This window comes from Photobacterium sp. DNB23_23_1 (assembly GCF_052873815.1).
Map to the genome: position 1 here is coordinate 1 of NZ_JBNNXT010000005.1, position 115343 is coordinate 115343.

90 protein-coding genes, 2 pseudogenes and 1 riboswitch (1 of these 93 running past the window's edge) are annotated in these 115343 nt (G+C 45.1%); of the genes and pseudogenes, 44 read left to right on the forward strand and 48 right to left on the reverse strand.

Annotated elements, in window-relative coordinates:
* Positions 1 to 276: 276 nt before the first annotated feature.
* The 4 genes from ACVA53_RS04770 to ACVA53_RS04785 all read left to right on the forward strand — a co-directional run bounded on the left by ACVA53_RS04770 (position 277) and on the right by ACVA53_RS04785 (position 7044).
* The gene (locus ACVA53_RS04770) at positions 277 to 837 is read left to right on the forward strand and encodes a hypothetical protein (RefSeq protein ID WP_255042974.1); all 561 of its coding nucleotides are present in this window, start codon (positions 277 to 279) and stop codon (positions 835 to 837) included.
* A gap of 349 nt (positions 838 to 1186) precedes the next feature.
* The gene (locus tag ACVA53_RS04775; RefSeq protein ID WP_446504614.1) at positions 1187 to 2365 is read left to right on the forward strand and encodes an efflux RND transporter periplasmic adaptor subunit; all 1179 of its coding nucleotides are present in this window, start codon (positions 1187 to 1189) and stop codon (positions 2363 to 2365) included.
* Between the two features lie 13 nt (positions 2366 to 2378).
* Positions 2379 to 5510 (forward strand): efflux RND transporter permease subunit, encoded by a 3132-nt coding sequence (locus ACVA53_RS04780; protein WP_446504615.1) that lies wholly within the window; start codon positions 2379 to 2381, stop codon positions 5508 to 5510.
* A complete protein-coding gene (locus ACVA53_RS04785) occupies positions 5503 to 7044 on the forward strand; it encodes an efflux transporter outer membrane subunit (RefSeq protein WP_255042977.1) in 1542 nt (513 codons plus the stop codon). The genes ACVA53_RS04780 and ACVA53_RS04785 overlap by 8 nt, the downstream gene beginning before the upstream one ends.
* Positions 7045 to 7748: 704 nt before the next feature.
* Here the strand turns inward: ACVA53_RS04785 and ACVA53_RS04790 are convergent.
* Positions 7749 to 9323, reverse strand: a complete 1575-nt coding sequence (locus tag ACVA53_RS04790) for a BCCT family transporter (protein ID WP_255042978.1) — start codon at positions 9321 to 9323, stop codon at positions 7749 to 7751.
* A 263-nt stretch (positions 9324 to 9586) separates the two neighbouring features.
* The gene (locus tag ACVA53_RS04795) at positions 9587 to 10552 is read right to left on the reverse strand and encodes a Gfo/Idh/MocA family protein (protein ID WP_255042979.1); all 966 of its coding nucleotides are present in this window, start codon (positions 10550 to 10552) and stop codon (positions 9587 to 9589) included.
* 106 nt (positions 10553 to 10658) lie between these two features.
* Between ACVA53_RS04795 and ACVA53_RS04800 the strand changes: the two genes are divergently transcribed.
* Both ACVA53_RS04800 and ACVA53_RS04805 read left to right on the forward strand, forming a co-directional pair.
* Positions 10659 to 11420 carry a phosphatase PAP2 family protein gene (locus ACVA53_RS04800; protein ID WP_255042980.1) on the forward strand — a complete coding sequence of 254 codons (762 nt, stop codon included), beginning with the start codon at positions 10659 to 10661 and terminating at the stop codon, positions 11418 to 11420.
* Between the two features lie 195 nt (positions 11421 to 11615).
* Positions 11616 to 12494: an AEC family transporter gene (locus ACVA53_RS04805; protein WP_255042981.1), complete on the forward strand. Its 879-nt coding sequence runs from the start codon at positions 11616 to 11618 to the stop codon at positions 12492 to 12494.
* A 176-nt stretch (positions 12495 to 12670) separates the two neighbouring features.
* Here ACVA53_RS04805 and ACVA53_RS04810 read toward each other — a convergent pair whose 3' ends face one another.
* Positions 12671 to 13027, reverse strand: a complete 357-nt coding sequence (locus ACVA53_RS04810; protein WP_255043022.1) for a helix-turn-helix domain-containing protein — start codon at positions 13025 to 13027, stop codon at positions 12671 to 12673.
* A gap of 269 nt (positions 13028 to 13296) precedes the next feature.
* On the opposite strand from ACVA53_RS04810, the gene ACVA53_RS04815 reads away from it, so the two are divergent.
* Complete coding sequence (locus ACVA53_RS04815; protein ID WP_255042982.1) at positions 13297 to 13455, forward strand: DUF411 domain-containing protein; 159 nt, start codon at positions 13297 to 13299, stop codon at positions 13453 to 13455.
* Positions 13456 to 13520: 65 nt separating this feature from the next.
* Here the strand turns inward: ACVA53_RS04815 and ACVA53_RS04820 are convergent, their stop codons facing one another.
* Entirely contained in the window at positions 13521 to 14483 is a 963-nt protein-coding gene (locus tag ACVA53_RS04820) for a hypothetical protein (protein WP_255042983.1), read from the reverse strand.
* Positions 14484 to 14756: 273 nt separating this feature from the next.
* Here ACVA53_RS04820 and ACVA53_RS04825 point away from each other — a divergent pair, with 273 nt between their 5' ends.
* The 3 genes from ACVA53_RS04825 (at position 14757) to ACVA53_RS04835 (ending at position 18491) form a co-directional block, all read left to right on the forward strand.
* Positions 14757 to 15452, forward strand: coding sequence for a DUF2786 domain-containing protein (locus tag ACVA53_RS04825; RefSeq protein WP_255042984.1), 696 nt, complete (start codon positions 14757 to 14759; stop codon positions 15450 to 15452).
* Positions 15453 to 15728: 276 nt separating this feature from the next.
* The gene (locus tag ACVA53_RS04830; RefSeq protein WP_446504616.1) at positions 15729 to 17033 is read left to right on the forward strand and encodes an inosine/guanosine kinase; all 1305 of its coding nucleotides are present in this window, start codon (positions 15729 to 15731) and stop codon (positions 17031 to 17033) included.
* Between the two features lie 255 nt (positions 17034 to 17288).
* On the forward strand, positions 17289 to 18491 hold the full coding sequence (locus ACVA53_RS04835) for a multidrug effflux MFS transporter (protein ID WP_255042986.1): 1203 nt from the start codon (positions 17289 to 17291) through the stop codon (positions 18489 to 18491).
* A gap of 117 nt (positions 18492 to 18608) precedes the next feature.
* Here ACVA53_RS04835 and ACVA53_RS04840 read toward each other — a convergent pair whose 3' ends face one another.
* The 4 genes from ACVA53_RS04840 to hrpA form a co-directional block, all read right to left on the reverse strand.
* On the reverse strand, positions 18609 to 19388 hold the full coding sequence (locus tag ACVA53_RS04840; protein WP_255042987.1) for a dimethyl sulfoxide reductase anchor subunit family protein: 780 nt from the start codon (positions 19386 to 19388) through the stop codon (positions 18609 to 18611).
* Between the two features lie 2 nt (positions 19389 to 19390).
* Positions 19391 to 20008: a DMSO/selenate family reductase complex B subunit gene (locus ACVA53_RS04845; protein ID WP_446504617.1), complete on the reverse strand. Its 618-nt coding sequence runs from the start codon at positions 20006 to 20008 to the stop codon at positions 19391 to 19393.
* A 10-nt stretch (positions 20009 to 20018) separates the two neighbouring features.
* Positions 20019 to 22445 carry a DMSO/selenate family reductase complex A subunit gene (locus ACVA53_RS04850; protein ID WP_446504618.1) on the reverse strand — a complete coding sequence of 809 codons (2427 nt, stop codon included), beginning with the start codon at positions 22443 to 22445 and terminating at the stop codon, positions 20019 to 20021.
* 272 nt (positions 22446 to 22717) lie between these two features.
* The gene (gene hrpA, locus ACVA53_RS04855; protein ID WP_255042990.1) at positions 22718 to 26632 is read right to left on the reverse strand and encodes an ATP-dependent RNA helicase HrpA; all 3915 of its coding nucleotides are present in this window, start codon (positions 26630 to 26632) and stop codon (positions 22718 to 22720) included.
* 181 nt (positions 26633 to 26813) lie between these two features.
* On the opposite strand from hrpA, the gene ACVA53_RS04860 reads away from it, so the two are divergent.
* From ACVA53_RS04860 to ACVA53_RS04870, 3 genes are all read left to right on the forward strand, one after another.
* The gene (locus ACVA53_RS04860) at positions 26814 to 27347 is read left to right on the forward strand and encodes an LA_2272 family surface repeat-containing protein (protein WP_255042991.1); all 534 of its coding nucleotides are present in this window, start codon (positions 26814 to 26816) and stop codon (positions 27345 to 27347) included.
* 193 nt (positions 27348 to 27540) lie between these two features.
* A complete protein-coding gene (locus ACVA53_RS04865; RefSeq protein WP_255042992.1) occupies positions 27541 to 28002 on the forward strand; it encodes a tellurite resistance TerB family protein in 462 nt (153 codons plus the stop codon).
* Between the two features lie 78 nt (positions 28003 to 28080).
* Complete coding sequence (locus tag ACVA53_RS04870) at positions 28081 to 28557, forward strand: GDSL-type esterase/lipase family protein (protein WP_255042993.1); 477 nt, start codon at positions 28081 to 28083, stop codon at positions 28555 to 28557.
* 119 nt (positions 28558 to 28676) lie between these two features.
* Here the strand turns inward: ACVA53_RS04870 and ACVA53_RS04875 are convergent, their stop codons facing one another.
* Together ACVA53_RS04875 and ACVA53_RS04880 are read right to left on the reverse strand one after the other, a co-directional pair.
* A complete protein-coding gene (locus ACVA53_RS04875) occupies positions 28677 to 29048 on the reverse strand; it encodes a hypothetical protein (RefSeq protein WP_255042994.1) in 372 nt (123 codons plus the stop codon).
* A 96-nt stretch (positions 29049 to 29144) separates the two neighbouring features.
* The gene (locus ACVA53_RS04880; protein ID WP_255042995.1) at positions 29145 to 29567 is read right to left on the reverse strand and encodes a MarR family winged helix-turn-helix transcriptional regulator; all 423 of its coding nucleotides are present in this window, start codon (positions 29565 to 29567) and stop codon (positions 29145 to 29147) included.
* 100 nt (positions 29568 to 29667) lie between these two features.
* Between ACVA53_RS04880 and ACVA53_RS04885 the strand changes: the two genes are divergently transcribed.
* Both ACVA53_RS04885 and ACVA53_RS04890 read left to right on the forward strand, forming a co-directional pair.
* Complete coding sequence (locus tag ACVA53_RS04885) at positions 29668 to 30159, forward strand: DUF2798 domain-containing protein (RefSeq protein WP_255042996.1); 492 nt, start codon at positions 29668 to 29670, stop codon at positions 30157 to 30159.
* A gap of 54 nt (positions 30160 to 30213) precedes the next feature.
* Positions 30214 to 30510, forward strand: coding sequence for a DUF3861 domain-containing protein (locus tag ACVA53_RS04890; RefSeq protein WP_255042997.1), 297 nt, complete (start codon positions 30214 to 30216; stop codon positions 30508 to 30510).
* Between the two features lie 134 nt (positions 30511 to 30644).
* On the opposite strand, the gene ACVA53_RS04895 is transcribed toward ACVA53_RS04890, so the two are convergent.
* Entirely contained in the window at positions 30645 to 33023 is a 2379-nt protein-coding gene (locus ACVA53_RS04895) for a helicase-related protein (RefSeq protein WP_446504619.1), read from the reverse strand.
* Positions 33024 to 33120: 97 nt separating this feature from the next.
* A complete protein-coding gene (locus ACVA53_RS04900; RefSeq protein ID WP_255042999.1) occupies positions 33121 to 33540 on the reverse strand; it encodes a MarR family winged helix-turn-helix transcriptional regulator in 420 nt (139 codons plus the stop codon).
* Between the two features lie 226 nt (positions 33541 to 33766).
* Here ACVA53_RS04900 and ACVA53_RS04905 point away from each other — a divergent pair, with 226 nt between their 5' ends.
* The 3 genes from ACVA53_RS04905 to ACVA53_RS04915 all read left to right on the forward strand — a co-directional run bounded on the left by ACVA53_RS04905 (position 33767) and on the right by ACVA53_RS04915 (position 37298).
* Positions 33767 to 34762 (forward strand): NADP-dependent oxidoreductase, encoded by a 996-nt coding sequence (locus ACVA53_RS04905; RefSeq protein ID WP_255043000.1) that lies wholly within the window; start codon positions 33767 to 33769, stop codon positions 34760 to 34762.
* Between the two features lie 219 nt (positions 34763 to 34981).
* A complete protein-coding gene (locus ACVA53_RS04910) occupies positions 34982 to 35884 on the forward strand; it encodes a 1,4-dihydroxy-2-naphthoyl-CoA synthase (protein ID WP_255043001.1) in 903 nt (300 codons plus the stop codon).
* 613 nt (positions 35885 to 36497) lie between these two features.
* Positions 36498 to 37298, forward strand: a complete 801-nt coding sequence (locus ACVA53_RS04915) for a LysR family transcriptional regulator (RefSeq protein ID WP_446504620.1) — start codon at positions 36498 to 36500, stop codon at positions 37296 to 37298.
* Between the two features lie 274 nt (positions 37299 to 37572).
* Here ACVA53_RS04915 and ACVA53_RS04920 read toward each other — a convergent pair whose 3' ends face one another.
* Genes ACVA53_RS04920 through ACVA53_RS04930 form a run of 3 tightly spaced genes read right to left on the reverse strand, consistent with a single transcriptional unit; the run spans position 37573 to position 41162 of the window.
* Complete coding sequence (locus ACVA53_RS04920; protein WP_255043003.1) at positions 37573 to 38739, reverse strand: OmpP1/FadL family transporter; 1167 nt, start codon at positions 38737 to 38739, stop codon at positions 37573 to 37575.
* A gap of 41 nt (positions 38740 to 38780) precedes the next feature.
* Positions 38781 to 39812: a hypothetical protein gene (locus ACVA53_RS04925; RefSeq protein WP_255043004.1), complete on the reverse strand. Its 1032-nt coding sequence runs from the start codon at positions 39810 to 39812 to the stop codon at positions 38781 to 38783.
* A 15-nt stretch (positions 39813 to 39827) separates the two neighbouring features.
* On the reverse strand, positions 39828 to 41162 hold the full coding sequence (locus tag ACVA53_RS04930) for an anaerobic sulfatase maturase (RefSeq protein ID WP_255043005.1): 1335 nt from the start codon (positions 41160 to 41162) through the stop codon (positions 39828 to 39830).
* 253 nt (positions 41163 to 41415) lie between these two features.
* On the opposite strand from ACVA53_RS04930, the pseudogene ACVA53_RS04935 reads away from it, so the two are divergent.
* From ACVA53_RS04935 to ACVA53_RS04955, 5 genes and pseudogenes are all read left to right on the forward strand, one after another.
* Positions 41416 to 42123: pseudogene (locus ACVA53_RS04935) on the forward strand (formylglycine-generating enzyme family protein); the annotation flags it as partial.
* Between the two features lie 106 nt (positions 42124 to 42229).
* Positions 42230 to 43930 (forward strand): alkaline phosphatase family protein, encoded by a 1701-nt coding sequence (locus ACVA53_RS04940; protein WP_309243487.1) that lies wholly within the window; start codon positions 42230 to 42232, stop codon positions 43928 to 43930.
* A 355-nt stretch (positions 43931 to 44285) separates the two neighbouring features.
* Positions 44286 to 45071 (forward strand): hypothetical protein, encoded by a 786-nt coding sequence (locus ACVA53_RS04945; RefSeq protein ID WP_255043007.1) that lies wholly within the window; start codon positions 44286 to 44288, stop codon positions 45069 to 45071.
* 184 nt (positions 45072 to 45255) lie between these two features.
* Positions 45256 to 47643: an arylsulfatase gene (locus ACVA53_RS04950; protein ID WP_255043008.1), complete on the forward strand. Its 2388-nt coding sequence runs from the start codon at positions 45256 to 45258 to the stop codon at positions 47641 to 47643.
* A gap of 155 nt (positions 47644 to 47798) precedes the next feature.
* Positions 47799 to 49115 (forward strand): anaerobic sulfatase maturase, encoded by a 1317-nt coding sequence (locus ACVA53_RS04955; protein ID WP_255043009.1) that lies wholly within the window; start codon positions 47799 to 47801, stop codon positions 49113 to 49115.
* A gap of 258 nt (positions 49116 to 49373) precedes the next feature.
* On the opposite strand, the gene ACVA53_RS04960 is transcribed toward ACVA53_RS04955, so the two are convergent.
* The 10 genes from ACVA53_RS04960 to ACVA53_RS05005 form a co-directional block, all read right to left on the reverse strand.
* The gene (locus tag ACVA53_RS04960) at positions 49374 to 50558 is read right to left on the reverse strand and encodes a patatin-like phospholipase family protein (protein WP_255043010.1); all 1185 of its coding nucleotides are present in this window, start codon (positions 50556 to 50558) and stop codon (positions 49374 to 49376) included.
* A 249-nt stretch (positions 50559 to 50807) separates the two neighbouring features.
* Positions 50808 to 51707: a LysR family transcriptional regulator gene (locus ACVA53_RS04965; RefSeq protein WP_255043011.1), complete on the reverse strand. Its 900-nt coding sequence runs from the start codon at positions 51705 to 51707 to the stop codon at positions 50808 to 50810.
* A gap of 69 nt (positions 51708 to 51776) precedes the next feature.
* Complete coding sequence (locus tag ACVA53_RS04970) at positions 51777 to 53114, reverse strand: hypothetical protein (protein WP_255043012.1); 1338 nt, start codon at positions 53112 to 53114, stop codon at positions 51777 to 51779.
* Positions 53111 to 54829 (reverse strand): VWA domain-containing protein, encoded by a 1719-nt coding sequence (locus tag ACVA53_RS04975; RefSeq protein ID WP_446504621.1) that lies wholly within the window; start codon positions 54827 to 54829, stop codon positions 53111 to 53113. Before ACVA53_RS04975 ends, ACVA53_RS04970 begins: the two co-directional genes overlap by 4 nt.
* Positions 54819 to 55874 (reverse strand): vWA domain-containing protein, encoded by a 1056-nt coding sequence (locus ACVA53_RS04980; protein WP_446504622.1) that lies wholly within the window; start codon positions 55872 to 55874, stop codon positions 54819 to 54821. The genes ACVA53_RS04975 and ACVA53_RS04980 overlap by 11 nt, the downstream gene beginning before the upstream one ends.
* A complete protein-coding gene (locus ACVA53_RS04985; protein WP_255043015.1) occupies positions 55867 to 56433 on the reverse strand; it encodes a DUF4381 domain-containing protein in 567 nt (188 codons plus the stop codon). Before ACVA53_RS04985 ends, ACVA53_RS04980 begins: the two co-directional genes overlap by 8 nt.
* A 2-nt stretch (positions 56434 to 56435) precedes the next feature.
* Positions 56436 to 57398: a DUF58 domain-containing protein gene (locus ACVA53_RS04990; protein ID WP_446504623.1), complete on the reverse strand. Its 963-nt coding sequence runs from the start codon at positions 57396 to 57398 to the stop codon at positions 56436 to 56438.
* A gap of 12 nt (positions 57399 to 57410) precedes the next feature.
* Complete coding sequence (locus tag ACVA53_RS04995; RefSeq protein ID WP_255043017.1) at positions 57411 to 58397, reverse strand: AAA family ATPase; 987 nt, start codon at positions 58395 to 58397, stop codon at positions 57411 to 57413.
* Positions 58398 to 58504: 107 nt separating this feature from the next.
* Positions 58505 to 60820, reverse strand: coding sequence for a multiheme c-type cytochrome (locus ACVA53_RS05000; protein ID WP_373689563.1), 2316 nt, complete (start codon positions 60818 to 60820; stop codon positions 58505 to 58507).
* A gap of 139 nt (positions 60821 to 60959) precedes the next feature.
* Entirely contained in the window at positions 60960 to 62507 is a 1548-nt protein-coding gene (locus ACVA53_RS05005; RefSeq protein WP_446504624.1) for an arylsulfatase, read from the reverse strand.
* A gap of 345 nt (positions 62508 to 62852) precedes the next feature.
* On the opposite strand from ACVA53_RS05005, the gene ACVA53_RS05010 reads away from it, so the two are divergent.
* The 5 genes from ACVA53_RS05010 (at position 62853) to ACVA53_RS05030 (ending at position 72733) form a co-directional block, all read left to right on the forward strand.
* The gene (locus ACVA53_RS05010; RefSeq protein ID WP_446504625.1) at positions 62853 to 64418 is read left to right on the forward strand and encodes an arylsulfatase; all 1566 of its coding nucleotides are present in this window, start codon (positions 62853 to 62855) and stop codon (positions 64416 to 64418) included.
* A 462-nt stretch (positions 64419 to 64880) separates the two neighbouring features.
* Positions 64881 to 65825: a LysR family transcriptional regulator gene (locus tag ACVA53_RS05015; RefSeq protein ID WP_446504626.1), complete on the forward strand. Its 945-nt coding sequence runs from the start codon at positions 64881 to 64883 to the stop codon at positions 65823 to 65825.
* Positions 65826 to 66213: 388 nt separating this feature from the next.
* Positions 66214 to 67902, forward strand: coding sequence for an NAD-dependent malic enzyme (locus ACVA53_RS05020; protein WP_255045221.1), 1689 nt, complete (start codon positions 66214 to 66216; stop codon positions 67900 to 67902).
* A gap of 1072 nt (positions 67903 to 68974) precedes the next feature.
* The gene (locus ACVA53_RS05025; RefSeq protein WP_446504627.1) at positions 68975 to 70462 is read left to right on the forward strand and encodes an alanine/glycine:cation symporter family protein; all 1488 of its coding nucleotides are present in this window, start codon (positions 68975 to 68977) and stop codon (positions 70460 to 70462) included.
* 285 nt (positions 70463 to 70747) lie between these two features.
* Entirely contained in the window at positions 70748 to 72733 is a 1986-nt protein-coding gene (locus tag ACVA53_RS05030; protein ID WP_446504628.1) for a bifunctional metallophosphatase/5'-nucleotidase, read from the forward strand.
* A 140-nt stretch (positions 72734 to 72873) separates the two neighbouring features.
* On the opposite strand, the gene ACVA53_RS05035 is transcribed toward ACVA53_RS05030, so the two are convergent.
* Entirely contained in the window at positions 72874 to 73809 is a 936-nt protein-coding gene (locus ACVA53_RS05035; RefSeq protein WP_446504629.1) for a LysR substrate-binding domain-containing protein, read from the reverse strand.
* Between the two features lie 122 nt (positions 73810 to 73931).
* On the opposite strand from ACVA53_RS05035, the gene ACVA53_RS05040 reads away from it, so the two are divergent.
* Entirely contained in the window at positions 73932 to 74960 is a 1029-nt protein-coding gene (locus ACVA53_RS05040) for a radical SAM protein (RefSeq protein ID WP_255045217.1), read from the forward strand.
* An 89-nt stretch (positions 74961 to 75049) separates the two neighbouring features.
* The gene (locus ACVA53_RS05045; RefSeq protein WP_255045216.1) at positions 75050 to 75325 is read left to right on the forward strand and encodes a hypothetical protein; all 276 of its coding nucleotides are present in this window, start codon (positions 75050 to 75052) and stop codon (positions 75323 to 75325) included.
* Positions 75326 to 75332: 7 nt separating this feature from the next.
* Here the strand turns inward: ACVA53_RS05045 and ACVA53_RS05050 are convergent, their stop codons facing one another.
* Positions 75333 to 76163, reverse strand: a complete 831-nt coding sequence (locus ACVA53_RS05050) for a DMT family transporter (RefSeq protein ID WP_255045215.1) — start codon at positions 76161 to 76163, stop codon at positions 75333 to 75335.
* Positions 76164 to 76456: 293 nt separating this feature from the next.
* Between ACVA53_RS05050 and ACVA53_RS05055 the strand changes: the two genes are divergently transcribed.
* Entirely contained in the window at positions 76457 to 76663 is a 207-nt protein-coding gene (locus ACVA53_RS05055; RefSeq protein WP_255045214.1) for a hypothetical protein, read from the forward strand.
* 113 nt (positions 76664 to 76776) lie between these two features.
* Here the strand turns inward: ACVA53_RS05055 and ACVA53_RS05060 are convergent, their stop codons facing one another.
* From ACVA53_RS05060 to ACVA53_RS05075, 4 genes are all read right to left on the reverse strand, one after another.
* Positions 76777 to 77214, reverse strand: coding sequence for a hypothetical protein (locus ACVA53_RS05060; RefSeq protein WP_255045213.1), 438 nt, complete (start codon positions 77212 to 77214; stop codon positions 76777 to 76779).
* Positions 77211 to 77591 (reverse strand): hypothetical protein, encoded by a 381-nt coding sequence (locus ACVA53_RS05065; protein WP_255045212.1) that lies wholly within the window; start codon positions 77589 to 77591, stop codon positions 77211 to 77213. The genes ACVA53_RS05060 and ACVA53_RS05065 overlap by 4 nt, the downstream gene beginning before the upstream one ends.
* A gap of 65 nt (positions 77592 to 77656) precedes the next feature.
* Complete coding sequence (gene gntH / locus ACVA53_RS05070) at positions 77657 to 79276, reverse strand: guanitoxin biosynthesis MBL fold metallo-hydrolase GntH (protein WP_446504630.1); 1620 nt, start codon at positions 79274 to 79276, stop codon at positions 77657 to 77659.
* A gap of 806 nt (positions 79277 to 80082) precedes the next feature.
* Positions 80083 to 80916 (reverse strand): LysR family transcriptional regulator, encoded by an 834-nt coding sequence (locus ACVA53_RS05075; RefSeq protein ID WP_446504631.1) that lies wholly within the window; start codon positions 80914 to 80916, stop codon positions 80083 to 80085.
* Positions 80917 to 81390: 474 nt separating this feature from the next.
* On the opposite strand from ACVA53_RS05075, the gene ACVA53_RS05080 reads away from it, so the two are divergent.
* Positions 81391 to 81762 carry a hypothetical protein gene (locus ACVA53_RS05080; RefSeq protein WP_255045249.1) on the forward strand — a complete coding sequence of 124 codons (372 nt, stop codon included), beginning with the start codon at positions 81391 to 81393 and terminating at the stop codon, positions 81760 to 81762.
* An 82-nt stretch (positions 81763 to 81844) separates the two neighbouring features.
* Here the strand turns inward: ACVA53_RS05080 and ACVA53_RS05085 are convergent, their stop codons facing one another.
* Positions 81845 to 82735, reverse strand: coding sequence for a homocysteine S-methyltransferase family protein (locus ACVA53_RS05085; protein ID WP_446504632.1), 891 nt, complete (start codon positions 82733 to 82735; stop codon positions 81845 to 81847).
* 278 nt (positions 82736 to 83013) lie between these two features.
* Between ACVA53_RS05085 and ACVA53_RS05090 the strand changes: the two genes are divergently transcribed.
* Positions 83014 to 83508, forward strand: coding sequence for an outer membrane beta-barrel protein (locus ACVA53_RS05090; RefSeq protein ID WP_446504633.1), 495 nt, complete (start codon positions 83014 to 83016; stop codon positions 83506 to 83508).
* A 280-nt stretch (positions 83509 to 83788) separates the two neighbouring features.
* On the opposite strand, the gene ACVA53_RS05095 is transcribed toward ACVA53_RS05090, so the two are convergent.
* Positions 83789 to 84595 (reverse strand): tetrahydrofolate dehydrogenase/cyclohydrolase catalytic domain-containing protein, encoded by an 807-nt coding sequence (locus ACVA53_RS05095; protein ID WP_446504634.1) that lies wholly within the window; start codon positions 84593 to 84595, stop codon positions 83789 to 83791.
* Positions 84596 to 84709: 114 nt separating this feature from the next.
* Positions 84710 to 85996 carry an L-lactate MFS transporter gene (locus ACVA53_RS05100; protein WP_255045245.1) on the reverse strand — a complete coding sequence of 429 codons (1287 nt, stop codon included), beginning with the start codon at positions 85994 to 85996 and terminating at the stop codon, positions 84710 to 84712.
* A 491-nt stretch (positions 85997 to 86487) separates the two neighbouring features.
* Here ACVA53_RS05100 and ACVA53_RS05105 point away from each other — a divergent pair, with 491 nt between their 5' ends.
* Positions 86488 to 86685, forward strand: a complete 198-nt coding sequence (locus ACVA53_RS05105; RefSeq protein WP_446504635.1) for a hypothetical protein — start codon at positions 86488 to 86490, stop codon at positions 86683 to 86685.
* A gap of 252 nt (positions 86686 to 86937) precedes the next feature.
* Here the strand turns inward: ACVA53_RS05105 and ACVA53_RS05110 are convergent, their stop codons facing one another.
* The 3 genes and pseudogenes from ACVA53_RS05110 to ACVA53_RS05120 form a co-directional block, all read right to left on the reverse strand.
* On the reverse strand, positions 86938 to 87498 hold the full coding sequence (locus ACVA53_RS05110; RefSeq protein ID WP_446504636.1) for a putative ATP-dependent zinc protease: 561 nt from the start codon (positions 87496 to 87498) through the stop codon (positions 86938 to 86940).
* Positions 87499 to 87721: 223 nt separating this feature from the next.
* Positions 87722 to 89299: a BCCT family transporter gene (locus ACVA53_RS05115; RefSeq protein ID WP_255045242.1), complete on the reverse strand. Its 1578-nt coding sequence runs from the start codon at positions 89297 to 89299 to the stop codon at positions 87722 to 87724.
* Positions 89300 to 89793: 494 nt separating this feature from the next.
* Positions 89794 to 89889 (reverse strand): annotated as a pseudogene (locus ACVA53_RS05120) (HNH endonuclease domain-containing protein); the annotation flags it as partial.
* 371 nt (positions 89890 to 90260) lie between these two features.
* Here ACVA53_RS05120 and ACVA53_RS05125 point away from each other — a divergent pair.
* Entirely contained in the window at positions 90261 to 91187 is a 927-nt protein-coding gene (locus ACVA53_RS05125; protein WP_255043837.1) for a WYL domain-containing protein, read from the forward strand.
* A gap of 144 nt (positions 91188 to 91331) precedes the next feature.
* Here the strand turns inward: ACVA53_RS05125 and ACVA53_RS05130 are convergent, their stop codons facing one another.
* The 3 genes from ACVA53_RS05130 to ACVA53_RS05140 all read right to left on the reverse strand — a co-directional run bounded on the left by ACVA53_RS05130 (position 91332) and on the right by ACVA53_RS05140 (position 92988).
* Positions 91332 to 91661 (reverse strand): hypothetical protein, encoded by a 330-nt coding sequence (locus tag ACVA53_RS05130; RefSeq protein WP_255043836.1) that lies wholly within the window; start codon positions 91659 to 91661, stop codon positions 91332 to 91334.
* Positions 91662 to 91776: 115 nt separating this feature from the next.
* Positions 91777 to 92289: a hypothetical protein gene (locus ACVA53_RS05135; protein WP_446504637.1), complete on the reverse strand. Its 513-nt coding sequence runs from the start codon at positions 92287 to 92289 to the stop codon at positions 91777 to 91779.
* Positions 92290 to 92388: 99 nt separating this feature from the next.
* The gene (locus tag ACVA53_RS05140; protein ID WP_446504638.1) at positions 92389 to 92988 is read right to left on the reverse strand and encodes an HAD family hydrolase; all 600 of its coding nucleotides are present in this window, start codon (positions 92986 to 92988) and stop codon (positions 92389 to 92391) included.
* 370 nt (positions 92989 to 93358) lie between these two features.
* Here ACVA53_RS05140 and ACVA53_RS05145 point away from each other — a divergent pair, with 370 nt between their 5' ends.
* Positions 93359 to 94873: a Na+/H+ antiporter NhaC family protein gene (locus ACVA53_RS05145; RefSeq protein ID WP_255043833.1), complete on the forward strand. Its 1515-nt coding sequence runs from the start codon at positions 93359 to 93361 to the stop codon at positions 94871 to 94873.
* Between the two features lie 86 nt (positions 94874 to 94959).
* On the opposite strand, the gene ACVA53_RS05150 is transcribed toward ACVA53_RS05145, so the two are convergent.
* Both ACVA53_RS05150 and ACVA53_RS05155 read right to left on the reverse strand, forming a co-directional pair.
* Positions 94960 to 95763 carry a transporter substrate-binding domain-containing protein gene (locus ACVA53_RS05150; RefSeq protein ID WP_446504639.1) on the reverse strand — a complete coding sequence of 268 codons (804 nt, stop codon included), beginning with the start codon at positions 95761 to 95763 and terminating at the stop codon, positions 94960 to 94962.
* 64 nt (positions 95764 to 95827) lie between these two features.
* On the reverse strand, positions 95828 to 96439 hold the full coding sequence (locus ACVA53_RS05155; protein WP_446504640.1) for a TetR/AcrR family transcriptional regulator: 612 nt from the start codon (positions 96437 to 96439) through the stop codon (positions 95828 to 95830).
* A 147-nt stretch (positions 96440 to 96586) separates the two neighbouring features.
* On the opposite strand from ACVA53_RS05155, the gene ACVA53_RS05160 reads away from it, so the two are divergent.
* Both ACVA53_RS05160 and ACVA53_RS05165 read left to right on the forward strand, forming a co-directional pair.
* Positions 96587 to 97711, forward strand: coding sequence for an efflux RND transporter periplasmic adaptor subunit (locus tag ACVA53_RS05160; protein ID WP_446504641.1), 1125 nt, complete (start codon positions 96587 to 96589; stop codon positions 97709 to 97711).
* A gap of 2 nt (positions 97712 to 97713) precedes the next feature.
* Positions 97714 to 100833: an efflux RND transporter permease subunit gene (locus ACVA53_RS05165; RefSeq protein ID WP_446504685.1), complete on the forward strand. Its 3120-nt coding sequence runs from the start codon at positions 97714 to 97716 to the stop codon at positions 100831 to 100833.
* Positions 100834 to 100891: 58 nt separating this feature from the next.
* On the opposite strand, the gene ACVA53_RS05170 is transcribed toward ACVA53_RS05165, so the two are convergent.
* Both ACVA53_RS05170 and ACVA53_RS05175 read right to left on the reverse strand, forming a co-directional pair.
* Positions 100892 to 102031, reverse strand: a complete 1140-nt coding sequence (locus ACVA53_RS05170) for a J domain-containing protein (protein WP_446504642.1) — start codon at positions 102029 to 102031, stop codon at positions 100892 to 100894.
* 285 nt (positions 102032 to 102316) lie between these two features.
* Positions 102317 to 103024 (reverse strand): response regulator transcription factor, encoded by a 708-nt coding sequence (locus ACVA53_RS05175; RefSeq protein ID WP_255043829.1) that lies wholly within the window; start codon positions 103022 to 103024, stop codon positions 102317 to 102319.
* A 923-nt stretch (positions 103025 to 103947) separates the two neighbouring features.
* A riboswitch (glycine riboswitch) is annotated at positions 103948 to 104041 on the forward strand.
* A 100-nt stretch (positions 104042 to 104141) separates the two neighbouring features.
* On the opposite strand from ACVA53_RS05175, the gene ACVA53_RS05180 reads away from it, so the two are divergent.
* The gene (locus ACVA53_RS05180) at positions 104142 to 105515 is read left to right on the forward strand and encodes an alanine/glycine:cation symporter family protein (RefSeq protein ID WP_255043827.1); all 1374 of its coding nucleotides are present in this window, start codon (positions 104142 to 104144) and stop codon (positions 105513 to 105515) included.
* Between the two features lie 99 nt (positions 105516 to 105614).
* Here the strand turns inward: ACVA53_RS05180 and ACVA53_RS05185 are convergent, their stop codons facing one another.
* Together ACVA53_RS05185 and ACVA53_RS05190 are read right to left on the reverse strand one after the other, a co-directional pair.
* Positions 105615 to 106022, reverse strand: coding sequence for a nuclear transport factor 2 family protein (locus ACVA53_RS05185; RefSeq protein ID WP_255043826.1), 408 nt, complete (start codon positions 106020 to 106022; stop codon positions 105615 to 105617).
* A gap of 214 nt (positions 106023 to 106236) precedes the next feature.
* Positions 106237 to 106899, reverse strand: coding sequence for an HAD hydrolase-like protein (locus ACVA53_RS05190; protein ID WP_255043825.1), 663 nt, complete (start codon positions 106897 to 106899; stop codon positions 106237 to 106239).
* A 348-nt stretch (positions 106900 to 107247) separates the two neighbouring features.
* Here ACVA53_RS05190 and ACVA53_RS05195 point away from each other — a divergent pair, with 348 nt between their 5' ends.
* The gene (locus ACVA53_RS05195; protein WP_255043824.1) at positions 107248 to 107553 is read left to right on the forward strand and encodes a high-potential iron-sulfur protein; all 306 of its coding nucleotides are present in this window, start codon (positions 107248 to 107250) and stop codon (positions 107551 to 107553) included.
* 107 nt (positions 107554 to 107660) lie between these two features.
* Here ACVA53_RS05195 and yegD read toward each other — a convergent pair whose 3' ends face one another.
* Positions 107661 to 109013 carry a molecular chaperone gene (yegD, locus tag ACVA53_RS05200; RefSeq protein ID WP_446504643.1) on the reverse strand — a complete coding sequence of 451 codons (1353 nt, stop codon included), beginning with the start codon at positions 109011 to 109013 and terminating at the stop codon, positions 107661 to 107663.
* 345 nt (positions 109014 to 109358) lie between these two features.
* Here yegD and ACVA53_RS05205 point away from each other — a divergent pair, with 345 nt between their 5' ends.
* From ACVA53_RS05205 to ACVA53_RS05215, 3 genes are all read left to right on the forward strand, one after another.
* Positions 109359 to 109982: a thiol:disulfide interchange protein DsbA/DsbL gene (locus tag ACVA53_RS05205; RefSeq protein WP_446504644.1), complete on the forward strand. Its 624-nt coding sequence runs from the start codon at positions 109359 to 109361 to the stop codon at positions 109980 to 109982.
* 486 nt (positions 109983 to 110468) lie between these two features.
* Positions 110469 to 111587: a porin gene (locus ACVA53_RS05210; protein WP_446504645.1), complete on the forward strand. Its 1119-nt coding sequence runs from the start codon at positions 110469 to 110471 to the stop codon at positions 111585 to 111587.
* Positions 111588 to 112078: 491 nt separating this feature from the next.
* The gene (locus ACVA53_RS05215) at positions 112079 to 113128 is read left to right on the forward strand and encodes a porin (protein ID WP_255043820.1); all 1050 of its coding nucleotides are present in this window, start codon (positions 112079 to 112081) and stop codon (positions 113126 to 113128) included.
* 285 nt (positions 113129 to 113413) lie between these two features.
* Here the strand turns inward: ACVA53_RS05215 and ACVA53_RS05220 are convergent, their stop codons facing one another.
* Positions 113414 to 113665, reverse strand: coding sequence for a hypothetical protein (locus tag ACVA53_RS05220; protein WP_446504646.1), 252 nt, complete (start codon positions 113663 to 113665; stop codon positions 113414 to 113416).
* Positions 113666 to 113677: 12 nt separating this feature from the next.
* Here ACVA53_RS05220 and ACVA53_RS05225 point away from each other — a divergent pair, with 12 nt between their 5' ends.
* A protein-coding gene (locus ACVA53_RS05225; RefSeq protein WP_446504647.1) for an adenosylcobalamin-dependent ribonucleoside-diphosphate reductase crosses the window boundary here: on the forward strand, positions 113678 to 115343 show its 5' portion. 1211 nt of this gene lie beyond the right edge of the window; 1666 of the gene's 2877 nt are visible here — the first part of the coding sequence; its start codon is at positions 113678 to 113680; the stop codon falls past the right edge of the window.

Here is a 115343-nt window from a genome sequence, read left to right on the forward strand (position 1 = left end):
TCCCAACTAGAAATCAACTAGTTGGGATTATCGCCTAACTGCAGGATCGTTCAAGTTAGCTTAAACGATCGGCATTAGTCCTTATGACGGCTTTTTGTTTATACCAACCGACATAAATATTTGATCAACGACTTATCCAGATTGGTATTACTCCCCCACTTCTCTACCAGCACGAATTTCCATTCAATACCTGTATAGCCCCTATACTTTATGTTGTCATTACCCAATGACAAATCAATCCATGATGATAATTTCAAACTAGGTGGAGAAATAATCATGGTCAATTTTTTAAAATCAGCTCTTTGTATATCTGCAGTACTTTCAACCAGCCTGATTGCGATTCCTGCAATTGCAGAAGACAGTAAGATGGCAGAAGACTTGATGACCGAAAAAATAGGTCGAGCCAAGTCTGCCGCCCCTGCCTCTATCAGTGGCGATGCAACAATTGTTGTTGATGGCAAGGTTGTGGTTGAAGGCTCAAACGGTTGGACATGTATGCCTGATACGTTCCCTGATGATGGTATGCCTATGTGCAACGATGCGGTTTGGATGGAAATGCTCACGGCGATGGTCAACAAGAAAGATTTCACAGCAACAAAAATTGGGATTTCCTACATGTTGCAAGGTGACCGTGGCGCCGGAGTCAGTAACTCCGATCCTTATCACTCCGATCCTAAGTCCGCTGATGATTACGTAGAGACAGGGCCGCACCTCATGATCATTGTGCCAAAAGCCATGCTTGAAGGGATTACCGATGATCCGACCACCGGCGGGCCTTACGTCATGTGGAAAGACACACCTTACGTGCACATCATGGTACCGGTTGCCGACAAGTAACCCCCATAACTATGAGTGCCGTAACAAACAATCCGCGAACAATCAGCCCAGCTATCAATAGCTGGGCTTTATGCAAAGATAAGACAATGCCCCAGCCTAAACCTGAATAAGCTATTCATTATTCTTAATGATTAGTGCATGGCTTAATCACGCTTTTCGTTTGTAGCTCTAATACCAATCTGGCTAAGTCGTTGATCAAGTATTTGCACTGGAAAAACCGTTGTTATCAAGGCAGAGATTGCAGTAACTAGTGGCTCTAATTACAAAATATCTAACGCAGAGAACAGCGATTTTAACCAGCAAGACTGATCAAATATTTATGTAGGTTGGTATAAGGTAGGTTGGCGTAATGATCAGTGTTAAGCAGCAACTGTTACAACCGTTCTCTTTGTCTTTGGCCCTATTAAGCTTGGTGTTTATACAAGGCTGTGAAGATAAGGAAGCTGCACCACCTCAAGGGCCACAATACGATATCGGCTATGTCACAGTAGTGTCTAAGTCGGTCGAACTACGTGATGAAATGCCGGGAAGAACAGTCGCTTCTTACGAAGCTGAAGTACGCCCGCAGGTGGGTGGCATTATCCTCAAGCAGCTGTTTGAGGAAGGTACAATGGTACAGAAGGGACAACCTCTATACCAAATAGATCCGGCGCCATTCCAACTTTCGTTAGACCAAGCACAATCTGAACTAAATAAAGCTTCGGCGAACCTAGCTACAGCAAGAAACCGTGCAGACCGCTACCGCCGCCTAGTCAGAGAAAAAGCCGTTTCAAGGCAGGATTATGACGATGCTGTTGCGACATACCAAGAAGCACAATCGAATGTCGCCAGTGCGAAGGCCGGTGTTGAAAACGCCAAAATTAACCTTAACTACACCAAAGTCAACGCCCCGATAGATGGTCGTGCTGGCCGCTCATCCGTCACAGCAGGTGCTTTGGTCACCGCGAACCAATCTGCACCTCTGGTTACGGTGCAAACGTACAACCCGATGCACGTCGACCTGACAGCGTCAAGCACTGAACTTTTGCTGTATCGACGAGAGTTAGCACAAGGGGCTTTCAAGCAGACAAAAGCAGAGCTTGGCGATATCCAGCTCTCCCTTGAGGACGGCACGACATACGACAAATTAGGCGCTATCCTGTTTTCTGATATCAATATTGATGAAACAACGGGCTCGTTTGTTCTTAGAGTTTCCTTCCCCAATCCACAGCAAATTCTTCTTCCCGGCATGTTCGTTAGGGCATCACTGCCTCGAGGGATTGTCGATAACGCTATTTTGATCCCAGCCAAAGCCTTAACCCGGACGCCAAAAGGTGAGGCACAAGTGAGCGTTATTGGCCAAGACAATAACGTTGAAGTCCGCACCGTCAAAACTGAACGGCTTATAAATAATCACTGGTTGATCACTCAGGGGTTAAACGTTGGCGATAAAGTCATTGTCGATGGCTTGCAGTTTGTCCGCTCAGGGGCACCTGTTAGTAAGTCGCATGAAATAAGCACCTCAACGACTAACAATCCTTCGAAGTAAATAGGACGGGGTCATGGCACATTTTTTTATACAACGACCTGTTTTCGCGTGGGTGCTTGCAATTATGGTGATGCTTGCAGGCATTATCTCGATTATCCTGCTGCCTATTGCTCAATATCCGACCATCGCGCCACCGGCGATACAAATTTCGGCCACTTACCCTGGCGCCTCGGCAAAAACTGCAGAAGACTCGGTGACACAGGTGATAGAGCAACAGATGAACGGGCTCGATAACCTGTTGTACATGTCATCGACTTCCGATTCATTCGGTAATATTACGACCACCTTAACTTTCGGTGCGGGTACCGACCCTGATATTGCGCAAGTACAGGTACAAAACAAATTATCAGTTGCCACTCCATTACTGCCACTTGAAGTACAGAACCAAGGGGTAAAAGTAGAAAAAGCGAGTAACTCAATCTTGATGGTAATCGGGTTTGTCTCCGATGACCCTTCTTTAACCAATGAAGACATTTCAGACTATGTTTCCAGTAATGTGCTGGATCCCCTCAGCCGGGTAGATGGCGTTGGTCAAACCCAGCTTTTTGGGGCTGAATATGCAATGCGGATATGGCTCAACCCGTACCAGTTGGAAAACTATGATTTAATGCCATCCGATATTGTGGCCGCTATTCAAGAGCAAAATGCCCAAGTTTCAGCCGGACAACTCGGCGCAGCACCTGCGGTCCAAGGCCAACAACTCAATGCCACCATTACGGCTCAGTCCAGATTGCAAACTGTAGAGCAATTCAAAAAGATTTTGCTCAAGGTCAACCCTGACGGCTCTCAGGTTCTGATGGAAGATGTTGCTAAAGTTCAGTTAGGCTCAGCCTCATACCAAACCGTTTCCAACTACAACAAGCAGCCAGCCACCGGTATTTCTATTGCGCTTGCAACAGGTAAAAATGCCTTAGAAACTGCCGATGCCGTCAGGGCAAAACTCGCAGAGCTCGTCCCGTTTTTCCCTAAGGGGATCACCATTGTTTATCCTTACGATACCACTCCCTTTATTGAAATCTCGATTGAAGAAGTGGTAAAAACCCTACTCGAAGCGATCTTCCTCGTTTTCTTGGTTATGCTGTTGTTCTTGCAAAGTTTCAGAGCAACGCTGATCCCAACGATTGCTGTACCTGTTGTAGTACTCGGCACCTTTGCCGTACTGCTCACTCTCGGATATTCGATCAACACACTCACTATGTTCGCGCTGGTTTTGGCTATTGGCCTGCTGGTGGATGATGCCATCGTAGTTGTTGAGAACGTTGAACGGATCATGGAGGAAGAAGGGTTAGAGCCTAGGGAGGCAACCGAAAAGTCCATGACTGAAATTACCAGCGCTCTCGTTGGTATTGGTATGGTGCTCTGTGCTGTATTTATCCCCATGGCTTTCTTTGCTGGTTCAACTGGAGCAATTTATCGTCAGTTTTCCATTACCATAGTAACCGCAGTTGCACTCTCGGTAATGGTTGCGATTATCCTAACTCCGACCTTATGCATCAGCCTACTCAATAGTTCCGACGGGCATAAAACAACGGGGTTTGCAGGCTGGTTTAACCGCAACTTCAACAAAGCGACGGAGAAATATACCTCAGCAGTCACTTTCATTACTCACCGCAGCTTTCGCTTTTTGTTGATTTACCTAGGGATAGGCGTTGTGATGGCTTTACTGTTTTTACGCCTTCCAAGTGGTTTCCTTCCCGATGAAGACCAAGGCACCATGATGAGTATGGTGCAGTTGCCCAGTGGCTCAACCCAAGAGCAAACCTTGAACATCCTCGATAAAGTTGAGGATCATTTCCTCGAAACAGAAAAGAAAAATGTAAAATCTGTCTTCTCTGTTTCAGGCTTTAGTTTCGCTGGTTCCGGTGCAAATACCGGCATGATGTTCATTTCACTCAATGACTGGAGTGAGCGCACAACAGAAAGCGACAAGGTCAATGCTATTGTTGGTCGTGCGATGAAGGCTTTTACCGAAATACCGCAGGCGTTAATCTTTGCCTTTGCCCCTCCCGCTATTATGGAGCTCGGTAACGCCACCGGCTTCGACATGTTTTTGCAAGACCGCTCAGGCCTCGGTCATGAAAAAATGACTGATGCGCGTAATCAATTATTGGGAGTGGCAGCTCAAAACCCTAAACTATTTCAAGTTAGGGCTAATGGGCTTAGTGACACACCGCAATATCATATCCAAATTGACCAACTCAAAGCGCGGGCACTTGGAGTCTCCATCAGTGACATCAACAGCACACTCGGTACCGCTTTGGGGAGTAACTACGTCAATGACTTCGTTGATCGGGGCCGAATAAAACAAGTCTATGTGCAAGCCGACATGCCCTTTCGCATGAACCCAGAAGACATCATGGAATGGAAAGTCAGGAACCAGTCTGGCGAAATGGTGGCCATGCGGGTGTTCAGTAAGGGTGAATGGACCTACGGCTCCCCCCGACTCGAGCGTTACAACGGCACATCGGCCATGGAAATTCTAGGAGAGCCCGCTCCCGGCATCAGTACCGGTGAAGCCATGTTGGAAATGGAGCAGATCGTGAACCAATTACCCAAAGGGGTCGGACTGGAATGGACAGGCATGTCTTATCAAGAAAGGATCTCGAGTGGTCAGGCACCACTGCTCTATGCCCTGTCCATCCTCATCGTTTTCCTCTGCCTTGCTGCACTTTATGAAAGCTGGGCAGTCCCCTTCTCCGTTATCCTCATTATCCCCCTTGGTGTATTGGGTGCGGTATCAGCGACCTTGCTGTTTGGGCTCGAGAATGATGTCTATTTTCAGGTTGGCTTACTGACAACCATTGGCCTTGGTTCAAAGAACGCCATCATGATTGTGGAATTTGCCAAATCGTATCATGACTCAGGTGAGGACATGTTCAAAGCAGCCATTCATGCCGCCAAAATCCGTCTGCGCCCAATTTTAATGACCTCTCTCGCTTTTGGTATGGGGGTTGTCCCCTTGGCGATATCTAGCGGAGCAGGTTCAGGTGCACAGAATGCGGTAGGTACAGGGGTTCTTGGTGGGGTTATTACCGCAACCTTCCTCGGAATCTTCTTTGTGCCGTTGTTTTTTGTTGCCGTGACACGGGTATTCTACGGATCAGACAAACCATCAGCCCCTGCAGAGGAGACCACGAATGACTAGAACCACGTCGCTGGCATTCTGCATATACCTGACTACCAGCCTAGCCGGCTGCACCAATTTCATCCCGAGTTACCAGCAACCCGTTGCGCCCGTCGAATCGGGCTGGCCTGTGGATGAGAGTGCCAATAACTTCTCTATCTATACTGGGAGTAATGTCCCAGGCACCTCAGTTCCAAACGCTTCGGATACTCTAGCACCTGGACCAGCAACATCGGTCAACCGAGTTTCTCCCTATGAAGACTGGCGGGCATTTATTCAGAGCAATAAGCTTACTAACGTTATAGAACTTGCCCTTCGCAACAATCGTGATGTGCGTATTGCTGTTTTAAATATCCAGCGCGCAGAAGCTCAATACGGTATCCAGCGAGCAAACCGCTTACCCAATATTGATCTAGGCGTAACCGGTGCCAACCAGCGCTTGTCTGAAAACGTGAATAATGGTAACTCGACGATTAGCCGCCAGTACAGCGTAGATCTTGGCGTCAGTAGTTATGAAATTGATTTCTGGGGCAGAATTCAGAGCTTAGAACAACAAGCGCTGGAGCAATACCTATCCACGATCGAAGCACGTAAAAACACCCAGCTCAGTTTGATCAGCAGCGTGATTGAATCATATCTCACCCTGATTGCCGATCAACGCTTACTACGTTTAGCGGAAGATACCCTTAGGGTGCAACGAGACTCTCTGGCCCTGACTGAAAAAAGCTTCAACAGTGGTGTTGCAACAGGGTTGGACGTTGCCCAGGCAAAAACAACTGTTGCTACCGCGCTCAAAGATGTGGCTGTTTTCACTAGCCAAGTGGATGTAGACATCAATGCACTGAATACCTTGGTAGGTAAAGCTGTCCCCATTCACCTTCTTCCCCAGTTAACGGATAATATCGGATTTGCCCCAGTCCATGTCGGTGTACCGTCAGATGTACTTCTACGTCGACCCGATATCTTATCTGCCGAACACCAACTACGTTCTGCTAACGCAAACATAGGTGCAGCGCGCGCGGCCTACTTCCCGACTATTTCTCTCACGGCAACAGGTGGTCTACTCAGCGCTTCGGCCGACGATCTGTTTTCCGGAGATAGTCGAAGTTGGGTATTCACGCCTAACCTTGTTTTACCCATCTTCAATTGGGGTGAGCTGGATAGTCAGTTAGATGTGTCTATTGCTGATCAACAAATTGCCTTAAATCAGTATGAACTCGCCATACAAACCGCGTTCCGCGAAGTATCAGATGCCTTGGCGAACCAAGCCACGATAAATGATCAGGTATCAGCACAGCAGATGCTGGTTGATGCCACCGGAGAGAGCTTCAGGTTATCGAACCTACGTTTTGATGAAGGGGTTGATGACTACTTTACGGTGCTAGATTCACAGCGAGAGTACTACACCGCCCAACAAGAGTTGATAAACACTAAGCTCTCAGAAGAGCTAAATCTGGTGACACTATACAAAGTGCTCGGAGGTGGGTGGGTAGAAACTGATGTACCAATACCTGACTCATTGCCTTCAACAGGAGCCTTATACGAAAGCCAATGAAAAAGTGGTAGTGAATTGTTCTAATTACATAAACTTTGACGCTTCACAACAATCATATATAACGCTGATCGTACCTCTCTTGACTTATGTAATTAAATTACATGACACCCGATCACGCATGATAATAAACGCTTGAGTAGTGACCTAAGTCACACTAAAATTCTCCTTGTGGTAGCAATACAGCCACAAACTGTAAATTAATTACAAAGGAGTTACCCCATGACTTATGATTCTCTTATGGCAATGCACTATATCGTTTCTAAGCGCGTTAAAGCCCAAACAAAGCAGAAGCGTAAATAAGCCAGCAATTCCTTAGCGCTCAATTTTCAGCTCTGAGCAAAACAGAACACAAATCATCACTATCAAATAATATAAATCCTCCCCCTCAGGGGGTGTTGATTTAAATAGCTTCCCCGCCTACTTCTTATTTTTTTCATATACCGTACAACAACTCGGCGAGCACCCCAACACCAACCCAAGTGGTTTTATACCAACCTACATAAATATTTGATCTGTCTTGATAGCAACGATTTTTCCAGTGCAAATACTTGATCAACGACTTATCCAGATTGGTATTACAGCTAGATGCATGGTTTTCAGCGTTCTCTTTTTCTTTTAATTTAGCTGGCAGCCTGCTTTTAATCATAAAAAAAGCGCAAGCCACACACGTTGGCTTGCGCTTCAATGTTTCTTAAGTATTGTCTTTACGACTGACTAGCAACTTCTGCTTGTTCCCAGCCTTGCTGAGCTTGAGCTTCTGCTTCAGCCTTCTTGCCCTGCATTCGCAGAACAGCCAAAGGACCAGTGACCAATGTCACAGCCAACAGCATCGACACAGGAACCGCCGTGATCACAATGAACGACTGCAACGCATTCAAGCCACCGTCACCCGCAAGCAACAGCACGCCCGCAATAACACCCATCGCCAACGCCCAGAACAGACGCTGTGATTTTGACGGCTGGCTATCGCCAGACACAACAAGCGCAATTGAGTAAGCCATTGAGTCACCCGTTGTAACAACGAATGTCGTCGTCAACACTAAGAACGCAGGGATCATTAGTTCGTTGAACGGCAATTGTGCCAACGATGCAAGTAATACCGCTGGTAGGCCAGAGTCAGCAAGCGGGCCTGAAATGGTTCCTGGAACCTGAAGTTCAAAGAAGATTCCTGTGCCGCCTAGAACGGTAAACCAGAAGTTAGTCACAATCGGTGCAGCCACCGCAATGGTCAAAATCAGCTCACGGATGCTACGACCTTCAGAGATGCGTGCGATGAAAATCGCCATCATAGGTGCAAAACCGATAAACCAACCCCAGAAGAACCACGTCCACCACTGGCTCCAAGCAGGGCTATCCGCATTCACACTCATTTCGGGCAGATGCTGAATATAAGACGCGAAAGCCAGACCAAAGTGCTCAAAGATAAACTGGGTTGGGCCAAACACTAACATCACCATCAGGAGGGCAAAGGCACCCACGATGTTGAAACGGCTTAGCCACTGAAGACCTTTATCCATACCTGTGAAAGCAGAAAGCGAGTAGATCGCAACAACCACAGCCAAAATAACCATCTGGCTAGAAGAGTTGTTTTCGATATTTGCAACGACTTCTAGGCTGTAACCTAGTTGAGAAGCCAAGAAACCAATTGGACCGATTGTACCTGCTGCAACAGCAATAATTGAGCATGCATCAATAACAGAACCCAACCAGTGGTTTTCTAGCTTGTCACCAACAATAGGATAAAGCAAAGCGCGTGGACGTAGTTTTACCCCACCTTGGTGGTGCGCATACATCAACACAATCGTCGCTAGTGTGCCAAGACATGCCCAGGCCAAAAAGCCCCAATGCATAAAGCTTTGGCTAAGAGCAGGAACGACCGCAGCAGCAGACTCTGCTTGAACACCATCAAAGCTCGGTGGTGTCGTCATAAAGTGATAGATAGGCTCTGCAGCTGACCAGAACACACCACCACCTGCGAGCAGCGTACACATGATCATCGCCAACCAACGGAATGTACCAATTGTTGGCTTGCTGTTCACAGCACCTAGGCGTTGTTTGCCATATGGACTAACCGCTATCACTAGGGCAATAACGAAATTAATCACCATCAGCCATTGCCAAAACTGGCCAAAAGCAGCAGTAGAATAGGAAAACGCGGAATCGATGATCTGGCTGACTAAAGTCAAATCATAGAGAGAAAAGAGGAGAAACAATCCTAGGAAACCAATACTTAGAACTGAAACTGTTTTGTCGCTACCTTTTAGGGTATTGCTTAGCATAATTATCTCACGGTGTGTGTGAGGGACAGCACTCTAGCAGCTCATCCCCCAGCACACCAGTGAAATATTTCTGAAAGATTTATAATTACAACTCAAGCACCTAGCTAATAAAACTGTCATTTTTTAAAAATAGCTAGCCATAATAGGGAGTTATCGCATTCGTTACTTTCTATGCACCAATTGTTTTGAACACGAAATATTTTTTGTGATGCAGTTCAAAATCACACCAAACACAACGTCATGAATTGCTCGTGATATTCACCTCATTTCACTTGACTCACCAAGTACTCCGCTAGCAAATGGCTATGGAGATTTCGCTGAGTTAAAGCAAGTTCCTGTTTACCCGAAATAACAACGTCAAGCCAATGCTCTGCCATCGCATGAAAGCCCTTTGCAGCTAGCATTGGTGTCCAGTCTGCAAGCTTTAAACGCTTTTCTATATTATTCTGCCAGCGGCTCCCCTCGGTAAAAGAATCAAACCGATAACTGACATTCTTATAATTGGCAGAAACCGTTTCCATGGTCGCACCGTGCTGGCGGTTCATTGACGCGTGGAACAACGCGCCATTCTGTTGCCATTGCACATCAAGACGGCCAAGTTGTAACTGCGAGCCTACCGAGGCCGACTGGCAAGTAATATAGAGGTCTTCCAGATCGATGTTCGCATTCACATTGATGCTATCTAATGGATGGATGAAATCATCAAAAATAAAGGTTCTCCCTTCGCCCGGTAAGCCATGACGGTGTTTTTCCCAGCGTAATGACAACAATGGTCCTGAGGAAAGTTGCTCTGCAGGAACATGTTCCTCTCGTTTAGTATCAATAGATACTCCCGAAAGATGCTGCTTATATAGAGGGATATACCGACGATTGAACCCCATAAATAAGGGGGCTTGCTTACTTTCAGCAAGATCATAAAGGCGTTCGCACTGCTCATAGTTATCGGCGAGAGGCTTATCAACAAAGACCGGTAAGCCAAGGTTCAAGAAAAACGCTGCCAGCATAGGATGCGAAGATGTCGCGCTATGGATCATCACCGCATCGATACCTGCCTTGGCTAATTCTCGGTAGTCAGTATAAGTTTCAGTCACATGGTATTGCTTAGCGAGTTGTTGCAACCGCTGCGGATTGCGGGTACAGAACACCCACTCCACATTCGGCAGTTGGCTCAATACCGGTAAATGCGCCTTTATCGCGATATCGCCTAATCCTATCAGGGCAATCTTCATTTCAATCCCTACTAAACGTAAACTAACGATTTATGACACTTATTTTACTTTTTAAAGCGTATACTTTGCTAGAATCCCGTCTCAATTTTTATGAAGTGTATTGATTATGTTCCTCCGTCCATTCATTGAGCGCAAACTCCCTGGCCTCATCGCATTATTGTTAATGACCACCCTATTGTCAGCGGTGCTGGTCTTTTATTCTCAAGCCGACTTGAATGGTCCAGTTTCTGACTTTAGCGGCATGCTTTTTTCTTTATTAACCCATTCAGCTGGAAATCCAGGTTTCTTGGTGACGGTAGGCTTATTTATGATGATACCCGTTATCATGAAGCTACCGCGTAAGACATTGATCAAACTAGGCACTCAATTTGCCCTTCTGCTTGCCTTAAGCTTTATCGCCAAAACCGTAATGAAGCACATTACTGAAGTCCCTCGCCCTTATACTCATCAACTGCAAGCCTTGGACATCGTAGAAACTCCAGACGCTTTTTATACGCTTAGTCATATAGAAAAGGATGAAGCGGTTAAACAGGCAAGCGAGAGTGTCAGCCATTGGCGCATCACTCACTGGCAAGGTGAAACAAACTACTCGCTACCTTCTGGCCACACCATTTTTGCAGCTGTGTGTGTTGCTTTTTGGGGTGGTTTTTTCCTAAGGCGCCGTCAGTTTATTCCGGTCGGTATCATCATTACATGGGCTGTTAGCGTTGGGATCAGCCGCATTTGGCTTGGCATGCACTGGCCTACAGATCTACTCGCCTCAATTTTTGGCGCGGCTTGCTTATACCTTTGTATCCCTGAATGGAGGGTATTGCCTGCAAAGATGGCTGAACAAACTCAGCAGCAAACATTTCAAGAAACTAAGTAGCACTTCTAAATAGTAAGTTGTCCAGATTGATTACTGGTTAAGGTCTCTTTGCCAGTAATCAATTTCATTCAACTAAAATCTCTCCCCTCCGATTCACATCCATTTAATACGAATCACTACCCACATCTCATAAAATACGATAAGTTGAACCTTGGTTTATCCAAAAGTCATACAAAACGTCGCATAAGGGATAATGTGCTTGAGCAAATAGTAGGGATCCTATTTCCCGTTTTCACACTGGTATTAATAGGCTACGCAGTAGGTCGCTGGCTAAAGCCTGACTTTCGCCCCATCAACCGCATTAATATGGATGTATTTACCCCAGCATTGGTCTTTTCTTCGCTGGTTGCCATGCCGCTCGATACCGATCAACTCCCCCTACTTTACGCCTCGTTAATTGCCATTTTGGTACCGGGCATAATGATGCTTCCTGTCTGCCGCTTGAGCAAACTTAACTTTAAAGCTTGGGCACCACCACAAATGTTCCGTAACAGTGGCAATCTTGCGATTCCCCTCTTTACCTATGCATTTGGTGATTCGGCATTAGCACCAGCCGTCTTGCTGTTCGTGGTGTCAGCCTGTGTGCACAGCAGCCTCGGCCTAGCATTGCTCAGTAATGGTAATCCAATCAAGCAAATGGTCCGGATGCCGATTTTCATTGCGACATGTGCGGCGCTTGTGTTGAACATAAGCGGCTTGGGTATATGGAAACCTTTATATGATGCGACAGCACTACTGGGACAAGCAGCTGTCCCCGTCATGCTTCTATCGCTTGGCTCTCAAATGTGCAATTTACGTTTAGATGGGGTGAAGGTAGGTATGGTGTGTACTTTCCATTCATTAACCACTGGCGCAGTCGCTTTCAGTCTTATTTACTTCTTTGTTCCTTTGCCCACGTTACAGCTCCAGATGATGGTACTGTTTACCATGTTACCGCCAGCGGTCATGAACTATTTGTACGCAGAGCGGTTTGTCGTCGAGCCCGCAAATGTCGCTTCTATGGTGTTATTTGGCAATTTCTTCAGTCTCTTTGCCCTACCGCTGTTGTTGATGTTTTCCCTGTCCTTGGCTTAACCCATATTGATATGACAGCATCAAAACAGCCGCTCCCTAACTGTTGATACCTATAAACAAGAACACCCCTGAGGTCAGCCTTCATAAAGAAAACTGACCTCAGGGGTGTCAAAAAAGCTGGCATTATAAAGGCTTTACACCCAGTAACTGTAAGTTACTTAGGCCGATAAAATGTATTAATGCACTTCAACACTATGAATGTATTCAACAACCAGCTGATTACCGTCGTAGCGTACATTTTTAATTTCACCATCAACGATAAATGTATTGGTCAGCGTCACCGAATTTGGCAGTACCCCACCCATTTGGCTGCGCAGTGACGGTAATGTGAGCAAAGGATCTACACCAATATAATTACAAAACTGGTTAACAAAACGGTGCTCAAGAGGAACACTGCCACGAAGGATATCAGAGAATACCAATTGACTGACGCCAAGACGTTTAGCCATTTCAATTTGGGTAACTCGCATCTTTGCCTTGTAGCTCATCCAAGTGTCATGAAGAACCTGACGGTCTTGTTCAGTATATTGCATCATCGTTTCCTTGCGCACTGTTGCTAGCGCATTAGTATTTTTTCGTTGTACTTATTTAAGCCGATCCTTAAACCAGTTTTGTCAGAGAAAAGTAAGGCTTTTTTGCTTTCAAAGCCACGTCACATATGGCTTGAACTCAGTTTCATTAAAAACAAAAGCGTGATCATAGACTTGTCATTTTTTGTTCAAACGATAGCCAGTCTTGTACTTGAGGTTGTTCAATTGACTAAATACTAGACATGATGTGTTTGTATGTTCTATGGCTCTCTATGCGCCTGCAAAAGCGCATGGTCGGTCTTGCTGTTCCGGGCATGCCTCTCGGCTCTCCTGGCATGGAGCATAACGATCAAAAAGCCCCATATGAGGTTTTGGCCTTTGACGAAAATGGCCGAGCTATGGTGTGGTCTCGCCAGAATCAGTCACGATGATAATCTAACCGGTTAAAGGCGCCGTTTGGCGCCTTTAATTGAGTAACGTACTGAGTTATAGCAGTCTATAGCTTATCAAACCACGCCCGATTAGGATCTTGATGCTCAGCCCATTCTGGCTCAAGCTCTCTATGCTCTAGATAAATTTGCATCGCGGTAAAATAGGTAAAAGCCGTTAACTCAGAATCGGCACCGAAGTGCTCAAAAAAAGCATCTTCTTGCTCAGATAATTGATTCAAGCTCTTGATACCTTGCTTGAAGACCCATTGTGTCGCATGCGGCGGAATCAAAGTACGATGTAGAATCAACTCGGCAATATCACCAATGTTCACATCAATGCCCTTTGCATTCTGTCGTTCAGGTAAGGTCAATACCGCCTCTTCTGCTAGTAACGCTTTAAGGCTATCAATACTCGCCGCACGCTCTGCTGTCGAATACCCGTACGTCGCTTTGGCAAAGCGGATGGCATAAGACAAACGGTCACGCCCTACGACTTCCACCACTTCTTCTAAATACGGCTGCGGGATATTGTACGACTTTGCCAGTTGCTCTACCGCATGGCTGAGGCCGGTATAGTTGATGCCATCAAACTGAACATGGAAGCTAGTACTCAAGCTCGCGACAGGCAACCCATCAATGGTTAACGGCCAGCCCAGGTAGTTAACCCGCTCCTTGGCAATTTCAAACATGCTCCAAGCACTTTCACGAAACCCTTCAAGCGCCTTACCTTCAAATTCTGATTGCTCTAACTCTTCTTTTGTCCAATTCACCCCTATTTGCAAGTGTTTTTGGTACTTACGGTGAAGTTGCTCTTTCACCTTATCGCGCAGCAGCTCCAAATCACTCGCTTTAATGCCTTTGCAGATGCCATAACACTCTTGGCAACTCGGCAGAAGAATTGGCAGTTTTTGGTGGTCATAGTTAGGTGATGGTAAAAAGGCGTAAGATTCAAAATATGGTTCACCACAAAACCAACAGGTATGGCGATAATCAAAAGGTACATCAACGGATTGGTAGGTCGCTGTCATAGCAAAAATACCCAAATGAAAAACTAAGAATATTATGCTTGCCATGCCACCAAGACACAAGGCAGCACGTCGTCAAGCGACAGATAAATATGACCACTCATCTCGATTTCACAGATGCATAATTTACCCACAATAAAATTAACAAAGTACTTAACTGCTGAGGAGTCCGAATATCCTCTCGCTAAAAACTGCATAAACTATCCGCTAAAGAGAATTGTGCTAGCTTAGGGAAAACGTTAAAATGTGTGCCCTTTTCTATCATGGTGTAATCGAATGTCTGAACAGAAGCGAAAGGCGCTCAAAAAAATAGCGAAATGCCTCGAGCTGGGTAACTCTGCAAACGTCAATGAAGCCGCACAAGCCATTAAGATGGCGCATCGCCTGATGCTGAAATACGGCCTTGAACAAGATGACATCGAATTTATCAAGATGGGTAAAACCAAAACTAAGACCTTACTCCCGGCCGACATCAGCCAGCAGATATTGAAGATTATCCGCGGAATCAACCGTCGCTTTGGTGTTGAATGCGTGCTAACCAATCACAAAGGGCTCAAACAAGCTGAGTTTATTGGGGTTGCAGAAAGGGCGATCTTTGCCGCGTTTGCTTTTGATATTGTGTATCGTGAAATGAACCAGCAAACAGGCCAGTTCAGAAACAGTTTCCAAGGCTCCGGCACCAGTAATGCCGAAGTCACTCGTCGTGTAAACTCTTTCTTAGCCGGTTGGCTTGAAGGCGCGTTGGAAAAACTACCCGAGCTCAATACCGATGATGACCATGATAAACGCATGTCTAACTTCATCGATAAAGAGTTTGAAAATATTGATCGTGAAACCTTCAAGAAACAACTGCAGGAAGCGATGAATGCCCTTACCGATGATTACGAAAAAGGGATGAAAAAAGGTCGTTCAATTTCAGTAAACCGACCTGTTGCTGGCGAGAAAGCGTTCAAACCAAAACTGCTTTCATAACCAACGAGTCGCCCTAAAAGCCCCTACTTTCACTTAAAATGCGCTGCATCCAAGTAACTTGGTAGCTATAGCGACTTGGGGCTATATGAACACTAAGGTACAACTATCTTTAGTTTTAAAAGAAACAGCCCATATTGCGGCTGTTTTTTTATTTCCCTCCGAACAAAAAAACAGCAACCAACCTCAAAATATCACCTCAACGTCATGAAGTGGGATGTAAATCTCGTTTTTATGATACAATGAAACAAAATCCCCTTTAACCGATAGCCTTCAAACATGAAATTCCCTGGTCAGCGTAAATCCAAGCATTACTTTCCAGTCAATGCCCGCGATCCATTAGTAGCTCAAATCCAGCAAGAAAATCCGCTATCTCGTACTCACCTTGTTGGTGTTGGCCAAACTATCGTAGATATCGAAGCGCGTATCGATGATGATTTCTTGGCCCGTCACAATCTAAGTAAAGGTCATTCACTTGTTCTTGAAGAAGAGAAAGCTGAATTACTTTACCAAGAGCTCAAAGAACGCAATCTTATCAGTCATGAATACCCTGGTGATACCATTGGTAATACCCTTCATAACTATTCTGTTCTTGCTGATGACAAATCTATTCTTCTTGGCGTAATGAGCCAGGATCTAAAGATTGGATCTTACGCTTACCGCTATCTTTGTAATACCTCTAGCCGAATGGACCTAGATTTCTTACAACCCGTTGAAGGCCCTATTGGTCGCTGCTACACCCTTATTACCGAAGACGGTGAACGCACTTTTGCGATCAACGAAGGGGAAATGAACCAGCTTAAGCCAGAATTCGTGCCAGAAAGTGCATTTGAGAATGCTTCAGCGCTTGTTCTCTCTTCTTACTTGGTTCGTGGCAAACCTGGCGACCCGATGAAAGAGTCGGCACTTAAAGCTATCGAGCACGCTAAGAAAAACAATGTACCTGTTGTGCTGACCCTAGGTACTAAATACGTTATTGAAGGCATGCAGGATTGGTGGATTGACTTCCTAAAAGAACACGTTACCTGTGTAGCGATGAACGAAGAGGAAGCTGAAGCGCTAACTGGCGAAAAAGATCCACTCATTGCCGCTGATAAAGCACTTGAGTGGGTAGACCTTGTTTTGTGTACAGCAGGCCCTGTCGGCCTTTACATGGCCGGTTATACCGATGAAGAGCTTAAGCGCGAATCAACATTGCCACTTCTTCCTGGCCGTATTGCTGATTTCAACAAATACGAATTCAGCCGCCCAATGAAGAAAGACTCGTGTGCAAATCCAATCCGTGTTTATTCACACATTGCGCCTTATCTTGGCGGCCCTGTGGAAATTAAAAACACCAACGGTGCCGGTGATGCAGCATTGTCTGCACTGCTACATGATATGTCAGCCAACCGTTTCCACAAGGCAAACGTACCAAATTCAGGCAAGCATATCGGTGAGTTTTTAAGTTACTCTTCTTTCTCTCAGATCTGCCAATACTCAAACCGCGTCAGCTATGAAGTATTGACCCAACACGCCCCTCGCCTATCTCGTGGCCTGCCAGAGCGTGAAGACTGCCTAGAAGAAGCGTACTGGGAGCGTTAATCGTCACCAGCTAAACATCAAAAAACGGAGCATTTGCTCCGTTTTTTATACGCTAAATAATCACTGAGTTAAAAAGTGTACACCCCAGTATGAGAAGTATATTCACAAAATAATGATCCTTCCCTCGGTTGATTGACATCAACACACAGCAGCACATAGTTGATATAATCAACCAAATTTCGCTTTGTCGAATTCAATACGTACGAATCCATCTTACTGACATGCTTTTGTCGGTGAAACATTGAGAGCATCAACTTGAAAAAATCCCAACCGATACTGGGGAAAAATGGAACACTATTTTTCCTTGTGATTATCAGTGCCTTTCCGCCACTCACCATTGATTTATACTTGCCGGCACTGCCGCAAATGGTCAATGTGTTCAATACCGATCAGTCGATGGTCAACTTAACGCTCAGCAGCTACTTCATCACTTATGCTGTTGGTCTACTTTTTTGGGGACCGTTAAGCGAAAAGTTTGGCCGTAAGCCTATATTATTTATCGGTATTAGCGGTTACATAATCGCCAGTATTCTTTGCGCAATGACGGGGAGTATAGAGCAACTGATTGGTGCACGGGTACTCCAAGCATTTTCCGGCAGTGCGATCACAGTTGTTGCGACGGCTATCGTCAAAGATCTCTTTGATGGGCTTCAGCGTGAAAAAATCATGGCTACAATTATGTCGTTGGTGATCATCGCCCCTATGGTCGCCCCTGTTCTTGGTGCCTTTTTACTTAAAATCGCGTCCTGGCGAATGATGTTCGTGACACTTGCCGTTTTTGGTGTCTTCGCCTCTGTTTTAGCATTCTGCTACAAAGAAACACTCGAAACAAAATACGACGGCTCAATACTTCGCTCTTGGGGCAGGCTGGGAGTGGTGTTGAAAAACCCAAGGTTCGTCGCATTGCTCGTTATTTTCTCCATCACTCCCATTGCCATGATGGCATTTCTTGCTGCCGGTTCTTATATCTATATCAATGGCTTTGGTCTTACTGAGCAGCAATTTAGTTACGCCTTTGCTTTCAATGCGTTGTGTGCTTCATTTGGCCCCTCAATATATATGAAGCTATCACGTCGAATACCGGTGCAGAAAATTATTACTTTATGCTTCTTCCTACTTGCCACGGTAGGTCTGTTAACCATAACCATCGGTCATATTTCACCTATCGTATTTGCATGTATTGTCGCTCCAGCAACGTTAATGGTGATCACCATGCGAGTGCCAGGCACCAATTTGATGCTTAACCAACAAGATCACGATACTGGATCCGCAGTGGCATTGATACAATTCTGCGGCATGCTTTGTGGTTCACTTGGTATGGTCTTGGTGTCCATCCGTCCAGAGTCTTTGATAGAAAACCTTGGTATCATTCAACTGACCGTTGGTATCGTAGGTGGCTCCCTCTGGTTATTGGCAAGAAACCGTCCCTTTGTAACCGATAAGTTAGTTACGCGATAAAGGCGATGATACACAGCTAATCTACAATCACAAAAACAGGCCAAGGTTTTCACCTTGGCCTGTTTTTAACCTAACGCTATAACGCTATAACGCTATAACGTTATAACGCTCCAATCATTACATAGTTATCGACCACAAGTTATAAAAACTCACTCGACCGATCAATTCGCCGATCATCACCAAACCACACACTGACAGTAGGATCGGCTGAGCCGATTTCTGTTTCAATAGTGCAAACAGTGCCACAGCGCCACCAATCAATAACGCTATTGCTTGCAATACCCAAAGGCTGCTTTGCTCAGCGGCAAGTGTCGGTTCTACGCCAGTGACAAACGTAATATAGTCAAACCGCAGGGCTAACGTGACAAAAACGGCGGCAATAGACACAGCGACACCGTGACGAAATGCACCTAGTACTGCCGCTAATGCGCCACCAGTTACAAAGGCTGATGTCAGCATTTGAATGGTGGTATGCGACGTATCCCATGCAGCAACAGTGCTTAATTGATATACCTTGGGAATAGTCGCTACAAAAGCAATAGCAAAAATAGCGGTAGCCCATCGCAGCGCTTTTCGCTGCCCCGGTGTGCCTTTATCGTAAAAGCCAGCCAAACCGACCAATATACCAAGACCTGCAAATGCCCCACCGAGCAAAATTTCATTGCTCATTGGTGAACGCCCGACCCCAGCAAGAAGGTTCAAGGCTCGAACTGGCATACCAAGGTGGAACATACCAACCAACATCCCGACAGACAACAGCACCATTGAAACCAAGATGCCAATGGACAGCTTTCGCTCATTCATGCCATTGAAAGGCTGACTCAATAGCAATATCAAATAAGCACCTGCGGCTGCTTGGGCCAATACGGTAAAAAATACCAAAGGTAATTCATGCATAGTTACACCTCCGCCCTATTTTGAATTGCGCCCGCTTTATCGCCACTTGGCCTTGCGTTGGAATGCGGATGAATAACCAGATTGGGCTTGGTTAAACTCGCATTCGGTAAAGGAGCTATCTCATTCAATTGGCCGTACTTCTGCCTTAATTCGGCAATCGGACCAAACTCAATCGCCCGTTGCGGACACGCCTCCACGCATACAGGAGGTTTACCCTGCTCTAGCAGATCAAAACAGCCATCGCATTTGCTCATGACTTTCTTTTCAGCATCAAACTGAGGCGCACCGTAAGGGCAGCGCATTTCACAATACCGACACCCTACACACTGGTCTTGATCCACAACGACCAATCCATCTTTTTCCCGTTTAGCCATCGCACCAGTGGGGCAGCCTTGGACGCAGGCTGGCTCATCGCAATGATTACAAGCGATCGAAACATAGTAGCTATAGACATCATGTTGCCACAGCCCCTCCCTTTGCACCCAAGTACCACCACCGTATTCATACACACGCCGTAGCTTAGGGCCAACATCCAAATCTTTCTTGTCTTTGCAGCTCACCAAACACGTTTTGCAACCGGTGCACTTTGCCGAATTAATATAAAATCCATATTGCGCCATTACTCACCCCCTAAGCCTTTTGGATTTCCACTAAGTTAGAATGCTGCGGATTTCCTTTTGCCAAAGGAGAAGGCCGCTGTGTCGTTAATGTATTAATACACCCTCCGACATCTATACCTTTTGCATTGGGCTGGTACCACGCCCCTTGTGGAACAGCAACGACACCCGGAATGATCCGTGCGGTGACTTTCACAGGCATATGGATTTGACCACGATCATTGAAGACAACAACACGATCCCCCTGGATCAAACCTCTCGATTGTGCATCAACCGGATTCATCCATACTTCGTCACGTACCGCTTCACGAAGCTGAGGAACATTATGGTAGGTTGAATGGGTTCGACCTTTGGTGTGGAAACCTGTCATCTGTAGCGGGAATTGTTTCATTCGTTCTGGATCACCCAGCCCTTCGAAGCCCTCGCAATATTCAGCCACCGCAGTAATTTTATCGCCTTCTGGTAGCTCCCATGTCTGGGCAATGGTCGCCAACTGCTCTGAGTACATCTCTATTTTACCTGATGGCGTTTTGAGCGGGTGTGAATCAGGGTCTTCTCGGAACGCTTTGAGCGCGATATGATCTTCACTCTTTGCCAGCTTACGGTCGATGACACCCATTCCATCAGTTTTGGCATACTCTGGTAAATGTGGATTTGCTTTACGCAGCCCTTCATAGCTATGCGCTATCCACTCTTCGTAGGTACGACCTTCAGTAAAGGCGTCATGAGTCCCCATTTTCTTGGCAATATCCGCTAATACATCGTAAGTCGGACGGTTATCCCACAGGGGTTCAATTGCTGGCTGGAGGCGGGTTACATAATGGTAAGCCCCTGTCGCGTAGGAGTTATCAATCAGATCACTGGTTTCCAAGGTGGTGACATCCGGCAACAAAATATCGGCATAACGCGCTGACGGGGTCATATGATGATCCCACACCATGATAAATTCACACATAGATTCATCTTGCAGGATCTCATGGGTTTTATTGAGATCAGAATGCTGGTTCATTGTGGTATTACTAGCGAAATGCCACAAGAACTTGATGTTTGTATCCAGCTTGTCCCTATTGCGGATGAAACTGTTTTTAGCCGTCATTTCTGTGCCGCGCGTGATTGCATCCGTCCACAGAAAGCAAGGGATCGATGTCTTAACCGGGTTCGCCGTGGCAAACCCAGGAACAGCATATTTCACACTGCTACCCCAGTTACCAGTGTTGGTACCCAACTTACCGAACTGCTTGGTCATCACCGGTAACATCATAATCGCTCGCGCTGATTGCTCACCATTGGCGGTACGCTGCAAACCCCAGCCTTGTGAAATCCAAGCCGCTTTTGCTCCCGACATTTCCCTGGCTAATTGCTTGATCCTGACTGGTGAAATACCACAGATTTGACTCGCCCACGCCGGTGTTTTTTCAATACCGTCAGGCCCTTTACCCATGATGTAATCTTTGTATGAAGCATTCTTTGGTGCTGATTCCGGTAATGTGCTGGCATCCCAACCCACACTATAGCGATTGATAAACTCATCATCCGCCAGCTCTTCAGTGATCAAGGTATGGCCTAACGCGGCAACCAAAGCGGCATCTGTACCCGGTTTGATTGGTATCCATTCGGCATCAAAGGCAATACTACTATCCGACATCCGCGGATCAATAATGATAACTTTGGCATTACTTCGTTTCAGTGCTTCAAAGGTTTCTGCAATCTGACCGCCACCCGACATCCGTGTTTCTGCCAAGTTCTGGCAGAACATCACAACCAAATCAGAATGGGCAATATTTGATATCAAACTTCCTTGGCCACTACCGTAAACGTAAGGCTCAACCGTTGATATCTGCGCGGTCGAATAAGTCCCGTGCTGCTCCAAGAAACCACCAATCGTATTCAAAAAGCGCTTGTTGGCATTTCGGCCGAGTAAATTAGCGCCTGTTGAACCAGAACCATACTGATAATAAATAGCTTCATTACCGTACTGTTCAATGGTGTATTTCAGCTTATCAGCAATGATGGTGGTGGCTTCGTCCCAACTGATACGTTGAAACTTTCCTTCGCCACGTTTTCCGACGCGCTTCATGGGGTATTTCAAACGATCTGGACTGTAGGTTTTCCATTTAACTGAACGACCACGCAGGCAAGGACGGATCTGATGCTGCCCCCAAACCGCGTCATCAATTCCACTTTCAGTGGATATTTGAGTCACAACGCCATCTTTGGTATGGACTTTGAGTGGGCAACGACTACCGCAGTTGACCAAGCAGGCACTGTAAGAGATCGTTTCTTTGGTCTCTTTCGCTGCAGTCTGTGCTTGTGCTGTTTTAGAGAAAGGAAGTGGGATACTCGCAGCAATTGCCGCCATTCCCCCAGCCTTGGCCGAATGCCCAAGAAACTGCCTACGAGACAATCCCTTCATGAAGGCATTAAATTTATGACTATCCATTGCCACCGCCTTAATTATGTTAATTTCTGTAACCAGATTACGGCGAGTAATAATGTAATTATTGACTAATATCAACTGATTTATCAGCAACGAAAGGCATAACCATAAAGTGGTATGGTGGTCACTAACACGAGCAAATATGCGCTTTTGGAATATTTGAAGCTAGTCAAACAAATCTATAAATGAGAATTGTTAAGAGCAAAATTTAGATAAAAAAAAGCAACCCAATTACTTAGGTTGCTATTTAAATAAAATTGAAGAATCAGACTACATTAACAATCGTTAATCGCATTGCGAACGCGCTTATCAGACACCGGATATGGTGTACCCAACTGCTGAGCAAAGTAACTCACACGAAGCTCTTCAATCATCCAACGGATTTCTTTCACCTTCTCAGGGACAGGCTGGCCTTTCGGGATCTTATTTAGTAGCTCTTTATAATCAGAGACAACAGATTCGATTTTCAGAATATGCATGCGGTCTTTATTCGGATCGATTGGCAGCTTTTCCATACGGCGCTCAATGGCTCGCATATAACGAAGAATATCAGGCAGCTTTTTCCAACCACATTCCGTCGCAAAGCCTTTGAAAATCAAGCTTTCGATTTGCGCCTTAATGTCTGACAGCGCAAAGGCCATCGATAGATCAACACGGCCTTTCAGCTTCTTGTTGATATTGAATGCTGTGGTTAGGATCTCTTCAACCTGCTTGGCGATATCCACTACCGTATCACCGAGCTCTCCACGTACATGCTCTTTCAACACTTCGAACGCTTCAGGTTGCCAAACAATGCCGCCCTTTTCATCGATCAATTTATCGATACCACAAGCGATACAGTCATCAATCAGATCCATTACTCGCCCGTATGGGTTAAAGTACAGACCCAGCTTCGACTTGTTCGGTAAGTTAGCATGTAGGTATTTAATCGGTGACGGTACATTGAGCAGTACCAATCGGCGTTGGCCTTGCTGCATCGCCGTACGCTGCTCTTCTTCGGTCTCAAACAGTTTGATACCAACCGAGTCTTTGTTATCAACGATTGCAGGGTAAGCTTTCACTTCAAAACCGCCGCGTTTTTGCTGATAGCGTTCAGGTAACTGGCCAAAGCTCCAGGTCTTCAGGCCTTCCTGCTCGATATCATCATCAGCCACTTTCGATAGCGTTTCTTGTACCTTCTCTTTCAAACCGTCTTTCAAGCTGTAGAGATCTTTGCTCTCACGCAGCTTACGGTTGCGATGATCCACAACACGATAAGTGATCTTCAAATGATCCGGTACCTGCTCAAGGTTCCAGTCATCACGCAATACCGTCACACCAGAAATACGCTTGAGCTCTTTTTCCATCGAATCTAGCAGCGGCATCGCCATCGCTTCTGCACGGGACAAAAACGCATCAGCATAGTTCGGCGCTGGTACAAAGTTACGACGTACCGGTTTTGGTAACGATTTAATTAGCGACACCACCAGCTCCTGACGCAAGCCTGGGATCTGCCAGTCAAAACCATCGGGTTCAACTTGGTTTAGGATAGGCAACGGTACATGCACTGTTACACCGTCACTGTCTTCGCCAGGCTCAAACTGGTAGCTCAACTTAAGTTTCAAGTTACCCTGATGCCAGAAGTTCGGATAATCCAGATCGGTGACATGGCTAGCATCGCCTTTGAACAGCATTTCACGTTCAAAGTTAAGCAGCTCGGCATTTTCACGCGATGCTTTCTTCCACCAAGCATCGAAATGACGGCCAGAGACCACCGTATGCTCAATACGCTGATCATAGAAATTGAACAGCTCATCATCGTCGATCAGGATATCGCGGCGACGAGACTTATGTTCGAGCTCTTCAACTTCACGCAACAGCTTACGGTTCTGCTGATAGAACTTGTGCTTGGTGTCCCAATCTCCCTCGACCAAGGCCGAGCGGATAAACAACTCACGAGAAATCACTGGATCAATTTGACCGTAATTGACTTTCCGCTTGGCAACTACCGGAATGCCATAAATCGTCACTTTTTCGAAGGCAGCGACAGATGCCTGCTTCTTCTCCCAGTGAGGCTCACTGTAACTACGTTTCAACAAGTGCTCTGCTAGCGGTTCAACCCATTCAGGCTGGATCTTAGCCGCAATACGGCCCCATAAGCGTGATGTTTCCACCAACTCGGCGACCATAACCCACTTCGGCTGCTTCTTGAAAATGCCTGAACCCGGGAAGATATTGAACCGTGCATTGCGAGCACCTTGGTATTCATTCTTCTCCTGATCTTTTAGACCAATATGAGAAAGCATACCGGCAAGAATTGCAGTATGAATACCTTGGTAGCTTGCTTCTTGTTCATTGATCCGAAATTCAAGCTCTTTGACGACTTGGCTAACTTGGAAGTAGATATCCTGCCACTCACGTACACGCATGTAGTTGAGGTAATCTTTCTTACACTGGCGACGGAACTGATTACCAGACAGCGCTTTTTGCTGCTCTTGAATGTAATCCCACAAGTTAACAAATGTCACAAAATCCGACTCTTTATCATTGAATCGACGGTGCTTTTCATCTGACGCTTGTTTTTTATCCGATGGTCGCTCACGCGGGTCTTGGATAGACAGTGCACAAGCAATGATCATTACTTCACGCAATGATCCGTTCTTTGGTGCTTCCAACACCATACGGGCAAGCCGAGGGTCAATTGGCAAACGGGCTAACTGGCGACCAATCACTGACAAGCGCTTACGCGGATCTTTTGCCTTGGGGTTAATCGCACCCAGTTCTTCAAGCAGGCGGATACCATCTTGGATATTGCGGTTATCTGGCGCTTCAACAAATGGGAAGGCTTGGATATCACCAAGACCAATCGCGGTCATCTGCAAAATAACAGATGCTAGATTAGTACGCAGAATTTCTGGGTCTGTAAACTCAGGGCGAGACAGGAAGTCTTCTTCCGAGTACAGACGAATACAGATACCTTCTGCCACACGGCCACATCGACCTTTACGCTGATTAGCACTCGCTTGTGAAACAGGCTCGATAGGAAGACGCTGTACTTTAGTTCGATAACTATAACGACTGATGCGCGCAGTACCTGGGTCGATAACATATCGGATGCCCGGCACCGTCAACGAGGTTTCGGCAACGTTAGTCGACAGTACGATACGGCGGCCAGCATGAGACTGGAACACACGGTTCTGCTCTCCCGCCGACAATCGGGCATATAGAGGCAATATCTCGGTGTCGCGCAGGTTTCGCTTCTCCAGCGCATCGGCAGTATCGCGGATTTCCCGTTCACCGTTCATGAAGATTAGAATGTCACCTAAACCTTCATCACAAAGCTCATCAACCGCGTCGAAAATAGCCTGAAGCTGATCGCGGTCGTTATCTTCGCTGTCTTCCGATACTGGGCGATAGCGTACATCTACAGGATAAGTACGGCCTGACACTTCAATGATCGGCGCATTAAAGAAGTGCTTGGAGAAACGCTCAGGATCAATGGTTGCCGATGTAATAATGACTTTTAAATCAGGGCGCTTTGGCAACAATTCTCGCAAGTAGCCCATAATAAAATCGATATTAAGGCTACGTTCGTGAGCCTCATCGATAATGATGGTGTCATATTGGCTTAAGAAGCGATCGTTTTGTATTTCGGCCAGCAATATACCGTCGGTCATTAGCTTGACCTGACTGCGATCCGACACTTTATCGTTGAATCGAACCTTATAACCAACATACGAGCCCAATTCACATTGAAGCTCTTCAGCGATACGACTCGCTACCGAGCGCGCCGCCAATCGACGGGGCTGGGTATGGCCAATCATGCCCTTGGTGCCAAGCCCAAGTTCCAGACAAATTTTTGGAAGCTGGGTCGTTTTACCCGAACCGGTTTCACCAGCCACAATGACGACCTGATTATTCTTGATCGCTTCGGCAATTTGGTCTTTTTTCTGGCTGACCGGTAACAACTCTGGGTAAGAGATTTTCGGGCGCTGGGTAGTACGCATTTCAACGGTTTGCATCGACTTGGCAATGTCTAGTGCAATTTCGTCAAACACGGCATGCTTTGCCTGCTCTTTCTTGATTCTGGCCGCACCTTGCACACGCTTGTGCAAACGAAACTGATCGCGAATCATGCAATCTTTAATCGCGGCTTTAAGTGTTTTTTCGTTGTTTAAAACGTTAGCCTGAGGAGTATTCGACTGAGTCAATGGAATTCCTGATATTTCAGCTGGGTATTTCAAAAAATTGTCCGAATTCTACCACAAATCTGTCGATTTGCGGCATACGAGAATTGCAGCCCAATTTTTTGATAAATATGTGACATAATTTGCAGCAGTTTTATGTCTTCATGTATTATTTTGTCGCAACTTCATACATAGAGTAAAAATAATGAAAAAAACACTCGTTAGCCTTGCGCTTGCAGCCGTAATGGCATCACCTGCTTTTGCTAACCAGCCTGTACAGCTATCCGTACCAGGCAATAACCTGCCTGACGGTAATGTTCACGGTTTCCGCGCTTCTCTTTTATATGGACAAACTCCATCGGTAACAGGTTTCCAGCTTCCAATGCTAGGTTTGGCTGAATCTCAGACTTTCAAAGGTCTGAGCTTCGGTATTCTGTTTGGTGCCAACCGTGTTACTGGCGATTCTACGGGTGTAAAGTTTGGTCTTGCTAACTGGAACGACAACACAGCAGCAGGCGCTGACTTTGGTTTTACCAACTACACAGGCAGCCAATTCACCGGCCTTCAATTTGGTGCGCTGAACTATGCAGGTAGCCTAAACGGTCTTCAGCTTGGTTTCATCAACGCCACTGACCGCATTGAGAAAGGTATTCAGATTGGTCTAATCAACTATGACAAATCTGGTACTTTCATCAGCAAAGATGTCCCTGTATTCCCGATTATCAACGCCCGTTTCTAATCACCATTACTGAAGAATGATTGCAGTCCGGAGCCAAAACTCCAGGCTGCTATTTTTCAGTCATTCCAGCCCCTCTCTCAGGCCATTATTGTTGAATAACTGCTGACTAAACATCCAACTAAACAGCGCGTAAGGAACTCCAAGCCTATCTAAAGAGTCATATACTTAATAGAAATGAAACTTGAGGCTCAGCATGTTCAAACAATTGCGTACAATTTTCCGCCAAGTCATGAATGAAGGAACTGATGGCGGCGCTGTCGATACCCCGACTCTCCACCTTTCAATGGCATGTTTGCTATGCGAAGTATCAAATGCTGATCACCGTGACGACCCAAGAGAAATTCAAGCCAAGCGCCACCAGCTTGTTTATTTGCTTGATATCAGTGAAGAGAATGCAGATGCATTGCTGGAAAAAGCACTACTGCAAAGCAAATCGTCCATATCGTTATACGACTTCACCAGTAAGCTACGCACCTTAGAGCCCGAGCAGCGATATGAACTTATCGAAGCGATGTGGCAAGTTGCCTATGCCGATGGTGTGTTGGATCCAATGGAAGAAGCGGTGATCCGCCAAGTTGCCGAACTGATCTATGTCGACCACTCCGAATTTATTCGTGCGAAATTAGCAGTGCAGAAAAGCTTGAAGAACAACTAACACCTAATCATAAAATATCTTTAAATATCCATTTGAAGTACTAGTGAACTAGAAGAGAGTGACAGCGGCCAAAGCGTTTTGTATTATTATATTTCAAATATTGAACTAGGTAAAAAAAGACTCGATTACCTTTTACCTTGTCTTGAGAGCCACCATCCTGATCTTGTTGTAATTTTACTGGGTACTAATGATTTGAAGTCTCGCTTCAATGTCACCGCCAGTGATATATCCAAAGGTGCTGCACGTTTAGTTCAGGTCATACAGAACTTTAAGCATTCATTTATGCCAAAAGCACCTGAAGTTTTGTTGGTTTCTCCCGCTCATGTATACGAAGTGGACCCATTAAAAGAAGGCTTTACTAATGCTGAAACGAAGTCGAAAGAGCTTTCTCATTACTATGCGCTACGCTCAAAAGAATTAGGCTGCCATTTTCTAGATGCAGCAACCTTCATCACCCCATGTGAACGAGAAGGTATTCATTGGCAAGTTGACCAGCATCAGAAGTTTGCAACAAAGTTAGCAGAGATCATACCTACTCTACTGCCAACAACATAAGTTAGCAGGTAAAGAATCTACGATAAGATATGGAAAACACAACATCATTGTAGAAGTTCTTTTTTAACCTCGTAATGCCAGCCAGAAGTTAGAGATATCTGACTTCTGTCTCTATTGCACTATCTACGTGGATTATCCACATGAATATAGCTATCACCCTGACGTTTATAGTAAAAATTATCAACGATCGCGTAACTTACTCCCGAAATAACCGCAAATGTTGCGATCTTAGGCAAACTGTTTCTTTTATAATGTTTATGTGATGGAGCCGATCTTTTATTTACAACAACGACCTTTGTCGGCGTCTTTTTTGCTGGAGCCTTCTTCACAACGGTAACCTTATTGCTTTTATTGTTAGAGTTGTGGTTATGCTTTTTTGCTTCAACTCCCGAAGACATGCCCAAGCCACATACAATAACAACGGCTGTAACAATTGATTTCACTGTATGTGGATTTAAACCACTTTTTTTAGCATACGGATGTAAATTCATAACGGACCTCTTGTTCTGTTATGAACAGTGTACATTAATTTATTTAAAGCAACGTTTTTTTAGGTAAAGTAATGTCAATATCTATTCGAATTCAACTTATGCTAGATTCTCAGCCATCAAGCCTGTAATGCGCTCAAATTCTTTCAGCTCTTCGTTACTGATCCCTTTCATCATTCTCTCATTCATCTGACCATCAATAATGGCCAGGTTCGCCAAAATCTCAGCGCCTTCACTAGTAACCAACAAACATTGGCTGCGTTTATCTTCTGGATTTGGCACTTTTTCGATCAAGCTCTGCTTAATCAGTTCATTGAGCAAACGGGTCACCTGAGCTTTGTCGCGATTTAAGAAATGAGCAATATCAACAGCAGTACATATTTGTTTTTTCTTGATAATTTTCAGTACACGCATATGCATAGGCGTAATGCTCAAATCCAGTTGCTCAATATGTTCATGCATGTGGCGCTTTAGCATATGGACTAAGTGAAACACGCTTTCTAGTGACTTTGACTCTGACATCCAGGTATCCTTAAACGAAATATAGTTGACTTTATCAACCAAAACACTATAGTTGACATTATCAACTTAATTGAAAGCAAATTCAAGTCTGGAGAATTAGATGACTGCAGAAGCAACAATGACAGCCCCATTACCCACTCAAACGAAGACACCTTTGATCTACAAGATACTGGTCGTGCTAGGAATGATGACCTTGATGGGAGGCACTTTGACTGGAGTAATGACATACATGAACGTCGGTTTCACCGACACATTCTTAATAGACTGGCTAACTTCATTTCTTAAAACTGTCCTGGTAATGATGCCAGTCGGGATGGTCATGATGACATTGGTCACCAAACTCGTTACCAAGCTGATGCCGAATGCCAGCGAGCATAAACGAAACCTCGTCGTAGGTTTGAATATGGCCGTAATTATGGAGTCAATTATGGCCTTTACAACGACCGCGAATAACATTGGTTTTAGCGACTTAAATCAGTTTACCCATAGTTGGCTACAAGGTTTTTTTGCAGCCCTGCCTATTGGCCTAACGTTGATCACTTTGATCTCATTAACAATTAAACCGAAAATCGAACGCTTTCTAAAAAGCTAAGCTATTCCATTGAATAAAATGGCAAATGAAGCATTGATAAATCTGGAGAGAAACATGAAACAGCCAAACCACTACCGTATTACTATCGAACGCACCAATACTGAAAATGAAAGCAGCCAGCAAACGTTGCAGTTTGAAATGCAAGACCGAGAAGATATGTTTGCTATTGTTGAAAAGCTAAAGCAAGGCAGCGGCTTAGATGAACAGACGTCTACCCGTGTTGGTGTTGCATTGCGTCTACTTGGTCCTGCGATGATGCAAGACCGCAAGCACCCTGTATTTGTAGATTTCTTCCCGCACTTCAAGACATTCATGCAAAACGTGAAAAGCAAATTGAAAAACAACAGTTAATCTTAAATATAGAGAAAACCAAGCTGCCCAATTTCCATAGGCAGCTTCAGGTTTATACAGCAAGCAATGACTCAACTTAGTCGTAGCATCTAGCGATCTCGCTACAGATTGCCCCGTACCATAGACTAACCTTACTACCTCACATCAATCGTCCGACTGGCTTTACGGTATTGTACCTTCCACCCTTGCCAGCGTGGCAGTTCCCAGCGCTTGGGATCGGCTTTACGATTCCCGCTTTCATGGACGGCCAATACCAGTTTTCGAGCTATATGGTATTCAATCCGCATGGTGAGATCGGTCAGCGAAACCCTGTAAGGATAGGCTTGGTCAAAATCGGGGCGCTCCCAATCAGGTATACCATTAAACATGAAGTCATCAGTCGTGAATAACTCGAAGTCTTCAGCTGATTCAACCCCTAGCGCTTCTATCTGCTCACTAAGCCACTGACGAACTTCCACAGGCTGTGCAGCACGAGTACACACATCAGATTGGTATTTACCCATAGCCAAGTACAAATTCCATTGATGGATATCCGCTGTAATTTTCTCGCTCAAGCCCGGTAAAATTGAACCCGCCAGAATCATATCGACAAATGTATCATGAGCAGAGGCCCCTTCCGGTACCACCCAGTCAGATTTAATCACACGTCCGGCATACACCTGCTGTTTTTCAACCAGGCAACCTTCATCCGACACACGCGTTTCGCCGAAGCTCGCTTCCCCCATCTCTAGTTGATTCATCAAATCAAAAGTGATTGGTGCCATACATGTAGCCAACACCAAATTTTGTTTAACCCCTTTGCCTGGCAACGCAAATTGATCAAACACGATGGCAGCTTCGGCATTTTCAGGAAAGCGACTCTCACGACCAGTACTAACTTCACTAAATCCATTGCCTAATGCCTGCCGCCTTTTCTGACGACAGACAAAAACCAATTCAGGTGCGGCTTTCATTACTGCCGTCAGCCATGCACCTCTTTTTACCGAAGACGCCACTTCAAGTGCTGGCAATCCAAGGGCCTCACGCATCTGCTCAGATAGCATTTTCGCTTCAGCCAACACATCTTTGTCAAACGTTAGCCATTCCGGCTCACTACCGCGTAACAGCTTAATTAGAGCCATCGCGTCACAGTGCTTTGGCTCCCATTGAGTCAGTTTTTCACGGGCTTCTTCACCCGACGGCATCTGCCAAATCCGCTGATACACACTCAGCGAGGCAGCAAGATCGACCATGGCTTCTCGACTGGCTTTATCAGGCATCGCCGTGATCAGATGGGCAAACAGCGTATCAATGGGTAGCGGATATAAGATTTGACCATGCTCTGTGGCCGCCCCGTCATTATCTATTGCCTGCATCTGGATGAGTTTATCCTTAGCAAGCAATAAAGACTTTTCAGGCACCGTATCAACAAAACTCAGTGTCTCGAACGGGTAGCCACAGCAAGCCGCAGCAAGCATAGGTTCGACGAGTTCTTCACGTTGCATTTCTGGCGGTGTAATAAACTCAAGCGGTGCTGCCTTGCCATACAGTCTAATGCACGTACCGTCAGTCACCCGCCCCGCCCGGCCTTTGCGCTGTTCGGCGCTGGCCTGGGAGATGGCATGCAACCCTAGCACCGTTCGCCCGTTTCGCTGGTGAGTTCGGCGCTCTAGGCCAGTATCAATAATCAAGGTCACGCCGGGGATGGTCAGCGAGGTCTCCGCAACATTGGTAGCCAGAATAATTCGCTGTTTATCACTTTCGGTCAGCGCACGATGACGCTCATCATCACTGACAGATGCATGTAAAGGAATGATGTCTATCATACCCAGTTCAATTTTATCCCGTAGGGCCTGCTTCAATGTCGATAAACATTGAGCGATTTCCTTTCGTCCCGGCAAAAACACCAAGATATCTTGATGCTGCTCATACCGAGTCACCACAGTCTCTTTGACCTTCTTTTCAAGATCACGAATATCCGGCATGTTTCGGCTATCGGTCGCTATATGCTCAACGGCAACTTGAAAGTTGCGCCCTTCCGCCCGCAGACATTCCCCTTGAAGGTAAATCGCCAGTCGCTCGCTGTCCAAGGTTGCGGAAGTCACCACTAACCGGTGGTTGTTTTCCTGCTTGAGCATCGCCAACAGCAAATCGGTATCCCAACGCCTTTCGTGGAACTCATCAATAATTACCGTGGTAAAGCTTGCTAGCCCGTCTTCGCTCAACCAACGCAAAGCGACACCAGGCGTGACAAACACAACTTGTGTGTCATCTGAAAAGAAATTCTCAAAGCGGATAGCATAACCTACCGACTTACCGATTTTCTCCTCCCTTTCACTGGCAACAAATTCAGCCAAGGAGCGGCAAGCGACCCTTCGGGGTTCGACCACTAAAACACGTCCGCACGTAGCAGCCCAAATAGGAAGTCGAGTCGATTTACCCGAGCCAGTTTCTGCCGAAACGACAAGGTGGGATTGTTCAAGAGAGGCAAGGAACTCGGCTTTGAGCGAGTCAATAGGCAATGAGATAGACATGACAAGTATTTAATTCAACAACATGAATCGTATTGTGGCAATAATTACTGGTTATGTCATGGCTAGCGGTTAAATGAACCGCTGAATTGCCGACAAATTAAGACAGATTATTTGCCAGTTCCAAACACAGTTTACGCAGCAACTCCACATCTTCGGCCTTCATACTGGATTTTGCCTCTAACTGTGCCTTTAGATCTTTGGCTTTATCTCGCAGGGCAAGGCCTTCACGGGTCAATGAAATGACTTTTTTTCTCTCATCCTCAGCCGAGACTTTGCGAGTCAATAGCGCTTTCGCCTCAAGACGCTTCACTATCGGCGTTAATGTGCCCGAATCTAACTGGGTACTGATAGAGACCTCTTTGAGGCTTACCCCATCGTTATACCAAAGTGCCTGCATCACAATGTATTGCGGATAGGTCAAATCAAATTCGTCCAGCAACGGGCGATAAGCCCTGACCAACGCATTCGAGGCGGTATACAAGGCAAAACACACATTGTCAGAAAGCTTATGGGCCATACTAAGATCCGAGTTAATTTATCGATTTCACTGCGATGATAACAGAAACATTGAAGAACAAAATACATTGCGCACAAATTATTTTCCCACAAAGCTATTGCATCTTTTCGTCGCTATCAGTAAGTTAATAGACAAATAGTTTGCGCGCAAATGTTTTATGCAGCAACGAATACGACAACTATCAAACCAGTTAGATCGTATCAAACAGAACTGATAAGGATTGAGAATGAACAGCCAACAGATCCATCTTGCATCCCGCCCAGAGGGCACGCCAACAACAGATAACTTTGAGCTTCATTCAACGGCGCTTCCCGATCCAAGAGAAGGAGAAGTTCTAGTAAAAAATACCTGGATGTCCGTCGACCCCTATATGCGTGGCCGCATGGTTGATCGCAAAAGTTATGTGCCGCCATTCCAGATTGGTGAAGCACTCGAAGGCGGAGCAATTGGTGAAGTGACCGAGTCCAACAATCCTGATTTCCCTGTGGGAAGCAAAGTAAGCAGCATGTTAGGTTGGCGCACTCACTTCATCAGCAACGGCGAAGGGTTAACGCGACTGCCTGAAACTGCCCTGCCTGACCAAAGCTTCCTTGGTATTATGGGTATGCCGGGTATGACTGCGTGGACTGGTCTATTCCGTATCGCGGAATTAAAACCAACAGACACAGTGTTTATTTCGGCAGCATCTGGCGCTGTAGGGAGCATTGCCTGCCAGATTGCAAAAATGCATGGCTGCAAGGTGATTGGTTCGGTCGGTTCTCAAGAAAAAGCCGATTACCTGCTTTCACTAGGTGTCGATGCGGTAATCAACTACAAAGAAACAAACAACTTGACTCAAGCTCTAGCAGAAGCAGCTCCGCAAGGGATTGATGTATATTTTGAAAATGTTGGCGGAGAACACTTGGAAGCAACCCTTAACAATATGAATGATTATGGTCGCATTGCGGTATGTGGTTTGATTTCTCAGTACAATGCAACAGAGCCACAGCCAGGCCCAAGTAACATGGCGATGCTTATCATCAAAAAGCTAAAAATGCAGGGCTTCATTGTCTTTGATCACTGGGCACACTACGGCGAATATGCACAGCAGATGGGCCAATGGATTACTGAAGGCAAAATAAAATGGGAAGAAACCGTGTTCGAAGGTATCGACCAAGCCCCCAATGCTTTCATTGGCCTTTTTGAAGGTAAAAACAAAGGCAAGATGCTCGTTAAGCTATAACACATCAGCTTGAGCCTATCTGACAAAGCCACCAACATTGCAGAGTTGGTGGCTTTCATTGCTTTTCGGTAACGTAGCTAAGGCATGCTGATTGAGAAATACCCCACCTCGCTAAAATCCATCGCTATCCAGTCATATTCTTTCATAAACCATTGACATTTAGCTGTAACTCCCTAGCTTATACCTCACTGAGCATTATCCAATGAGGCAAACGTCATCATGACTCGCAAAGAGATTTTTAATCCTGAGCTTTGGGAAGAAGTTCCAGGGTTCGACTTTGAAGATATCACTTACCACCGTGCCAAAGATCAAGGTACTGTTCGTGTTGCACTCAACCGTCCAGGCTGCCTGAACGCCTTCCGACCAAAAACGGTTGACGAGCTTTACACAGCGCTAGATCACGCTCGCCAATGGTCTGATGTTGGTTGTGTCTTCATTACCGGTAACGGCCCATCAGAAAAAGGCCAATGGTCATTCTCTTCAGGCGGCGATCAGCGCATTCGCGGTAAAGACGGTTACAAATACGAAGGTGAAGGTGAAGAAGCCGGTAAAGCAGACGTTGCTCGCATGGGTCGCCTTCATATCCTTGAAGTTCAGCGCTTAATCCGCTTTATGCCTAAAGTGGTTATCGCTGTCGTTCCGGGTTGGGCTGTTGGTGGCGGTCATAGCTTACATGTTGTTTGTGATCTGACATTGGCGTCGAAAGAGTATGCCGTTTTCAAACAGACTGATCCAGATGTTGCTTCATTCGATTCAGGTTACGGCTCTGCTTACTTGGCCAAGATGATCGGCCAAAAACGTGCCCGTGAAATCTTCTTCTGTGGCTTCAACTACAGTGCTCAAGAAGCGTATGAAATGGGTATGGTAAACAAAGTTGTTGACCACTTTGAGCTGGAAGAAGAAGCCCTTCGTTGGGCTAAAGAGATCAACAGCAAATCACCAACGGCTATGCGTATGCTGAAATATGGCTTCAACTTGCCAGATGATGGTTTGGTCGGACAGCAACTATTTGCCGGTGAAGCAACCCGTCTTGCTTACGGCACTGATGAAGCCCAAGAAGGCCGTGATGCGTTCCTAGAAAAACGCGACCAAGACTTTAGTAAATTCCCGTGGCATTACTAATTATTAAGTCGATTAAATAAATAAACGCGCCCGCAGTCTATTTAAAATTGGTGGGCGCTTAACCCTTAACAGGATTCAACCAAATCTGTTTTGCGCTTGAAAACACACCGCAACGCTTTTATACCGCCTTCAAATATTCACCGCTTTTCGAGTGGCCGTATACATCATGGTGTTCTGGCATGGTTTCTTTGTCGTTAATCATGATCTCATCCAACCAGAAATCTGTCACTTATGACAAAATAATGGAGATCGAAATAACAGTAATAATGACCTGTAAGATGTACTTTTCATTATGCTTTTATATATGTTGTTCAATTTGCGACTGCATTTTTACCATAAATAAAAAAAAGCCCTTACATCTGAAACATAAGGGCAAATCCCTAGCATATGGGTTATTATTCACTGTCATTCAGAGAGCACATTAAAGATAAATCGCACTACCACTTTACTCCCTCTGACTGACAAAATGATTATATCTAATCCGTAATTATGTTTGGAATTACAGTTATTCCAACTTGGTTCATGGCTTTCAAAAAAACACTAGCTGAAACAGCTTCAATTCATCTATGATTAGTAGATAATCGACCCCATGGGAATTAAAAATTATTGATTTATGAATGATTTAAATGCGCTCCATGTTTTTATCGCTTTGATGCAAACTCACTCGACGACTAGAGCTGCTCAAAAGTTAGGTCGCTCCCAGTCCTATGTATCGAAAGTATTAGCTCTACTACGGGAAGATCTGAATGATCCTCTCTTTGTTCGCAGCGCTGAAGGCTTATCACCAACATCTTATGCTGTGAGTATCGAACCAAGACTTCGTGTGGCTCTCGAGCAAGTTAGCCAAGCAATCGAACCTGAAACGTTTGACCCTAAACAGTTAAATAAAGTATCACTACACATCATAGAGCCTTACTTAATCACTATTGGCAAAGATATTGTCAATGCCATTCGCAAGGAAACCGATGCCATTATAGATATCCGACAGTGGAGTCCTTTAAGCGAAACCATGATCCAAGAAGAAGTTGTGGACATTGGCATACACCTATTGAATAACAAACCACAGACATTACACCAAAAACCATTATTCAAAGGGCGTGCCTATTTTGAAGGCAATAGAAAAGGTGAATATATCAAATACATTATTTCAGGAATTAATGAATATGATAATCGATACGAATTGATAGACCCTTCCATCAAACCGACGATTTTCACTGATAATCACGTACTTACCACTCACCTCATGGACACCTGCTGTACCCTTCGTTACGCCCCCGACAAAGAGCAGAAATTCGAGCATGACATTGATCTGACTGTCGCTATTATCACCAAGTCTTCTCGCCGCCAGTCAGATAAAATCCAGTGGTTAACCAAGCTTCTGGTCCCTACTATTGAAAAATTTGAAGGCTATTAGCCATAATTCCTATGGGAATTTCAATTACCATCATTATCGCCAATACCACTTATATAATATTTTCAAATTTCACAACTCATAAAAAAAATGATGACTGATTCAAAAAAAATCAAACATTTAGCCCAACAACACCTAAAAAGGGTAAGAAAAAAGGTTCTATCCCGAGAAATAAAAAAAACAAATAAAAACACAACCAAGAACTAACGGCAATTAAGTTTATGAGGCCACATTACGCAGCCTCTTTTGCAATAGATCTTAATTCACCTAATAAAGATTAATATGTAAAACTTACACCTAGGAAGTGAATCCGGCTATCAAAGGTACCGTCCAATTGTGGGATATTTCGCTTTATATCCACCTCTCCCAAGTCGGCATATTCATAGAACATATCAATCGTCACATCATTCCACTTGGTTGCGGCACCGACCGAATAGCGGTATTGCTCGCCGACCGGGACATCCACCCATTGCTTGGTTGGGTCATCTTGCGGTGATGTTTCGTAAGAGAAGCCACCTTTCAGTCGCCATTGGCGGTTAAGCTGATAATCCGCACCAAAAGCAAACTTCCACACATCATCCCAGTCTCTAACAATGGTCGCAGGGCCATTTTCAAAACCAATGCCAAAATCCATTACGGTATTATCCCACTCACTCCATTGATGCCATTGAACCGAAGCCAGCAAGTCTAGCTGTGGGTTAAGCGCATAACTGGCACTGATATCAGCAATGGCTGGTACAGTAATGTCTGTACGAAGGCTGTTAAATAACTCAGCTTCAGTTGGGCCAGAAACACGGGTGCCAAATTCATGTTCGAGTTTAGTTCGATAACTCGCTCCTAGTGCCAATCGCTCATCATGTTGATACATTACACCGAAATTCGCACCAAACGCCCAATCAGTGTCTTTATCAATATCGAGCAGGCTTGTGGATTGTTCTAGTGAGGCCCAGCTAAGTTGCAACCCAGCCCCCACCGACCACTGCGAGTTAATTTGATAGCTAATCGCAGGGTTAACCTGCATTGCGGTGAGGGTTATCTCATCAAGTGCCGCCGCACCCGCCCACTCCGTTCCGTAAGAAAGGCTTGATCCGCCAACAGCACCAAGCGCAATGCCGACATGAATATCATCGGTGATTTGACGTGCATGAAATGCCCCAGCGGAAGGTAAAACAGAGTGAGCTTTGCCATCGCCATTATCAGCGTTATCTCGGTATTTCATTTCGAGATCAAAGCCGAGCACATTAAACGTTGTCAGACTCTCCCCCATGCCACTCATTGTGGCAGGATTAGCCCACATTGCTGCTGCTGAACCGGTATAAACACCATCGCCTGCGCCCGCGGTACCCGCATTTGCTGTTACTGCTTCCTGCAGGAAAATGCCACTCGCTTGAACAGGTAAAGACAATACCGACATCACTGCCAATGTTGATTGTAATGGTCGCATTTTCTCCCTCATTATTATTTTTAATGATCAAATGAGGCCCACTAGCCCCGTTTAGATTTTAGTTCGTCAATCACAAACTCAGGGGCAACTTTAGCTAATGATTCTAAACATGAATCAGTTTTGAGATGGTTATACCTCACATAGATATCACACACTGCGTACAACTGCTCTGGGGCCCCTGATATTTCATAGGCTGTTTCAAATGAGGTCGTTGCATCATCCACATTGAAAGCTTCCAGCAATACACCGCTCAAATACCAAAAGTAACTATTATCTGGCGCAAGTTCCGTCGCTTTCTTGATTGCCTCAGCAGCTTGTTTCTTCTCGTCGAGTCTCACCAAGGTCAGTGCTTGGGAGTAAAACATGTTGGCCTCTTCAGGTAATATTTTTTGTGCTTGGTCCAGCACTATATTGGCTTGCAGGTCATCCCCTTGAGCACGGTAATTATCTGCTAGACCCAACCAGATTTGAGGGTTACGGTTATCAACTTCCTGCAAAGCGGTATATATCTCGTGTGCTTCGTCAAACTCTTGATGCCAACGGTAAACATCGGCCAATAACAGTTGAGACGGCAGATCTTTCTTACCTTTGAGGTATGAGGTTAACTCCGCTGAGGGTGGGTCCATCAATGCTTTTTGCCCAACGTCCATTTCACCATAATTTCGAATTAGGTTCGTGGTAGCGGTTAAACGTACATTTGCCTCACTGTCTGTAAGCAACGGAGACAGCAAACGCCAGCGGTGATCAAACTGATAAGGCTCAGCACCTACAACGGCTGCTTCTCTGACAATTGGATTTTCATCCTGTAACCCTCGGGCAACCGCGACCAAGCTATTTTGGTTAGGGTAGCTTGCCAACTGCCTCAGCGCATCGGCACGCTTTTCATCGTTCTGACGATGATCTTGTGCAATCATGACCCACTGCTGTATTCGTTTAGCTTGAGCATCCTGCGTGTTTTTCTGTGCTGTCTGAGCACCTTCGGCTGTCAGCTCAGAACGCCCCATCTCCGCAGCAAGTGTTAAAGGTGATACCAAGAAAGAGCACAGTAGTGCCATTGCAATAGTACGTTTCATTACCACTACCTCACATTAAAATCGGGTTGGAAAATACGGCTGACGTGGTGCTGTTTTAAGCATCGCAGTATTCATCACAGCATCTGAATACTTACCGTATGCGACAGGGTTGCCCGCCGCTCTTAATACCAGAGCAAACGCTTTATCTGCGTGAGAGAAGAACTTTTTCCAGCCGGCACATAAATAGTTCAACCCCGGCTCGCCATCTTTGGTACGGATAAAGCGGTTCTTAGGGCACTCACCGAAACAAGCAAACTTATAGTCACACTGTTGGCATTGGCTAGTTAACGTTCGTGACTTGGCAAAACCAAATTTCTGCTGAGCCTCGGAATAAGCCATCTCATCGAGTTTTTGATGGTGGATATTTCCGACTTGATAATCCGGATAAACATAATGGTCGCAGGTATAGACATCACCGTTTGGCTCCATCGCCAATCCTTTACCGCAAATTTCACCGAGTGTACAAAGCGGGTTTTTTCGCCCCATCCAAGTTTCAACGCTCGCTTCAAAATATTGAACAAATACTTTGCCAATATCGTTTTGAACCCACTCATCAAACACGGCAATCAAAAAATCTCCCCAACCTTCTGCCGACACACACCAAGGTTCAACCACTGAGTTCTTATGCCACGGGTTCAGACGCTTATCTCCTTGCCGTAATTGTTCATGGCTCTCCCACGTCTGAGGTGCTGTTGTTCTGAACGTCTTTTGTTCGACAATAGGAATAAATTGGATCTGTGGCGATTTCACTTCATCTCTTAAGAAACGATACACTTCAAGCGGGTTCTTGCTCGTCAGGTTATTAATGCAAGTCAGGGTGGCAAACTTCACCTGGTGTTTATGGAGTAACTCAACCGCCGCCATTACCTGTTTAAAGGTACCGCGTCCCGCTCGGTTGGTACGGTAAGCGTTATGAAGCATCTCTGGGCCATCAATGCTCAAGCCAACCAGAAAGTTATTCTCGGCCAGAAACTCGCACCACTCATCGTTAAGCAAAGTACCGTTAGTTTGGAGATCGTTAGATATAGCGATGCCTTCCGGCTGAAACTTCTTCTGCAGTTCAACAACCTTGCGGAAGTAATCAACACCCAGCATGGTTGGTTCTCCACCTTGCCAAGAAAAAGTAATCTCTGGGGTGTTCTGGCCTTCGATATATTGGCGAATATAGGTTTCCAGAGTGTTCTCATCCATCATTGGCGAACAACCCTTCTTATATTCGAGTAAGTCCTGTTTACTCAGGTAATAGCAATAGGTGCAATCAATGTTGCACGCGGCACCAATAGGTTTTGCCATTACATGTAATCGCTTTGATGCCTTGCCATTGTATTGCGGCCCCTGAGTAATCAGCATATTTCACCTACTTATAAACATTTAAGTAAGCCAATTTTAATGCGTGCTTCATACCGGCGCTTGTTATACCCCTTATAACCTTTAGGTATGATTTTTTTCCTTACAATGGGCTTCTTATTTCAATGATCAATCACATGATCCATGGAGACGCCACATGCCATCACCAACGCTAAAGCGAGTTGCATTTACCACTCTTTCCGGTTTTGCCGTCGTCGCCGTCACCACTTGGATTACCACCGATTTATTTGCCAGTACGCCTCACCCCATTATGCAGAACATCGAAACAGATATGGTTTTGGTTGAAGGTGGACAGTTCGAGATGGGCTCTGATCTTACTGTAGCCAGTAAAGCGGAAAAACCTGCTAGAACTGTCTCAGTCGATAGCTTCTACATCTCCAAATTCGAAGTCACACAAGCGCTTTTCGAAAGTGTAATGGGCTCTTCAATGAGCTACTTCAACAATCCCAACGTACCGGTGAATAACTTAAGCTGGCAGCAGGCCAATTATTTTATCGACCAGCTCAATACCCTTACAGGTGCAAACTACCGGCTGCCAACGGAAGCAGAATGGGAGTTTGCCGCCAAAGGTGGAAACAAAAACCAAGGCTACACCTATAGTGGCTCAGACAGCATTGATGATGTGGCCTGGTATGCTGGCAACGCCAACGACCGGGCTCATCCTGTCGGCCAGAAAAAACCGAATGAGCTTGGCCTCTATGATATGACGGGCAACGTAGGTGAATTTGTCATCGATGCCTATGATGAAGGCTTCTATCGCCATGGCCCAACCGAAAACCCCAATAATGCACAAGACTCTAGCATTGGCCTTGCCCACAAATCCGTACGTGGTGGCAGTTTTGCTTACGACGAAAATTTGTCTGAAAACTATCGACGCGATTTTGCAAGCCAAAACATTATCATGGCTGACATGGGATTAAGACTGGTGCGCGACGCTGAATAAGCATTTTATGTAATAGCCATATGATTAATAGTCCTCTATTTAGTGTTGAGGATTTTCTCTTCTACACTTCAAGTGTTCTTTATCCATAAAAACGGAGCTTCTATCAATGAAGATAGCAACAGTACCCCGCCTGTTATGTCTTAGCTTAAGTTTACTCGCTACAAATACCGTTGCAGCACCACCACCCACTCCACAACTGGTTTTACAAATTACCGTCGATGGCCTTCGTGGCGATTTACTGGAGCGATATAAACACAACTTTGGTGATAACGGGTTTCGCTATTTAATCGATGAAGGCACTTATTACACCAACGCTCATTATCAGCATGGCAATACCGAAACCATTGTTGGCCACGTATCCCTTGCGACCGGTGCCCCGCCAAGTGTACACGGCATGGTGGGCAATGTTTGGTATGATCGACAAAAGGAAAGATTGATCTATAACGTCGAAGACAGTGATTATGCCATGCTGACCCAAGGCGCAGGTGTTAACCAATCCACAGAAATCGACCCAACCCAAAAAACCGCCAAGGTTGATGGCCGCTCCCCCGTCCCCATTCTTTCCACGACCTTTAGCGATGAGCTCGCCATTGCCAGTAATGGCGAGTCCAAAATCTTTTCTGTCTCCGTAAAAGATCGTGGTGCTATTTCTTTGGCTGGTCACTCGGGCAAAGCCTTCTGGTTCTCTAAGGCTCAATCAGAATTTGTGACTAGCAATTATTACTATCAGGCGTACCCAGAATGGGTCACTGAGTGGAATGCGAAGGGCTATCCTGCCCGCTACAGTAAGCAAAAATGGGATCTCAGCTTAGTGAGGGATAAGTACACCCTTAAAGAAGGCCCTCAAGATCAGAAAGTCGACCTGGCTGGATTCAAACGTACTTTCCCACACCCTTACGGACCAGCGAGCTTTCAATATTACAGCACTATGTTGACCCTCAGCCCTGCCGGTGACGAACTAACGGCTGACTTTGCGACGACGCTCATTGAGAAAGAAAAACTCGGCCAAAGTAATTTCACCGATTACCTTGCAGTCAGTTTTTCATCCAATGACTATGTCATTCATATGTTCGGGCCATCAAGCTTAGAAGCTGAGGATAACTTGATCCGTTTAGATAAAACACTCGCTAAATTCTTAGCAAATATCGAACAAAAAATCGGTTTAGATAATACCTTAATTGTTCTTTCAGCTGATCACGGTGTCCCCGAGGCATCTCCAACGGTGAATGCGCTGGGCTACAACACCGCACAATACTTCAACAAAGACACCATAATCAATGAACAGTTGTTAGGCCGTTTAAATAAAGAGTTTGGCTTAGACAAAGATGCCATTCGCTTATATGCGCAGCCTTATATTTACCTCAACCATGACATCATTAAAAAGAAAGGCGTATCCCTTGAATCTGTGCAGCGAGTCGTAGCGGAAGAGGTCGAAAAAATAACAGGCATAGACCATGCCGTTACAGGCTCTGATATCATGCAAAATACCTTGCCAGATACACGTATGATGCAACTGGTAAAAAACAATCATCACCCGCAGCGCTCAGGTGACATCTACTTGGTCTTTACGCCACGTACCTATATTAATGATATGGATGGTTTAACCATCGCGTCTACGCACGGCTCACCATGGCGATACGATACCCATGTGCCGGTCATTTTTGCGGGTAATGGCATTAAAGCCAATAAAGTCACACGAGATATCACGCCGTATGATATAGCTCCCACACTATCAAATACACTGGGCATAACCCTACCAAGTGGCGCTATCGGTAAAGTGTTGGAGGAAGTGAGACCTAATAATTAATACTGCTCGTTCATATTCCCGCAAGTATCGTGAAGCAACTTGGGTAAAGAGCCTATTAAATTTAATAGGCTCATACTATTGATTAATACTCGATCCACTAATATATGGACATACAAGTCCAGAAAAAAAAGCTATTTTAACAAAAACCTAGCTGCAAAACTCATGTGATGTATCAAAAGTGAACAGTCTTTTTCTGGTCTCCCCCCGGTAACCCTCTATATTGTATGGATATATATTCAAGCGAAACTGAAATGATTGTTCTCAGGTGCGCTAATTAACATTCGTTGGCTTTATTTTGTGAGAATAATTTCAGAAATAACACCGTTTTTTCAACAAAATAAATAGGAAAAACGTTATGAAAACACACCGATTATCGGCTATTACTGGTGTTTTAGCTGGGTTTTGTTTCGGGCATGCAACAGCCGCAAATGATGTCGACAGGTGGCAATATGAAGTCACCCCTTACCTGTTAATCGCAGGGCTAGATGGAACGACAGGCGTACAAGGGTTTACAACCGATGTTGACGCTTCTTTTAGCGACATTATTGACAACCTCGATATGGGATTTATGGGCTTATTTACTGCCAGAAAAGGTCCCTGGGTGTTCGGCCTAGAAGGTGTATATATTGACATTGGTAACGAGAGCAGCTCTCCCGTATCGGGTCCCGGCGGTTTCTTGAGCGGTAACGGTACACTGGAAGTATCGAGCTCAATGTATATAGCCCAAGGAACAGTCGGTTATCTCTTATTAGACTACGGTAAAACCAAACTAGAAGGCTTTGGTGCCCTTCGCTATACCCGAATGGACGTAAGCATGGATGCCACAATCCAATTTGATGAACCCAAGCCATTCGGAGGTGAGGCAAGCCAAGGTGATAGCGAAAACTGGGTGGATGCGGTCGTCGGCCTACACGTCCTCTATCCCGTTTCAGATAGCGCAACACTGTCTGGTTATTTCGATATAGGAGGTGGAGGTTCCGATTTAACCTATCAGTTTATGGCTGGTGTTAACTGGGAGTTTTCCAAAGGCTATACGGCCAAATTAGGCTATCGGCACTTATACTGGGACTACGAAGACGCTGGCTTCGTTTGGGATATAACAGCAAAAGGTCCTTATCTGGGGTTGGGGTTCAGCTTCTAGGTTAGCCTTATTTAAAAGGCACCGGCTCATCGAAAAAAGTGCTCATAACCGTGTTTCATTCGAACAGTTTATCGCATGATGGCTATAAGGAGTGATGATGAATAACGCTAGATTAACAACCCTAAGCGAATCAATCAGACGTCTCACACATACAGATATAGACGGTGGCAAAAATGGCACTGCTATGATGGGTACTTTTCTGACGACAACTGCAATAGCTCTTGGATATACGCCTTTTATCAGTGCTCAGCAACCTTTAGATCGTACAGTTTTACCAATCCCCGAACCTGTACCACCAACATATAACGAACTTGATGTGCGCAACGCTACCCCGCCACCACGATTTGAAGTAAAAGCCCCCGAGGGAGCGCCAAATGTGGTGGTCATACTGGTTGATGATCTTGGATTTGCCGGAACCAGCACCTTCGGTGGCCCGGTTAATACTCCGACATTTGACCAGGCCGCTGCACAAGGTGTCCACTACACCAATTTCCACACTACGGCGGTTTCCTCCCCGACCCGTGCAGCACTCAAGAGCGGGCGCAATCATCATGTCAATAACATGGGCGGTATCATTGAAACGGGGACTGCATTTCCTGGTAATACCGGTCAAATCCCCAAAGACGTCGCCCCAGTCGCCGAGATGTTACGTCTTAACGGTTACAGTACTGCCGCATTTGGCAAATGGCACGAAACGGCAGCTTGGGAGGCCAGTATCTCAGGGCCATTAGATCGCTGGCCAACGAAACAGGGTTTTGACAAATTCTACGGCTTTCTTGGCGGTGAAACCAATCAATGGGCGCCATATATTTATGACGGTACCCACCCCGTGGAGCTGCCTGATGACTCGGATTATCACTTCCTAAACGATATGACCAACCAAACCGTTTCCTGGCTTAAATACCAAAAAGCGCTAACGCCAGATAAGCCTTTCTTTATCTATTATGCCCCCGGAGCCACTCACGCGCCGCACCATGTACCCAAAGAGTGGATTGCCCGATGGAAAGGAAAATTCGACCAAGGCTGGGATACCTTGCGCGAACAGATCCTCTCACGCCAGATTGAAAAAGGAATTGTCCCAGAAGGTACCCAACTTGCACCCAAACCTAAAGCTATCCCCGATTGGGATACGCTCAGTGCCGATGAAAAAACGCTATTCTCCCACCAAGCAGAGGTATTTGCTGGCTTCGTAGAAATGACAGACCATGAAATTGGCCGAGTGGTAAAAGCAATAGAGGAAACCGGTCAACTTGACAACACATTAATCTTCTTCGTTTACGGTGACAACGGTACCAGTGCAGAGGGTGGTCGTAATGGAATGTTCAGCGAAATGACCTACTTTAACGGGGTCCAGGAACAAGTGTCAGATATGCTCAAAGTTCTGGACAAATGGGGAGGCCCGGAAACTTACCCGCACATGGCCGCAGGCTGGGCAGTGGCGTTTGATACACCTTATAAATGGACTAAGCAGGTTGCATCTGACCATGGAGGCACTAAAGTCGGCATGGCTGTCCACTGGCCGAAAGGATTCAAAACCAAGGGGGGACAACGCGAACAATTTCACCATGTTATCGACGTTGCTCCGACAATTCTTGAGGCTGCGGGGTTACCTGAACCGAAAGAAGTTAATGGCATAGCACAGCGCCCCATGGACGGTGTAAGTATGCTCTACAGCTTCGATGATGCAGAAGCGAAAGAGCGTCATACCACACAATACTTCGAGATGTTTGGCAACCGTGCCATCTATCACGAGGGCTGGTTTGCCCGGACTATACACAAAGCTCCGTGGGAACCCCACCCTCGCCGCGGCCTTGAAGAAGATATCTGGGAGCTTTTTGATACGAGAACCGACTTCAGTCTTGTTAACGACTTATCAAAGGAGAATCCAAAAAAGTTGGTCGAAATGCAGGATCTATTTATGCAAGAGGCGAAAAAAAACAAGGTACTCCCTATCGATGATCGTACCGTGGAAAGAGTGAATGCAGCGATTGCAGGTCGTCCGGACCTTATGGGAGACCGTACCTCGCTCACCCTCGCTGAAGGGATGACGGGGATGACCGAAAATGTGTTCCTGAACATTAAAAACAGATCTAAGACTATCACGGCAGAAGTTGAAGTCGCTGATGATGGCGGCAACGGCGTGATCATCGCCCAAGGCGGTCGCTTCGGCGGATGGGCGCTATATGTTAATGACGGTATACCAGCCTACGATTACAACTTCCTCGGCCTTGAACGCTTTTCTGTTACGGGTAAAAGTAAGCTCAAACCCGGCAAGTCTATTCTCCGTTTCGTCTTCGACTACGATGGAGGAGGTTTGGCCAAGGGAGGGCTGGGAACCTTGTACGTCAATGACGAAAAAGTCGCCGAAGGGAAGATCCCTCGTACTCAACCCATGGTATTTTCTGCTGATGAAACCGCTGATGTCGGTATTGACCTAGCAACACCAGTGGTCGAGGACATCGGCTCTGAAGCAAAATCCCGTTTCACCGGAAAAATTAACAAAGTGACTGTCGAGGTCGCCCCCTTAGAACAGGCCCGAGAGATTGAAACTGAAACGAATGAGACACAATAATAGCTAGCACGCGATACGTTAGGTTAGCTCTAATACCAATCAGGATAAGTAGTTGATCAAATATTTATGTCGGTTGGTATAAAGTGCCTTTACTCAGGACGGATGACTTATGACATCCGTCTTGTTGATCCCTTCTTGGAAGGAGTCTATAAACCATGCCCCAAAATCGCTCAAATAAAACTGTACCTGAAAGCAAAGTGGCACAGGGAATTCATGTGGTCAGCAAGCCCATCGGACCGGTGTGTAATATAAAGTGTGAGTATTGCTTTTATCTCGAAAAACACGCGCTATACCCCAAAAATGAACACTACCGTATTTCAGATGAGGTTTTGGCTGCATTTATTAAACAGTATGTAGAATCGCAACCAACGCCTGTTGTCGAGTTTCTGTGGCAAGGCGGAGAGCCGACCCTGCTGGGTATGGACTTCTATAAAAAGGTCGTTGAATTACAGGCACCTTATAAACAACAAAAAGAGATCCGAAACAGCCTACAGACTAACGGTATACGCTTAGATGATGATTGGTGCAAGTTCTTCAAGGCCAATAACTTCTTTATCGGTATCAGCCTAGACGGACCTAAAGATATCCACGACCGATACCGAAAAGATAGGCGCGGAGAAGGTACCTTCGAGCGCGTGATGCAAGGAGTCCGGCTTCTCAAGAAGCATCAGGTGGAGTTCAATGTACTTGCTTGCGTCGGCCGAGAAACCGCATCTCGGCCGCTTGATGTTTACCACTTTTTCAAAGAAGAAGGGATAGAATATATTCAGTTCTCTCCCATTGTTGAACGCGAACCAAATCAAGAAACGTCTGCCCAAGGACTTTGGTTAGCCTCACCAGCAACACTTGAACGGCTTGAACCCAACACCGAAGTGACACCTTGGACCGTAGACCCAAAACAATACGGTGAGTTTTTGATCGCTATCTATGAGGAGTGGGTCCGCCAGGATGTGGGGACAACATTTGTCATGAACTTCGAATGGGCTCTCACTGCCTGGATGGGCGAACCATCTCCGGTATGCATTTTTTCTCGGCAGTGTGGTCGCGCCGTGGCCATGGAGCATGATGGCAGCCTGTTTTCCTGTGATCATTATGTTTATCCTGACTATCGTTTGGGAAATATACTTTCCGATGAGCTAGGACAGATGGTTGAGCAGTCAGTTTTAAAGGGATTCGGGCCCCACAAGGAGCATACCCTACCACGCTGGTGTCGCGAGTGTGATGTGCTAAACGCCTGTTGGGGCGGTTGCCCAAAACATCGTTTTATCACGTCTCCCGACGGTGAACCGGGTTTACATTATCTGTGTGCGGGGTACCAAGCTTTCTTTCGGCATATCCGTAAATACCTACGCGCCATGGCAACATTGTTGAATAATGACCTGCCTGTATCCTATGTGATGGAAGCGGTAAAAGGACCTCTAGTGATCAAGAAAACTGGAGATATATCTCGCCAGAGCCGAGAAAGTGAATAGGCTTTTATTTTCGAAGCAATACCTTTAAGGCTTATACCAACCTACATAAATATTTGATCAGTCTTGCAGGTTAAAATCGCTGTTCTCTGCGTTAGATATTTTGTAATTAGAGCCACTAGTTACTGCAATATCAGCCTTGATAACAACGATTTTTCCAGTGCAAATACTTGATCAACTACTTATCCAGATTGGTATTACATTTTCATCATAGTACGTCGACACCGTCAGCATACTATGATGAAAAGAACAGCAACGCTATCAGAAGCCTGGCGGCATCTTACTCCAAGGATACCCTCTCAGCGCCATTTCGTAACCTGTTTGGAAAAGTGCCCGCATAAATTCAGTATCAAACTCCTCATGGTGAGGATGATTAAAATCTTCAGGCACATAAGCCAAGTTGTAATCAACACCATCTCGCTGTGTGATCAAATACACTCTATATAGGTCTCCGACCCCCTGAGTTTGTATCAAGGAAGATATAGCACGCTCTGCAATACTCATCGTCTGGCGTTCGACTGACGCCCACTTAGGATCCAACTTAGCATTACGTATTATGTAAGCATACCTTTCCCTCTCCACATGTTGCTTCTCAGATATTTCCTTTGTATGTAATTCAGGAGGATAGATGAACAGCTGCGACATTGTGCCACCATCAACATGCATTTCTTGATAATGTTGACCTCTTGCCTCAACGTCAATCATAACAGGGGGAAAGGCTCCAGGAATCGATGCTGAAGCAATTAATACAGAACGAAATAAATGCAATGCTTTCGGGTCACCGCTGGCCGCTATCTTTGTCATATTCCATATTACGGAATTCCTTGCATCAAGATCCACCGTCGCAATGAGGAGCATCCTGCCTTTGTCATGTTCGACAGCAATGGCTTCAAGTAAACGTTCATCAATCTCTTTTTCTAATAGCTCCCATAAGGGAGAAGTGTCAGCCATTGCATCAGAGGTGAGTGCAGCCAAAAACCAACGTTGCTCGATAATGTCTTCAGCAGATATATTCGTATATAAATTCCTCAGTCGAGCATCGTATTCAGAGCCAAGAAAAGCAAATGGTGCGATCAACGCCCCTGTACTGACACCCGTGACTAATTTAAATTCAGGCCTAGTTCCCGATGATGTCCAGCCGCTTAGCAAGCCTGCACCAAATGCACCATGATCGCCCCCTCCGGATATAACCAAAAAATGTACTGGTGGTAATGGCCCTGAATGTCCACTGGCCTTAAGTTGCTCTGCTTCCCGCCAAAAGGAGTCAAACGCATCTTTTTTGAGAGCCTCCGTATCTATCCCCAAGCGATAGCGGACATCTTCCATACCAGGAACAACTGCTTGATTTGTTAAATATTCTGGGACTGCTTGTTCTCTAATAATGCCAGCACAACCAGCGAATATTAGTGTGGAAATTAAGCCAATTGAAAGAGTAATACTTCGCATAAACCACACCTTATTAATAACAATTTGACGAGGTTCGACAATTACAAATTATAGGTGATTATCATGCAAACCATATTAAACATTGAAAGAACGTTTATTTACCTCTTAAGTAAAATGATAACTATTTCCAATATAAACACAGCGCTGAAATGGATGAATCCCACAGAAAATCTATCTCTGTAATGGCAAGTTATAATGCAATAACGTCAGGCGATGGAAAACGCCAACACTACATTGGGCGTTAAATAATCAACAATCTTTCACCACTTTAAACAACAATTGCCTTAGCCAGCGATGACTGGTTTCTGATGTTCGGCTGGGGTGCCATATCGCACACAGATCATAGATATCGTCACCAAACGGCAAAGGTAACGCTTTAATTGCATACCGTTCAGAAAAGGCATTGATAATGGATCTTGGTAAAATGCCAATCATGTCAGAGCCAGCAATTATAGGCAGCATTTCTACTGCGCCCGGTGCACGAACAACAATATTTCGTTGATCAAGCTCCGGAATATCCTCAGCATTTAATAAACTGCCGCGCGCATGCCAGCGGGACACCACCACATGGTCTTCAGTAATAAACTCTTCGATAGTGATCGAGTCAGAAAATCGAGGGTGATGCTTACAGCACACCACACTGAGTTCCTCAGAATAAAGGACCTGAGATTTTAACAGGCTACGTCCACGCGGAGGCAAATCTATCACCAGATCGTATCGCTGCAACCGTAAATCCGCCTCCATATCTTCAGTGAATAAAGGGTGTATTTCGAAAGCAATATTAGGCGCTTCCATACGTACCCTCTCGATCAATGCAGGAATAACGCTATAGCTTGCCACTGACACACAAGCGATAGAAAATATCCGCTTCGATGTTTTAGGGTCAAACTCTCGTGATGCCGATAAGGTTGAACTAAAGTTCTTCAAAGAAGCGGCTAAAGCTGGATAGATATCACTGGCAAATGCTGTTGGATCTACGCCGCTAGCATTACGGTGAAACAAGGGATCATCATAGATCTCCCGTAGGCGTTTTAGGCCCTTACTCACTGCGGGCTGACTGATATTCATGCGCACGGCTGCTTTAGATAGACTTTGCTCTTCAAAGATAGCAACAAAGATAGGAATGAGATTAAGATCGGTACTTTTCATCTTTTGAGTCACTTTACTATTCTTCCTCGATCCAACAATAGGCCAAAATATTCAGTCAGTTAAGGCCTATCAACGCGCCTTGTGCAGTTTATCTAAATTAGGGAGTGCTTTAGGTAGCTTTCCCCATCTTCGTGCGCTTTGCTTGCCACTAATCAGCCGCCACATCTTCATAAACACATTAGCCTTTTCTTCGCCGGCTTGGATTTGAACACTTGTTTTCGACCAAACGGTATCACTCGCCACTTTATTCATTTCAAGCGTGTTCGTTGTTTGACGTAAATGGCGATACAGTTTTCCCCTCGCTTGTGGCCACTTTCCCTTTTGGACATCAAACCAAAATAGAAGCCATGGTGGTTTAGGGTGGGTACGATAAAAACGTCGTGCCGCGAAAAATACCGCCAACGCAACAGCCACTGTCACAACAACTGCAATCAAGGCGTGTAGATTAGCCTTCACAAAAGAAGCAGGGGTATGACGAGCATGAAAATGTTTACCTTCGACAGTGACGGTCTCCAGTTGGTTGGTTTTGACATTCCACCACTGAAATTGATGCTCAGGCAAACTGAAATCACCGCCTTGCTGAATCACATACACGGTTTCTTCAACCCGGCTAGATTGATAATCCCCCCTTGTTTGCGAGTCAGCTAAACGATGTGGTTGAGGGTAACCTTGAAAGTAGGCCGATGACTCGCTATCAAGCAGATTTGGCAATAATACCGAAAGGCTATCTTGTGCCTGAATAGTCACCTTACGGGTAATAACATCACCCACTTTCAGCTCATCATTGGATTGTTTCCATTCTTGTTCTACATCCACATTAGATGCGGTAAACCAGGGACTTTGGTCACTCACTAAGCCTGAAGGTAAGGTGGCGTTAAACACCATGGGCTTGGTATACAACGTACCAGAGCTATTACCCCCACCAGGCGCTGATACTTGCACATTCACCGCCAACGGAGGAATAGAATATGTACCCGACTTGACAGGGTATAAAGTGATTTCCCATCGCTGCCTAGACCAAGTCACTCCCCCTTTTCTCTCGGTATAATTGGTCGCCAGCTGATTACGCTGCTTAGCGATGACATTCGGTATTTCAACTGCCTCTATTCGAGTGCCACCGGTGAACCAGCGCGGGGTTGCGACTTCAACATAAAGTATCACTTGTTGGTTAACGCTGAAGCTCGGCAGTTGGTTCTGATCTGTATCTGACCCCGTCCTAGAATCTGAGCCTGAATCCGCTAGCCAAGACTTAATCTCTACATCATTGCTAGTTTGTAAATCTGAAACTGTGACAGCGTAACTCGAGGTACTGCCTGCACAGGCAAAAATAACCATTAAGCGCACTAACAAATGAGCAGCGCTCTTTGTCTGCTGCTTCAATATACGTAATGAAAATAGTATCTTCATTGCTGTGCCTCTCCAGCTTCACTTGTACCATTCGAGACAGTGGTATGACTTGGCTCATTGAGCTGTAACTGGAATTTAGCCCGTAGGAAGTACTTAGGATCGGCCTCTACCCTTTTTAACCACTTATCCGCCAATTCATTGCTGCCCAAGATTTCATTGGCATTGAGCGTGTCTTTAATCATTAATTCACCCGCTGTTATTTCATCGGCTCCATCGGCAGTACGCGGTTTATCGTCATTTAATTCAAAAGATTCTTCAGGCCCGTCAGTGGTTCCCGCCTGGCTTTCACTAATTAGGTTAATTTCGTCGACAATACCGCCTATCACATCGAGGTTATGTTCAACACTCGGCCGTAATTCAGCAGCAAGGGATTTCTTATCTGCGAGTGACTGTAACAAGTCCCTTGCCGCTAGATACTCTCGCTGTCTCGCCAGCGCACTGGCAGCGTTATATAAGCCAAAATCGCTGTCCATTTGCAAAAAAGCACGGTGGGCTTGTTTATACTCAGAGGCATAATAGTAAGCAGTCCCCTTTCTTAACGGGTCGACAAAATGCTTTGCCGCGTCAAGATACTCGCCTTGATTTAAGAGTCGTTGACCTTGCTGATCAGGCGTTAGCCATAAATCCCACCACCATTGAGCTGCTTTATCCCATGTTGTCACCACTTCAGCTGGCTGCGAGGTTTGCGCTTTAGACGCCACAACGGTTTCGGCTTTCACCGTCGGTGCGACCAATAATGACCCGGTCAGTGACAGCACAACACACCACTGCACCAACCAACCTTTTCGAAACCAAAGCAACATGACTAAGGCTATAGGAAGTAACAGTTGATAACCCATGTCTTGCCAAGGCATGGATGACTCGCCGTTAAGCTGCATATTACGTTCAACTGAACGATTTAGCTGCTCAACATCGCTGCTATCAACCGTCATTTCAATAAATCGCCCATTCACTTCACTTGCCAGTTGACGCAATGAGTCAAAATCAGCAGGGGCATCACTGACAACATTATTGTTACCTGCCCCAAATATCATTAACTGGTAAGGCTTATCGCTAAAATACGATTTGAAAGCGGCAATCGTATTCGGGTTTGTCCCGTCAGATACTAATAACACGGTTGATCCCGGCTTGCCCTGAAGTAATTGATCAATTAACGGCAAAGATTTTTCCGCGAATTTACCTTCAACAGGCATTATTTCAGGGGAAATCGCCGCCAAAATGGGCTCAAACACTTTAGTATCTTGAGTCATGGGCATGGCAACATGCGCTGAGCCTGCAAACACAGCCAGCCCCGTACTCCCCCCCTGTCTAAGCGCTAACAAATCACGAACCTTCTGTTTAGCCCGCTCCAACCGACTTGGCGGTAAATCTTGCTCTAGCATAGATTCACTGCTATCAAGCAATACCAGCATTGACGCTTTATCTTCACCAAACGGCGACGCTTGTCGTTGCCACGTCGGCCCAGCGCAGACCAAGACACCAATAGTAATAATCAAGGTCAGTAACTTGAGGGGAAGTTGTTTGCTCCAATCTTTTTCGCCAATGGTTAACACCTTGCGAAGGTGATCGGGTAAAACATCTTTCCAGCCGGGTTGGTTGGCTTCCCGCCAACGCAGCCAAAACAATAGCCCCATAGGAATAAAAGCCAGTAACCATAGCGGTCGAATAAAATGAAATTGAGTAATTACCTGCTGTAGGCTAAGACTATCGAACATTGTTATTCTCCGCGCCTTTGGCTCCTGTAATTAGCTTCTTACGACGCATTATTGTCGCCAGCGAAAACGCGACAAGGTACATCACCACCACAATGGCAATAAGATAGTGATGAATACTTTGCTTAGGACGATAGGTTGAGCTTTCATAGAGCTGTGGCTCCAAGTTGCCGATCTCTTCGTAGGCATCTGAAAGTGCGGCGCGATCGAGTGCCACAAATGCCTGGCCACCAGACTCTTTGGCAACCCGGTTGATTGTTGTCATATCCAGAGCGGTTTCACCGACGGTTTTCGGATCACCCATCGCGATCATATGGATGCGAACTTCCTTGGCTTTTGCAACCTTTGCCGCTTCTATTGGTTCAACGAAGCTATCAGTATCATTGCCATCAGTAAGTACAATGGCTACTTTCTCTCTATCTTCATCACCTTTTTCTTGATGGCTTTGCTCAAACACCTTGATGGCTAGCCCCATCGCGTCACCAAGATGGGTACTCTGTCCAGCCATTGCCACTTCTGTTTCATTAAGAAGCGCGAGCCACACCTCTTGATCGGCGGTAAAGGGGGTTTGTAAAAATGCCGCATCACCAAACAAAATTAGCCCTAAGCGATCCCCTTGACGGGTTGTAACAAAATCCGCCAGTACCTCTTTCACCGCCTCAAGACGAGACACTTTCTGGCCCGCCGACGAGGTAAAGTCTTGCTCTGCCATAGAGCCAGACAAATCAACCAGTACCATCACATCCCGACCATAACTTCCTCTCACCTGTGGTTCACCCAAGATGGTTGGTTTTGCTAGTGCTGTAATAATCAGCACCCAAGAAATCGCCAAAGTCAGCCGCTGCCACCAAGACGGGGATAACTGATTCGCCCCTGTCGATGGTGTTTCACCCAAGGCCTCAATCAACTGGCTAAAAAATGGCACTTTAATCGCACTTTGCTTGGTTCGGTATGCTGGCACGAAATAGAAAACAATCAGAGGTAAAGGCAGAGCTAGAAACCACCAAGGATGTACAAATTCCAAATTGATTAACGAGAAATTAAACATGGCGACTTTCCCCCCGCCCTGTTCGCTCATTCGACCGTTTATCAAATAGCGATCTGACAGAAGCGAATTTTTGGGAATTGCCTTGATGCGTTTTCGCCCACAACACAGCACGTTGACGTAAAATTTCTCGCTCGCGGCTATCAAGAACGGTTGAAGGGTTAACCAACGACTGAACCCACTTCTGGGCTATTTCGTCATTAAATAAAGTACTTTCATCACTTAATTCATCGATCTTTTGCAAAAAAGATCGACCAAATAACTTGCCATTGGCGGGATCTAAATACACCAGCACCATTTTTAAAATAGAAAACAATATGTCTTCGAAGTGATGATGTTCAATCGATAAATGGGTTAAAGCCTCAATGGCTTCAGTTCGATAACGGTTACACCACCAGCGCAGCAGCCACCTATAACTCAAATAAGCCGCTACAATAATTAACACAACCAATAGCACTTTCCAGCCAATGGTTTGTGGCACCCAACTGATACTATCTGGTACGGTGACATCATTAAGCTCACGCAGTATGTACGTACTTGGAGGTGTGTGTTCAATACTCATGCTTATTGCCTCCCAACAAGTCGCTGAAACTGTGCGATATGAGCCCCTTTAGTGTCCAATTCAATAAACGGTAAGCTCTTCAATGCCATCAGGCGGGTCAATGATTGCCGAGTCAGGTAACTGCGCGCTGCCATACTCGCGCTGGCCTGATCAACTTTTTCTGTCGTATCGAGACTCAGCTGATACTGACCATCGCCAACGACCCAGTTTGATTTAGCTAACTCTCGGGGTAAGGTTTGCTCCAGCGGGTCATTAATCAACACAACCAATACGTCATTATGTATTTGTAACTGCTTGAGCTGATCAAGGTGGCGCTCCTCACAATCCCGCCAATCGGTCATAAATACGATGGTCGACTGAGATAGCTTCATGCGCTTAATTTGCTCGAGCCACAATGAGAAACTCACCCTATCACTATTGATCGTTTCTACATTGAGTTGCTGATTGGCGTTCGCTAATAGCTTTAACTGCGCCATAAAAGCATGCTGTGAACGCTGGGATTTACTGTGATAAATTTTCTCGGCAGAGGCGATGACAAGGCCAACACGATCACCATCTTTTAGTACCCGCCAACCGCACATGGCTGCAATTTCTGCTGCGATAACAGACTTCATCACGGTTGTGGATGAGAAAAACATCTGGCTACGCTGATCGACACAGATAATCACATTGCGATCTTTTTCTTCGGTATAACTTCGCACATGAGGTTTACCTGTGCGCAATGTGACTTTCCAGTCCAAGTTACGAATATCATCACCCAGTTGGTAATGACGTAACTCCTCAAAGTTCAGGCCCCTGCCTCGAAACAACGAATTATGTCTACCTGATAGCACACTGCCAGCTTTCAAATGGGGCAATAAACTAAACACACCAATTTGAGATTGTAAGCGCACCAAACGTGAGTAGTCACAGTAAATTCGAGTATCCAGCCCTGTAGAATGAGGCGCAATGTTTGGCTTTGCCATACAGCCCCCCGGTTATCCGATTTCTACATGGTCGAGCAACTCCTCGACAATCCTCAAATGGTTTATCCCATCAGCAAGGGCATCATAGGTAAGCGTAAAACGGTGCCCCAACACCATTGGCGACATGGCGCGAACATCATCGGGCAAAACGTGATCACGACCTTGCAACCAAGCGTAGGCACGAGCACATTTATCAAGGGCAATGGAGGCTCGGGGACTTGAACCAACCTCAATCCATTTAGATAAATTCGAATTGGGGTAACGCTCTGGCTTACGCGTTGCCATGACTAAAGCAACAATGTAGCGCTCAACCAGATCAGAGACGGTGATATTGGGTAGTTGGCGGCGAGCTTCCAAAACAACATCAGGATTGATATTGTCTTGCAAATCGTTGTTTGGACTAGTGACAATTGCTCCCAGCTCTTCACCTCGAACTAAGCGGATAATATCCCGTTCGGCCTCGTCTTCTGGGTATTCAACCGTCACTTTCATCATGAAGCGATCCATCTGCGCTTCCGGTAACGGGTAGGTACCTTCTTGTTCCACCGGGTTCTGAGTCGCTAACACCATAAACAACTCAGGCAATTGATGGGTCGTATCACCGACGGTGATTGTTCCCTCGGCCATTGCTTCGAGCAAAGCTGCTTGAACTTTTGCCGGTGCACGGTTCACCTCATCGGCAAGAACAATGCTATTAAAAATGGGCCCCGGCTGAAAATGCAACTGAGGCTTACCATCGAGATCTTGATAAATCTCCGTACCCGTGACATCCGAAGGCAAAAGATCAGGGGTAAACTGAATACGACCAAAGTCAGTACTCAACAAATTCGCCAATGATTTAACCGAGCGTGTTTTCGCGGTACCTGGTAAGCCTTCCAACAAAACATGACCATTGGCCAACAAACCTATTACTAACGCTTCCACCACATGGCGCTGGCCAATCACACTTTTCTCTGTTTGCTCAATAAGTCGATTAATCGCCTGCTGTGCTTGATTCATGACTTACCCTCATCGGTTAATTCTTTCGCTGTATCTAATGACGCTATCTTACCTGCAAGACTAATAACTAATAGTTATAAAGGCCATTACAGCTTAAGCCGAAAAAACTAATTGCGGACCTGTAATTTCAATTGACTAACCACTTCAGGCGGTACAATTTTGCCCAACTGCTGAGTGCAACGCTCAAAGTCACTAGCCACTTCACCTTGCTGATAATTCCGTGCTAGCACTTCACATTGGGCATAGAGGTGCTGCGGATTACCGCTAATACGAAATGCGGCAGACAACGCTTTACTGGACGCTAACACATCGGTTTTTTCCAACGCCAAACCGTAGACATACCAATAGTGAGGATTATCTGCAGCCATCTCGGCAGCTTGTTTCAAATAGCCGTTAGCTTGCTTTGTTTTTCCCACACGCAAATAGGCTAAACCAGCACTGTATGGCAGCACACTGTCATTGGGTTGTGCCTTTATCCCTTGCTGCAACACTTCCAGCGCTAAACCTTCTTGCTTTTGGTTACGATATAAATCAGCTAAATTGACATAGCTATTAGCAAAATAAGGTTCAATCTCGATAGCCCCTTGATACCATTCAATCGCTTCATCCATTTCCCCCAGCGCACGATAAACATTGCCAAGGTTGGTCCGGCCAAAACCTCTGTCTGCGTTAAATTTCTGTATCTCTATATACTCTTGTAAAGGCTTATTTAGGCTACTTCGTTGCTGAATATTCATCTGCGACCAGTACCCAACCAAGGCTCCTGCCGTTTCTGTTCTCACTGATAGGACAGGGTCATTTAGCAAAGGGGAGAGAATTTGCCAGCGCTCAGGCCAACCGTAGCCCGATGACCCTTCAATAGCACCTAACCTTATAAACTCACTATCATTTTTTACTGCCCTGGCTATAGCGACCAAGGTGTTTTGCCCCGTATTTCCCGCTATTCTGGACAATGCCGATGCTCGAATAATATCGCTTAAACTGGCATCTTGTGCTGTATACGAAAGAGCATCTGGCGCCGCATTATGGCCAATGCTATCGGCATAGAACGCCACACCGAAGTGTTGTTGACGGTAATCAGAATCGGGAAAGTGCTTCACTAACACCTCGTCTGCCCATTGATTCGTTTTATCCTCGTGACATCCCGTACAGACATTTGGCGTATTGATATGCTTACTTAAATCTGGCCGTGGCACATGCCAGCTGTGATCGCGCCGAGGATCAACCTGCATGTAAGTCGTTTCTGGCATGTGGCAAGTCGTGCACTTAGCTGCTTCTGTGCCAGCATCATGAAGGGTGTGCTTGCTTGATACATACTTAGGAGAGACATGGCATTGGCTGCAAACCGCTTCTTCTGGAATTTTCAACTGAGCCGTATGAGGATCGTGACAGTTGGTACACGTTACCCCTTTCTCGGCCATTCGTGATTGCAAAAATGAGCCATAGACATAATCTTCATCGTAAATTTGGCCATCAGGATAATAAAGTTCAGGCGTGATAAGACTCAGCCGATATTTATCCAAAAACGATCCTTTAACATGACTTGCCGACTCATTAAGCTGTGTACGCCGACTGTGGCACTGGGCACAGGTTTGCAACTGATCCGTTGGATGTATAGATTTTGGTTGTAGGGTTTTATGACCGTCAAGGAATACCCACTCTTTGACCGCTTCACTGAGGTCTCGATCAAAGCCCATTAAGGTATTTGCATGTATCAGTTCATTCGAATCAGATGTGGTTAGTTTATCACTGGATTTCGCGATGTATTCAATATGCGCGCTTGCAGGGCCGTGGCAGGCTTCGCAGCCAACATTGATTTCAGACCACGTAGTATCATAAGAATCTGACTTTTCATCGTAATTTTTTTTGAGATTGGTTGAGTGACAGTCAGCACACATGAAATTCCAATTTTGACCAGCATTGGTCCAATAGAACTCATCTACAGGCGTTGTCTCTGGATAGAGATGAAACCAGCGTTGGCCGCCCTGCTCTGGTGGACGAGAATCCCATGCGAAGGGAATTAACTGTACTCGGCCATCGGGAAATTCAACCATGTATTGCTGTAAAGGGTAAACGCCAAAAGTATAGCTAATTTTAAAATCCGCGAATTGTTGATCGGCACCTGCTATATGGACCCAGTATTCTCCTTCTTTCTTGAAGAACCGGTTTGTTTTTCCATTATGCTTCAGTGTCTCATCAGAAAAGTTGCCTAAAACAGAGTCTGCAGCAGCATGCTTCATTGCCATTTCATGATGCGAACCTCGCCATGCTTTCACCTGTTCATCATGACAATCCATACAGGCTTCACTACCCACATATGTTGATGTTTGCCCCAATACAGGTTGACGAATCAATAGAACAACCAAGAGTCCTAAAAGTACGATGATACATCCGCTGTACCAATTTAACCGTGCCATAACCATCCTTGATTGAAGTAAGTTCTCTGACATAAAGATAGAGTACGAAAAACAAAAAAGGGCTCCGAAGAGCCCTATTTATCCAAGTGATATCACAGTTCTCGCTGAACCTCGTAACTGAATGCCACTTGGATATAAAAACATCTTATTTATTTTGAGGTTGTTGGAGCTTTTCCATTACCTGGTCAAGCGAGAAGCTAGCGGCTTTTTGCCTCGGCGGGAACTCCTTAAATGTCTCAAGGAACTTGGACACATAGGCTTGCGCAGGTACTAGCATGAAGGCACGGTCTAGCATCCAGTCGTAGTATGTATTGGAGGTAATATCAGCCACTTCGTAAGGATCCATTCTGAGGTTGAAGATCTTCGGTACACGAAGCGGTGTAAAAGGTTCAGCCCAAATACGCAATGTCCCTTTAGCGCGCTGCTCCAAGAACACAATCTTCCAATTATGGAAACGAAGTGAGCTCAAGTCACCATCATCGGTAAAGTAGAAAATTTCCTCACGTGGACCGACATCAACTTCACCCGTCAAATAAGGCAAGAAATTGTAACCATCAAGGTGAACCTTGAACTTCTTGTCACCCGCTTGATAGCCCTCTAGCAACTTCTCTTTGATCTGATCATCACCGGCGGCAGCAACCAAGGTTGGCATCCAGTCCATATGGTGCATTATTTCGTTTGAAATACTGCCTGGCTTGATTTTGCCAGGCCAACGCACCATAGCAGGTACCCGATACGCCCCTTCCCAGTTGGTGTTCTTCTCACCGCGGAAAGGCGTTAACCCAGCATCCGGCCAAGAGTTCATGTGCGGGCCATTGTCGGTAGAATAAAAGACGATGGTGTTATCCTTTATACCAAGGTCATCTACCTTTTTCAGTAGCGCACCAACATGATTATCATGCTCTACCATGCCGTCGGCATAAAAACTAATCCCAGTTTTACCCGAGTTTTCCTCTTTAACATGAGTACGGAAATGCATACGTGTGGCATTCCACCATACAAAGAACGGTTTTTCCGCTTTCACAGCACGATCCATAAAATCTAGCGCCGCATCTAACGTTTCTTCATCAACCATTTCCATGCGTTTACGGGTTAGCGGACCGGTATCTTCAATTTTGCCGTCCGCGTAAGATTTGATAACGCCACGAGGACCATAGTTTTTACGGAACTCGGGATCTTTCGGGTAGTCGACATTTTCAGGTTCTTCTTCAGCGTTGAGGTGATAGAGATTACCGAAGAATTCGTCGAAACCATGGGACGTTGGTAGATGTTCATCTTTGTCGCCAAGGTGATTCTTACCAAACTGCCCTGTCATATAACCGAGGGGTTTTAGCATTTCGGCGATCGTCGCATCTTCCGCCTGCAAACCGAGATCTGCACCGGGTAGGCCTACCTTACTTAAGCCTGTTCTCAATACAGTTTGTCCAGTAATGAAGGTAGAGCGACCAGCAGTACAGGATTGCTCACCGTAATAGTCGGTAAACATCATCCCTTCTTTGGCAATGCTATCTATGTTTGGAGTCTGATAGCCCACTAACCCAAATGTGTAAGCACTGATATTGGTTTGACCGATGTCGTCTCCCCAAATAACCAAAATATTGGGTTTTTCTGCTGCGATACTGCTGCTTGCTACACTGGCCAGCAGTGTTGCAAGTATCATTAATCTGCTTTTGAAGCCTTTTCTCGCTGTCATATCAACCTCAGTCACTAAGAATAAATGGCGTCCTGCAACAAAAATTAATAGCTCACAATAGGTAGTTCCGCGACTCTGATTGATCTAAATCAAGTATTTTTTTGCTCATCTAAAGGTTCAAACCGTCAAATTATGAAGTGACTGAGATCACATTTGCGCCTCGGTGCCTATTATTGAGCAAACTCATAAATCATCTATAAAGCAGAACTTTAGCTAACGTAATTAACCAAAGGTTATAACCGCTATAAAGCGACAAAATCCGCGTATTGCCAGAAACTTAGCGCAACAACAAATAAGCACATCTTGTGCTGAGTAAAAAACTCTCTAAATTTGAATGGAGTTAATATGGCAAACCACGTAAGTAAACTGGCTGTCGGTCTTGGGGTTCTCGCAACGTCAAGCGCTGCTGTTGCAGCTGAGAAACCAAATATTTTGGCGATTTTCGGTGATGATGTCGGTTACTGGAATATCAGTGCATACAACCAAGGTATGATGGGTTACGAGACCCCGAATATCGACCGTATCGCCAATGAAGGTGCCCTATTTACCGACCACTACGGTCAGCAATCTTGTACCGCAGGTCGTGCGTCGTTTATTACGGGCCAAGAACCTTTCCGTACAGGCTTATTAACGATTGGTATGCCAGGCTCCACCCACGGTATTCCTGGTTGGGCACCCACTATTGCTGATCTTCTGAAAGAACAAGGCTATGTGACTGCGCAATTTGGTAAAAACCACCTTGGTGACCAAGACCAGCATTTACCAACCGCTCACGGTTTCGATGAATTCTTCGGTAACCTCTATCACCTGAATGCAGAAGAAGAACCAGAAACTTACTACTATCCGAAAGATCCCGAGTTCCGTAAAAACTATGGTCCTCGTGGCGTTATCAAATCTTACGCAGACGGCAAAATTGAAGATACCGGCCCAATGACCCGCAAGCGTATGGAACACGCAGACGAGGAGTTCCTTGAAGCGTCTCTGGCCTTTATGGAAAAAGCAGTGAAAGCCGATAAGCCTTTCTTTATTTGGCATAACACCACACGTATGCACGTTTGGACTCGCCTGCAGGAGAAATACCAAGGAAAATCTGGGATCAGTATCTACGCCGATGGCATGCTAGAGCACGATGACCACGTCGGTATCTTGCTTGATAAACTTGATGAATTGAAGATTGCTGACAACACCATCGTTATCTATTCAACTGATAACGGTGCAGAAACGGTAACTTGGCCTGATGGTGGTGCAACGCCATTCCATGGTGAGAAAGGCACCACTTGGGAAGGCGGCATGCGCGTTCCTCAGCTAGTTCGCTGGCCGGGTGTTATCGAATCAGGTTCGCGCATCAATGAAATGATGGCTCACCAAGATTGGCTGCCAACACTAATGGCCGCTGCTGGTGTTCCAAACGTGAAAGAAAAATTGGCTGACGGCTATAGCGCTAACGGTAAAGAGTGGAAAGTCCACATCGATGGCTACAACTTCAAGCCTTATTTTGAAGGTAAAGAAAATAAAGGCCCTCGAGAATCTTTGCTGTACTTCTCTGCTAACGGTGAACTAAACGCTGTTCGTTGGCACGACTGGAAGCTAAACTTCGCGGTAATGGAAGGTAATATTTCAGATGCTATTCGTTTCGAGCAGAACTGGCCACAGATTATTCACCTTCGTGCTGACCCATTTGAGAAAGCACCGCACGAATCTGGTATGTACATGCGCTGGATGGCTGACAACATGTGGTTGTTCGTTCCAATCCAAGACGTGATTGGCGATTTCTTCAAAACACTGCCTGATTACCCAATGCAGCAAGGGCAGTTGATGAACCCTGCTTCGATTAACTACCAGTCAATGGGGCTGAAAGACAAAATGCAGCAACTTGATGCGCTTCAGCAAAAAGTAGAAACGATGAAGTAACTACCTTCCTTTCGGATAAGATCAAAACGCCCGCTATTTCATGAATGCGGGCGTTTTCTTTTATTGTTTGAGGGAGGTTTGCTGTGTTCAAGGTAGACTCGCTCTAAAAACCGTTCCCTTACATTACGCAGGTGATTGGCACTCTTCCTTAGCACGAGATCTCGAGTCCTTTTGTTATCCAAGCTCACAGCTTGAACTCCTCATTACAATAGCTGCAGCAATAAATCTGCTTGTAGATCAAGCGCTGCCACCAGCTCCTTTTTATACTTACGACTATCTTATGTTTACACGTGTTGGCCATTTCTTAGGTGTATCTTAAATATCATAATGGGATAACGAGTATAAGAACCCTGAATAATTTATAAACAGCACCCATAAGAACAATTCGTTCCATTAACTAGAACAGTAACCCTGATGCTTCTTGCTAAAATAGAGCATTAAGTCACGATTCTGGTCTGCGGCATGAAAACAGAAGATATTAAGCTATTCCACAAGGTTGTTGAATTCGGCTCACTAACCGAAACAGCTAAGTGGCTAGACCTACCAAAATCCAACATTAGTCGTAGGATCAAACAATTAGAAACAGATTTAAATACTAAGCTTTTTCATCGTCACAGCAGGCATATCACACTCACGGCAGCAGGTAACAAATTCTATCGTTCAAGCCTGCCTATCATAGAGCAACTTGACTCAACCATATCTCAGCTACAAAGCCCAGATAGAGAGTTATCGGGCAAATTAAAAATCATGATTTCACCGATTATGATGAACATCGGTAAACTGGTGTTTGACTTTATGAAACTTCATCCAAATGTCGAAGTCGAAATCATAAGTTCACCTTACGAACAAGATCTCGTCAAAAATGATATTGATGTTGCTTTTCGTCTTGCTGCTGAGGTAACAGAAGAAAACCTCGTCGGCCGTGAAATAGGCCGTGAAGTTTATGGACTATTTGCGTCCCCACACTATTTATCTAAACATGGTGAGCCTAAAACTCTCGACATGTTAAGCCACCACCCTTTAATTACTTATCGTTTTAGTAATGGACAGGTATACAACAAACTACCATTAGACAATGGTCAATACATCCAGCTTAAGTCTGGACTAGTCTCCAATAGTGTAAGTTTGATAGTAGAGGCATGTATTCAACATCATGGGTTCATCTTTATATCGCAACGTATAGGAAACTTGTTTGTACAAAAGAAGCTACTTAAACATGTTCTGCATACATACGCGCCAAAGTTGAACCTTTCATGGATTGTACATCCTCCCCGGCAGTACTTATCTACCACAGGCAATGAATTTCTGAATTTTGTGCTAGAAAGGATTGATCGCCTCAAATATAGAGACTCCGACGCCTTAAATGTTCTACGTGTTCCTTTCAACCCATTACTCGATGACACCTAACACACCAATAACACATAAAACCAACACCCACAAAACACAGGGCAGCACAAAGAATAACAAAACAAACACAGCAATAACCGCACTTGCTATATTTATCAGCGGCATCGCTCCCGGGGAATTTCCCCGTCTTTTTGACACGCAGACACAACACTACAAAACAAACGACTCACACAAAACACCTAAAACCATAATAAATTTAACCATAAGTCAAACAAATTCATTTTGCCGTGTTAATGACCGTTAAAAACCCCGCCAAAACTTGATCTAGACCTCGAAATTTCTTCGCTTTCCCTTTGAATAATCAGCAAGGTAGATCTACGATTAGCGCCTAAATGGAAAATCACACGATAGCCCATTTTTTAACTACCAACGAAACAGAGTCTATTGCATGAATAACGATAAACGCCCTCTCTATATCCCTTACGCAGGCCCTGCGTTACTTGAAACTCCTCTGCTAAACAAAGGTAGTGCATTCTCTGTCGAAGAGCGCATGTTCTTCAACCTGGAAGGTTTGCTTCCAGAAGCTATCGAGACCATTGAAGAACAAACTGAGCGTGCTTATCAGCAGTTTTTGAAATTCGAAAACGACATGGATAAGCACATCTACTTGCGCAACATCCAAGATACTAACGAAACCCTATTCTATCGTTTGGTTGAAAACCACATTACCGAGATGATGCCTATCATCTATACCCCTACTGTGGGGGCGGCGTGTGAAGATTTCTCAAATATCTACCGTCGTGGCCGTGGTCTTTTCATCTCTTACCCTAACCGTGACCGCATTGAAGACATGCTAAACAATGCATCACGTCACAACGTAAAAGTTATTGTTGTAACTGACGGTGAACGTATTCTTGGTTTGGGCGACCAAGGTATCGGTGGTATGGGTATTCCAATCGGTAAATTATCGCTGTACACCGCATGTGGCGGTATCAGCCCGGCATATACCTTACCTGTTGTTCTTGATGTTGGTACGAACAACCCTCAGCGTCTGTCTGATCCTATGTACATGGGGTGGCGTCATCCACGTATCTCTGGTCAGGAATACGACAACTTTGTTGATGAATTCATCCAAGCGGTTAAGCAACGTTGGCCTGATGCTCTAATTCAGTTCGAAGATTTCGCACAGAAAAACGCAATGCCTCTTCTTGAGCGCTATAAAGATAAAGTGTGCTGTTTCAACGATGATATTCAAGGTACCGCGGCAGTCACCGTGGGTTCACTATTAGCAGCGTGTAAAGCTGCAGGCAGCAAACTGTCTGAGCAACGTATCACTTTCCTAGGTGCTGGCTCTGCAGGTTGTGGTATCGCTGAAGCAATTATTGCCCAGATGGTGTCAGAGGGTATTTCTGATCAACAGGCACGCAGCCAAGTATTCATGGTTGACCGTTGGGGTCTGCTTGTTGATGACATGCCAAACCTGATTAACTTCCAACAGAAACTGGTTCAGTCACGCAAGTCTATCAACGAATGGGATACAGAAGATAACAATATCTCCCTTCTTGATGTGATGCGCAATGCCAAGCCAACAATTTTGATCGGTGTATCTGGCGTACCGGGCCTATTCAGTGAAGAAGTAATCCGTGAAATGCACGCACACTGCGAGCGCCCGATCATCTTCCCACTGTCTAATCCAACCAGCCGTGTGGAAGCAACACCAGCTGATATCATCCGCTGGACAGACGGTAAAGCACTGGTTGCAACCGGCTCTCCGTTCGAACCTGTTGTTCACAACGGCAAGATATACCCAATTGCTCAGTGTAATAACAGCTATATCTTCCCTGGTATTGGCTTAGGTGTTTTGGCTGTTGGCGCACGTCGTGTAACAGATGAAATGCTAATGGAAAGCAGCCGCGCATTGGCTGAATGCTCTCCACTTGGCATCAAAGGTGAAGGCGCACTGCTTCCTCCGCTAGAAGATATCCAAGATGTTTCTCGTTACATTGCTTTTGCTGTCGCCAAAAAAGCGGTAGAGCAGCGTAAAGCACCGAAGAATACTGATGAGCGTATTAAAGAAAAGATCAACGATAACTTCTGGGAATCAGAATACCGTCGTTACAAGCGTACTTCTTTCTAATATACCGGCTCATATGTAACGTACTAAATAAGAAGACCCGCCACTTGGCGGGTCTTCCTTTCAAGGCTGGCCATGGTTTCAGTTAAACTCTCGTGCTTCCGTGTACAATCTTTCGAGAATTTGCAAACTTACCTTCCAGCAATATTTTCAAATTTAGTGTTTCCTCTAAAAAACTCATCAAGTTGGTACTCAATATATAAGAGTGCACTTACTATATTCAGGTGACTTGGCTATTACCCAGTCGCTATCTGTATTCTTAAATGAGGTATTGGAAACAGTATGCAGAATCTGCCGATTTGCTCTCAATGTGGCCAAGATGAAGAATTTCTGGTTTCTGAAACTGGGGCTTATATATGTATTTGTGGTCACCGATTCGAGTTGATAACACTCGATAGTCATAACGATAAAATCAAGTGCTCTACCTACCGAAAAGCTCGCCATGCGGCTTATCATGAATCACATCAGCAAGGCTCTCTCAACAAACCGCTTCATTAAGCCATCCCGCTCTAGATGGTTTGACAGGTTAAAACCGCTTCTAATAAGCGGTTTTTAATTAACTAAATAATGAAAAAATATTCATCACTCCATTCAATACCCTTTACAGCCATCCTCAAATGTTAATAATAATTGAAATCCACTCAACACTTCATGGTTAAATATTCTGCTTAAAATGGTTAATGCAGAGTAAAAAGTAAAAATTCCATCAATTATACACTGTCCATTAAGCATCAGTAAGAAAGCCAGGCACAACAACATAAGTGATTGATAATAAATACTATGTTTTACAGCACGAAACACTGCAAACATGCCTTTCATACTTTCCATTCTAAATGTGTGATTTGGATCACACTGATTTAGGCGAATTTCGTGCTAACTTACGGCCCCGTCTAAAGATGAAACACCTGATTCTATGTTTCACAATTGTAACTTCAACAAGTTACACATAGCTGGGTTCGACCAGCAAATAACAAATATAAATTCAGAATCATATTCATGAATTGTCATGTAAATGGACGTTTCAATTTGCTCAACCAATTACTAATTGGTTGAGTGTCATATACAGGAAATTAGTATGAGTGTTACAAACGAAACTTGGTTGACTTCGCTGAACGATGGTTTGGAAACTGTCATTGGCGCAATTAACGGTGTACTTTGGGGCCAACTTCTTGTTTACCTACTGGTAGCAGTCGGTATTTACTTCACTTTACGCCTCGGCTTTATCCAAATTCGCCAATTCCGCCATTCTATTGATGTCCTAAAAAGCGGTAAAGATGTTGATAACGGTATCAGCTCTTACCAGGTGTTCTGTACATCAATGGCAGCCCGTGTAGGTACAGGTAACATGGCAGGTGTTGCAGTTGCACTGACTGTTGGTGGCCCTGGTGCTATCTTTTGGATGTGGGTGATTGCACTATTCGGTATGTCTACTGCTTTCATCGAATCAACACTGGCGCAGATCTACAAAACCAAAGATGTTGATGGTCAATACCGTGGTGGTCCAGCCTACTACATGGAAAAAGGCCTAGGCATGCGTTGGATGGGTTCACTATTCTCTGTGTTCCTAATCATTGCATTTGGCCTAGTGTTCAACGCTGTACAGGCAAACACAATTACAGACGCACTAAGCCACTCTTTTGGCTTTGACGAAACCATTATGGGTGTTGTGATTGTTGCGTGCTCTGCGTTCTTCATCATGGGCGGCCTTCGTAAGATTGCAGTAGCGTCAGCGAAGATTGTTCCAGTCATGGCAATCGGCTACCTTGCTATCGCAATGGTCATCGTAATCATGAACATCACAGAGCTGCCTGCAGTGCTTGCGCTTATTGTTAAGAGTGCATTTGGTTGGCAGGAAGCAGCAGCAGGTGGTGTTGCTTATACGATTGCTCAAGCAATGCAAAGTGGTATCGCACGTGGTCTCTTCTCTAACGAAGCGGGTATGGGTTCTGCAGCTAACGTTGCAGCAAGTGCAACACCTAACCCGAACCACCCTGCATCACAGGGTTTTGTTCAGATGCTAGGTGTATTTGTTGATACTATCGTTATCTGTTCAGCGTCTGCCGCTATGATCATGCTAAGTGGCGTGATGGATCAGCCAAACGCAGCAACAGGTATCAGCCTACTTCAGCAAGCGCTAACAAGCGAACTAGGTGGCTGGACAACATACTTCATGGCTGCAGCGATTCTACTGTTCTGTTTCTCGTCTATCATTGCGAACTACAGCTACGCTGAAACCAACGTAATGTTCCTGAACGGTAACACTAAGAAAGGCCTACTTGCCTTCCGTCTATGTGTACTTGTGATGGTAATGTTTGGCTCTGTAGCATCACTTCCAGTTGTTTGGAACCTAGCTGATGCATCTATGGGTATGATGGCGCTAATCAACATTATTGCTCTAGTAATGCTATCTAAGCTGGCTATCAAGGTTATCAAAGACTACGAGACACAGCTTAAAGCCGGTAAAACACCTGAGTTCGACCGTTCTAAGTTCCCAGAACTAGACGACCTAGACGGTGCATGGCACCCAGAAGGTACTGAGCCAGTAGCCGCTACCAGCAAGTAATCTTTTTAAGATGACAAACTAAGAGCCAGCGTTTCAATACGCTGGCTCTTTTCTTTTATGTGGACAATATAAAAATACTGGCTTACGTCAAAATCAGCCTCACTTTGCCAGCTAATTTGGGATACATGAGCCATCAAAGCAAACGATCAACACAATCGTTTGCTTTATATTTACAGCTTGAAGTTTTATGTCACTATTTTGTAATTGCCCCTCCAATTCATCTCGTATATAGTGCGCAAGCCTTGATTAAATAAGGCTTTTCACTATCTATAAATAGGTTATCAAATGAAGTTTACTAAGCCTCTCATTGCGCTTTCTGTCACAGCTGCGCTGGCTGGTTGTGCTCAGCCCACTTTAGAGAATAACGACTCTTTTACCCTGACCGTCGCGCACATCAACGACACGCATTCCAACTTCGATCCTGTTAAGTCCAGCTTCTGGGCAAGAAACAAGCTGGTTTATAACGAGTTTGGTGGTTTCCCTCGTTTGCAAACCATGGCAGACGAATACAAAAAAGCAGCTGAAGACAATAACCAAAGCTTCCTTTTTCTTCACGGTGGTGACGCATGGCAAGGCAGCGCTTACTTCAAACTGAATGAAGGCGCAATGAATGCGGAACTACTTAGCCGCTTGGGCATTGATGCCATGGCTCTGGGTAACCACGAGTTTGACCTTAATAACGCAAAACTTAACCAGTTCATCGGTGACATCAACTTCCCTGTTCTTGCTGCGAACATCGACACCAGCCAAGATGCAGACCTGAAAGGCCAAACCAACCTCAAACCTTATGTTGTTTACGCTTTCGACGGCAACCAAAAAACAGAAATCACTGACCTAGACAACCTTCCTGAAGGCAAAGATATCGTTGCTGTATTCGGTATCGCGCTAGACGACATGCCAAACATCGCGCCTAATACTGGTGATGTAATTTTCCACGACATGGTGGAGTCTTCTCAAGCCACCGTTGATATGTTCCAAGCCAAAGGCATCAACAACATTATCGCTCTAACCCACATCGGTAATGCGGTTGATGTAGAAGTTGCTTCTAAAGTTAACGGTATCGACCTGATCGTTGGTGGTCACTCGCACACCCTTTTGGGCGACTTCACCAACATCGGTCATGACCACGGTGGCGAATACGCCCAAATGGTTCAGAATCCGAATGGTCAAGGCCAAACCTGTGTTGTCCAAGCAGGTGAATACTCACAAGCTATCGGCCAGCTAGACGTTTCTTTTGATGCCAACGGCCAAGTAAGCAACTGTGCTGGCTTAAACGTATTGCTAACTAACGAAGAATACTTCCACTCGCCACTGCGTGAAGCAGGCAGCGAATTCAATGCTGACGAAACGGCCTCTGTGGTTAACTTCATTGAAGGTGAAAACAACATCACCATTACTGAAGAAGAAGCAGTAATGCGCCAGATCATCGACACCAAGTACAAGCCGGCTGTTGATGAAGCCTACGGTAAAGTGATTGCCCAGGTACCTGCAGAAATCAACCACGAGCGTCGCCCTGGTGACGGTGGTACCGATGTTCACGGCTCTGACGTTGCTCCTATTCTGGCTGCTGGCCAGTACTACTGGGCTAACTCTCCAGAAGTCGTTGCCGTAACCGGCATGAAAGTCGACTTCTCATTGATCGGTGCTGGCGGTATTCGTACCAACATTGAAGCGGGTGAGTATCGTGAAGGTAACATTTCACTAGAGCTATTACCGTTCTCTAATTTCATGTCTGTTGTACCTGTACAAGGTAAGTACATAAAAGAACTGATTGACAGCACTGTTTCTGCCACCCTACCAGAAGGCTCTCACGCAGGTAAATTCCCATACGGTGGTCACATCCGTTACCAATACACTGAAACCACGCCTTACCAAAACGGTAAGCTGGACTACGTTGAAGTAATGACTGGCACTGCCGATGCACCAACATGGACACCAATCGAAGATAACAAGACTTACAATGTTGCCGTTAACAACTATAACGCAACCGGTAACGATGGCTGGACACCGTTATTTACAGCTCAGCAGAAGTCTTCAGACCGTGTTGACCTCGCATATGTCGATGGCAAACTAACAGGCTTTAAAGTGAAGAACATCGTAGAATCTGAAGGCCGTTTCAAGGTCAACTACGAAGGCGAAGCCCCTAACTGTAAGGCTGATAACTTCCGTTGTAACACCGATGCACAAGCGGTGATCGATTACATCGCAGAGAACATGCCGACGCTTAAGCCGCTAGACTACAACGTTGTAACGCTTAACCGCGCGAACTAATTTTACTCACTGAGTAATCATAAACAAAAAGTGGACGGCATTAGCCATCCACTTTTTTTAAGTAATGCCGGATACCAACTCCATAACGGTATCGAAGAAATATGCCCGCCTTGCTCAATACAAGCAGGCTGTACCGCGAATTACTTGAATACGCTCTTGTCTAAAACCTTAGTATCGACCAACTGTGACAGTACATTATGTGTTTGCTCTCTGAGGAAATCACGTAATAATCTTACTGTAGGAGTGATAGATTGGCGACTCGGACATACCAACCACAGCTCGGTTGGGGTCGGTCTATACTCTGGCATCACATTGACCACTCGCCCATTAAGCAAATCATCTGCCATATCCAGGCATGATTTAATGGCGATTCCCTTCCCTGACACACACCAACGCCTAACTAAATCGCCATCATTAGATGAACGATTACCTTTAAGCCTTAACTTATGAATTTCATCGCCATGATTAAAACGCCACTCATCTTGCACAATGTCCCGTAGTTGATAGAAAAGCCCATTATGTGTTTTAAGCTCATCCAGCGTGTTAGGCGCACCGTGTGCTTCCAAGTAAATGGTTGAAGCGCACATCAAGCGCGGTATATTACAAATTTTGAAGCCATACATACTGGCATCGGTCGGTGAGCCATAACGAAGTGCCATGTCGACAGAATCTCGGTAAAAGTCGATATTACTGTCACTAATATTGCTTCGCAGGGCAACATTAGGATAATTAGCAAGAAACTCATCTAACCAAGGCGTAACAACATTTCTTCCCAAATCGGACGATAACGCAATCCTTATCTCACCATCGATCACATCAAGGTCATCACGCACGTTTTGCTTTGCGCTACCTAACATCTGCAATGCTTGTTCACATTGGGGCAAATAGCGCTCACCGGCAGGTGACACCCTAAGCTGCCTCGTTGTACGCACAAACAACTCCACACCAAGGGAAGCCTCTACCCGCTTGACTGCTGCGCTTGCCGTTGCCACACGCATATCCAAGCTAGTTGCTGCTGCGGTAATACTGCGAAACTCCGCAACTTTTAACACCACCTCGAGATCTTGAATGAGCATTGTTGCCAGCCTTATATTCAAATAATATTTGATAAATTATCAATTATGATAGCGTTTTTAACTAGGGTAACAAGGTTTATGATCCACCAATAAGAATATTCATGACCTCCCGGATGATAACGATGCAACAGATCCAGTTCCAACAAGGGCCAATCCGCCCACCATCAGAAGCCGATAGCCTGCTGATCAGAACCACTCAAGGGTGCCCTTGGAATAAGTGCCACTTTTGCACATTATTTGAAGGCATGGCATTTTCTATTCGCCCCGTTGAAGATATCAAACGCGATATTTGGGCTGCCAAAGCCTTTTACAAAGGGCGTCAATTTGAAAGCTGTTTTCTCCAAGATGGTGACTCGTTCGCAATGGATACCAAGGATCTGCTTGATGTATTACAAACGTTGAAACAAGCTTTTCCTGGGTTAAAGCAGGTCAGCTCCTATGGCCGCGCCCAAACCATGACTAAGAAGTCCCCTGCAGAAATGAAAGCCATCTGTGACGCTGGGCTTAATATGCTCTATTGCGGAATGGAATCAGGGTCGATAGAGGTGTTGAAGAAAATGAAGAAAGGCATCACACCTAAGTCTATCTTGAAATCAGCGGAGTATGCCAAACAAGCGGGTATGAAGATGATGACATTCATCATCCTTGGCCTTGGTGGCAAAGAGTTTTCTGACCAACATGTGAATGAAACGGCGACTTTGCTCAACCAAATTGATCCCGAGGAAATCCGCATTCTTTCGCTGGCAGTCAAGCCCGGTACAGAGCTCGATGCAATGGTAAAAAACGGTAGTTTCACTCCCCTGACCGAAATTGAAATGGTTATGGAGCAAAAGAAGCTAATCAGCCTTTTGGAAAACGTTCATGGTAATTATGGCAACTACCACTCGATCAACTTGCTTATGGAGCTAAATGGTCGCTTGCCTGAAGATAAGCCTCAGTTTCTTTCGACAATCGATCGCTTTTTGGCATTCGAACCAGAGCAACAGCAAAATTTCATTCTCGGCCGCAGAGTTAACTATTACAGTCGACTGGATGATATAAACAACCAGCTTTACTTTGATACGGTACAAAGAGAATTAGCAAGAATAGAACAATCTGGTACTGCGAATATTGACGATATCTTTTATCAACTGCGCCAACGTATGATTTAAAGTCACTAGAGGCTATTTCAAGCCTCTAGCCTCACCCTTGTATGCACGCTACACTAGGCGCACATCTCAGCGCAATAACAGATTCAATCATGAACAAACCCACTTCCCTTTGGCAACGCTTTAAATCCGCGGCCATTGATGTGCTCGATTTCAAATCCCGCGTGTGGGTTGTCAATATCCGTAGTAGTACGTTGCAAGACGAGTCTTTCGTGGTCAGTGAAGACAACTTCAAGCAGCCGTTACAATGGATGAAAAGCAAGCAGTTCGATGATGGCATGCTAAGTCACGTCGAGAAAATGAAAGTATCACAAGTACTGGTATTTAATCTTGAAGGAATCAGATATCGCTTACTGCGTGTAAAATAGAGCAAGGCTACTTTCTTGCCGTAAACACCAGTGCAATGCCTCCCAAAATGAGCAGTGTAGAGATCCCGGTTGATACCGTGATCGCTTCACTCAACACTAACCACCCTCCAAGGCTTGCCAGGGCCGGTACCGAAAGCTGAACGACGGACGCCCTCAATATAGACAACTTGGGTAACACCGCATACCAGATTGCATAACCTATCCCAGAAGCGACCGATCCGGAAAGTACAGCCAGCAAAATACCACGCGCGGTCATGCTTTCTATTTCCATTGAGATTGAGAAAATCCCCCCCATTAGCACTGCCAGCATTGATGCTAACAAGAAGCTGATAGACATGGTGAGAATGGCCGGGCGTTCACTCGAGCGTTTACCTAAAATGGTAAAAGCAGCCCAACTTATACCCGCTATCGCCATCAGTGCTGCAGCGAATAAATCAGGCCTAGTCGCATTAGGGATCAGTAAATAGCCAAACCCAATCAGAGAAACACCTAACCCACTCCACTCCATAAGGTGCATTTTATTGCCACTGAAAATATGAAAGCCAATCATGCTAAATTGAACTGAAGCAAAGAGGATCAAGGCTCCGGTTCCGGTTGCAATCTTTACGTAAGAAAATGAAAATGCCGCCGCATAGCCAAACAGCATCACCGCACCGACAATGTCTGATTTCTTCCAGTTAGTTGGAGAATAGGACGCCCTTGAGTGCATAGCTAAAGTTAAAACCGCCAGCGTAAACGCGCCAGACACTAACCGGACCAGGGTGAATCCCCCGGCATCAATCGAACCTTCAGCCAACGCCAATCGGCATAATATCGAATTACCGGCAAATGCCAGCATAGCGCTTATCACGAAGAACGTATTTATTACTGGTGAGCTTGACTGTGAACCACTGTTCAATGACGAGTTTTGCAATGAAGAATGCCTATTAATAATTTAAAGGGTTGTTCCCTTCATGATGAGCCGAAGAGACAAAAAATGCTAGCCGATAAAACTAGCCATCACTCCCTCGCAACATCAAAGGTCAATATCGACCCAAAACAGGTTGATAAGGTATTGCTTTTATGTGAGGTGTTTGGCACTATCAAAATGATTTAGCACGGATTATTATCGGTAAAAGCAAAGGAATGTGCATGAAGCTTTTAAATTGTAATATATTAATTGATGGTGATCGTTTTTTTACTTTTAGTGATGTTGAAGAAACACTTGAATTTCTAGATCTGCGTCTAGAAAAACAAGAGGTAATTAGTGCAAAGCTAGAAATAATTGCAGATAAAGGTCAGCGTGTTTTTTGGTTCAATTCTAAAGAAGCCTTACTTGACTCTCTAATGAGTTGCTAAATACTGTAATAAAACTGACATAATAAGCCAGCTTTATTTCGTTGTAACGACAGTTAGGATAACAAGCAGAATACAGCGGAAATATATGAAGGCTCGACCTCACCCCCACCTTGTTAAGATGTTGAATCTTCATTTCCCGATTGCTTTATTTGTCGGTTAAATTCACGGTCTGCTAATTCCTGTTCATCATATAAGTCTTCTAGCACCACCTGATCCATTGCCATCACATCAAACAGCTGCTCTTTACAATAATCTTCAGTCCAGCCTTGTCTTATCTCATTATCGACTGCAATTTTGTTTACGTGCTCTGCAGCAAAGTGGGCGTAATGTTCAAACAGCTCTTCATCGGTACCGTTAGCAACCCAAGACAGTTTTTTAAACCACATTGCAGATTGCTCTTCGCTGATATGATCATTGACCTTACACACTGACATCGCTATTAATGACTCATCATAATCACTGTAATGTGGAAGCGTATTATGGACATGCGCTCCGCAGGCCAGTGCCAAACCAGAAAACAACATTGATAAAACTACGATACACTTTTTCATATTGATTTCTCCTGCTGCGGTAACGTACACATTTGTTCAACATGGCCTTTGTGTTCAGCATCTTTGATTAATTGCTCCCCCATAGACATGCCTTCCAAATACATCTCACTGTCTTCGCTAAAGCTAAATTCCTCACCCAGTATCTCGACCGAGAGCCCTTCTATCGTCTCTCTCATCACCAGTGACGTTTTCTGGAGATATTCAGTGGGCATAGTGCCAAGATCCACACAATATTTATTCACCGTCTCGACTGCCGCAGCGGCCATTACCGCGTTATCACGGCTAAACAAGGTATCATGGTCATGCTGAGCGGCGTGAATAGTCGCAGAACTAAATGAGGCCACAGCCGCCAACAGGATTAATAATGCGTTTTTCATCTTAATACTCCTACCTTTCAATTAAATTTGGTGGGGGCACTCACTGAGTGCCCAATATTCAGCGGTTATTGTGTCGTTTCACCCTCACGGGTATCTCGATACGGGTCTGCTGAAGCCTTTTGGTGCACAGAGCGAGGCTCAAGGCCATGTGCTTCACGCATCTCATCCACCATTCTCTGCTTCTCTCCCATGCCTTTCTTCATGCTCTCTGGAAGCGCTTCTGTCGGAACAATCAAATCTCTATCAAGTGGCCACTCTTTTAGCAGCTGGGGATGATAACCTTCTGGATAATACAAAGACTCATCAATTTCTAAATCACGGATCTCTTGCTCTTGAATATCAGCCCGTGAATTCTTCGGCATAGGCACTCTGAACACCTCTCCATCATTGAGGTTGAACTGTGGCGCTCGGTTATTCGGAAAATCAGGAATAATCCCCTCTCGAACCCAAGCTTTATCCGGCGTGACATTAGCAACGATCATATCTGGCGCACCAAAATGATATGGCCCTTTCCAATGCTCACGTACCTGAGCAACCGTTTCGTTATTGTAATATGGGTCAAATTCCATATGCGTTGTCATGAACAGGCGCGGTTGCACTTCATTCGCTAACCAACCAGCGGCGAACGCTGACGTATGATGAGTATCAATGGTGTAACGCGTAAGGAACGCCGGGACACCTTGCACAATCGATGAGAGCCCAACTAGCTCTGTTTGTGTTTCTGTGACAAATAAGTCACAACCTTTCCCGTATTTCACATCAAGCTCGGTTGGTCGGCCATCACCCGTCCAGACAAAACACAAATTTTCATCGTCATTGATTGTCCAATCTAAACGGTAAGCTGACGCGCCATCTTTTGCGTGTGAACGACGCCAGTGGGAAACTTTTACATCATCCACATCATAGATAATTCCCCCATCATCTTTAAAATCGAACTCAACAACTTCGATGTCATTACCCGATGGGAATACATCAAATGCATCTTGGTGCCAGGACAACATTTGCAACATGCCTTCTACCATATGGCGTGTACCATCTTCCGGGTTACGCCCTGATGGACCATAAATGGTCAGCGGCTTTTCCCAGCGTCCGTTCCACCCGCCAAATTGGTATAGGTAAGGTAGCGAGCCGAAATGGTCAACGTGTAAGTGGGTGATGAAAACTTTATCCAGTTCATTAAGCGCGACACCAGCACCGATGTAATTGGCTATTGATGCCTCTCCCAAGTCGAACACGAAATTATCACCATTACCTAGCTCAACATAAATCGATGTATTCGCTTGTCCTGGGCGGATCATTGGCGATGTCCCCATAAAAGTAACTCGCATTTCGTTGTATATCAGCTCTTCCGTACGGGGATACCAGTTTGCAGCGGTTACCATGTGATCCATCGGCTCAATGCCATCAAACATCAAACCTTCTTTCCATAATTCTTCACCAGTTTGAATATCGTTTTTTAAACCACCTTGCAAAATGGCGTGTATTTCTTCTGGTGATGAATAAATCTTACCGCCTTGTTTCAATAACTCTTCGGTACTGACGTTTTGTTCGTAATTGAAATGCTTATAACCACTAAAACTGGCTGAATTCTCTGATTGATAATGTTCAAACGGATTATTAGCCAATGCGCTTGTCGAGACCAAAATTGCCCCTACAAGTGTTGTTAGTGTTCTGCTATTCTTCATATGTAAGTGCCTACTGTGAATGAAAAAACAGGGCCACATCCATATGGTTTTTTGCCTGAGCCAATGAGTTTGCTACTCACTCCGTGCTCCGTTGATGAGCTAATTATGCCGATAAAGAGTTAACCGATATAGGGTCTGAACTTTAGATAAAACCTCACTTTCATTTATGTATCTATGGCCATATACAGCCTATGCATCAGTGAGGTTGCCCACTTTGCTCTCCTTCAATTAGCTCTTATACCAGTCTGGATAAGTCGTTGATCAAATATTTATATTGGTTGGTATTATGTTCCTTCAGGCAAAAAAAAGCCGCCCAATGGACGGCAAAAGCGAGGTCGTACAAACAAATAGTAAGTTATGTCAGCATATTCAATAAACTTGAGCGAGTGTGGGTAGTGCTGAAAATGCAAAAGTTAAAAGCAGTGCCAACAAATTAATTAGTCGATCTATAAACTTGCAGTAATTCACCGTTACTTCTCCGTCATGATTAGCAAGTCCATTTGCAAGTTACGATCATTTGGTGGCAATCATTTTGTGAATATCCGAGGTTTATCACTGTTAACCCACTGATGTTGGAGTAACAGTATTAAACACATCGTGCTTTATTTAAAGAAAGTCAACTTATGGTCATACATAAATTCTATTTATACCAGTCTGGATAAGTAATTGATCTATGTATTACGCAGGAAAAATGGCTGTTATCAAGGCAGAGATTGCAATAACTAGTGGCTCTAATTACAAAATATCTAACATAGATAGCAGCGATTTTAACCAATAAAACTGATCAAATACTTATTTAGGTTGGTTTATATATTCAGGTGTTTTTTAAGTTGCTCACGGATGGTTTTATGAAGGGGATCATCAATATAACGGCGATGGTAAACCATCTTAAATGCAATATCTTCCAGCTCGAAGGGAAATTTATGTACCTTTAACCCAAGTAATGGCGCTAATTTATCGGCAACAGAAGCACTACTTGCTCCAAGGTAATCACTATTAGCAACCAAAACCAACATACTCGAAATGGAACTTGTTTCGATGGCAACATCTCTTGGCTTAACGGGCACTTTTGATAAAAAATTAAGCGTATCCAAGTCAGCTCGCTTCAGTTTAAGGGCGACATGCTTTTCATTATAAAATTGCTCAAGTGTTAGGTCACCTTGTAGCCTTGGATGATTGACGCGTGAAACACAAACCGGTGTTTCTAAGCAGCAATCCTCCGTAATATACGCATGCTGTTTAGTGGTTATCACATCGATAGCAAGATCAACCTTCTGTGTCATCAAGTCATCAAAGATCTGCTCTTCGCTCAACGGGCTTTCCATAAAAATAATATCAGGCGTACTGGCAACGATGTGCATCAACGCCTCATGGCAATAGACTTTAATCGTATTCTTCTGTGTCTCTATCGTTTCCAATACCGAAAGTGGTGACTCGATTTTATTGGCAAGGGCTACTGCAGCGCCTGTAGGGGAGATACCTCGCCCTTCCCTCACAAACAACGGCTTACCAACTATCTTCTCTAACCGCCTAATGGCTGCACTAACCGCTGGTTGGCTCAGTTCAAGTTGCTCGGACGCCAGGGTAATTGAGCCATTTTTGTACACGGCAATAAAAGTACTTAGCAGATTCAGATCCATCTTCAAATGCTCCTTTAGGCTAATGCCAATCCGTAATATAACCTTTGTACGGGGCCACACCTGTTTGCCAACCGAAAGAGAATGCCACCTATACAACCCGAGATGACTTTTAATTCGCTGAACTGGCCGTCACTTAAACTATAACGCTTTTTCAATGGCTTCTACCATTGCTGATTCTGTGGGGCTAATTTGGCTAGAGTAATGTTAATTGAGGTATCCGATCACTTTTTTGGTTCTGACCTCGGTTAAAAGACTTAACCCGCAGTTGATCCTTGATACATGACTGACTCCTAATACCAATAAGCCGCAAAAATTGCGGGAGTAAAGCACACATTAAGTATGCATTGGCCCGATGAACTGATCACAACTTGCTCGCTAATTAAGCATATACCACCCCTATCCCTTTAACCCTGTCGCCTGCTCCATTACACTTGGCCTGTTAAAATCGCAGTATCACGCCGAAGGACAGTTCGAATGCCACAAGTAAACATTATTCCAAACCCTCAAATCGCCATTATCTTCAAAGGTTGGGCTGAAGACTGGGCCAAAGAAGGTCAAACAAATCAGAAAGACATGGCCAACAAGTTCCACACCGTATACCGAATTGCGGCTGACATGTTCATCAAAGGCGGTGAAGTCGATATGGAATTTCTAACGGCTTTGTTTGAGGACTGTAAGCAGAAGCTTGAAAATGCCCAAGCGATGAATAACAAAGTAAAGCTGATGTTTAAAGAAGACGACGAACGCGCTGACGCGATCATCGCCAAAATTAACACCACAGCACAAGATGCCGCACACGTGGTACGCTACCTAGGCCAGCTGCTTAAGCCTTCGCCAGCGCATTAGTACCAGCCAAGTAAAACACTTAAACCATTTATTGGCTTAGAAACCGTTGGAAAAGTGGACGAGATAGCTGGGTATGACTCGCTTAAAGCGTATCTCTCCACTTTACCAATGCATGAATATGTTCCGGCCCAATACCACAGCAGCCACCAATCGTCCTCGCACCAGCTTGATACCAGCAGTTAGCAAAATCTACATAATCACTCGGTGAAAGCTCCCGTACTGCCTGTAAGGTATCGTTGGCCTGATGATCAGACTTTATTGGCGTGAAATTATTGGCATAGGCACCAATTTCTATATCCGCATTAAAACCATCAGTAACCGCTTTGGCCTCCTTAATCGCTAGCTCCATGACCTCAGGCACCGAGCAATTAAAGAAAATACCCGCTCCGCCCACCTCACAGACTCGCTTAGCCGCCTTATTGACAGGCTCACCGGATCTTAATCTACCCTCTCCCTCTGTATCATCAAGAGTGAAGGCGTAATAACATGGTTTATTGGTGTCACTCAGAACAGCTTGAATCACCTCGAACTCGTCAAGACTAGAGATAGTCTCTGCAATCCAAACATCAACATACGGGTCTTGCGCAACAAAGAGAGACGTAAATATACCGACAGCCTTAACGGGGTTGAAAAGATCCGGTCGATAACTCCCAAAAGCCGGTGGAATGCAACCGGCTACACGTACTTCTCGTTCGCTTTCTGCTACAGCAGACTGAGCGATAGCAGCGGCCTCACCGGCTAAACGAGGGCCATCGGATGCATACAGGGTTTCACCAAGATGAAAAGGGACGCAAGCATAACTATTGACAATAATGATTTCAGCACCACTTTCAATAAAGCGCTGGTGTGCCTGATAGACATACTCAGGGGATTCAATAAGTGCCTGTGCACTCCATAAAGGCTGGGAGAAGGGTGCTCCAATGCGTTTGAGCTCACGCCCCATTCCACCGTCAAGTATGGTTACTTTCTTCATGATAAACTCTATACAACTTAACTACTATTTAATTGAACCATAATGCCAATAAACTCACCGAATGAACATTCAATACGGCTTGATACTGATACTGGGGTAGCGTGTCACCTGTCACGTTTTCACTTTTTTAAAGTCGAAATTTCACCTTTGCCTTAATGCCAGTAGTGATGGCTTTATCGATATTAAATATCCAGCGCGACTACATCGAAAATAGCGTTTTATTCCACCAATTATTTCTATACGCTTAAGCCGATTTTGAACATAAAGGCTATAAGCACATGAAAAAGCTATATATTGCTGCCATTACACTTGCTATAACGTTGTCTTCCCAAGTCAGCGCAAACGATGAAAACCGCCAGCGTTTAGGTATTGGTTATAGCACGACTGATGCTGAGGTGATGGGGCTAAGCTTTGGGTATGGGGATGGTATCAAACTTGAGTTTGGATATGATTTCAACAAATACCTTAGCGCTCACGTCTCGTACGAGCAAAATAACGAAAGCATTTTGCGTGGTGATACACTGAAGCTAGGTGGCGATGCCGGCTATACATTCTACAGAGAAAATGTCTCGATAAAGCCTTTCATTTCAGGTGGTCTCTATTTATATGACGAGAACTTCTATGATGACAATGGCGTATATTTCGGCTTTGGTGCACGAGCATCTTATAAAAATTTCTATGTTGATGTAAGACAAGAATTTTTTGACATGGAAGATCAGGGCGTTGACGTTGATATTGACCAATTTTCCGTTACCATTGGCCTAAAAATCTAACCAATAATACCAATCTGGATAAGTCGTTGATCAAGTATTTGCACTGGAAAAATCGTTGTTATCAAGGCAGATATTGCAGTAACTAGTGGCTCTAATGACAAAATATCTAACGCAGAGAACAGCGGTTTTAACCAGCAAGACTGATCAAATATTTATGTAGGTTGGTATAAAGTAGCCAAATTTAAGGCAACGAAATACTTTCTGTCGTAACACCTGTTACATATAAGAAAAGCGCTACCTGAGTAGCGCCTTCATAACGGTATAGTAACTATTGAAGTAATTACTTAGCTTGGCACAGCTTAACTGCATTGCCCAATACATTCAGGCAAGTTAAGCGACCTACTCCACCCGGTACAGGTGTAATCGCCGCATCGGATAGATGGCCATCTTGGTGCTTAATATCACCCACCAACTTACCGTCGATACGGTTAATACCCACATCAATGATCAATTGACCTTCAATAAACTGAGTATTATCCAACGTACCGTGGTAACCGGTTGCAACCACAATGACATCGAACTTATTCCAATCAACAGCCGCTAGATCTGATCGGCTGTTAAAGCTCGATATCGTACTCTGACGATTGATTAGCTCAATAGCCAGAGGCTTACCAACAATGTTACTACGACCCAGAATAGCAACCTTCAAACCCGGGAAGCTAAACTCACCGCAGTGCAACTCGATAATATCAATCGCCGCCTGCACTGTGCATGGAAGTACCGGGTTCTGCCCTAGTACCAACTGTCCGAGCGCTTCAGAGCCAAACCCATCGACGTCAACCGCAGCCGATAGATCTGGAGCTTCCAAACCGTTAGGTAAAGGCAATTGGAATAAGATAGGATGATCGGTTTTCGCAGCCAAGCTATCGAGATCGCCCTGTGTTGTCCCTTCTTCAGGAAGGATAATATGATGGCAAGGAAGTTCAAGAGCCTCAAAAAGGCGAACCTTGTTTCTCACATAGACCTTACTAGCAGGATCATCACCGACAGTAACAATAGTCAGTTGAACGGGCACGCTGTCTGTATCGATTATCTCTTTAAGTTCAGCCAACTTGGCTTCATAGAGTGTATTAATTACTGCTTTCATACTACTTACTGTTTGTGACGAATCTCTTGTTTATAACCAACTGATTCTACTTCAACATTGAGATAGGACAATTAAAATGTGTTTGTTATCACATAATTGCCCTATCTCTACAGATTATGCAGTAACTGGTGTCGCTTCAACCACTTCTTGCTCTTTAGCGCGTAGTACTTTCGTTACGTGCACTTTCATCACAACAGAAATCGCCAACGCCACTGTCAAGATACCCACGAAGATATACATAGTCATGGTGTAGCTACCAGTAAGGTTACGCACGAAAGCCGCTAGTGATGAGCCAGATAGACCCGCAAGCGCCCATGCTGTCAGTACGTAGCCATGGATTGCACCTAATTGCTTGGTACCGAAAAGGTCACCGATATATGCTGGAAGTGTAGAGAAACCACCACCGTAACAAGTCATGATAACGAAGACGACGGCTTGGAAAGCAAGTGCGTGTGAAAGTGAAGGCAGCATAAAGAAAGCGACAATCTGGATAACAAAGAACATCATGAATGTGTTCGGACGCGTCAGATAATCAGAAGCTGCAGACCATAGTAGACGACCAAGGCCGTTTAGTAGGCCCATGACACCAACCATCGTTGCTGCTTCCATTGCTGTTAGACCCGCAATTTCCTGTGCCATCGGTGATGCTGCAGAAATAATAGCGATACCACAAGTGATGTTGATGAAAATCATCACCCAAAGGCCCCAGAACGTTGGAGTACGTACCGCATCGTTAGCACTTGATTGGTTCAGATCACCTGCTGGTTTTTTAGCAACAGTACCGGCTTCTTTGGTTTCAATCATAGAAGCTGGCTTCCAACCTTCTGGTGGACGCTCTAAGTAAAGCGATGCAGAAAGCATAACAACAAAGTATGTCGCACCCATGATGTAGAAAGTAGAGGACAGACCAACAGCACTAATCAATGCTTGTATTACTGGGCTTGCAATCATGGAAGCAAAACCAAAACCCATAATTGCCAAACCGGTTGCTAAACCACGACGGTCAGGGAACCACTTAATAAGTGTCGAAACCGGTGTGACATAGCCCATACCAAGGCCGATACCCGCCAAAACACCATAGCTAAAGTACAGCATGTATAGACTTTCCATCGCAACAGCGACACCTGCGCCGGCAATACCTATACCAAAGAAGCTAGCAGCAATCATGCCTGTGAAGCGTGGCCCTTTTTTCTCAACCACATGGCCCATTACCGCTGCAGAAGCGCCAAGGAAGAAAATAGCGATACCAAAGGTTAGCGAGATCTGTTGTAAATCCCAACCAAAAGCCTCATGAAGCGGATTGGAGAATACACTCCAAGCATAAACTGAACCAATGGAAATATGAATACCTACCGCAGCGAGAGCTATTAACCAGCGGTTTTTCACTTGTGCTGTTTTCATTTTTGAGTTACCTAAAATTCGAAGACAGCAATACACTATATGAAATAAATTGTGAGAAAAACAAAGGCAAAATGCCGCTGGCATTACTAAAAGTTAATGCTGAAATAAAGATTTTCAATGGCATACAAAATGAAATTAGGCGTTTTTTTAAGATTATAAAACACATAAAAGAACATCTTTTAAGCTATTGATAAAATTAATATTTAATACTTTTATCATGATTTAACACACTTCAAACAACTCGGTATACCCGCGGTATCCGATCGCTCGCTCCTACTATTTGCAATCTAACTTTCCATTCTTGGTAGTTATTTTTTGAAATAGCAGCGCTAAGTTTGTCTAAATATTAATCAACAATACTGATTACAAAAATCAAAAGTTAAAGATAAATTGATAGTAAATTGACAATTCCCTGAAAAACAAACGCTATTTTGCTGGTTAAATATCGATTCAACCAATACAAAAGCACAAAGCAAAAGAGTGAGGGCTATATGGATCAGGCAGAAGGTTTACGAAGCATTTTTCAGCGTCAGCAGTGTATTCAACAAGTACGCAGCTATCACAGACAAATCAGGGAGGCAGTTGCTCATGGTAAAACACAAAAAGTAAGTCAGTTACTTCATTTATTAGAAACCGCACAACTACAGTTGGAAGCAACCTATGATCAACCATCAAGGTTTGTTCACTAGTCAGTAATGGCAAAATTACAGGTAACACTAACGTAATGGAATTCACCCTACCAACGATCACAGAAGTATTTACCTGCAAGCTAGCTAAAACGTATTGGTTACCCGTTACGCCGTGATTCGCAGTAGCCATTACCAAGCTGATGCATTGGTTTATTGTGGCGGTAACACTTGGGTATTGAACAAGACATTACATGACCTTGGCCTTATCGGGCGTATACAGCTAATCAATAACCCTCATTTATATCTACCACTTTATATACCAAACACCGTAGCCTTAGAAACATCCACCACATAATTACAGGCCAATAGATTGCGGCCAATAAGTAGCTTGTCAGACATCAGGCTTCTGTCTTTAAGATTCGCTTCAACACTGTAGTCGCGAGTGGCCAAGCTCAGGTCCAGCTTTACGCTGTATCGCATTTCAGTGCCAAGGGAGTTTTGGATTTGGCGTACATGGGTGATCTTCTTGCGCATGTGTACACTTTCACCCTGTTCATTGGCTGTGATGAAGTTAATCATCTTACCAATGTTGTCTTCTGCTTCAGGCGAGAAATCTTCTATTTCGATATTGGTTGCGTGAAGAGAGGTTCGGGTAGCCCCGGTATCAATCCGTGAGCGAAAATTCAAGTTGGCTACTGGTATGTAGAAGGTTTCTTTCTGTCCTATGACTTTTTTATCCATCTCAATACCACACGTTTGTGCAGCATCTCCTTGAACATGACCTTGAGTGTGTTCACTCGCCGATACGCCTGCCGATAGCATGAGCGAAATGACGGATACGAACGCCCCTTTACTTCCTTGCACCTTCAACATGACAACTCCCTTTCATGTTATTCGTTCTAATATGACTTATACAGAAATCACTATCACTAAGCCTAAGAACATACTTGCAAAGTAAGTTGACAGCCTCAAGTAACAGCAAAAACCATTTACAATTTTCCACAAAAAACCGCGGTTATTGCTAACCGCGGTTTTGAATATAATACAAGCAGAGGCCTCAAACACTGTTTGAGGCCTTTTTAATTAAAAGTGGAATCTAGTAAAGAGCACGCTCGGTTCTTAAACCTTTAACCAAACTCACACACATCAACAGCAAGACAAAGCTAAATGGCAAGGCTGTTGCAACAACACCAGACTGGAATGCTTGCAGTGCTTCCGAACCACCAATCCATAGCATGGCCGCAGCAATTGCCCCCTCGACTGTTGCCCAGAAGATGCGTTGAGGTACGGGTGCATCGACTTTACCGCCAGCGGTAATACTGTCGATAACCAATGAGCCTGAGTCTGACGAGGTAATAAAGAAGATCAAAACCAAGGCAATAGACAACACTGAAATCACAGAACTAAACGGTAGTGCATCGTAAACATGGAACAGAGTTAGCGAGATATCAGTCAGGCCATTCGCCCCTAGCTCACCGACTTTATTTACAACCTGATCGATAGCTATGCCACCGAAAATTGACATCCAGATAATAGTCATCAGGGTTGGTACAAAGATCACAGCGAACAAAAACTCACGCACTGTTCGGCCCTTAGATACTCGGGCAATAAACATACCGACAAATGGTGACCATGAAATCCACCATGCCCAGTAGAACACAGTCCAGCCATGCATCCAGGTGGTATCATCACGTCCATGCGGGTTACTCAACTCTACGATATTGCCAAAGTAAGCCATGAAAGTTTCTGGCAGTGCCACTTTCACCACATCAAAGCCAACGTATGCCACAAACACCAACAATACAAAGGCAAACACCATATTGACGTTACTTAGCAGTTTTACCCCGCCATCAATACCGCGGATCACAGAGAAAATCGCAATCGCCGTTACAAACGCAATCACGCCCATCTGCATACCGATACCACCTTCAGTACCGAACACATGGTTAATACCACTAGTTGCCTGCTGTGCACCCAAACCAAGTGATGTCGCCAAGCCAAACAATGTCGCCAATACCGCTAAGATATCGATAACGTGGCCCAGCCAGCCCCATGCCCTATCACCAAAAATTGGGTAAAACACAGAGCGGATAGACAGAGGAAGGCCCTTATTGAACGCGAAGAATGACAACGCTAGACCAACAATGGCGTAAATCGCCCAACCGTGGATACCCCAGTGAAAAATGGTCGCACCCATAGCCAATGCTTTAGCATCTTCGGTATACGGCTCAACATTGAACGGTGTACCCCACCAATTGGTGAAGTAGGCCGTAGGCTCGGCAACTCCCCAAAATAGCAAACCGATACCCATACCTGCAGCAAACAACATCGCCAGCCAAGATACCCTTGAATGCTCTGGCTGAGCTTCTTTACCACCAATTCGGATCTTACCCAATGGCGAGAGCATCAACCCAATAGTGAAAACAAGGAAAAAGTTAGTCAGCCACATGAAGAACACATCAAAATCGTTGAGGATCCCATTTTTCACGCTGTTTAGCGCTTCTTTAGCTGTTTCAGGGTCGATGAAAAAAAGTGCGGCGAGGAAAATTAAGATGAGCCCAGCGCTGGTGCCGAACACAGGGTTATGTATATCAAAACCCCATTTCTGAATGTTGTCCTGACCCACCTGATAGTCGGTCGTCTCGATACTATATTTCTTTAGTACACTATCCATAATACTCTTTAAACGCTTTATTATTGATGCTTCCCTATCCAAGAAAAGCACATTTGAATTGCTAGTGACAATGAAACAATTTAGAGCACTAAACAATTAATAATGTCGACACAGGTTACCAGCTCTTGATAAACAATTCAAATACAGCAATATGATGGTTTTTTGTACTATTTATTGCACCCCATGACGATTTCATTGATACGGGCACTAAACATTGGACTACTAAACGTGTTATTTAGTGCTTCTTTAGGATTCGAAACATTATGTGCTTTAAGTAGCCAAAGAAGGTGACTCAGATAGCGTTTATGACCTTCAATACTGCCGTATTTCAACCTCCAATTATTCGAAGCAAAGGCTAGGAAATAAAGTCATGAAAGACCACATAAATACAACATAAAAAAACGGCAACCACCTAATAATTAAGCAATTGCTTAACTATTTTGTAATTGCCGTTAAATCAAATATACGTGGGCTCTAGAGATACCTTTTTTATCTCACCACTCCCCCACCAGCAATCGGCTCTTAACGCCTTTTATCTGCAACCCCATAGCTTCGAATACATCGTCGAAGTTGCGACATTGCGGCATTACGACATTGCGGCGATAGGTTAAGCCTGCTTCAATTGATGTCGTGTCAAGTTCACGGTTGATCACCCATTTTTTGTTTTGTTAGATCCAGTTCGTTTAGCGCAGTATTTCCACATTAACAGCAATACTTCATCACATCCGTTTTGTGGAGTTAAGAGCAAACACACCTACTCAAAACAAGTACAACCATCCCATTAACTCATCATGATTATGTAAACCAATCAATTTATAGATCGGATTACGACTTTGGGTTAGGTGTTTGACTTGATTAATCTAGCTGCCTTTAACTGGGTGTAATCTTTATAAATAGCCTTGATTCTACTGATTTTAAGTATATATTAGGGCCTTGATAAAAAAGTACTGGATAAATACACATGACCTCATACAACAACGCTGGAGCATCACACATAGATGTCGAGAAAAAGCTCAATGCCGTTGGCTCAGCACAACGTGAACGGCTAGCCTTTATAGACTTTGCCCTTTACTTCCTTGGTGAGGTCACACGGAAAGATTTGATCGACCGCTTTGCGGTTGGTCATGCTGCTACTACTCGAGACTTTGCGCTTTATAAAGAGATCGCGCCGGATAACCTCAAGCTAGATATGCGATCAAAAAAGTACTACAAGCAGCCTGATTTCAGCCCGTTGTTTAATCTCGATCTGAAAAAGACGCTAGCAACGATCTCTCTGGGCTATGGCGACGGTTTCTCCGGTCATCAGGATTTTCCAATTCAGTGTGAATCCCCGACGTCGCTGACCGTTCCGCGTACACCTATCATGGCGGCGCTGTGCGAAGGTATTTACCGTAACAAGCTGCTGGAAATTGAGTACATCTCCACCTCTAGTGGTAAAAGCCGCCGTGTGATTGCCCCTCACAGTCTTGTTGATTCAGGTAATCGCTGGCACGTACGTTCTTTCGACCGTAAAAATGAACAGTTCATGGATGTGGTTTGTAACCGCGTAACCTCTGTAACGATTCTTGATGATGAGCCTATAACTGATGAGCGAATTGAAGCTGATCGCCAATGGCAGAAATACATCGAGGTTAAGCTGATCCCTCACCCACATCAAGGGAACCCAGAAGCTATCGAGCTGGACTACGAAATGAAAGAGGGCAAGCTGACCATTGAAGTTCGTGCCGCGCTTGCAGGATACCTGCTAAGAAAGTGGGAAGTTGATTGTAGCGAAGATGGCCGATTGCATGAATACGTTGGTTATCAGTTAGCTTTAGCTAACCCACAAGCACTGTACCAAGTAAACAGCGCTACTCTGGCGCCGGGATATAAATCGAAAGAAAGCTAATATTGCTGAAATAGCCCAGTACATCATCATTGAACCGTCTTTATGGGCGGTTTTTACTCTTTAGCGCTAAATAACAAAACCAACGGTAGGCCGCAACGGCACTATCAGCTGTTGCAGTAATACCGCCAGTTATTTCAGTCAGCACTATTTGGGAATATTAAACGACTTCTCGCCTTTACAAGTAAAGGTAAAGTAGCGACTGCGCTCATGGAATGCAGAAAAACCTTGGCCACGACAAAAAGCGCCATTGAGCTCATGCATGTATGCCAAGGTATCTTGATCTTTGACCGAGAAATAACTGTTGTTATCGCAGACGACACGAATTTTACCGTCATCACCTTGGGCATAAGACTGAACTTTGGAGCCGCACAAGGTAAAACTGGCTTCGACAAACTCGTCAGCACGCTCATCAACAGACTTAGAACATCCTGCTATCACCAGGGGCAAAAAAGTCACAAGCAGTACTTTCTTCACAACCGGTCTCCTACACATATATTGGTAAATGTCTAATAATCAGTGTAGTGCGGGTTTACAATTGCCGTGTCTCAATTCTTGTATAAAAGACTTTTTATTTAATTGAGTATCAATTTTATCCGTTAATCTGTCTTTTTTTGCCTTTAGGCTCATCAATACGACGGCGGTGCCAGATAGAGTAATGGCGCAGTCCTGCTGGGCCGTGGGCAATAACCACTGACATCACGAGGATGATAATGAACAACTCAGGTTTGTGTTGCGGGATCAAGAAAAAGCAACTGAGCAGACCTAACTTTAGGTAAGTCAGTACACCTTTTAACTGGATGAGCCATAGCCGCGATTGGCGAATTTCCAATCCAGTCATAATTAAGCCTGTCACCATTGCCATAATCCACCAATGAATCCACAGCGACTTATCTACCCCATATAGGAACCCGCCTGCACTGCATGCAATGCCGAGGATGTGCATGGCACGAATAGCCGTTTTACTTAAACGCTGAATCCAAAAGCGGGTTTCAGGCATGCCGAATAGCTCTTCTTGATGGGCAGACTTACCGCGCTTCGAGCCTGAAGGCTTTCTATCAGAAGATGAATTGGCATCAGTGGAGGGTTTGCGAGGTTGATTCATGGTAATGACAGGGTATTCAAACAATGCGGTGAAGAATACCCTTTATGGACAACGATGTCTCTAAGCCAGAAACGGCAACAGCCTATTTTTATAAGGCTTTTAACGTGGCGCTTTCGTCAATGTGGTGATTTCACCATCAACAACAAGGTAGCAATCCATTCCTGCCGCCAATGCTGCACGTTGACCTAATTCAGTATCTTCAAATACCACGCAGTCATGTGGTTCAACACCCATACGCTTGGCTGCTTCTAAAAAGGTGTCTGGATTAGGTTTATGGTTAACGACATCATCCGCTGTTACCAATGCATCTAACATAGGTAGAATGCCTGTCTGGTCAAGCAGAGGCTCGGCATTAAACATGCGGCTTCCCGTACCTACGGCCACTTTTTTACTGCCTTTATTATCGAGCAGTACTTGATACACCGGATCAATCACTTCACCCTTATGGATTATTTCGTCGTAAAACTTGTATTTGGTATTCGCTAAACGCTCTACATCGAAGTTTTGACAGAAGGCTCGATTGATCTCATTGGCAATTCTTACGCTAGGCATTCCGCCCAAATTATAAAACCACTCGCGATCAAAGGGTATCTCATGAATTGCACAAGTTTTTTCCCATGCTTCTAGATGTGCTGGCATTGAATCAACCAACGTTCCATCCATATCGAAAATGATACCTGTGTAGCTTGATAAATCCATGTTTCTCCTTGTTATTTTCTTTGTGTTTTGGGCTTTATCTCCCTCCAATACACCCGTGCATCGTAACGGCACTGTATGACACTTATATTGCAATCACTGCCTAATGTAAACCTCTACATTCAGTAAACCCGTATGCCCCAAGAAACTGACACTTGATTGATTCTGTAAGAGCTATGGAGACATCCAGGCATAAGAAAGCAACGCAATTGTTCACATATTAAGCAGAACAATCTACTCATCACATAAAAAATAGCAAAACCTTCCTGAACTAGGTATACATGCAATAATTTTATATATATATATTCAGCTGATAATCATTAATATTCACTGTGCCTTTTTTGATATTGGACGTACAGCTAAGGAACGCGACATGGGCCAACCAGACATTACCTCTCTCATACCAATTATTGTCACCCTCGCCTTATCCCTCACAACACGAAATGTTGTCATCGGTTTATTTGGCGGTGTTTTCAGTGGCGTCGTTATGCTCAACGGTGTTGCACCGCTTGATACGTTCGGCACTTTGGTCAAGGACTATCTCGTCCCTCAACTCACCGACAGCTATAACGCAGGTGTGATCGTTCTGCTGGTATTTATTGGTGGCTTTGTCGCCTTGATGGAACAATCCGGTGGTGGACAAGCTTTTGCTGCGAAGGTTACCCACTGGATCAGTAGTAAGTGTCGTGCTCAGCTATCATCATGGTTTGGTGGCATTTTTATTTTCTTCTCCGATTTAGGTACGCCGCTTATCGTTGGCCCAGTTTTCCGCCCGTTATTTGATAAGCTCAAGCTGTCTCGTCAAAAACTTGCATTTATCATTGATTCTACTTCTTCACCTGTCGCGATATTGATCCCTTTTATTGGTTGGGGTGTATACATCATGGGCTTGCTGCAAAAAGAATTCAGTGCAATGGATGTCGCTATCACTGACTGGGAAGCCTTCGTCAGAGCGATTCCTTTCCAGTTCTATGCCTTTTTAGCTATTTTTATTGTGCCTTTAGTGGCAATCAAAAAGCTCGATTTCGGACCGATGGCTATTGCAGAAGCGAAAGCTCAGCAAGGAATTATTACTGCAGCCAGCACTGATACCTTACAGACGTTTACGCATAAAAATGCAAAATCCTCTTTTGTATTCGCGCCACTGCTTGTCATGGCACTGGTACTCGTAATGATGCTGGCACCGCTTGGCTTCCCGTTTGAAAAGGTATCTGGCTCGGTATTCCGTGCAGCGCTTTCCAGTGCTTACTTCTTTGCCGCAATGACTTTGATTGCCCTGATGGCGTTTTACGGTGTACGTAAACTCAGTGATGGGATCAGCGTTTATCTCAAAGGCATGGGAAATATGATGCAAGTTGCCATTGTCCTTATCTTGGCCTGGACACTAAGCAGCGTGGGTAAAGAGTTGGGTACAGCGGCCTACATTGCAGAGCAAGCACAGGCCGGCTTTCCTTATTGGCTAGTACCCGCAGTAGCATTCTTGTTGTCAGCGATTATTTCTTTTGCAACCGGTTCATCATGGGGCACTTTTGCCATCATGATACCATTGGTGATCCCAACAGCCATTGCCATCGATGCCCCACTGTATGCCTGTATTGGTGCTGTTCTTTCTGGCGGGTTATTCGGTGATCACTGCTCACCAATTTCAGAAACAACGATTCTATCGTCGACAGGATCAGGTTGTGATCAATTTGAGCACTTCAGAACGCAGTTACCTTATGCATTGCTCAATGGCTCTATTGCGTTGGTGAGCTTCATTGCTGCAGGTTTGATGCAAAGCCCTGTCGTGTTGGCTTTCGCTCTTGTTTTACAAGCGTGTATGGTTTATTTACTGGCAAAATGGCAACGCAGTGCTCAAGCTTCAACCGTTAGTTCGACAGAAGCATAAAGCAATAACAGAGCAGCCAGCGTATCACGCTGGCAGCTTCATTGATCAGCTAAAACACGTCTATTTTATTTGTTGCAGGATCTTATCTAATTCACGCTTAGCTTCACCAAGCCCCATTTTTTCGCCACTCGATCAAAGAAGCCTTGGGTTTGTTTCAACTCGATCCAGTGATTAACGTAATTGATCCACACTTGATCTTCTTTGGGTAACAGCATCGCAATGGGGGTGGGTAAGCGCATACCATCGACCTTGGCCACGCTCAGTTGTGGATAGCGTTTAACCAAGGATGCGGCTTCTATATTCGATGTCACGATAGCGGTAGTTTTATTATCCAGAAGATATTGATGAGTCAATTTGGCGCTCTCGCTAACATGCTTTCTGGCATTTGGCAGCAACTCTTCCACCAAGCTTTGCTGCACCGTACCCGCAGTGGTCGTAAGAATGACCGAAGAGGCATTGAAGTCACTCCATTTGCGAAAACGCTTTGCATTCGATTTATTTACGACAGGAACAAACGCCAAATAGTAATAAGTATCGCTGTAACCTGCCAACCTTGCGCGGTGCATATTCAACGAGGCGCTCCCCGTCATATCATATTTGTCGGTAACCACACCATTAACCAGTTTTTTCCAGGATGTAGGAACATACTCAACCGTCACACCCAAGTCTTTGGCTAGCTCGGTGGTAATATCAATATCAAAACCACGATAAAAATTTGTGGCAGGATCTCGTATAGTCATCGGACTCCAGTCACCTGTTGTCCCTACCCTCAGCACGCCACGGTCAATAATCTCTGTCAACCGACTTTTGGCGGCATGAGTCACCCCTGAAAGCAATGACATCAAAATACAAACAATTACAGCGCCACTTTTGATGTACCCTGTTTTCATAGATGCCCCTGATACCCATAAAAAAACTTATCTATAAAGATAGCAGTAATTTATCTTGGCAAATTTAACCATTGGAACTTTTATAGCCTTGTAAAAACATTGAGACAGATGATTTCAGGTACTGCTTGCGTTCCTGTTCTGATTCTTCAGTTTGCTGACCGAGATATGCCCAATAGACAGCTCGACCATGGCACATCAATAAAAATTGCATCGCCGCATCGCCGCAATTCAAATTTTCTTTTAACAGGCCTTTAACGACAAGTTGCTCCAAATATGCTGCCACCATTTCAGTGGTATTCTTTGGGCCCGCATTCAGATACACCCTGGCAAGGTCGGGGTGAGTATCACTTTGTCTCACTGCCGCTTTATACGTATTCAACGCCCCGTCACTGAGTAACATGTTTTGGAACCGCCAGGCGAAGTCTTCAAGTACTTCCTCTGGCTCTCTAGGATCATCCAGCAAGCAGATATCTAGCTGATTTGCCGTACATTTAGCCCGAATGCAAGTATCAAAGAGCTCATCCTTGGTCTTGAAATGTGAATACACCGTTTGCTTGGACACCTGCGCTCTTAATGCGATGGCTTCCATGCTAATGCCATAGCCCTGCTCGCAAAACAGATCTGTCGCGGCTTTTAAAATTTGTTCCCTTTTCTGGGCACTTCTTGCAGTCAACACGCGCTCACCCTCAATTAACAAACCTATATAAGTTTTAATACAATCAAACTGGACAGTCTAGTTCCAATGGTTTATTTTTTACATATGGACTGGACAGTCTAGTTTATATCCCAAGTATTTGGATATCACAACTTAAGGCAGGGCAAGATGAAAAGGACAACAATCGCCGGTATCGTAATCGGTTCAGCATTGCTAGTAGGATGTAATACTTCTACGACATCACCAACCGATCAACAAATGAACCAGTTGTTGAGTGTCAATACGTTCACGCTAGCCCCTTCCGATCACTATAATGTCGAGCGCGAATATGTCGGGATGGTTCAAGCTGGGCAACAAGCGAATTTAGGTGCCGAACTGGGTGGTAAAGTGGCCCGTATCTTGGCTGACGTCGGCGACGACGTAAAAGCTGGTGATCCTCTCCTTATTCTAGATACCCAACTTTTAATCACCCAAGCGGATGAGTTACGTGCTCAACAGTCCCAAATCACCGCTCAACTGGACTTAGTTGAAGCGAATTTAAAGCGCCAGAATTCATTGAAGAAGAAAGGTTTTAGTGCTGATTCGGAAATTGATGCCCTCAATAGCCAGCGCAATGCACTACGTGCCAACTACCGCCAGCTCACAGCTTCTCTAGCTGCCAACCAACTCCGTCAAGAAAAGTCGACTGTCTACGCACCGTACGATGGCACTATCAGTGCTCGCCATGTGTCAAAAGGCGATGTCATTAATGTCGGTGCACCAACCCTGACTTTACTGGCGTCCACCAGCAGGGAGGCCCATATCGGCATACCCGCCAAACAGCTTGCTAAGTTGATTACTCATAGTGATTGGCAGCTGCGTGTCGGCATCAATAGTTACCCTGTCACCCTACTGAACCCCGGCGCTCGTGTCGACAGCGGATCGCGCACGGTCAAACTCCGATTTTCCTTGCCTGAAAACGCTGAAGTGATCGACGGTCAACTCGCTTACTTACAGTTCAGTGATGTACATGATAAACCCGGTTACTGGATCCCGCTTTCGGCAATGACAGACGGCCTTCGTGGCGTGTGGAATGTTTTTGTAATGAGTGATGAAGATAACCTGCATGTGGTTGAGCGTCGATCTATTCAGGTACTCCATGCCAACGCTGAATATGCTTACGTAACCGGAGCACTAACACCTGGCGAGAGATTGATTTCGGGTGGGCTTCACCGTTTAGTCCCTGGTCAGGCAGTACAACCGGTAAAAAAGTTACCACTGCCTCTGAAGACACACGATGAGGCCGTGCTATGAAGATGGAAGCCATAATTAGCAATACCCGTCTATTGGTTTTAGCTGTTGCGCTCTTGGTCGTCGCGGGTTTTTCTGCCCTCACGACGCTACCAAGGGCAGAAGATCCAGTGATCCACAACCGCCATGCTAGCATCATTACCCACTTTCCAGGGGCAACCGCCGAGCGGGTAGAAGCACTCATCACCGAAAAAATTGAAACCGAACTGCGCCAATTAGAAGAAATCAAAGAGCTATCTTCCGTCTCGAGACCGGGGATTTCGGTTATTCAAGTCGAGCTTAATGACGAGATAATCGATTCGGAACCAGTGTGGTCGAGAACCAGAGATAAGCTGTCCGATGTCACACCTTTGCTTCCGGCTGGCTCTTCTGTACCTGATTTAGAAAGCGATCATGGTTATGCCTATACCATGATCACAGCCCTCACTTGGCAAGGCGATAGCCAGCCAGATTTGCTGACTTTACGCCGCTATGCCATTGAGCTCGGTAACCGGATGCGGATCATGAGCGGCGTGGAGTTTGTCGATACCTATGGCCTACCCGATGAAGAAATCCAGGTCACGTTAGATCCTGCAGCAACTAGCGCTCTCGGCCTCTCAGCCATTTCTTTGTCACAAGCCATCGATCAAGCGGATGCTAAAAATTCAGCCGGTGAATTGGTTAATGGCCAAAACCGCTTTGCCTTAGAAGTCTCTGATTCGCTTGATACCCTCGACAGGGTGAGGCGCGTACCTATCACAATGGATGACAATGGCTTCCTGGTTCGATTGGAAGACATCGCCGAGGTAGAGCGCAAGGCTGCATCGCCACCCTCTGAAATTGGTGTTGTAGACGGAAACCCTGCGATTATTGTGGCTGCCCGGATGCAACCGACATTACGGGTTGATCAGTGGACTGAGCGGATGAACAAACTGTTGGAGCAATACCGACAACAAATCCCTTCCAATATTTCGGTCGATGTCATTTTTGAGCAAGAGAGCTATACCGAAACCCGCCTGTCTGATCTTAACAACAGCTTATTGCTTGGCTTTTCAATTATCCTGGTGGTCTTACTGCTGACCTTAGGAGTCCGCTCAGCCATTATTGTGGCGGTTTCATTACCGCTTACCAGCCTTGTCACCCTCTCGATGATGAAATTCACAGGGCTGCCTATCAACCAAATGTCAGTAACCGGTCTTATCGTTGCGCTTGGTATCATGGTAGACAACGCCATTGTCATGGTCGACACCATCCAACACTACCGCCAACAAGGTAAAGCCAAGCTGGAAGCGGCATTACAGGCAATCCAGCATTTATGGATCCCGTTACTGGGATCAACGTTAACAACGGTATTGGCATTCGCACCAATTTTCCTCATGCCAGGCCCTGCTGGTGAGTTTGTCAGCGCTATCGCCATCACTGTATGTTTCTCGTTGATTGGTTCGTATTTAATTTCCCATACGCTGGTAGCCGGTTTTGCTTCTCGCATATTACCTTCGGCCAATCAGGGCCAGCGTTGGTACCACACAGGTATCGTCATTCCTGCGGTCAGTAAACGCTTTGAAGGCTCTATTCGTTTTGCGATTAAACACCCACTGATCACCGCTGGTTTGGTGTGTATCCTTCCCTTCACTGGGTTCTGGGCAGCAACACAACTTACCGAGCAGTTCTTCCCACCATCTGACAGGGATATGTTCGAGGTACAACTTTTCCTGCCACCACAAGCCAGTGTTTTTGCGACACAGCAAGCGACCAAGCAGGTTGACCAAATCCTGGCTAGCTATGAGGGCGTCGAGCAGGTTAGCTGGGTTGTTGGCGGTAATTTTCCCTCTTTCTACTACAACCTCGTCAGCCGCCAACAAGGTGCGCCTTACTTTGCTCAGGCCATGATAAAAGTGCGTGATTTCGAACTAGCCAATACCCTGATCCCTGCCCTTCAGGCCAATCTCGATCAACAAATGCCCAATGCGCAGATACTGGTTAGAAAGCTTGAACAAGGCCCCCCATTCAATGCGCCGTTAGAAGTCAGGCTATATGGCCCTAACCTCGACAGACTTAAAGCTATTGGCGAAGATATCCGCTTGATCATGGCTAAAACTCCGAACGTTACACATACCCGTGAAACCCTACAGCCGGGAACACCAAAGGTGTGGCTCAGTGTGAATGAGGAAGCCAGTCAGCTAAGTGGCCTGAGCCTTAAAGACCTTGCTGATCTCCTGCAAGCGTCTTTCACTGGCCGTTTGAGTGGCAGCATTATTGAGGCTACCGAATCCATTCCTGTCCGCGTACGTGTCAGTGATGAAAACCGAGAAAGTATGAGTCAACTGAGCAGTCTGCCACTTCCTATAAAAGCGGACAGTGATGTGATTGGCTTGCCGGTATTTGCCATTGCCGACCTGTCTCTTACTCCTAGTCGAGGCGCGATCCCTCGGCGTAACGGGCAGCGGGTCAATGTCATTGAAGGCTATATCCGCGCCGGCGTGCTGCCGCAAACAGCCTTGGTACATTTTCAGGCTGAACTGGAAAAGTACCGAGCCAGCATCCCCAGTGGCTACACCATTGAGTTTGGGGGCGAGTCGGCAGAGCGTAACGAGTCAGTCGGTAACCTGATGGCAAACCTGACTATGGTCATCACCTTGTTAGTTATGGTGGTGGTGCTGTCGTTCAACTCATTCCGTTTAAGCCTGGTTATTTTCCTTGTAGGGATACTTTCAGCAGGGTTAGGTTTGCTGTCAGTGGCCTCTTTTGGTTACCCGTTTGGCTTTACTGTGATCATCGGCTTGCTCGGCCTAGTCGGCCTAGCGATTAACGCCGCCATCGTCATACTGGCCGAGCTAAAGAGCAGCCCAGAAGCGAGTAAGGGCAACCTAGATGCGATTGTGGTCGCCGTAATGAGCTGTACTAGGCACATTACCTCAACGACCATTACGACCATCGGTGGCTTCATGCCGCTGATCCTAGCCGGTGGTGGCTTCTGGCCTCCATTTGCTGTGGCAATTGCAGGCGGTACCCTGCTTACAACTCTGGTCTCGTTTTACTTTGTTCCCGCTGCGTTCAAGCTGGCAGTAAAATACAAGCCTTTGGCGGTACGTAACACTGAGCTACAACCCAACTATGATCGACAGCCAAAAGAGAGCCTACAGTGATTGGGTAATCAATGACGTGATGAAATGGTCAATGACGGGCTTGCCCGTCATTCTTTTTTTACTGACAGTATTGTTGTAACGTACTGTAGGACTCAGAAAAGTTATTATTGGGGAAGTACTCGTTATTGATCAGCAAACTTTTGCTCTTGGCCCAGTTCTGGGCAAATGAGCCATTGCCGTAAGGAATGTCGTAAATTTCAAAATGCCGCTCATCACGCGTATAAATAAGGTTGGCGGCCATCCTACCCGAGCGCTGCAAGGTGTTTTTGTAATACTGAAAATCACCCTGACAACTTTTAATCACATATGAGCCTTTTTCACTCCGTACACTGATGTAGTACTTCGCCATATTCTCAAATTTACTCAGCTGCCATACACCAACATCTTTACTCATTTGTATTCGAGGTAATATCACTTCTTTTTCAATCACTGCATTTTGCGGTGATTCAATCTGTGCCATATTCTGGTTTTCCACCTCATTAGAGTCATGATGGAGCAAACGCATTATCGGCTTACTGACTCTCTGAGGCTCAGGGTTCAGGCTATGCCATACATTCAGCAACGGCTCTTTCGCGGGGCCCATCCCGAGCCATACCAAAGCGACAGGGATAACAATCATCGCCAAGCGTCCCCAGTAACGGCTTCTGCCAATGGCTTTAATTTGGTTGACTACCGCTGGAGTCAATGGTTGCGAAGCAGCAACGAGTTGCCCCGGTCGTTCAGATTTCACAACCTCTGTCTTCTTACTTCCTTTTTCACGGCGAAGGCTATCCACTTTCGATTGCAAACGGCGATTTTCCCGACGCAACGCCTGCATATCTTCTTCCATCATTTGCTTATAATTTTTCTCCCCTTCTGATGTCGCCTTTTTATCTTCTAGCTGTTCAAGCACCGTTTTCAGCTTTTTTTCCAGATCCTTATTGCACTGCTGAAGGCCCCTATTAGTCTCTTCAAGCAATTGGCATTTTTTCTGCCATATCACGGCTTGCTCATTAGATTTAAGGTAGACAGTCTGCACTGCCTCTTCATGGCCATGTCCAGACAACACCTTTTCATAAGCCTGACTGACCAACTGCATCATTGACTTTGAGCCTCCCTTGTCAGGGTGGCAGCGGCTTGAAAGTTGCTTATATCGCCGCTTCACATCAGTCACAGGTGTATTCTTTCTTATGCCCAGAATATCGAAATATGTTGTCATTCCATTTTTACCGATAGCATTTTTTGAACCAATATCCCGCTTTCATTATATGCAGACAATTACATACCTTGCTAAACACATTTCGTCACTCCCTGTCATGTGCCATACATAGAAGCGATATGCCATAGCAAACGGAAAATATTCTGGCCTCTCTACAAAAAGTAAAAGGAGCAAATGTTATCGACTTTTGAATGGGTTAGTTGATAATTTTTCCTCTTTAAACACAAAAACAACCTATTACACTGGGTAACAGGTTGTTCTTTGATCATTTGTTGCTTATTGCTATCAGGTGTGAAGATTGTGCTTTCGCATCCTGAACTCACCGGGAGAGCAGCCCATGTGCTTCTTAAATACCCGTGAGAAATAAGAGACATCCTTAAAACCTGTTGAGTGAGCGATCTGGGAAATTTTTTCTCTATCAGAACTCAATAACCCACACGCTAAATCAAGCCGTTTCTTAATAATATACTGCTTCAAGGTCACACCCATCACATTGTGAAATAGGCGAGAAAAGTAAGTGGGAGAATAATGACAAGCATTGGCGAGATCTTCTTCCCGCAACGGTGAGCTAATATTCTCATCGATGATCTTCAATGCAGGTCTGATTGACAGTTCACGTTGTTCATAACCCTGCACCGGCTCGGCGACAACATTATGAGTATGGAGCCTACTGAAACAGGCTTCGATTTCTTGTTTGGTTGCGTTGGCGGCAATCACATCTTCGCCACCAGCTCGGAGGACATTCAAAGCAAGATCGGCGTCAAGACTGTGATATACCACCACGACCTTAGTCTGCGGGAAGCGACTTTTCACCGACTGCAACAATTCAAAACCATTCGACGTTGAGTCTACGACTTCGAGGAAGATCAGCTCCTGACCTGTCATTGTTGACAACAGCTCAAAAGGCGAGACGTCCACCACATCATGTGACATCTTAAGGTTTTCTTTCGCTTCTGCCACTTTATCGAAGTGGCTACAACTAACCCATATCACAGCTTCACCTTAATCTATTAAGAAAATTACAAACGCTTAGTCTGTATAAACTCTCCTTGTCATAAAACTTCGTCGCATCAATTATAGTTTTATGCCCGTCAAAAAAGTGACGTGACATTGATAATTAACGTCTATAAACCCAAAAAATTCCAGACGGCAAATTTGTTGCAACTTTAAATCTAATTCTTCAAAATAATCTGCTAATGCGATGACTTCAACAAGTTAAAGCGCATAACTGCCTTTAAAATCAATTTTGTTATATCAAATTTGAATTTAAGGGATTTTTTAAGTCAAAAAAAATCTATTAATTTATTCCGTATTGCATTTTCTTAAAATTACTTTTTGCTATTTTTCGCCTTATACACCACAAAATTATAGCGCTTAAGGCGACAAGCAAGAAAAAGACCATATCAACACACTTGCACTAAATAGACTTACGTCATATCCAACTAATATCACAATTATTAAAACCCAGTAGCATTAACAGAACGACTTCTGACAATAAAAATCACCAAGTCATGTCAAAGCACTTGGAGATCGGAAAAAGAGGGAGGGAATGAATGACACAAGCAGATTCAGTTATGCACTGGCGCATACTACGATCAACAAGCTGAAGCGGCTGTACTCTATAAAAGGTCATAACAAATGAAAATACACGCATAAAATTCTGGCACGTCAATCCATCCTATTAAAATTTGTTGAATTTTTTGAAGACAATCGCATTTTTATCTATTACTATGTCCGGGAAAATTGAGTTCCGATGAAGACAGCAGGAGAGTGGCAAGTACTCGCTATTAACGCTAGGTACAAGCCCGCCGAAGAAGTAAGCTCACTATCCCGTTTGCAGCCACTGCAGGCATTAGTCAGTAAATCTTTCAGGCACCCTACTCAGTGAAACACTGAGCAAGGTATGGACTGTTGTTGGAGGAGCCTCTGGAGAGAACCGTTTAATCGGTCGCCGAAGGAGCAAACCTGAATTCAGGTGAAACTCTCAGGCAAAAGGACAGAGGAGATAAGATCAACAGCACAGAAAGTAACACCAACATTCTGATACACCATACAACGGTATAACTGTTGTTCTTTATCTCTTCCTTTGATGTTTAAAGGTAAAGAGAAAATGAACCCACTATATAATTTCTTACAAACTATTGATAACCTCGTTTGGGGCCCACCACTACTTCTTTTGCTAGTAGGTACAGGTATTTACCTGACAGTCCGCCTTGGGCTGATCCAGATTCGCTACCTACCCCTCGCTTTGGGCTACCTATTCAAGGGAAACAAAAACAGCAAGGCTGACGGTGACGTTTCCAGTTTTGCCGCACTGTGTACAGCACTTTCCGCAACCATAGGTACCGGTAATATTGTCGGTGTTGCGACCGCCATTAAAATGGGTGGTCCAGGCGCTCTATTCTGGATGTGGCTTGCAGCGTTGTTCGGTATGGCAACCAAGTATGCAGAGTGCCTACTGGCGGTTAAATACCGTGAAGTCGATTCCAATGGCCAAATGCTCGGTGGCCCAATGTATTACATTGAAAAAGGCACCGGTCAAAAATGGCTGGCACGTATGTTCGCCGTATTTGCTCTAGGTGTTGCCTGCTTTGGTATTGGTACTTTCCCACAAGCTAATGCCATTGTTGATGCAGCCTATTTATCATTTGAGATCCCGCGTGAAATCACAGTTGTTATTCTCACCATTCTTGTTGCTGTGGTAACACTTGGTGGTGTGAAGTCTATCGCCAAAGTCGCCAGCAAAGTTGTGCCATTCATGGCCGTGTTCTACATCATTGCTTGTGTCATTGTACTTGGCTCACAATACAGTGCGATTCCTGCTGCCATCCAACTTGTGGTGCAATCAGCTTTCACCGGTCATGCCGCAACAGGTGGTTTCGTTGGTGCAGGCATCATGCTGGCTATCCAGTCTGGTATTGCTCGTGGTGTATTCTCGAACGAATCTGGTCTCGGTAGTGCACCTATGGCAGCCGCTGCTGCAAAAACCGATTCATGTGTAGAGCAAGGCTTGATCTCGATGACAGGTACATTCTTCGATACCATCATCATTTGTACCATGACAGGCCTTACCTTAGTGGTAACCGGTGCTTGGCAAAGCGACTACGCAGGGGCTGCGATGACCAGCTATGCTTTTGCCAGCGGTTTGGACTCTAGTTTCATTGGCCCAATGATGGTTACTATCGGCCTGATGTTCTTCGCCTTTACGACTATTCTGGGTTGGAACTACTACGGTGAGCGTTGTATTACGTATCTATTTGGCGTTAAGGCTATCTTGCCTTACAAGGTGTTCTTCCTAGTACTGGTTGCCGCTGGCGCCTTTATGAAACTGGATATGATTTGGCTGATTGCCGATATCGTGAATGGATTGATGGCGGTCCCGAACTTGATAGGTTTGATCTTGCTGCGTGATGTGGTTGTTGCGGAAACTAAAGAGTTCTTCTTAAAACTGAATACGCCAGCCGCTCAGGTACAAACGATTTAAGTGTGATGCTTTAAAGTAGCCATCACCCAATAGCTAACCAATTTCATGAAATAGTCGCCACTAAACACCCTTCGGTATATATCACCGCGGGGTGTTTTTTTATTCTAAACGCCTTGTCAGTTGCTGATACAAATCAAAGCTACTGTCTTCAAGACGGCAATCGACAATTTTGTCACCTTTATGTTTGAAGTAAGCCATCCCGGTCATCATAACTTTTTGTTTTTTGGCTGGGATCTTTGCCCACCCTCCACAATACAAGGCATGGCATTGGTAAACGACGACGGTTTTGTTGTCATCGCTAACCGTATCAATAATCCGAAAAGTAACGTCTCTAAACCGCTGCCCCCATACTGTAATAAAGTTGAGGTACTCGGTATGACTAAGCAGGTAACTCTTTCCACCAGGGACGTGGAAATGAAAAGGATCGGTGGCCAATGCCTGTAACTTTGCACTGTTGGCGTTAGACCAAACATCATTAAACCATTGCAGAACCCACTTCTCATCCATGTGATATTACTCCAAGTTCCATCGTTGCTATTATTTAGCATAGAACTTATAGAAGGTTCTATCTAATCATCTTCTTTTGGGAAGTGGATACGCTGAGCCGCTTGAAGAGGAAATAAAATTAGCAACAAAGAAGCGCAAAGTAAGGGTATCGACCATTTACCCATTGGGCGTAAAGTTAGCATAGCAATATCACGCCTAAATGGAATGGATGTGTTTATGAAGACAAGGCCAATTGAGAGAATGCCGCCTGATAGTGAGTAAGGTTTGGAATATGTGTATGATGGCCATCTGTACGACCCACTTCAACATAATCATAGCCCAGCTCTTGTGAAGCATGCTTATTGCGATCACCATGCGCAAACAAGACGCGACGATCAAAAACAACACCTAAATCTTGCTTGGCACGAAAAGCAGCCAGCGCCATAATTTCTGTACGGCTTAATGCATCAGAAGATGAAGCAAAGGTTATATTGCTAATGTCAAAACCTGCTGCACGTAATTTCAATTTAGCCGTCGACGCCCAGCCACTGGTGGATATAGCAATATGCGTATTTTGAAGGTCGTTTATGTGATTTAAAAAAGCTTTAGCCCCCACTGCTTCATGTACTGCCTCAGGGGACTCTTTTATCGCTTGTTGAACCAAGGTCGAGAAGCGACTCTCTACTTTGCGGTGAATCAGTGATCGGCTCTCGGAAATACCGTGTTTCGCGATGATCTCGTCTAACACTCCGCCATCGGTAAGATTGGCATATTGGGTAAGGTCTGTATCCATTTCAACCCCTAGCACTTCATTAACTGCTTTAACATAGCAACCCAGCTCTAGGTTATTTGAATCTACCAGTGCCCCATCAATATCCAATAAAAACAGATTAGCCACTTTTTATCCTTATGATTTGCTGCACTCGACGCAAGATGATGCACTTGTAAAGAAAATGTTGCAAGTCTTGATTTTACGTAATCTGTAAAAGCTTGTTTCACATCAAGCGTTCTTTCTCAGTACGTTACATCAGCATCAATCATTGAGTACTCACGAATAAACCAATCACTTTGCAGCCCCTCGCACTCAACAATTACGCAAAACGCAATCACAAAAAAAACAATAAGCTCATTAACATCATCACATTTTTGGTCCAACATTCAGTGACGATACGTATTACCCTTGTAGTGCAACATAATAAACAAAAACAAATGTCGTTAAACATGTGAGCAATAAGAAGGTCGTAATATGAAATACACAGCAAATAGAAGGAATTTCCTCAAGCTTGGGCTTGCCAGTGTCATTGGTATTACCGTTGGTAAAGAGCTACTGGTCAAGCCTGCTCATGCTGCAGACTTACCTCAACTGACTGAGGATGATCCTCAAGCAAAAGCCCTTCAATACGTTCACCAAGCAGCAGACAGTGAAAAACACTGTGGTAACTGTGCACTTATTCAGGGTAATGATGGAGATGAATGGCGACCATGCGCAATCTTCCCCGGTAAAGCAGTGAATACCAATGGTTGGTGTAGCGCTTGGGTGAAAAAGCCTTAATTACTAGTTAGTTTTTTCTACCTACAGAAAAGCCTGCTATCAATATTACCAAGTCATGGTGCCATCGATAGTCAGGCTTTTTAATACTTCGCTAATGTAAAAAACAATTATTTAAAGCACTGCTCTGCCCAACGGGCTAATCCGGCAGTGACCGAGCCAAAGTAACTACCACTTACCACCGGTGTTCCCGGCAGTTGCTGCTCGATACAGGCACGCAGGATCGGTGAGCGTGCTGTACCACCGGTCATATAAACCACATCGGGTTTTATACCACTTTGTGCAATTGCTTCGGTAACCAACTGGCTAATGTGGACTCTTGGCGCTTCAATCGCCTGAGCCATTTGCTGCTGATTTACCTCGACTTCAAGTAAAGAGGATAAATGCGACAGTGTTAATGTATGTGTCGATGAATCAGATAACGCAATCTTGCACTCTTCCGCCTTGCGAACAAGCTGATAACCCAGTGTTTCACGGTACACATTTAGCAAATGCATCAATTTCTCAGGTTCTGCCGCATCACGTTGTAGCTGCTTCAATACAGCAAGGTTGGCTGAGCCATAGAAATCCGTTTGGGCAACCACGTTATTGATGGCAATCGGGTTCCAGAACTGACCGATAGGCATATCAATCCCTTTCTGGGTTTTACTCCCCAAGCCGAGTTGTGGCATGATTTGGCGAAAAGCCAAGTAGATATCCAGGTCATTTCCGCCAACACGCAGACCGCTGTGAGCCAATAGGCCCTCGGTTCTGTCAACTTTACCCGCCCAACTTGGCCCCATCTGGATCATTGAGCAATCAGTCGTACCGCCACCGATATCAACCACTAGAACGGTTTTGTCTTCGGTCAGGGTGCTTTCGTATTCAAGGCCAGCAGCGACAGGTTCGAACTGAAATTCAATATGTTCAAAGCCTGCCCGCTTGGCAGCTTGGCGCAATATCGCTTCCGCCTGCTGGTTCGCTTTATCACCACCGGTGCCCTGGAAGTTGACTGGTCGGCCAATCATAGTACTCGTGATGGCTTTATCTAATTGGGCTTCTGCCTTGTGTTTGATATTGCTCATCATGGCACAGACCAGATCTTCAAAGAAACGAATTTGCACATCGCGCAAACCGTTAGCACCCAAGAATGATTTAGGGGACTTTACGTAATAGACTTCTTCAGGATCGTCGAGATACAGATCGAGCGCGGCCTGACCAAAAAATAGATCACCTTTCTCGACAATAATGTCTTCTTCACGGTTAAAAGCTATCGCACGGCGCAGAACCTGTTCGCCCAACTCATCGACTGGCTGAACGCCCATATGGCGGTATAAATATTCACTTACCGCTTCTCGCGTCGGGGCACAAAGTGTCGAAGGGATAAAACTGTTTTCGCCTTCCAGAGCTAACATGCGAGGCTGCCCATGCTCCATGACAGCAACTGAACAATTGGCTGTTCCATAATCAAAACCGATAAACATGTTATCCTCCGAACCAAGAAAAGCCGGCCATCATACTGAAATTAGACATTTGTTCAATCATGAGTTGATAACAATGCATAGCCTGTACGATTAATTACTATGATAAGCCCAATTTCAACAGCATAACGCTGATAGTGGAAGGGAGCGATCAGCGTCGCATTTTCACGGCGGGCAAACCAAACATGCATACCGTAATGACCCTTTGAGCCAAACAACCAATCACAAAGTCAGTGATGCTTTATGAGCAAAATCTTGTACTAGATACAACTAAATTGATTCTTATTAGCGACCTAACCTTCTTTTTCATCCATACTTATTGTTTTAAAACTCAATACAATTATCAGTATGAATACGCTAACTAAAATCTTTGCCTCTACCCTATTCCTTCTGGTCGCTCTTACAGGATGTAGTGAAAGTGAAATGCCGAAAGAAGGTGTAAAATACACGGTCGTTGAAACCCCAACGGAAGGTATTGCCGACGTTGTTGAAGTGTTTTCCCTTGGTTGTGGCCACTGTCGTAACATGGAACTGATGCTACCTGAAATAAAAAAGCTGGCTAAAGTGGATATCGACCAAGTACACGTCACGTTTAACGAAAGTGCCCAGTACGCCGCTTATCTTTACAACACCGCCGCTATCCAGAGCAACGGCAAGCCAGCAGATGAGTTAAAAGAAGCACTTTTTGCTTTCGTTCAAGATCAAGCTACTGATTTAGATGAAGAGGGTCGCAAAAACAAGTTGGGTGAAATCTTCAGCCAACACGATCTTGTTAGCCCATTTGATCTAAATGATGAGCAAAAAGAGCAAGTTTACCAGCAAATGACCAGTGCTAATCAACTTGAGCAGAACGCAAAAATCACCGGTGTGCCAGCTTTCTTGGTGAAAGGTAAATACCTTGTAGAAAATGGTGCACACGATAGCTTGGAAGACTTAGCAAACACCATTCGTTACTTATCCGATAAGCAATAAACCTCTCCTAATTAGGGCTGGTAATTATACTGGCCCAATCCCTAAATTATTTTAATCACACACCTATTTTTTGATCACCTCATTCTATTTTCAATGCTTCCTGTTTAGTGATACCGCAATACATTGCGAGTGTTAATCTACATGGACTTATTATTTTTGATTAGACTAACGCTAAGCAAACACCGGCAAAATACATAATCATGCCAATCCACATTAATAGCTAGCTATTTATCGCCTCCATTTTTCAAAAAATACCTCACTATTTTCAAAGCATAATTTACACCACGCTTATTATTCATCCAGCAAAGCTAAATTCCCCAACCAAAACCTAAAAAATAAAAACTTCAAAATACATAACCTTACGTAAAAATAAATCTAATAATACAACATTTATATCGTTTCACTATTACTACAAGCACTTAGTAACAAAAATATCATCAAGCACATTGACAGTGCTTGATGCAAACACACATAGGAAATACAAAAATGAATAAAAAGCTAATTGCTCTAGCAGTAGCAGCGGCGGCAGCCTCAACTTCAGTACAAGCGGTAGAAGTTTACAATGATGGTACCAATACTTTTTCCGTTGGTGGTCGTCTAGCACTAAGTGCAAAATTTCAAGATGGTGATTCAAGCCTAAACAACCAATCTTCTCGTATTAACTTTGGCTTTACTCACACTCTAGAGAATGGCTGGGACATCGGTACGCGTGCAGAATGGGCTTACAATGCTCTAGCTAACAGCAACGATGGTAGTAATGTGACTAACCGCCTTGGTTTCATTACTGCAGATAATGAAGATTTTGGTAACTTTACCCTTGGTAAAGCATGGTCAGTTCACTACGACGTAACAGGTAAAACTGACCGTTTCTGGCTAAACGGCGGTGATACTGCTGGCAACTACGACGGTATCTCAGGTGATGGCGGTGTTCACGGCACAGGTCGTGCGGATGACGTTATCCAATACCGCAACAACTTCTATGGCCTACAAGTTGGCCTACAGTACCAATTTGAAGGCAAAGGCTCTGTATCGAAAGGTTTTGAGCTAGGCGAAGATGATAAAGTCGTTGAAATAAAAGAAGCATGGAAACGTGATTACGGCTACCAGGCGATGGCCGGCTACGAGTTTGAGCTTGGTGAAGGCATCCTTGGCCTAAGCGGCGTTTATGCCGAAACTAAGTTCGAAAACCGTGAAGATGCAAAAGTTGCCAATGCCGTTGTTTCCTATGAGACAAGTGGTATCTACGTTGCGGCTAACTATGGTGAATTCCGTAACCACCAGAGCGAACGCACCAATGCAGCATTCGCAAGCTCTGATTTCAGCAGCAGCAGCGTGACAAGCAACGGTATGATCAAGTCGGCAACTGGCTACGAGCTATTTGCGTCTTACTCTTTCGACCAATACCAGATCCTTGGTGGTTACAACCAGCTAGAAGATGACAACTCTCGTGCTAAGTACGCTTACTCAACTATTGGTGCCGCTTACTTTACTGGCCCAATGATCCTTGCAGCTGAATACAAAATCGACACCAGCAGCAAAACAAACACAGGTTCAAACGCAGACCTAGACAATGTGTTTGGTATCCTTGTTCGCTACAACTTCTAAGCGAAGCTTAACCCAAGCAAAAGAGTAAACAGTAATGTGATTACTCGTTCATTGTCTTTGTGGTCGAAATGATTTGACCATTAATTTTGGGGCATCAGGAAGATGCCCCTCTTTTTACCTTCGTGAAGCCTGATATTGCTTGCTTTAATTAAAACCCTCAATCTGATTCAAATTCATTCGAAAATCAACTGCATTTCATGTAATTACATTGCTTATATCAATAGCAGAAAGTTCTAAATATCAATCTAACGAAAAATAGCTTTTCACCCCACCGCTGTCATTAACACTTTCCCCGCCTCAGTTTTCTCTTCACCCAGCAAAAAACCTAAAAAAACAAACGCCTTACCCTTAATAAACAACAACATAAACCTAAACATTTCTTTATCCGCAGCCAGTTCAGAACATTTCACTATTACTACAGGGAACTAAGTATTAAAAATTAAAACAAGCACTTACGAGGTGCTTCTCAAAATAAAACTAGGAACTAAGAAATGAATAAAAAGCTAATTGCCCTAGCAGTGGCAGCCGCAGCAGCATCGCCTGTACATGCATTGGAAGTTTATAATGATGGTACTAACACCTTCTCAGTAGGTGGTCGTTTGGCTGCAAGTGCTCGCTTCTCTGATGGTGACTCTGAGCTTCGTAACCAATCATCTCGTATTAACTTTAGTTATACTCATGCGTTAGAAAGTGGCTGGGATATCGGTACCCGTGCTGAGTGGGGCTACGATGCTCTAGCAAACAACAATGAAGACAGCCTCCTGTCCAACCGTCTTGGTCAAATCACGGCTGACAAAGATGGCATTGGCCACTTCACCATTGGTAAAGCATGGTCAGTTAATTACGACCTGACAGGTCGCACTGATATGTTCTGGATCTACGGCGGTGAAGCGGCAGGTAACTACGACGGTATTTCTAGTGACGGCGGTGTACATGGTACCGGCCGTGCGGATGACGTGATCCAGTACCGCAACAACTTCAATGGCCTGCAAGTTGGTTTGCAGTACCAATTTGAAGATAACAATGATGACTACGAACGTGAGTCTGGTTACCAAGCCATGATTAACTACGATTTTGACTTCGGTTTTGGCGTAGGCGCAGCTTACACTCAAACAAAATTCGATGATCGCGAAGATGCAAAAATTGCCAACTTCGGTCTGTCATACAATGCCAACAACCTAAACATTGCAGCGAACTATAACGAATTCCGCAACCACCAAGTGGGCGCAGGAAACGGTTACGGCGGTGTGTTTGCTGACGGCGATCTAAATACTGTTGGCGGTACAATCAAGTCAGCTACTGGTACTGAAGTGTTTGTCTCTTATGACATCAACTCATTCCAGATCCTGGGTGGCTACAACCACCTAGAAGATGACAACTCCGATGCGAAATACGCATACGGTGTGATTGGTGCCGCTTACTTCACCGGCCCTCTGATCCTGGCCGCTGAATACAAAATCGATGCAAGCAGCACAAATGGCAACGGTTCAGATGCCAACCTTGATAACGAACTAGGCCTGCTGGTACGTTACAACTTCTAAAATACTAATCCGTTTATTGTGTTCATTCTGTCGAATCAATTTGACAATTTTGGGGCACCTCTGGTGCCCCCTTTTTAGTTAACACCAAACGTAAAAAGACCTTAACGCTTGCTACACATCAACCAACGCCTGCTAGCAGTGGAGAAAAGATAAAAACAAATGTGTTGACTATAAAATCAACACACTAGCGCTTTTTTGTTTATGGTTGAATCCCCCCCGTCGAGCGACTTGATCACACTTCATTAATCTCGTTTACAACCAATCTATCTATAAAAAAGACTATTATTAACGATTAGTTACAAAGGCCACTAATCGGTTTTTCAAGGCTTGGAGATCTGCTAGGTTAATGCTTTGTTCTCCGCCTTGCTGAATTTCCCCCTTCACGCTCAACAGGGTGAGTAAGCTATTGATGCCACGCTTGACGATACTTTCAAACGCGTTGCCCGCGCTTTGGCAAATCTTGAGAACGATGACACTATCCTGCGAGCTGACTGGCCAAAGAAAACTTGGTTGAAGACGCAGAATGCTGCGTAGCATGAGGGAACAGCAATGAGCAATACAAACGAACCAACTATTATGGCTAACGATACCACTTGGCAGCCTATCAGTGTAGATGTCCTCCGTGAGAAGTACGCTAAGGGTAAGGAAAAGGAACTGGATGGTCCTGAGATGGTTGCCGCCATCCGTACACGTGTTGCCAAGGGGTTAGCCCAACAGGAACAAACGCCAGCACAGCACGAAGAAGAATTCCTCCGTGCACTGAACGCTGGGTTTATTCCAGGTGGCCGGATCAACAGTGCAGCCGGTACAGATATCAAGAATGTCACCCTGATCAACTGCTTCGTACAACCTGTTGGTGACAGCGTATCGGAAATGGTTGACGGCAAGGTAGGCATTTATACCGCCCTTCAGCAAGCCGCTGAAACAATGCGACGTGGCGGCGGGGTTGGCTATAACTTCAGCCATATCCGACCTAAAGGGGCCAAAGTCAAAGGCACTGCCAGCAGTGCGTCCGGTCCCGTCAGTTACATGCACGTGTTTGACCAAAGCTGTTCAACCGTCGAGTCTGCCGGTGCCCGCCGTGGCGCACAAATGGGAGTCCTCAACATGGAGCACCCAGACATCCTTGACTTCATCGAAGCCAAGCAAGAGTCGGGTCGCCTGAACAATTTCAACATCTCCGTGGGTGTGTCCGATGCCTTTATGCAGGCGTTGGAAAACAGAGTACCATTTGAACTGGTACATAAGGCAGAGCCCTCCGAAGAAATTCAGGAAGCAGGCGCTTACCAGCGTGAGGATGGTCTGTGGGTATATCGAACCGTGGATCCGCGTGAGCTGTGGGACACGATCATGCGCAACACCTACAATGCCGCCGAACCGGGTGTGTTGTTCCTCGATCGCATTAACCAAGAAAACAACCTGCACTACTGCGAAACCATCGAAGCGACAAATCCTTGTGGCGAGATCCCCTGCGCAGATTTTTCGTGCTGCTGTCTGGGCAGCATTAATCTCTGCGCCTATGTAACTGAATCATTAACTAAAAATGCACAGTTCAATTTTGACGCCTTTGCCTCCACGGTTGCAACCGGCATCCGCATGCTAGACAACGTTCTAGATGTGAGTGCCTGGCCGTTACCGGAGCAACAGCAAGAGGCACAGAACAAACGACGGATCGGCCTAGGCTACACCGGCTTAGGCGATACCTTAATCATGCTTGGTCTACGCTATGACAGCCAAGAGGGACGTGATTTTGCTGCAGAGATAACCCGCTGGATGCGCGATGCGGCCTACAAGGCTTCCATTGAATTGGCAAAGGAAAAAGGACCTTTCCTCAAATTTAAAGCTGAGCAATACCTCGAGAGTGGCATGGCCTCTCGTCTGCCAGAATCAATCCGTGACAAGATCCGTGAGCACGGGATCCGGAATTCACACCTATTGTCTATTGCGCCGACCGGGACCATTTCTCTGGCCTTCGCCGATAACGCCAGTAATGGTGTCGAGCCCGCTTTTAGTTGGTTCTACACACGTAAAAAGCGGGAGGCCGATGGTTCTCACTCTGAGTACAAGGTCGAGGATCACGCCTATCGCGTTTACCGTGAGCAAGGAGGAGATGTTGATAACCTGCCAGAAGCATTCCGCTCGGCTTTAGAGATCAGCGCCAACGACCACATGTTAATGCAAGCGGCAGTCCAGCCTTATATCTGCGCGGCAATCT

Excerpts from the sequence above, each read along its gene's own strand:
- ACVA53_RS04795 (WP_255042979.1), bottom strand. The coding sequence starts at position 10,552 with ATGAAGATTGCCCTGATAGGATTAGGCGATATCGCGATAAAGGCGCAT.
- ACVA53_RS04875 (WP_255042994.1), bottom strand. The coding sequence starts at position 29,048 with ATGAATTTACATCCGTATGCTAAAAAAAGTGGTTTAAATCCACATACA.
- ACVA53_RS04930 (WP_255043005.1), bottom strand. The coding sequence starts at position 41,162 with ATGCTGATTACTCAGGGGCCGCAATACAATGGCAAGGCATCAAAGCGA.
- ACVA53_RS05125 (WP_255043837.1), top strand. The coding sequence starts at position 90,261 with ATGACCTCATACAACAACGCTGGAGCATCACACATAGATGTCGAGAAA.
- ACVA53_RS04905 (WP_255043000.1), top strand. The coding sequence starts at position 33,767 with ATGAACAGCCAACAGATCCATCTTGCATCCCGCCCAGAGGGCACGCCA.
- ACVA53_RS05105 (WP_446504635.1), top strand. The coding sequence starts at position 86,488 with ATGGATCAGGCAGAAGGTTTACGAAGCATTTTTCAGCGTCAGCAGTGT.
- ACVA53_RS04970 (WP_255043012.1), bottom strand. The coding sequence starts at position 53,114 with ATGAAGATACTATTTTCATTACGTATATTGAAGCAGCAGACAAAGAGC.
- gntH (WP_446504630.1), bottom strand. The coding sequence starts at position 79,276 with ATGAAGAATAGCAGAACACTAACAACACTTGTAGGGGCAATTTTGGTC.
- ACVA53_RS05170 (WP_446504642.1), bottom strand. The coding sequence starts at position 102,031 with ATGACAACATATTTCGATATTCTGGGCATAAGAAAGAATACACCTGTG.
- ACVA53_RS05220 (WP_446504646.1), bottom strand. The coding sequence starts at position 113,665 with ATGCTACGCAGCATTCTGCGTCTTCAACCAAGTTTTCTTTGGCCAGTC.
- ACVA53_RS04810 (WP_255043022.1), bottom strand. The coding sequence starts at position 13,027 with ATGCAATATACTGAACAAGACCGTCAGGTTCTTCATGACACTTGGATG.
- ACVA53_RS05025 (WP_446504627.1), top strand. The coding sequence starts at position 68,975 with ATGAGTGTTACAAACGAAACTTGGTTGACTTCGCTGAACGATGGTTTG.
- ACVA53_RS04910 (WP_255043001.1), top strand. The coding sequence starts at position 34,982 with ATGACTCGCAAAGAGATTTTTAATCCTGAGCTTTGGGAAGAAGTTCCA.
- ACVA53_RS04860 (WP_255042991.1), top strand. The coding sequence starts at position 26,814 with ATGAAAAAAACACTCGTTAGCCTTGCGCTTGCAGCCGTAATGGCATCA.
- ACVA53_RS05185 (WP_255043826.1), bottom strand. The coding sequence starts at position 106,022 with ATGGATGAGAAGTGGGTTCTGCAATGGTTTAATGATGTTTGGTCTAAC.
- ACVA53_RS05085 (WP_446504632.1), bottom strand. The coding sequence starts at position 82,735 with ATGAAGAAAGTAACCATACTTGACGGTGGAATGGGGCGTGAGCTCAAA.
- ACVA53_RS04800 (WP_255042980.1), top strand. The coding sequence starts at position 10,659 with ATGTTCCTCCGTCCATTCATTGAGCGCAAACTCCCTGGCCTCATCGCA.
- ACVA53_RS04940 (WP_309243487.1), top strand. The coding sequence starts at position 42,230 with ATGAAGATAGCAACAGTACCCCGCCTGTTATGTCTTAGCTTAAGTTTA.
- ACVA53_RS05145 (WP_255043833.1), top strand. The coding sequence starts at position 93,359 with ATGGGCCAACCAGACATTACCTCTCTCATACCAATTATTGTCACCCTC.
- ACVA53_RS05100 (WP_255045245.1), bottom strand. The coding sequence starts at position 85,996 with ATGAAAACAGCACAAGTGAAAAACCGCTGGTTAATAGCTCTCGCTGCG.
- ACVA53_RS04780 (WP_446504615.1), top strand. The coding sequence starts at position 2,379 with ATGGCACATTTTTTTATACAACGACCTGTTTTCGCGTGGGTGCTTGCA.
- ACVA53_RS04995 (WP_255043017.1), bottom strand. The coding sequence starts at position 58,397 with ATGAATCAAGCACAGCAGGCGATTAATCGACTTATTGAGCAAACAGAG.
- ACVA53_RS04945 (WP_255043007.1), top strand. The coding sequence starts at position 44,286 with ATGAAAACACACCGATTATCGGCTATTACTGGTGTTTTAGCTGGGTTT.
- ACVA53_RS04890 (WP_255042997.1), top strand. The coding sequence starts at position 30,214 with ATGAAACAGCCAAACCACTACCGTATTACTATCGAACGCACCAATACT.
- ACVA53_RS05015 (WP_446504626.1), top strand. The coding sequence starts at position 64,881 with ATGAAAACAGAAGATATTAAGCTATTCCACAAGGTTGTTGAATTCGGC.
- ACVA53_RS05075 (WP_446504631.1), bottom strand. The coding sequence starts at position 80,916 with ATGGATCTGAATCTGCTAAGTACTTTTATTGCCGTGTACAAAAATGGC.
- ACVA53_RS04770 (WP_255042974.1), top strand. The coding sequence starts at position 277 with ATGGTCAATTTTTTAAAATCAGCTCTTTGTATATCTGCAGTACTTTCA.
- ACVA53_RS04900 (WP_255042999.1), bottom strand. The coding sequence starts at position 33,540 with ATGGCCCATAAGCTTTCTGACAATGTGTGTTTTGCCTTGTATACCGCC.
- ACVA53_RS04825 (WP_255042984.1), top strand. The coding sequence starts at position 14,757 with ATGTCTGAACAGAAGCGAAAGGCGCTCAAAAAAATAGCGAAATGCCTC.
- ACVA53_RS05000 (WP_373689563.1), bottom strand. The coding sequence starts at position 60,820 with ATGGTTATGGCACGGTTAAATTGGTACAGCGGATGTATCATCGTACTT.
- ACVA53_RS05065 (WP_255045212.1), bottom strand. The coding sequence starts at position 77,591 with ATGAAAAACGCATTATTAATCCTGTTGGCGGCTGTGGCCTCATTTAGT.
- ACVA53_RS04965 (WP_255043011.1), bottom strand. The coding sequence starts at position 51,707 with ATGAAAAGTACCGATCTTAATCTCATTCCTATCTTTGTTGCTATCTTT.
- ACVA53_RS04820 (WP_255042983.1), bottom strand. The coding sequence starts at position 14,483 with ATGACAGCGACCTACCAATCCGTTGATGTACCTTTTGATTATCGCCAT.
- ACVA53_RS04840 (WP_255042987.1), bottom strand. The coding sequence starts at position 19,388 with ATGCATGAATTACCTTTGGTATTTTTTACCGTATTGGCCCAAGCAGCC.
- ACVA53_RS05020 (WP_255045221.1), top strand. The coding sequence starts at position 66,214 with ATGAATAACGATAAACGCCCTCTCTATATCCCTTACGCAGGCCCTGCG.
- ACVA53_RS05215 (WP_255043820.1), top strand. The coding sequence starts at position 112,079 with ATGAATAAAAAGCTAATTGCCCTAGCAGTGGCAGCCGCAGCAGCATCG.
- ACVA53_RS05180 (WP_255043827.1), top strand. The coding sequence starts at position 104,142 with ATGAACCCACTATATAATTTCTTACAAACTATTGATAACCTCGTTTGG.
- ACVA53_RS05195 (WP_255043824.1), top strand. The coding sequence starts at position 107,248 with ATGAAATACACAGCAAATAGAAGGAATTTCCTCAAGCTTGGGCTTGCC.
- ACVA53_RS04925 (WP_255043004.1), bottom strand. The coding sequence starts at position 39,812 with ATGAAACGTACTATTGCAATGGCACTACTGTGCTCTTTCTTGGTATCA.
- ACVA53_RS04980 (WP_446504622.1), bottom strand. The coding sequence starts at position 55,874 with ATGTTTAATTTCTCGTTAATCAATTTGGAATTTGTACATCCTTGGTGG.
- ACVA53_RS04960 (WP_255043010.1), bottom strand. The coding sequence starts at position 50,558 with ATGCGAAGTATTACTCTTTCAATTGGCTTAATTTCCACACTAATATTC.
- ACVA53_RS04985 (WP_255043015.1), bottom strand. The coding sequence starts at position 56,433 with ATGAGTATTGAACACACACCTCCAAGTACGTACATACTGCGTGAGCTT.
- ACVA53_RS04955 (WP_255043009.1), top strand. The coding sequence starts at position 47,799 with ATGCCCCAAAATCGCTCAAATAAAACTGTACCTGAAAGCAAAGTGGCA.
- ACVA53_RS05035 (WP_446504629.1), bottom strand. The coding sequence starts at position 73,809 with ATGCTCATTCAAGATCTCGAGGTGGTGTTAAAAGTTGCGGAGTTTCGC.
- ACVA53_RS04975 (WP_446504621.1), bottom strand. The coding sequence starts at position 54,829 with ATGTTCGATAGTCTTAGCCTACAGCAGGTAATTACTCAATTTCATTTT.
- ACVA53_RS05205 (WP_446504644.1), top strand. The coding sequence starts at position 109,359 with ATGAATACGCTAACTAAAATCTTTGCCTCTACCCTATTCCTTCTGGTC.
- ACVA53_RS05150 (WP_446504639.1), bottom strand. The coding sequence starts at position 95,763 with ATGAAAACAGGGTACATCAAAAGTGGCGCTGTAATTGTTTGTATTTTG.
- yegD (WP_446504643.1), bottom strand. The coding sequence starts at position 109,013 with ATGTTTATCGGTTTTGATTATGGAACAGCCAATTGTTCAGTTGCTGTC.
- ACVA53_RS04850 (WP_446504618.1), bottom strand. The coding sequence starts at position 22,445 with ATGGATAGTCATAAATTTAATGCCTTCATGAAGGGATTGTCTCGTAGG.
- ACVA53_RS04775 (WP_446504614.1), top strand. The coding sequence starts at position 1,187 with ATGATCAGTGTTAAGCAGCAACTGTTACAACCGTTCTCTTTGTCTTTG.
- ACVA53_RS05055 (WP_255045214.1), top strand. The coding sequence starts at position 76,457 with ATGAAGCTTTTAAATTGTAATATATTAATTGATGGTGATCGTTTTTTT.
- ACVA53_RS05165 (WP_446504685.1), top strand. The coding sequence starts at position 97,714 with ATGGAAGCCATAATTAGCAATACCCGTCTATTGGTTTTAGCTGTTGCG.
- ACVA53_RS04865 (WP_255042992.1), top strand. The coding sequence starts at position 27,541 with ATGTTCAAACAATTGCGTACAATTTTCCGCCAAGTCATGAATGAAGGA.
- ACVA53_RS05045 (WP_255045216.1), top strand. The coding sequence starts at position 75,050 with ATGAACAAACCCACTTCCCTTTGGCAACGCTTTAAATCCGCGGCCATT.
- ACVA53_RS05010 (WP_446504625.1), top strand. The coding sequence starts at position 62,853 with ATGGCAAACCACGTAAGTAAACTGGCTGTCGGTCTTGGGGTTCTCGCA.
- ACVA53_RS04990 (WP_446504623.1), bottom strand. The coding sequence starts at position 57,398 with ATGGCAAAGCCAAACATTGCGCCTCATTCTACAGGGCTGGATACTCGA.
- ACVA53_RS05060 (WP_255045213.1), bottom strand. The coding sequence starts at position 77,214 with ATGAAAAAGTGTATCGTAGTTTTATCAATGTTGTTTTCTGGTTTGGCA.
- ACVA53_RS05135 (WP_446504637.1), bottom strand. The coding sequence starts at position 92,289 with ATGAATCAACCTCGCAAACCCTCCACTGATGCCAATTCATCTTCTGAT.
- ACVA53_RS05040 (WP_255045217.1), top strand. The coding sequence starts at position 73,932 with ATGCAACAGATCCAGTTCCAACAAGGGCCAATCCGCCCACCATCAGAA.
- ACVA53_RS05095 (WP_446504634.1), bottom strand. The coding sequence starts at position 84,595 with ATGAAAGCAGTAATTAATACACTCTATGAAGCCAAGTTGGCTGAACTT.
- ACVA53_RS04880 (WP_255042995.1), bottom strand. The coding sequence starts at position 29,567 with ATGTCAGAGTCAAAGTCACTAGAAAGCGTGTTTCACTTAGTCCATATG.
- ACVA53_RS05140 (WP_446504638.1), bottom strand. The coding sequence starts at position 92,988 with ATGGATTTATCAAGCTACACAGGTATCATTTTCGATATGGATGGAACG.
- ACVA53_RS04895 (WP_446504619.1), bottom strand. The coding sequence starts at position 33,023 with ATGTCTATCTCATTGCCTATTGACTCGCTCAAAGCCGAGTTCCTTGCC.
- ACVA53_RS04815 (WP_255042982.1), top strand. The coding sequence starts at position 13,297 with ATGCGCCTGCAAAAGCGCATGGTCGGTCTTGCTGTTCCGGGCATGCCT.
- ACVA53_RS04845 (WP_446504617.1), bottom strand. The coding sequence starts at position 20,008 with ATGGCGCAATATGGATTTTATATTAATTCGGCAAAGTGCACCGGTTGC.
- ACVA53_RS05115 (WP_255045242.1), bottom strand. The coding sequence starts at position 89,299 with ATGGATAGTGTACTAAAGAAATATAGTATCGAGACGACCGACTATCAG.
- ACVA53_RS04885 (WP_255042996.1), top strand. The coding sequence starts at position 29,668 with ATGACTGCAGAAGCAACAATGACAGCCCCATTACCCACTCAAACGAAG.
- ACVA53_RS04790 (WP_255042978.1), bottom strand. The coding sequence starts at position 9,323 with ATGCTAAGCAATACCCTAAAAGGTAGCGACAAAACAGTTTCAGTTCTA.
- ACVA53_RS05050 (WP_255045215.1), bottom strand. The coding sequence starts at position 76,163 with ATGCTGGCATTTGCCGGTAATTCGATATTATGCCGATTGGCGTTGGCT.
- ACVA53_RS05090 (WP_446504633.1), top strand. The coding sequence starts at position 83,014 with ATGAAAAAGCTATATATTGCTGCCATTACACTTGCTATAACGTTGTCT.
- ACVA53_RS04785 (WP_255042977.1), top strand. The coding sequence starts at position 5,503 with ATGACTAGAACCACGTCGCTGGCATTCTGCATATACCTGACTACCAGC.
- ACVA53_RS05110 (WP_446504636.1), bottom strand. The coding sequence starts at position 87,498 with ATGTTGAAGGTGCAAGGAAGTAAAGGGGCGTTCGTATCCGTCATTTCG.
- ACVA53_RS05210 (WP_446504645.1), top strand. The coding sequence starts at position 110,469 with ATGAATAAAAAGCTAATTGCTCTAGCAGTAGCAGCGGCGGCAGCCTCA.
- ACVA53_RS05030 (WP_446504628.1), top strand. The coding sequence starts at position 70,748 with ATGAAGTTTACTAAGCCTCTCATTGCGCTTTCTGTCACAGCTGCGCTG.
- ACVA53_RS04830 (WP_446504616.1), top strand. The coding sequence starts at position 15,729 with ATGAAATTCCCTGGTCAGCGTAAATCCAAGCATTACTTTCCAGTCAAT.
- ACVA53_RS05080 (WP_255045249.1), top strand. The coding sequence starts at position 81,391 with ATGCCACAAGTAAACATTATTCCAAACCCTCAAATCGCCATTATCTTC.
- ACVA53_RS04950 (WP_255043008.1), top strand. The coding sequence starts at position 45,256 with ATGATGGGTACTTTTCTGACGACAACTGCAATAGCTCTTGGATATACG.
- ACVA53_RS04915 (WP_446504620.1), top strand. The coding sequence starts at position 36,498 with ATGAATGATTTAAATGCGCTCCATGTTTTTATCGCTTTGATGCAAACT.
- ACVA53_RS05160 (WP_446504641.1), top strand. The coding sequence starts at position 96,587 with ATGAAAAGGACAACAATCGCCGGTATCGTAATCGGTTCAGCATTGCTA.
- ACVA53_RS04920 (WP_255043003.1), bottom strand. The coding sequence starts at position 38,739 with ATGCGACCATTACAATCAACATTGGCAGTGATGTCGGTATTGTCTTTA.
- ACVA53_RS05005 (WP_446504624.1), bottom strand. The coding sequence starts at position 62,507 with ATGACAGCGAGAAAAGGCTTCAAAAGCAGATTAATGATACTTGCAACA.